Below are 115,343 nucleotides of genomic sequence, written 5' to 3'. Positions count from 1 at the left end.
GCGTGCTTCGGCTTCTCAACGTCGTCGCGGATGGCCCCGAACACCTCGGTCGGCGTGTCGTACGGCGGTACGTCGGGGCGTGGCTCGGCACCCTTCGGCGCGTCACCCGACCTACTGTTGCCCTCGCTCACATTCGACCCTTCCAGGACCGTCGATTCATATTCCGGCCTGCTGCGCGGCGTACCCCGCGGACGAGCTTACGCAAACCGCACAGCACCGCTCGTTCTGAGACCCTCGCACGCGCCGCACGGAAAAGGCCCCGCACTGCTGCCGGGTCGGGGGTCAGGCAGCAGTACGGAGCCACACGGAATATATGCAGACTTCAACCACTCGTTACAGCGAGTTCGGAATTGCCATCGTCATTTCATTCGATTGAATGAACCGTGGGTCGTCGAACCGTCGTCCTGCTCCACGGCCCGCGCCCAATGTCCCGTCCTGACCAGCGCAAGAGTGAGCAGAAGCCGGTCGCGTGCATCGGTCAAGTCACGCCCGGTCAACTCCTCGATTCGACGCACCCTGTAGATGACGGTGTTGCGATGGCAGTAGAGCGCCTTCGCAGCGTTGGTGGGCGAACCGTCCGAAGCGAGCATGTGCGCCAACGTGTCGAGCAACGTTTCTCGGTGCGGTTCCGGATGCGTGAACAGCGCGCCGAGCGCATGGCGAACCAACAGTTCCGACGACTGATCGTCGGCGGCCATGATCACCCTCGGCAGTCGGTCCGTCGCCAACGCGACGCCACTCTCTTCGGTGATGGTCTCGGCCGTCAGTGCCGCCAGGCGATACGCCGCCGCGAACGACGCCACGCCCTCGGGCGAATGCGCGACACCGACCGGGCCGACCGCCCGCGCGGAAAGGGCGTCGATGACCGATCTCCACGATCCGGTCCCGAGTGCCACGAGCGCGAATTGGTGCCCGTCCCGAGTGTTCCAGTGGGACACTGCGCCGATCTGGTCCATCGCGTCCTCGGGCGCGGGGAGCGGAGGCGACCCCTGATCGTCGAGCGGGCCGACCACGCAAGCGATCTGCTGTGAGGCCGAAAGGCCGAGGGTCGCGCGGGCCTCGATCACGAAAGCAGGATCACCGCCTCGGCCCGACCGGAGACCGTCCAAGATCACCAGCACATTGGCGAGATCACGCTGCTGCATACGCGCGCTCTCCTGGCGGTACGCCTCGACGAGAGTTTCGTACTGACTGTCCAGCGCTCTCCACAACTGCTGGCCGGCGACGAGCAGTAGATGCTCGTCGATCACGGATCTGCATTGTTCACGCTCGAGCATCAGCTCTTCCCACAGCGTCCGACTCCCGAGCGTGTACGCCTTCAGCACCAACTCCATCGGAATGCCCTGGCGCGCACGCTCTCTCCCGGTGCGACGCCATACCTCTCGGGCGTTGTCGCCCGCGGCCGCAAGACCGGACAGTGTGCGTAGGCCCTGGCTGATATGCGCGCGAGTACTGCGACGAATTTCGCCGGCGATGTCAGGAGTGGTGCTTGCCAGGTACGCGGGTTCCTGCTCTATCAGCGCCAGCGTGATCGAGTCGGCAATCGCATCCGCCCGCGGCAACAGCGCGGCCCACGCATCGCGAATCTTCTCCTGGTCGGAGGGCTTCACTGCGCCCCGCGCAGCGGATCGCGACGTCGCGCGTCGCACCCCGGGAGAAGCCATCCGCCCATTTTTGCGCACAGAGCCCACATCACAGGGTGAATTGACCGTTACTGGTGCCCAGACACCCAAACATTCTGTGCGGAGCGCCCATACCGCGCGTTGTGCTGGACGCCCCATAGTGGACCCAACAGATTGTGAGGTGCATCACTTGAACTCTCTCGACACGATGGATCCGGTCCTCACCATGACGGACGTCGACGTGTCCTTCGGCGGCATCGTCGCGCTCTCCGGAGTGACCATCGAGGTACGACCCGGCGAAGTCCTCGGCGTCATCGGACCCAACGGGGCAGGCAAAACCACACTCTTCAACGTCGCGTGCGGTCTCGTTCGACCCCAATCGGGAACCCTCGGCCGACACGGCGAAACCTTGAGCCGCCTGCGCCCACACGACCTGCCCCGGCTCGGCATGAGCCGAACGCTGCAGGGACTGGGACTGTTCGATCGAATGACCGTGCTGGACAACGTCATGGTCGGGGCCGACCGAACGGCACGCACCGGAATCCTCAGCGGCCTCCTGGGCCTTCCCTCGAGCGCGGCCGACGACGCGGCGGTCCGCTCGACCGCGATGAACACCCTGGAACGACTGCGCATCGACGGCTACGCGCACCGGCTGCCACCGAGCCTGCCCTACGCGGTGCGCAAGCGCGTGGCCCTCGCGCGCGCGCTGGTGAGCGAACCGTCGTTGATCCTGCTCGACGAACCCGCCTCGGGCCTGTCCAACGACGAAATGAGCGAACTCGGTGACGAAATCCGCTCTCTCACATCAGCAAACAAGGATTCCCAGCCGGACCGACCGGCAACATCGGTCATGCTCGTCGAACACCACATGGACCTCGTCATGACCGTGTGCGACCGGATCTACGTCCTCGACTTCGGCAAGGTCATCGCCCAAGGCACACCGGATCAGATTCGGGAGGATCCGGCCGTACTGGCCGCATATCTCGGAAACGAGGTGGCACATGACAACTGACGCGACACACCTGAAAATCACCGACCTCACCGTGCACTACGGGCCGGTCACCGCCCTCGATTCGGTGTCGATGACCGTCACCGCGGGCACGATCACCGCCGTACTCGGAGCGAACGGTGCCGGAAAGACCACGCTGCTGCGCACTGTCTCCGGCCTCCTGAAACCGACGTCGGGACGTATCGAGCTCGCCGGCGTCGACATCGTCGGCATACCTCCGGATCGCATGTCCCGTAAAGGGCTTGCACACGTGCCCGAAGGCCGGGGCGTGATCGCCGAATTGACCGTCGACGAGAATCTTCGCCTCGGCGCGTTGGGACGCAACAGAAGTCACGACGCCGTGACCCTCGATCGAATCTACGACATGTTCCCGCCGCTGACCGGACGCCGAACCTCGTCGGCGCACACGCTGTCGGGCGGAGAACGGCAGATGCTGGTGATCGGTCGAGCACTGATGGCAACACCGTCGGTTCTCCTCCTCGACGAACCGTCGCTCGGGTTGGCACCGAAAGTCGCCGCACAGATCTTCGAAACGCTGCGCGCACTCGTCGATTCCGAATCGATGACGGTCGTGCTCGTCGAACAGAACGCACGAAGTGCACTGTCCATCGCCGAACATGCCGTCGTCCTCGATCTGGGCAAGGTCGCGGTGGAAGGCCCGGCCGACACCTTGGCCGGGGACGACGCCCTCCGACACGCCTATCTCGGGTTCTAGAGCAAGCCGAAAGGACGCCAGCCACAGTGCAACAACTGCTCACCATCCTCATCAACGGCGTGACGACAGGCATGGTCTATGCCGCGTTCGCCCTCGCTCTCGTCCTCATCTGGCGATCGACCCGCATCGTCAATTTCGCCCAGGCACCGATGGCCATGATCACCACGTACGTCGCACTGGTCGTCATCGACGCCGGTTACTCGTACTGGTTGGGCTTCGGAGTCGCGCTGCTCAGCGGACTGTTGTTGGGAGCGTTGATCGAACGACTCGTCATTCGGTTCGTCGACAGCTCCTCGCACATCAACCCGGTGATTCTGACGCTCGGGTTGTTCATCATCATCCACGCGGTTGCGGCCATCATCTTCGGGAACCAATTTCGTTCGTTCCCAGCACCGTTCGGTCTCACCGGCCAGAAGGTCGGGGAGATCAACGTGGCCCTGACCGGATACGACGTGTTCAAGATCGTCGCCGTTCTCGTGGTCCTGGGCTTGCTGATTCTGCTGTTCCGGTTCACCGATCTGGGACTGAAGATGCGCGCCAGCGCATTCGAGCAGGAGGTGGCCAAGCTGCTCGGAGTCCGGGTGAGTCGAATGCTCACGCTCGGTTGGGCTTTGGCCGCAGTCGTCGGATCGCTGGCCGGGCTGCTCATTGCGGGTGGCTCGCTGGTGCACCCCGGGTACATGGACTCGATCGTCGTCTTCGGTTTCGTCGCAGCCGTTCTCGGCGGTCTCGACAGCCCGGCAGGCGCAGTGGTCGGAGGCCTGCTGATGGGCGTCGGGCTCAGTTTCGTCAGCGGCTACCTCGGCCAGGACCTCGTGTCGAGCGCGGCGTTGATCATTCTGATCGTCGTTCTCCTCGTCCGCCCGAGCGGGTTGTTCGCCAGCGCAGCAGCCAGGAGGGTATGACGTGAACGCAACTCTCACTCGTCTCACGGCCACCCCGGTACGACGCCACTTCCTCTGCGCTGTCATCGGACTCGTCGTCATCGTGCTGGCGCTCGAATCACTGAGCACCTTCCGTCAGAGTCAGCTGACGTCGGTCGCGTACCTGGCGATCGCAGCCGGCGGATTGACCGTGCTGACCGGTCTGAGCGGGCAGCTCTCACTCGGGCACGGTGCGTTCATGGCCGTCGGTGCGTACACCGCGGCATTGATGCTGCGGGCCAACGATTCCGGATGGTCGGTGCCCCTCGTACTGCTGGCCGCCACCGTGATCTCTGCCCTGGTGGGCGTGGTCGTGGGAGTGGCCGCCGCCCGACTGCACGGCCCGTACCTGGCCGGTGCGACGCTGGCGCTCGCCGTCGCCGTACCGGGACTGGCTCTGTACTTCTCGGACTACCTCGGCGGTGAACAGGGTCTCGTCGTCCCGGCTCCGAAAGTGCCGGACCTGATCGACGACATGATGTTCTTCGTCACCGGAAACGAGCTCAGCGGAACCAAATTCGTCGCCTACGTCAGCTGGGTGCTGCTCGTCGTCGTGTTCTTCCTGTTGGCGAACGTCTCGTCGAGCCGGATCGGCCGTCGCTGGCGGGCCGTTCGGGACGACGAAGTAGCCGCCGAGCTGTCCGGGATCGATCTCGGGCGGGCACGCATCCTGGCGTTCGTCGTCAGCGCCGCATGCGCGGGTGCCGGAGGTGCCGTCCTCGCGATGTCGGCGCGGATCGCGGCCCCGAGCGGGTTCACTCTGACGCTCTCCCTGACATTGCTCTCCGCCGTCGTCATCGGCGGGCTCGGCACTCTGTCCGGGGCATTGATCGGGGCGCTGCTGCTCACCTACATCCCACCGGTGGTCACCAACCTCGGACTCGATCTGGGGCTGAGCAGTCTGCAATCCGCCGAACTCGCACCACTGGTGACCGGCATCTTCACCGTCCTGGTCATCCTGTTCGCCCCACTGGGTCTGGTGGGCACGTTTCGAAGGTTGCGTTCAACCAGAAAAGAGATGAAATGAAGAAGTTCGGATCGGTGGCGGTCAGAACGACCGCACTCGTCGCCGTCGTCTCGTTGGCCGCAGCGTGCGGTGCAGGAGGTAGAGACGAGGCAACAGAATCCTCGGAAGGCTCGACGATCGGCATCACCGACACCTCGGTGAAGATCGGAGCCCACTTCCCCCTGACCGGGGTCGCAGCACCCGGATACAGCGAAATACCCACGGGTGCAAAGGCTTACTTCGACTACGTCAATGCCGCGGGCGGCGTCAACGGCAGGCAGATCGAGTACGTCGTTCGTGACGACTCCTATGACCCGACGACCACCACCCAGGTCGTCAACGAACTCGTCCTCCAGGACGAAGTGTTCGCCGTCGTCGGTGGACTCGGCACAGCGACGCACAGCGCAGTCATCGACTTCCTGAACGAGGAGGGTGTGCCGGATCTCTTCGTCTCCTCCGGCGCCATCATGTGGGGCAACGACCCCGAGAAGTACCCGAATACCTTCGGCTGGCAGCCCGATTACCAGGTCGAGGGCAAGATCATCGGCGACTGGGTGACGAAGAACCGGCCCGACGCCAAAGTCGGGCTGTTCCTTCAGGACGACGATCTCGGCAGGGACAGCGAAGCCGCGGTACGCCAATATCTCGACGACCAGATCGTCGAGGTCGTGCGCTACACCTCCGGCAACACCGATGTCGCACCACAGATCGCCGCTCTGCAGGGTGCCGGAGCCGACCTCGTGCTCGGCTTCAACGTCCCGTCGTACACCGCACTGAGCCAACTGACCGCGATGCGGCTCAACTACGATCCCGAGTGGTTCTACAGTTCGATCGGCTCCGACGTCGACCTGGTCGGTTCTCTGCTCGGACGCTTCTCCCAGGGCGCAGTTACCAACGGTGCGCAATCCCTCGAAGGCATGATTTCGCTCGAATACATCCCCGGCGTCGACTCCCCCGAGAATCCGTGGACGCAACTGTGGCAGAAGGTCTGGGCTCAGAACGGAACAGGTGACCCACTGACCAACTACCGCATCTACGGACTCAGCCAGGCGTACGCGTTCGTGCAGGCTCTTCAGGCGGCAGGCGAGAATCCCACTCGTGAGGGCATCGTCTCCGCGATCCAGGACGGCGGAATGGACTTCGAGGGCCCGCAGCTGGCCCCGTTCCGATACTCCGACGAAAGTCACCTCGGAATCTCCGGAGCCAGTGTCTTCCAGATCCGCGGAGGTGTACCCGAGTACCTGACTCCGGTGCTGCAGACCGACATCGGAGACTCGGCAGTGGAGGAATACACCGGGGACGAATCGACTCCGCCGGAAAGCGGTATACCTGGCTGATCGGATACGAAAAGGCACGCAGAGCGAGCTCTGCGTGCCTTTTCGACGTTGTGATCAGCAGATCCGAAAACCCCTCGTTTGCCGGATCCGCCGACCCTGTGACCCCCAGATCGTGTCCCCGTAGCGGGGAGCAGCCGAAGCTGCGGTGATCAGCGCTCGATGATGGCGGTGACGCCCTGGCCACCGGCCGCGCAGATCGAGATCAGGCCGCGGCCCGAACCCTTTTCGGCCAGCATCTTCGCCAGCGACGCGACGATGCGTCCACCGGTTGCGGCGAACGGGTGGCCCGCGGCGAGCGAGGATCCGTTGACGTTGAGCTTGCTGCGGTCGATGGAACCGAGCGCACCGTCGAGTCCCAGACGCTCCTTGCAGTACGCGTCGCTCTCGAACGCCTGCAGCGTCGCGAGCACCACCGAGGCGAATGCTTCGTGGATCTCGTAGTAGTCGAAGTCCTGCAGCGTCAAGCCATTACGAGCGAGCAGACGCGGAATCGCGTACGTCGGGGCCATCAGCAGGCCGTCCTTGAACGATCCGTTGCCGTGGATGTAATCGACGGCGGCGGTCTCGGAATCGACGAGGTGCGCCAGCACCGGCAGGTTGCGCTCGGCAGCCCATTCGTCGCTCGACAGCAGCGCAGCCGACGCGCCGTCGGTCAGCGGAGTCGAGTTGCCGGCCGTCATGGTGGCGTCGCCCAGCTTGGTTCCGAAGACCGGCTTGAGAGTAGCCAGCTTCTCGACGGTCGATCCCGGACGCAGGTTGTCGTCGCGGGTCAGGCCGAGGAACGGCGTCACCAGGTCGTCGAAGAATCCGCGGTCGTATGCGGCCGCCATGTTGTGGTGGCTCGCTGCGGCCAGTTCGTCCTGGTCCTCGCGGCGGATACCGAATTCCTTCGCGGTGATGGCGGCGTGATCACCCATCGACAGGCCGGTACGCGGCTCACCGTTGCGGGGGATCTCGATGCCGAGCATGCCGGGACGGACGTTGCCGAGAAGCTTGAGGCGAGCGGTGGTGCTCTTCGCCCGGTTGAGCGAGAGCAGGAACTCGCGCAGTTCGTCGTTGACGCCGATCGGAGCGTCGGACGTCGTGTCCACGCCGCCGCCGATACCGGCGTCGATCCGGCCCGAGGCGATGGCGTCGCCGACGGCGATGATCGACTGCAGTCCGGTTCCGCAGGCCTGCTGGATGTCGAAGGCCGGGGTGTACGGGCTCAGCGCGCTGCCGAGCACGACCTCACGGGTGAGGTTGAAGTCCCGGGAGTGCTTGAGCACGGCACCGGCGGCGACGAGGCCGAGACGCTCGCCCTGCAGACCGAAACGGGCGACGAGACCGTCGATGGTGGCGGTGAGCATGTCCTGGTTGGACGCCAGCGCGTACTTCTTGTCCGAACGCGCGAACGGAATGCGGTTGCCACCGACGATTGCGACCGGTCGTAGCTGCTTGCTTGTCACTGACGTCTCCAAACATCGTCCCCAGCATGTGGGGAATGGCCCTGGTGGAGTTTCATCTTACTGGCGAGTAAGTTGGTTGTCGACACCCGGTCGTGCGCCTCGCCCTCAGAGCGAGCAGCGCTGAATGAAAGGTACGACAGTGGCAGCCTCCAAGGGAGCCCCAGATCTCTACTCAACGTTCCTCGCGTCCGCGCCGGGAGCCTTCATCGCCAAGCAGGCCGGCCTGCCGCAGCCCGAGAAGCTGCGCCGCTACAAGGCAGGCGAGCCGCCACTGGCCGGACCGGTCCTGATCGGCGGCAGCGGCCGCCTCGTCGAGCCGCTGCGTGAGCTGCTCTCGGACTACCCGCAGTCGCAGCCGCACGACGACAAGCACGGCGGGTTGGTGTTCGACGCCACCGGCATCGGTAACGTCGCCGAGCTCGAGCAGCTGTTCAAGTTCTTCCAGCCGGTCATCCGCAACCTGGCACCGTCCGCTCGCGTCGTCGTCATCGGCACCACCCCCGAAGAAACGTCGAGCGTCGACGAGCACATCGCGCAGCGCGCCCTCGAAGGCTTCACCCGCAGCGTGGGCAAAGAGGTCAAGCGCGGCGCGACGGCTCAGCTCGTCTACATCTCCCCCAACGCGTCGACCGGGCTCTCCGGCCTCGAATCCACCCTGCGCTTCCTGCTGTCGGCCAAGTCCGCCTTCGTCGACGGCCAGGTCATCGTCGTCGGCGACGCCGACTCGCAGGCACCGGCCTCGTGGGACAAGCCGCTCGCCGGCAAGGTAGCCGTCGTCACCGGCGCTGCCCGCGGCATCGGTGCCACCATCGCCGAGGTTCTCGCCCGTGACGGAGCCACCGTCATCGCCGCGGACATTCCCGCAGCGGGAGAAGCACTCTCGCAGACGGCCAACAAGGTCGGCGGTACCTCGCTGGCCCTCGACGTCACCTCGCCCGACGCCGGCCAGGTCCTCTCGAAGCACCTGCTCGAGCGCCACGGCGGTGCCGACATCATCGTGCACAACGCCGGCATCACCCGCGACAAGACCCTCGCGAACATGGACGACGCCCGCTGGAACTCCGTCATCGGCGTCAATCTTGCTGCGCCGCAACGCATCACCGACGAATTGGTGGCCTCGGGCGCCCTCAAGGAAGGCGGACGCGTCGTCGACGTCTCGTCCATCGCCGGTATCGCTGGCAACCGCGGCCAGACCAACTACGGCACCTCCAAGGCCGGCGTCATCGGCCTGGTGCACGCATCCGCACCGGTGCTCGCGAAGAAGAACATCACCATCAACGCCGTAGCCCCCGGCTTCATCGAAACCGCGATGACGGCGGCCATCCCGTTCGCCACCCGCGAGGCCGGACGGCGCATGAGCTCGCTGCTGCAGGGCGGCGAGACCGTCGACGTCGCGGAGTTGGTCTCCTACTTCGCTTCTCCCGCATCCAACGCCGTCACCGGGCAGGTCGTGCGCGTGTGCGGCCAGAGCCTCCTCGGCGCATGAGCACCGTCACGCTCACCGAGCAGCCGAAGACGTCCCAGATCTACACCTCGGCTGCACTGGGTGCCTTGCCCTTCCTCGGGTCCAAGTCGAAGACGGTGCCCAGCACCGTGTTCGAGCTCAAGGGCCTGCGAGTGGACCAGGACAACCTGGCCGGCTACTGCCGCGCGACGGGGCTGCGATTCGGCGATCAACTCCCGATCACCTACCCGTTCACGCTCGTGTTCCCGACAGTGATGAAACTGATGGTGTCCAAGGGCTTTCCGTTCGCCGCCATCGGTTCGGTACACGCCGAGAACGTCATCGAGCAGTTCCGCGGCATCTCGGCATCGGAGCCGCTGGATATTCGAGTGCACGCGGAGAATCTGCGCGAGCACCGCAAGGGCTTGCTGGTCGACCTGATCAGCGAGGTCAAGGTGGGACGCGAACTGGTCTGGAAACAGACCTCGAGCTTCCTGAGCCTGCAGAAGACCTCGCTCTCGGGTGGACCCCGTGAAACACCGCCTGCAGACGAGGTACCGCCGCCCCCGACCCGCACCCTGCGCGTCGATCAGCGGATCATCAGCCGGTACGCGGCCATCTCGGGAGACCGCAACCCGATCCACGTATCCTCGCTCGGTGCAAAGGCTTTCGGCTTCCCGAAGACCATCGCACACGGAATGTGGAGTGCTGCAGCGGTACTGCAGACGGTCGAAGGTCGTATCCCGGAGGCCGTGAAGTACAGCATCCGATTCGGCAAGCCGATCATCCTGCCCGCGACGATCAATGCCTACGCCGATGCCGTCGGTACCGGCTGGGACCTGTCACTGAAGAACCCGAAGAAGGGTTACCCGCATCTGACGGGCACCCTGCGCTGAGTTAGCTCGAACTCGAAGTTATGGACGGACTTCCCCGGCTTTCCGTCCATAACTTCGAGTTCGGCTGTGTAGGTGGCGGCCAGCTAGGTAGTGGCAGTTTTCTTGCCGGCGAGGCCGCGCCACGCCAGGTTTTCCAGGAGGTCCGCTGCGGCGTCGACCTCGATTTCGCCGCCTGCCACTCGGTCGGCCACGGCCTCACCGGCCCCGACCAACGCGACGGCCATCAGCCCGAAGTTCTGTGACTGTTCCGGGTCTCTGGTGCTCATCGCCAGCAGACCTGCGGTCAGCTCGATCAACCGGTCTCGGCTGCTCTGCACCTGCGAGGCAAAAGCCTGCTGACCGATCGCCTGGCGGTAGAGCACCATCCACGACTTCCGGTTCTCGCCGACGAAGCCGAGGAAGCCGACCAGCGCGCGGCGCAGTTGTTCGCGCGGCGTCAGGGTCGGGTCTGCCGCGGGCGTCAGGGCCTCGACGAACTTGAGGCCCTCACGATGGATGCACGCAGCGAACAGCTCGTCCTTCGAGCCGTAGTACAGATAGAGCATCGGCTTGGAGATGGCCGCCTTCTTGGCGATCGAATCCATCGAAGTCTCGTGAAACCCGTTGTCGGAGAACACATCCACTGCCGCGTCGAGCATCTGCTGCTCACGGACGGCGCGGGGCAGTCTCTTGGTGCCGCCAGCCATGGATCCTCCAATACGTACGAAGCACTAGACGTTACTCCACAGTAAGGTCGAGCGACGACCGATCAGGCTCCGCACGCCCCTTTGAACCGAGCAACCGTCGCCGCCGCCTCGTCCACCTGGGCTGCGGGAAGGCGTCCCGTCGCCACTGCGTCCTCCAGATTGTCCAACACCGCCGGCACCTGATCGGTGGTCAGCCACAACGCCACGTCGGCTCCGGCAACCAACGCCGACTCGACCGCGTCGACGATCCCGAGCCGGGCCGTGATCGCTGCCATGCCGCTGAGGTCGTCGGTGAAGATCGGGCCGTCGAAGGGCTTCGCTCCGTATCCGACGCCGTCACGCAGCAACGCCATGGCCGCAGGGCTGATGCTGGCGGGAATACCGGGGTCGGTCAGTCCTGGCACGTCGAGGTGGCCGACCATGACGCCGACTCCGGTGGTGTCGAGCGCGGCGAACGGCAGCAGATCCTTGGCTTTGAGCTCGTCGAGCGGCGGCGTGGTGACGGCCCCGGTGTGCGAGTCACCCGAACCCGAGCCGTGCCCGGGAAAGTGCTTGATGACCGGCTCGACACCCGCATCCTTCAACCCCTTCGCGTACGCACCCGCGTACTCGATGACGACCTGCGGATCGTCGGAGAACGAGCGATCACCGATGACCGAATCATCGGGCTGAGCACTGACGTCGACGACCGGCGCGAAGTCGACGGTGACGCCGAGATCCTTCAGCCCCCGGCCTCGCGTCAAGGCCTCCTGATACGCCTCGTCCACCGACATCGTCTGCGCCAGTTCCCGCGCCGACGGTGCCGCACCCAACAAATCGGCAACCCGCGACACGCGTCCGCCTTCTTCGTCGATCGTCACCATCGGTGCCACCGCGGACGCGTCGAGCACCTGCGGCACCTCACGGTTGCCGAGCATCGACTCGTCGGTCCAGCTGCCGACGAAGATCCCACCCACCTGCTCGGTGGACATGATCCGAATCGCGTCCTGCGTTCCGGTGACGCCGACGGTGAGCAACTGAGCGAGACGTTGCCTCTCGGTCAGGCCGTCGACGAAGGTGACACACGCGTCGGCCGGCGGCGGCGTCGACTGCGGGACCGTCGTCTGCGGAGCGGTCGTCGTCGAGGACGGAGCCGACTGCGTCGAGGCCACCTGCGACGATTCACTGGAACATGAGACGAGCAACCCCACCCCGACCGTCACTGCTGCAGCGGACCGAACCGAAAACCGAAGTCGCATGGAATACGACGGTAGCCGAGAAGTTGCGTGTTGCTGACCGCCCTCCGGTTGGGATCAATGCGACTTTGTTGCACTCCGAGCGACCGAAACCCACATCGATCCGGGGTGGGGGCGGGGTAATCTGGACGAAAGCGACATGAGGAGAATCACCACCATGACTGCTGACCTCATACTCATTGCCTACGACGGTTCCGACAACGCCAAACGAGCCATCGACTATGCGGGACGGTTTCTCACCACCTCTCGCGCGATCGTCGTCACGGCCTGGGAACCGATGGTGCGTCAAGCAGCGCGGATGTCGGGTCTGTCGGGTGTCATGCAGCCCGAGTGGGTGCCGGACGACGAGGCCGAGGACGTCGCTCTCACCGATGCGAAGGTGACCAACAGCGAGGGCGTCGCCCTGGCCGAGGCCGCAGGCCTGAAGGTGGAAGGCCAGTGCACCGAATGCACCACCGCCATCTGGAGCGCGATCGTGGAGAAGGCCGACGAGATGAACGTCGACATCATCGTCACCGGCACCAGAGGCACCACGGGGCTGCGGGCCCTACTGCAGAGCTCGGTGGCCGAGCACGTGCTGCGGCACAGCCATCGACCCGTGCTGATCGTTCCTCCCGGAAAGTAACGCGTCCACCGGCCGGTTCACAGGGTGCAGGTGATACCGTGATGCCCGCGTGGGGGACAACCTCGCCCACTGCTTCACTGAGCCGACTGACTGGAGAACCGAGATGAAGTTCGCTGTCCCGGGTGTCATTGCCGCCGTCGTCGGAGCCGTACTGGGTGCCGGCGTCGTATTCGGAGTCACCGCCGGTGCAGCAGACAACTCTCGGCCGGACATCGATCGCACCGGAAACGCCGACTCGTCCTTGCTGAACCAGGTTGAGTACGGCAGCCGCTGACGCTGGTCGCTCACGTGGATCGTTGATCTCGGCCGAGCCGCTCGGTCGGATTTGGCTCTTCGGAGTCTCCGCTCTCGCATTCCTGCTCACGTTTCTGCAGGTCCCGGGCTTCACCGTCGCCGATACCAAGTACGACCTGGCGCAGAACCCTCTCGGATTTCTCGAACGCGCCTCGCATCAGTGGAACAGCGCCGCACCGCTGGGCCAGGTGCAGAATCAGGCCTACGGCTACTTCTTCCCGCACGGAGCGTTCTTCGCCGGCGGTGATCTGCTGTCGATCCCACCGTGGATCACGCAGCGCATCTGGTGGGCACTGCTGCTCGTCGCCGGCTTCTGGGGAATCGTCCGGCTCGCCGAGGCACTCGGTGTCGGCAGTCGCACTTCCCGTCTGATCGCAGCGACAGCATTCGTGCTGTCCCCCAGGGTGATCACCACTCTGGCGTCGATCTCCTCGGAGACGATGCCGATGATGCTCGCGCCGTGGGTGCTCGTTCCCATCGTTCGTTGCCTGAACAGTCGGTCCGCAACAAATACGGTTCGGCGTGCGGCGGCACAATCGGCGCTGGCCGTGGCGTTGATGGGCGCGGTCAATGCCGTCGCGACGGCCGCCGCCGTTCTGGTGGCCGTCATCTGGCTGCTGTGTCACCGGCCGAACCGCCGCTGGCTGGTGTTCGCGGCCTGGTGGACCGGCTTTCTGGTGCTGGCGACACTGTGGTGGATCGTCCCACTGCTGTTGCTGGGCAAGGTCTCTCCGCCGTTTCTCGACTACATCGAATCGTCCGGCACGACGACCCAGTGGACGTCGCTGACCGAGGTGCTGCGCGGTACCGGCAGCTGGACCCCGTTCGTCTCTCCCGAGCGGGTGGCGGGCGCCGTGCTGGTGACTCAGCCTGCTGCCGTGATCGCGACCGGCTTGATCGCGGCCGCAGGCATTGCGGGTCTGGCGATGCGCTCGATGCCGGACCGCGGCCGGTTGACGATCATGTTGTTCGTCGGTCTCGTCGGCCTGGGCGCGGGGTTCGTCGGCGATCTCGACGGTCCGTTCGCGGCAACCGTGCGAGTGTTCCTCGATTCCGCGGGCGCGCCTCTGCGCAACATTCACAAACTAGAGCCGGTCATCCGAATCCCGTTGGTACTCGGCCTCGCTCATCTGCTGGCCCGGGTTCCACTGCCGGGTTCGGTTCCACGGCCGACGTGGCGAGCGGCCGTCGCGCATCCCGAGAAGCACCCGATGATGGCGGTGACCGCGCTGATCCTGGTGGCGCTGACGCTCTCGACAGCGCTGGCATGGACGGGCAAGCTGGCGCCGCGCGGTGCGTACGAGGCCGTGCCGCAGTACTGGCACGACGCCGCGGACTGGCTCACCGACCATGCCTCCGGCTCGAGTCCCGACGGTTCCGACGCGCAGCGCGCCTTGATCGTGCCCGGCGCACCGTTCGCTCTGCAGACCTGGGGCCTGACGCGCGACGAGCCGTTGCAGGCTCTCGCGACCACGCCCTGGGCCGTCCGAGATGCGGTGCCGCTCACGCCGCCCGGTGCCATTCGCGCCCTCGACTCGGTGCAACGACTCTTCGCCGACGGCAGGCCGTCGACCGGCTTGGCCGATACCCTTGTGGGACAGGGCATCAGCTACGTCGTCGTGCGCAACGACCTGGATCCGGAGGATTCGCGGTCCACCCGACCGGCGTCCGTCCACCGCGTGCTCGACGGTTCGCCGGGGCTCGAGAAGGTGGCAGAGTTCGGCGAGGACGTGGCCCCCGGTCAGGTGGACGGGGTGGTTCTGGACGGCGATCTACGGCCTCCGTATCCGGCCGTAGAGATCTACGCGGTCGATGCCGCAGCGGACGTACCTGCCTCCGGTCCGTACACGGTCGATGTGGATCGAGTGCCGGTGGTGCAGGGCGGCCCCGAGTCGATTCTGCGATCGAACGAGTTGCGCAACAACGGTGTTCGCCTGCCCGTTCCGGCCGGACCGACGCTGTTGGCGTCGGATGCAGCTGCTGCCGGCCTGCCCATCGATTCGGTGACGGTGACCGACACACCGATGAATCGCGAGACCGACTTCGGTCAGGTGGACAATCACAACTCCGCGTTGCGGGCCGCCGACGAGCCCCGTCGTTCGCTCAACGAGGTGCCCGATTATCCGGTGTACGGGGCGCAGACCGTGGACGCCGAGTGGGAAGGCGCGACGTTGACCGCGTCGAGTTCGGCGTCGGACGCGACTCAGATCGGGGGCAGTGTGCCCGGCAGCGGGGTAGCGGCCGCAGTGGACGGCGACCTGGCCACCGGTTGGATCAGCAACGGCATCGAACGCGCTGTGGGGCAATGGCTTCAACTCGATTTCGATACTCCGGTGCGCGGCGGGCTGCTGCACATGCGGACCAGCCCGGGAACGATCGGAGACCCGGTCAAGTGGGTCGAGGTCACCACTCCGAACGGCTCGACGGCGGCCCGGGTGGACAAGCCGGGAGACCCGATGACGGTGTCGCTGCCCGGTGGGGAAACTCCGTGGCTGCGCATCACCGCGAAGTCGACGGTGGACGGCACCCGGGGCAGTCAGTTCGGCATCAGCGAGGTGTCGGTGGACGACTACTCCGATCGAGACAACCCCACGCCGGTCTCCATCGTGCATCGCGCGGTACTGCCACCCACTCCTGCGGGCGCGAGCGTCGACGCGTGGGAGCTGGGCCAAGAATTTCCGGGCCGCTCCGGTTGCCTGGACACCGACGATCGAATCCGCTGCAGCAGTGGACTGTCCAAGTCGCCGGAGGAACTGGGCCGCTTCTCGCGCACGATCGGCGTCCCGATGGGCACCGCGGTGATCCCCGAGCTGACGGTACGCACGCGGCAGTCCCCCGAGCTCGAGGCCCTGCTGGCCCAGCCCGGCCGGCCGTTGGCGAGTGGGGCGTCCGACGTCGCGGACCTCGACGGTTCGGCCTTCGCCGCCACCGACGGCGACCCGCGTACGTCGTGGACGGCACCGGAGAAGTCGATCACCGATCGAGCCGGCACCGACCCCACTCTCACCATCCAATTGCCCGCTCCGACACTGGTGGACGGGCTCGAGCTGAGCCCCAGCCTCGGCGCGCTGCCTGCCCACCCGACGCGGGTAGCAGTGAATCTGGGCAACGGTCCGATGGTGCGCGATGTGGATACCGACGGTTCGACGACACTCGCGTTGGCACCGTACGTGACCGACAGGATCGTGCTGTCCATCGTGGACTGGGACGGCGTACTCGACCGAAACTCGTTGGGCTTCATCCAATCTCAACCGCCCGGATTTGCCGAGGTCACACCGTTGTCCGCCGGTGAGCCGATCGGGCCGCCGTACGACGGTGACCGGCAGATCACGGTCGACTGCTTCGACGGGCCCCTGGTGTCCATCGCGGGGCAGACGGTGCGCACCTCGGTGACGGCCACCGCAGACCAATTCCGTTCCGGCGCAGCTCTACCCGCATCGGTCTGCGACGCGGACATCCCGGTGAACGAAAACTTCGTCAATCCCGTGTCGCTCCCCGAGGGACGCCAGGACATCGTCGTCGAACCCGGAGCGTCGTTCTTCGTCGACGGGCTTCGACTGCGCACCATGCCCATTCCGGCGTTGTGGCCGGACACGTCTGCACCGCAGGCGGCGCGCACCACAGCATGGAGCCCCGATCACCGCGAAGTGACCCTCACCTCGAGCACCTCGGATCGCCTGCTCGTCATCCCCGAAAGCAACAACAGCGGCTGGCGGGCAATGACACCCGGAGGGACCGAACTGACCCCGGTGGTCGTCGACGGCTGGCAGCAGGCCTGGATCGTCCCGGCCGGGGCGTCGGGCACGGTGTCGTTGGATTTCACCACCGACCGCTGGTACCGACTCGGGATCTTCGGCGGACTACTGCTGTTGATTCCGCTGCTGATCTTCGCGCTGCGGCGGCCTCGCGGCGTCGTCGATCCAGGCCCCGCGCCCAGACCCTGGCGTAGCACCCCGGTGGCGTTCGCGGCGCTGCTCGGCGCGGCGATCGTGCTGGCAGGCGTCGTCGGAGCGATCTCGGTGCTGGTTCTCGGTGCCGGCTCGGCGCTGCTGAACCGCCGTTACGGGTCGGAGCTCACGTCTCGCGTATCGGTGTGCGCAGCAGGAGGATTCGCCCTGCTGGGAGCAGCGCTGCTCTCACTCGGGCCGTGGCGGTCGGCCGACGGATATGTGGGCGGGTCCTACGCGGTGCAGCTGGCCTCGTTGATCGGCATCGTCGCGTTGGCCGTCAGCGCGATGCGGAAGCCGTGACCGCCTTCTTCGGCGCGAACCTGCGCCGGGCCGGCTCTTCCACCAGCGCATAGCTCGCGGCAGCGACCGGAATCGAGAGCGCCAGGGTCACCGTCAGCACGAACCACATGCCGCCGGAGAAGGGGACGATGCCGAACACCGGGAACACGACGGCGAGCACGGCCAGGTGCCAGATGAAGATACCGTACGACCAGCGGCCGAGGGTCAGCATCACCGGATGCTCGAACACCCGATGCCTGCGGCCGGAATCGGCCAGCACCAACGGCGAGAGCATCGCGAACGCCAGCACGGCACCGAAGACGATCTTGAGCTCGAACTGCCACGGCTCGGGCCGCACCAATCCTTGTGGGCCCGCCAGCGGCGTCGCCGACAGAACGAATGCCGTCACCGCGATCGCGGGCATCACCCATGTGCGACGCGCCCAACGATGCACCCACATCTGCGGACCGACCGATACTTCGGCAAGCACCATGCCGGCGGCGAACCACGGGAAGTAGCCGGGCAACCAGTTGTCGTGATGGATGGCTTCCGGTGTCGCGATCGGAATGAACGCCCAGGAGAGCGTCACCGCGGACGCAGCGAGCAGAACCCACACTCGGTACCTCGCCGACGATCCTCGAAGCCGAATCATCAGCCAGGCGAACAGCGGCAGCAACAGATAGAACGCCACTTCGACCGACAACGACCACATCTGCGTCATGCCCTCGGTCAGTGTCAACGGTACGAACACCTGGGTCAGCGACAGGTTGGCCAGCCACACCCGATAGTCCCCGCCTGCGTGCGGAAGAAACAGCAGGACGAGCACCGTGACCACCCAGTAGGCGGGCAGGATGCGCACTGCGCGTGACCAGAAGTAGCGGCGAGTGGGCTGCGCCTGCGTGAGTCCGCGGGCCTGCGCGGCATGCGGGCGCCACAGCAGAAATCCCGACAGCGCGAAGAAGATCGCCACCGTGAGATCGAACCGGCCCCAGACTCGGCCCATCAGCGGGGAATTGGCGGCCCCGGTCTGGAATGCGACGTGGGTGACGACGATGCCGAGCGCTGCAACTGCCCGCATCCCCTCCAGAGCGGGCACGAAGGCACGCAACGGTACGACGGACGCCGAGTGGACTCGAGTGCTCATGGTGGCTCAAGTGTGCCGTGTCGAACCGGCATGGACGAGACCGGTGCCACTGTCGACTGTTACTGTCACCTGCGACGTGTCGTAAGAAATCGGGCAGCGCATCGGGGAATTCGTACGATCCCGCCTGCGGTGTCTTCCAGTGAAGCGGTCGACTAAGGAGATTCAGCATGGCGGAGCGCTCAGGGCCGAGCCGGATATTGGCCCTTTTCCTCATCGGCTTGGGCGCATTTCTGGTGGTTGCCGCCATCCTCATCCCCACCTACACCGTCTCGGCGCTCGAGAAGACTCCACTCGACCTCGAGGTCACCACAGTCTCCACCGGCACCGGAAGCGTCCTCGACGCGCGGTCGCTGGCAGCCGGTCGCGCCGTGGTCGATCAGAACGTTCCGCTGACCTCACAGCGATTCGTCACCGTCGAGGATCCCTCCGACGCCGACATCATGACTCTTCAGGCCGGACAGACGTTGCGCCGCACCGACAAGCAGGCCGACACCGGACTGCTGACCGCAACGGTCGACCGCGTGAGCATCGACCGCAAGACCTCGATGCCCGTCGAGAGCCCGATCGGCACCATTCAGGTGGCAGGCGACAAGCCGGCCGAGGAAGTGGCCCACACCGGTCTGCAGTACAAGTTCCCGTTCAACGCCGAGCAGAAGAGCTACCCGTACTTCGACGTCAACGCGCGCGCCTCGAAGGACATCGACTTCGTCGAGGAAACCGAGATCAACGGCACGCCGGTGTACCAGTACCAGCAGACCGTCGGACCGGTCGACCTGTCGACCGTGGTGAACCTGCCGACCAACAAGGTCACGCTGCCCGCCGACACCTGGGGCGTCGAAGGTGGAACCGCACCGGTGACGATGACCCGCTGGTACGAGAACACCCGCACCCTGTGGGTCGAGCCCGAGACCGGCGTCGTCGTCAAGGGCGAAGAGCAGATCCACCAGTACTACGGCCGTGAGGCAGGCCGTCCCGAGGTCGACGTGCTGAAGGCCCCGATCACGTTCGACGAGAACACCGTCGAGTACCAGATCCAGCAGGCGAAGGACGGCCAGGACAAGCTGTCGCTCTTCGGCCGCACCGTTCCGATCGTCGCCGGCATCCTCGGTGTCATCTCGCTGATCGCCGGAGTCGTTCTGCTGCTGCGCGGCGGCGGCAACGGTGGACACCGTCAGCCGGCCCGCACCGACACCGGTCCCCGCCCGACCCCCAGTGGCGGCACCGCACCGAACCGCGACTGGACGACCGATCGCACGGAAGAGATTCCGAGGACGAACCTCTCCAAGGAGTAAGTGCCTATGCAGGAGTAGAGCCTGCGGAACGACCAGATAGCCAGTGGCGTGGTTGTGTGCCCCAGCGGGGACATGACCACGCCACTGGCGTTTTCGGCCACTCAGGCCGTCGAAAGTATTCCGTACTGGTGTGGTTGGCGCATCAGCACGAGGTCTTTGCGGCGCACGACGTTGGTGGGGTACGCCCCACCCAGGCTCGTGGTGTCCACGACGCAGGTCGCGTGGCCCGGTGCGTCACTGTCGACGAGGGCTTCGGTTCGGGGGAAGGCGAAGGTGTCGGGCCCGAATACTCCGCTGTGTCCGGCAATTCCGCGGTCGGTGTCGATCGTGTTGGCGAAGGCGAAGTACACGTTGTTCTCGCCTGCCCGGACGCGCATGTGATGCCAGTGCATGGGATCGGCTCCGGTGGGAATCTCTGCTGCATGAGGGATGTCGGTTCCCGGGTGGGAGCCGACGAAGGTGCCTGCGAGTGCGGCCGGGCAAACGATCAGATCACAGCCACGTAGCGCCAGAATTCGGCCGGCCTCCGGCAACAGTGCATCGTGACCGACGAGCATTCCCACTCTCCCGACTGGAAGGTCGACGACGGTCCAGCGGTCGCCCGCATCGAACAGCGAGGTGTGTTCGACGGACAGATGGATCTGGCGGTACGCCGTGCAGGTTCCGTCCGCCTGAACCAGCACTGCGGAGTTGTACACCCGATCGGATCCGATGTCGCGCTCGGCCACACCGACGACCATCGAAACACCATGTCGAGCAGCGATATCGACGACGCGTGAGAGCGACGTCCCGTCGATCGACTCCCCGACCTCGCGCGGCGGCCGATCCGCGGAGACCGGCCCGGTGACGGACAGTTCGGGAAACACGATGAGATCGCTCGCGCCCGCGAGGCCGGCGGCCCACTGCTCGATGTCGTCGAGATTGCCGTCGATCGACGTCCCCGGAGTGCATTGCACGACGCTCACCGACGAAGTCCGCCCGGCCGGTAAGGGCGAGTGGCCGTAGAGGGTGAAGAAATCGAGCGGGTTCCACGCGTACGTGTTGGTCTGCAGTTCACGGTACAGATTCGGCCTGCGCACGGGCCCGGCCTCACGTGTGCGACGAATGTCGATGTCGCCGAGAACAATACCGTCACCGACGTCGAGGCGACCGGCCACGTTTCCGTCGGGTTCGATGATGCAGGTGCCGCCGCTGAACTGAACGGTTCGTTCGAGACCCCAGCGGTTGCTCTCGATGACGTAGCAGTTGTTCTCGAAGGCCCGACTGATCCAGTAGGGGGCTGGAGTGCGTTCGGCGAGCCAGTTGCTGATGTGGCAGATCACGTCGGCACCCTGAAGCGCAACCACTCGCGCCGTCTCCAGGAAGTGCAGATCCATGCAGATGAGCAGTGCGATGCGACCGAGCGGGGTCTCGAACACCTGGTGCCCGAGATCGCCCGGGGCCGCCCATTTGGGCTCGGCGATGTACGGATGCGTCTTGCGGTGTGTGCCGACGATTCCCTCGGGACCGATGAGAACTGCACTGTTGTAGAACAATCCGCTCGTCGCATCGACTTCGGGCATGCCCACGACGATGTAGCAGTTACGACGGGAGGCGATCTCGGCGAACGTCTCGGTGGTGGGGCCGGGGATCTGTTCGACGACGGTTGCCGCTTCCTCGGTGTCGTGGAAGCAGTAGCCGGTGGTTGCCATTTCGGGTGTCGTGATCAGGCGCGCCCCGTCCGACGCCGCCTTCTCCACGAGATCGCTCAGAGCGGCGACGTTCGATTCCTTCGCGAACAGCGTGGGCTCGAATTGGACGGCTGCTGCAGTGAATGTCATGACGCCACAATCCTTTCGGCGATGAGGGGATCGCTCGATTTCGGTGGTTCGTAGAACTGTCCGCGGGTTGCCATCGTGAGCGGAACGTAGAGAAGAGGACCGAGAAGCATGGCGATGAACGACGCGTAATACGACGGGTAGAGTCCGAACACGCCGAGCCCGCCCACCGCGACGCCCGCTGCCATGGCGACGATGCCGCAGGGGTTCCAATTGCGCACTCGCCCTTCGCGGAACTCGATGTTGTCGCGGGGTGCCAGGCCGAGCAGTCTTCTGCATACGAAGTAGTCCGCGAGCAGAATGAAGATCCAGGTGTTGGTCATGATGCCGGTGACGGCCAGGAACTTGTCGGTGTACTGCAGAATGTTGACGGGGTAGCACAGCACGCCCACCACCAGTAGAGTCACCATCCACCATTGACGCCCGACCTTTCTGGGCGAGAGCACATCCCACGCGTTGGACAGGGCCAGGGATCCGGAGTACAGGTTCATGACGTTGATGCGGACCTGGGTGACCACCGCGAAGATCACGCCGAGCAGACCCATGACGATGGCGAAGTACAGTCCCGGGTCGGTGGCCGAGAGTTCCGGTGTTGCAGTGGTTCCGGTGAAATGACGCAGCATCGTGAAACCGAGGAACACACCGAGAATCATCACGACGACGATCATCAGCAGTTCTGCCAGCATCAGTCCGGCCGTTCCCACATAGCTGACGCTCTTCTTGACGAACCGTCCGTAGTCGGTGGCGATGAGTGCTTGGAACACGACCTGCCCGTTCGCGAGGCTGAAGGCCTGCCACATTGCGGTGGCGGTGAATCCACCGGTCGCTTCCCATTCGCCGGGCCCGACGAGTACGTAACCGCTGGCGAGCATGTACATACCGACGGCGAACAGGATCAGGAAGATCGGCATCCCGAAGCGCTGCAGAATGTTCATCGAGTGCATACCGCGCCAGGAGAAGAACAGCGCCACGAGTGCGACCAGCGCGAATACCACTGTGGCCCACGCAGAGTCGATCTCGATCCCCGCGAGCTCACTGAGCCCGTGCGAGACGATGCTGCCCTCGAAGATGAAGTAGAACACGTAGTTGACCGCATAGACGAGCGAGGCGACGGCAGACCCCTTGGTTCCGAACCCGAGCCCGCGGGTGAGCAATGGCAGCGACAGACCCTCTCGGCTGGCGATACGCATGATGAGGCTGCCGACGAGCGTCGCACCGATCACCATGTAGGCCACGGGGATCAGGAACATCGGCCATCCCACCAGAAACCCGATCTGACCGCCGAGGGCGAACCAGAACATCGCGGTCACGTTGCCGGTGAGGACCAGCAGGATCGCCGGCCGCCGCCAGCGTTGGTCGTCGGGCACTCGGGAGGTTGCGTAGCTTTCGATCTGATCGTCGAGGCTGGTCGCAGGCCCCTCGAAGTATTTCTTCATGTTCATGAACGGGTGTCCACTTCGGTTCGCGGCGAGAGCGCTGGCTGCGCTGCATCGGAACAATACTTTCCGTGGACACTATTGCAATGTGAAACATGTTAAAAAGAGATCACGAAAGCGGCCGACCTGGCAGGTTACGGCGGAGACCGCGTCCGAGACCGGACGCCGAGAAAGGTCAGTGGGTGATCGAGGCCGTCTTCGCGTTGGTCTCGAGGGCCCGGAGCAGAGACTGCAACAGCTCACGATCCGACTCCGACGGGAAGACCATCGCCGCGGCGTCGTTCATCATCGGGGCGGCCGCGTCGTGCTTCGCTTTCCCACGGGCAGTCAAGCGAATCAGCACCTGCCGACGATCGACGGTGCCGGTACGGCGGTGCACCAGATTGTTGGACACCAGCCGGTTGACCGCCTTGGTCAACGTCGGCGGCGAGAGCAATGCGAACTCCGCCGTCTCGGCCATCGTGTGTCCCTCACCGTCGGACAACAGCGACAGCACTCGCCATTCTTCGAGGTCCAATTCCCACGGCACGAGGGTGGCGCGCAATCGATCCGACACGGCCCGCTCGACCACGGTGAGCAAACGCGCTGCCGACGCAGCATCCTGGTGATCCACGTGATCGTCCCCCTGCTCGGTTCCTGCGTCGGCGCTACAGTCTCTCTCAGCGATTCTATGGTGAAGCGAACCGCGAAGAGACACCGAGCGGACGGACGGCACGATGAACAGCGATCGGTTCGACACGTTTCGCGTCGGCCTGATCTTTCCGATGTCCGGACCGTTCGGCATCATCGGACCGTCGAGCGAGCTGTCGGCCCAGCTGGCCAGGGACGAACTCAACGCCTCGGCCGGTGTGTTGGGCCGCCGCGTCGAGTTGATGTCCATCGACGGCGGCCGCGATCCGGTGACGGTGGCCCACGAGGTCGCGACGCTGCTCGATGCCGGTGCCCTCGATGCGGTGGCGGGGATGCACACCTCGGCGGTACGGCGAGCCGTCATTCCGGTGACGCTCGGACGGATTCCGTACGTGTACACCTCCATGTACGAGGGCGGCGACCGCTACCCGGGACTGTTCATCACCGGTGAGACCCCTGCCAACCAACTGGTCCCGGCGCTGGAGTTCCTCGTTCGCGAATTCGGACGACGCCGCTGGGCGATCGTCGGAAACGACTACGTCTGGCCCCGAAAGAGCGCTTCCATCACGGCAACTCGGCTCCGTGGGCTGGGCGCATCGGTGGTGCACGCGGAGTTCGCACCGGTCGGTACGAGCGACTTCGCAAGGACCGTCACCGCGATCGAGCGGTCGGGTGCCGACGCGACCGTGGTCCTCCTCATCGGCGACGACGCAGTCCATTTTCATCAGCAATTCGCCGGGGCCGGGCTGGACGGGCACTGCATCCGTCTCAGTCCACTGATGGACGAGAACATGTTGCTGGCGGCCGGCGGCGAGAACACCCACGGGCTGTACGTCGCGTCCGGCTATTTCGAAACCCTCGCCACCGAAGCAAGTTTGGGATTCTCGGCTCGTTTCGCTCGTTCATTCGGGGTCGATGCGCCGATCGTCGGCGCACTTGGACAGTCGTGCTACGAGGGCATCAAACTGCTGGGCGCGCTGGTGAACAGGGCAGGCACAGCAGATGTTCGCATCATCGAATCCGTATCCGATTCGGTGTCGTTCACCGGTGCCCGTGGGCACCTGTTTCTGTCCGACGGCCACGTCTCGCAACCGATCTATCTGGCGTTGGCCGGTGCTGTCGACTTCGAGATCATCGGCGAGATCCGGCCCGCGCGCGACTGATTCTGTCGCCGAACAGGACAACGCCGCACACGACGGCCATCGTGACTGCGGCGGTAACGGCTGCGACGGTGACGAACTGGGCCAGCGTGGAGGCCACGAACAGCAACAGCAGCACCTCGGCCGCGAGGGCGAACCAGGCGACGAGGGCCAGGCGGGTACGCTCACCCGCTATCGCCCACAGCAGCGCGCTCTGCAGTACCGCCAGGCACGCCCCCTGCAGCACGAACAGCCACACGTATTGCTGCACACCGGAATACGTGTCACCGACAACCACAGGAAGTAACGGCGACGCCAGCGCGCCCCCCAGTACCAGTACCGTGCCGAGTCCGGCGACGACGGTCAGCGCCGAGCGCACTGCGGCAGCCGAGTGCAGCGGGTTCGCCATGCGCGGATACAACACCACTCCGACCGCCTGCGGCAGCCAGAACGCTGCTTTGGACGCGACGGCACCGACCGCGTACAACCCGGCCTCGGTACTGCTGAGCAACGAACGAGCCAGCACCAGATCCAATGCGGACATCGCGATCAGCACCAACTGCACCTGCGAGGCCTGCAACACCGTCAGAACGGTCACCCTGGTTTCCGACACCGCGTTCACCGGCACTCCAGCGGCCGACCGCGCGCCGACGGCCACCACGCCGATACCGGCCGCCGTGGCCAGCAGCACCGAACCCGGGCCGCCGCCGAGCAGCAACACGACCACCGCCGGCGCCACCTTGCCGAAACCGGCCGCCGCCAACACCACGCTCAGTGCGCCGAACCGGCCGCGTCCTTGCAGCAGCCCCTGCTCCGCGGCCAACAACACCAGCACCGGCGCAGCGATCACGGCCGACACCGTCGCCGCTGCGGAGACGTCCATGGCCGCCGACAACGCCGGGGACACAGCGAGAGCCAGCACACCCACGACCGCCGCACAGCGGTAACCGACACCACGCAGCTCGCGCGAACTGCGGCCGCGCACCACCTCGCGCGCGACGACGGACTGCAACGCCAACGCCGGGACCGCCAGAACCAATTGCACCGCAAGAAGACTCGCAAACTCGCCGTAACCCTCGACACCGAGCATGCGACTCGCGAGCACCTGCAGCAGATACGCCACGACATTGGCGAACATCGAGCCGGCCGTCACCATCCCCATCCCGGCGACGGACGCACCCGCCGGGTGGTCTGCCTCGGACGAGGCGCGAAACGACATGCGTCCACGGTATAGGGTGCCGATCATGGCGTGGTCGAGGTCGAGGTGGACGCCGCCGCTCTACAGCCTGCTGCTCTCGCTCGTCGTTCTCGGGCCACTGCTCGGACCTGGATATCTCCTGCTTCGCGACGCCGTCAGCACCCCCCGTTCCTACTTCACCGACTCCGCCTGGGGAATCGCCGACGCGGCCGCGCGGGCCGTGCCGCAGGATGCCGCGATCGCGGCCCTGACCACGGTGTTCGACGGTGGCCTTGTGGTCAAGGCCGTTCTGCTGCTGGCGTTGTGGATGGCCGGCTGGGGCGCGGCGGTGATGGCGCAGAAGATGCTGCCCACCCCGCCACTGCCTGCCCTGCTCGTCGCGTCGACGGTGGCCGTGTGGAACCCCTACGTCGCCGAACGCCTGCTGCAGGGACATTGGAGTCTGCTCGTCGGCTACGCCGCCCTCCCGTGGACGGTGGTCGCCGCACTCGCGGTCAGGTCCGGTCGCTCCTGGTGGGCCCTCGCCGTCTGCCTGGCCGCGGCCGGGCTCACCCCCACCGGCGCGCTGCTGGCGGCAACCGTCGCGCTACTCGTCGTCGCCCTCCCCGGGGGTGCCCGACGCGGCCTGCGCGTGGTCGCCACCCTCGCGATCGCAGCCGTCGCGTCGGCGCCGTGGCTGGCGGCGACGATGGTGTCGGGCGGTGGCGTCGAACCGGCGGATCCGGCGGGTTGGGCCGCATTCGCAGCACGCGCCGAACCAGGTCTGGGCACGGTGGGTAGCCTGGCCGGCCTCGGCGGCATCTGGAACTCCGACGCCGTACCCGGTTCTCGGACAGGACTTTTCGCTGTCGTGGGAACGGTCCTGTTTCTGACCGTCGTCGCTCTCGGGATACGGCCGCTATATCTGCGTCGACACAATCCGGTGATCGTGGGCCTGAGTGTCGTTGCGCTCGCTGCCATCGTGCTTCCTGCGCTGGCAGCAACCGGACCGGGGTTGGCGGCCGCTCGTGTACTGGGCGACACCGTCCCCGGGGCCGGTCTGCTCCGCGATTCGCAGAAGTGGGTCGCGCTGGCCATGCCGATGTACGCTCTCGCCGCTGCAGCCGGTGTCAGCTGGTTGGCGTCCCGGCGCACCCGATTCGGCAATGCATGGCTGCCGGGGGGCGTGGCCGTGCTGGCGTTGCTCGTTGCGCTCCCCGACCTCGGCTGGGGCGTCGGCAACGCATTGAAGCCGGTGACGTACCCACAGTCGTGGCGGGCCGTCTCGGCGGAACTCGCCGACCAGGACGGAGACGTGGCCGTCCTTCCCGCCGGCATGTTTCGCCGCTTTTCCTACAGCGGTTCAGCGCCCGTTCTCGATCCTGCACCCCGCATGCTGCCGCTCGACGTACTGCAGACCGGTGAACTCCTCGTCGCAGGCGGCACGGTCCGCGGGGAAGGGAAACGGGCGACGGACGTGCAGAACGCTCTGCTCGCAGGCGACTCCGCGGACACTCTCGCGGCCCTGGGTGTCGGCTGGGTACTGGTGGAGAACACGACTCCCGGCGAGCTCGGCAATGCACAGCAGACGTTGGACCGACTCGACGCCGTGTACTCCGACGAGGAACTGACCCTCTATCGGGTGCCGGATCCGGCGATGCTCGAAAGTCGTTCGGCAACAGCCGTTGTGCTCGCACATCTGACGTGGGCACTGCTGTTGCTCGGCGGACTAGCGGTAGGACTTCTGAGCCGATTCGGCAGGCGTGTGCGCGTCGGCCGCCCCCACCAGGCCTGACGACCAGGTGCCGCGCGTCGTCCCGTCGAGCACCGAGAACACGCCGTCGGCGCACTGGCCCCAGGAGAACTCACCCGCGCGGACTCGTGCCTTCTCACCGAGGCGAGTGCGGGCCTCGGCATCCTGCAGCAGTTCGGCGACGGCACCGGTCAGCGCGGACACATCGCGGTCCTCGGCTCCGGACGTCGAACCACCCACGAGAACACCGGTGACGCCGTCGATGATCGAATCGGTGAGTCCCTTGGAGCTGCGATAGCCCACCGTGGGAACACCGTGCTGGGCAGCTTCGACGACGGCGAGGCCCCAGCCCTCCTTTCGGGAGGGCATCACATGCACCCACGACCGACCGAGCAGTGCATGCTTGCGCTCCTCGTCGACGTGACCGTGGAAGGTGACGTATCGATCGACGCCCAGGCTCGTGACGTACTCGCGAAGATTCCGTTCCCACCACCCGCCGCCGATGACGTCGAGATGGATGTCGGGAATGCTGCCGCGCAGTGCAGCCACGACGTCGATCGCGTCCTCGATCTGCTTGTGTGGAACCAGCCTCGACAGCACGGACAAGGACGGGTGCGGCGTCCGGGTGTCCTCGCCGCCTTCCGGTACAGACAGTGGGATGTCGTCGGCACCGTTGCGGACCACGGCGATGCGCTCCCGGTCGACACCGAGAGCGATCAGCTCGTCTGCAGAAGGCAACGACACCGTCAGGTACTGATTGCGGCGGTGTACCCTCGGCGAGATCGTCGACTCGAGCCACCAGCCCAGCTTGGCCATCATCGGGCCCGCCACCGGCCACTGCTCGCGGTGACAGTGATGCACCAGCAGCGTGACCGGCACACCGAGTACTGCGCGGGAGAAGAACGGAATGCCGTTCTGGGTGTCGATCACGGCATCCGGGGAGATCCCCTTGAGCGGCCCGAAACCGAGCCGACCGGCGGCGATGGCGGCCAGAGCGCGGGGATACACCGACAGGCGACCACCACCGCGACTGATCCGGATGCCGTCGACGATCTCCTCGGCCGGAGCACCGGGATAGGACGCCGTCCGCAGCGTGACGCGGACACCGCGTCGAGCCAGGCCGGCACCTACTTGCTCGAGGTACCGCTCGCTGCCGCCGCCCTGCGGATGCCCGGTATCGCGCCAGCACAGCAACAGAACCTCGCGCACCGCTCGCTTCACCCCATCCACCGTGCTCGCTTCTCGACCGTCGTCGAATACCGCTGCCACACTAACCGCTAGGGTTCGTTTTCGTGACTTCCGCCGTGACACGACTGTTCGCCTCTCGCGCGACACTGCGTCGCTCGGTGAAACTCCTGAAGGACTTCGGGCACGAGCAGAGTTCTCCGGACATCTTCTACGGCGCCCTGGCCCGTGATTCCGTCGAACTGATCGGAGACCTCTACCGCGGCCTGACCGGCACCGACATGTCCGCGGCGACGGTGCTCGACGTCGGCGGCGGACCCGGATACTTCGCCGACGTCTTCGGCGCGAGTTGCGCGCGCTATCTGCCCGTCGAACCCGACGCCTCGGAAATGCACGCCGCCGGACTGCAGATCCCCGGTTCGGTGCGCGGCTCCGGCATGGCGTTGCCCTTCCGCGACGACAGCGTCGACATCTGCTTCTCGTCGAACGTCGCCGAGCACGTCCGCGAGCCGTGGACGATGGCCGAGGAAATGTTGCGCGTCACCAAACCCGGCGGCCTCACGGTGCTCTCGTACACCATCTGGTTCGGCCCGTTCGGCGGCCACGAGACCCGGCCGTGGCACTATCTCGGCGGCGAATACGCGGCCCGACGCTACGCCCGCACCACCGGACACGAACCCAAGAACCGATTCGGCGAATCCCTGTTCGATATCAGCGCGGCAGACGGATTGCGTTGGGCGCGAAGCACTCCCAACGCAAGGCTACTGGCCGCGTTTCCGCGCTATCACCCGCGCTGGGCATGGTGGATGATGCGCGTACCGATACTCCGCGAGTTCCTCGGCAGCAACCTCGTCCTGGTCCTGAAACCGAACGCATACCCAATGGGTCATTCCGCAGGCTCCACTCCCGCATAACCTGGATCGATGACGGCACTCGCGCTCGACATCGGCGGCACCAAGATGACAGCGGCACTCGTCGGCGACGACGGACGTCCGCAGCACCCGGAGACAGTTCCGACACCGGCCACCGGCGTGTGGGAGGCCTGTGCCGAACTGCTGCACCGGGTCGTCGGAAGCGTCGACGTGACGCGGGTCGGGGTCGCGTGCTCCGGTCCGGTCGACCTCGTCACCGGATCGGTCGCGCCGATCAACGTCGACGAGTGGAAGAACGGATTCGGCCTGCGCGAGCACATCTCCGCCGCACTGCCCGACGCCGAGGTACTTCTGGCCATGGACGGCAGCGCAGCGGCGTTGGGTGAGCATCGATTCGGTGCCGCTGCCGGGATACCGGACGTGCTGAGCCTCGTGGTGTCCACCGGGATCGGCGGAGGTCTGGTGCTGGGCGGGAAAATCGTCGCCGGGGCCAGTGGCAATGCCGGGCACATCGGCCACATCGTCGTCCCCGGTTCGGCGACGCCCTGCGCGTGCGGCGGAATCGGGTGCGTCGAGACCGTCTCCAGCGGCCCCTCGGCGGTGCGGTGGGCTCGGGAGCAGGGCTGGCCGGGGAACACCGGTGTCGAACTGGCTACGGATGCCGCCGCGGGCGAACCGCTCGCCGTCACCGCATTGCAACGCGCCGGAGTAGCTCTCGGTCAGGCCATCGCATCGGCGGTCGCACTGGTGGACGTCCGGATGGTGGTGATCGGCGGCGGCTTCGCTCAGGCCGGCCCGCCGCTGTGGGATCCGATCCGGGAGTCGATCGCCTTGCACGCGCGCCTGAAGTTCCTCGACGGCCTGCAGGTGGTGCCGGCTGCGTTGAGCGGACTCGGCACCCTGCACGGCGCGGCCGCTCTCACTGCCTGATCTCGCATACTTCGAAAGCCAGAACGGGGCCCACCCCTCGGTGAGCCCCGTTCTGTCTCGTGAATACTACGCGCCCAGACGCTGCTTGAGGGCGTCGAATTCGTCCTGAATTCCGGTGGGCAGTTTCTCGCCGACGAAGTCGAACCACTCCTGGATCAGCGGGATCTCGGCCTTCCACTCGTCGGTGTTCACCGCGAGTGCCTCGGCGACGTCGTCGACGGTGGTGTCGAGGCCGTCGATGTCGAGTGCCTCGGCCGTGGGGACGACACCGATCGGGGTCTCGACGCCCGCGGCCTTGTGCTCGATGCGCTCGACGATCCACTTGAGCACGCGCGAGTTCTCACCGAATCCGGGCCACAGGAAGCGCTTGTCGTCGCCGCGACGGAACCAGTTGACGTAGAACACCTTCGGCAGCTTGGACTCGTCGGCGTTCTTGCCGAGGTCGATCCAGTGCTGGAAGTAATCGCCCACGTTGTAGCCGAGGAACGGCAGCATGGCCATCGGGTCGCGTCGGACGGTACCGACGGTGCCCTCGGCGGCAGCGGTCTGCTCGGAGCCGACGGTGGCTCCCATGAACACTCCGTGCTGCCAGTCGCGGGCCTCGGTCACCAACGGAACGGTGGTCTTGCGTCGTCCGCCGAACAGGATTGCGGAGATCGGCACACCCTGCGGGTCGTCCCACTCGGGAGCCATCGACGGGCACTGAGCCATCGGCACGCAGTACCGCGAGTTCGGATGTGCGGCATCGGTTCCGGACTCGGGCGTCCAGTCGTTGCCCTTCCAGTCGATCAGGTGATCGGGCTTGCCTTCGAGGCCTTCCCACCACACGTCGCCGTCGTCGGTCAGGCCGACGTTGGTGAACACCGAGTTGCCCTGATCGATGGTCTTCATCGCGTTCGGGTTGGAATCCCAGTTGGTGCCCGGAGCGACACCGAAGAAACCGAACTCCGGGTTGACGGCGTAGAGACGACCGTCCTCACCGAAGCGCATCCACGCGATGTCGTCACCGATGGTCTCGGCACGCCAGCCCGGAATGGTCGGCTGAATCATCGCGAGGTTGGTCTTACCGCACGCGGACGGGAATGCCGCCGCGATGTAGTACGCCTTGTCCTCGGGGGAGATCAGCTTGAGGATCAGCATGTGCTCGGCGAGCCAGCCCTCGTCGTGGGCCATGGCCGACGCGATACGCAGCGAGTAGCACTTCTTGCCCAGCAGCGCGTTGCCGCCGTAACCGGATCCGTAGCTCCAGATCTCGCGGTCCTCGGGGAAGTGGGTGATGTATTTGGTGTCGTTGCACGGCCACGGCACGTCGGCCTGACCCTCGGCCAGCGGAGCACCGAGCGAGTGCAGCGCCTTCACGTAGAACCCGTCGTCGCCGATCTTGTCCAGAGCGGCCTGACCCATGCGGGTCATCACACGCATGGAGATGACGACGTACTCCGAATCGGTGAGCTCGACGCCCAACTTGGGATCGGCAGCGTCCAACGGTCCCATGCAGAACGGAACGACGTACATGGTCCGTCCGCGCATGCAACCGCGGTACAGCTCGGTCATCAACGACCGCATCTCCGACGGGTCCATCCAGTTGTTGGTGGGACCGGCGTCGATCTCTTCCTTGGAACAGATGTACGTGCGCGACTCGACGCGGGCCACGTCCGACGGATCGGAGTTGCCGAGGAACGAGTTGGGCTTCTTCTCGTCGTTGAGACGGGTGAAGGTTCCTGCCTCGACCAGCTTGTCGGTCAGGCGCTCCCATTCGGCGTCGGATCCGTCAGCGAACACCACGGAGTCCGGTTCGGTCAGTTCGGCTACCTGAGCAACCCAGGCAAGCAGTTCTTTGTGTCGAGTCGGCACGCTGTCGGTGCCGCTCAAACCGGGAATGGTCGCTGAGGTCATCTAACTCTCCTGGGGTTAGCCGGAACCGGGAAGAATTCGCACGATCGCTGTGGGCAAGCACGCACGAGTAGATCTCGGTTTTCCCCTCTCGGCGGGGCGCTGCTCGGCCGTTCGAGCTGCAGTACACCATGTTACTGGATACAGCAAGCTGAGGACCGAGCGCCGGATGTCCTGTTCATCAGGTTAACGCCGAGCGACGTGATTCCAGAAACAGGGTGTTGTCCGATTGGTCACAAGACCGATTCAGATAGGGAAAGACCGACGCAAGAAGCCATCCACCAGCGCCGATGTAAATCAGACCGAATGGCCTACAGTCGGCCGGATTCGGACGATCTGCCCTGCCCGAAACCGTTCGCTTCCCGAAAAATCTCCCAGGATTCGTAGTGCCCGTCACGGTCGAAGGCGGTGAACTTGTCTGTCACACCATCTCCATCGACATCCGTTCCCACCGTCGTTCCGGCCTCCGTCGTCCGAACGGAAGTCTCGTGACGACCGTCGCCGTCGAGATCGAACCAGTCCGTCGAGACGTACCCGCCACCGTCGTCCGACGCGTCCTCGGCCGGCTCGTTCGTCTCGAAACCGCCCACTGCGAAGCCATCCACCGCGATCATCGACGCTCCTCACTGTCGGGTCCCTGTTCGCCGCCTGCGAACCTGTTCGGACGTGCACCTACCCGCTTCGACGCATCGGTGCGCCGATCGGTTCCGGATCGCCGGGAGAGAATTCGACGGGCTTCGACGGCACGACCGAGTCGCGCCCGGACCCGCGAAATCGCTCCAGCCCGCGCTCGAGTGCAGCCAGATCCCGATCGCAGGCCGAGAGCAGCGCCGATCTGTGATCGGCGAGCGTGCGAAGTTCGGCGTCGATCTCGGCCAGCGACAGATCGATACGTGCCGCCGCCTCCCGGTCCGCCGAGGTCAACGCCGACGCGAGTGCGGACTCGGCGTCGAGAATGCGAGAGAGCAGCCGCTGTTCCACGTCCGATTTCACGCGAGCCAGACTTTCCTGGGTCCAGCCGCGAAGGTGCGCACGGTCGGCGACGAGTGCGCGTGAGCGGGTCAACCACCACGCGATCGCGGCACCGATGGCCAGTGAGACGATCGTGTTGGCGACGGCCAAGGTAGGAATCAGAGCCAGGGGCGAGACGACGAGCCGACCCAGTCCCACCCCTGCCGAGGCCCCCAGTGCGACCATCAGGACGTCTTCGATCCCGCGTCGCCTGGTCGGTTCGCCGATGTCGATCTCACCGCCCGCGGTACCGGATTCGGGCACCGTGTCGACGAGCCCGAGTTCGACTTCCACGGCGCGGAGACCGGTGGACAATGCAGCGTCGGCGCGTGCTCGAACTGCCTGTACGGATTCGGCGAGGTGCCCGGGCAGATGGCCGAGTTCGGCCCGCCGCGATCCCTCTATCGTCTGCCGTACCCGCGCGCCGAGCAGCCGAACGTCCTCGGCCGCAGCGTGAACACAGTCGACCCGAACCCGTTGAATACGGTTGTGCAGCAATGCTCGTCGGTCACCACCGAGATGTTCGCGTGCACCGAGCAGCCGCGCCCGCCGGGCACGCAGAGGGGCGGTGTCACCACCTCCGGTCACTGCGCGAGCTTCGGCCACGATGGCGGCCTTCGCCTCTGCGGCAGATCCCTGCACTACAGCAACGTATTTGCGCTGGGCCCCGACTGCCGCGGCCTGCATCAGCAACGCGTCGATTCTGTCGGCGATCGCCCCGAAACCCGACTCCGCGAACACGGCAGCATCGCCGCTCTCCCTACCGGCTCGTGCCAACCGTGCCGAGACCGGATGGACGGAGTGTTCCACCGCACGCGGAACACGCTCGGCGACGATCTCGATATCGGCGTCGACCACTTCGCGCCACCGGCGATGCACATCGATCTTGTTGACCACCAACACAACCGGTGTCGACTCGAAGGCAGGACGCCAGCGCTCGACGTCGGCACGGCCGACCGGAGCCGACGCGTCGACGACGATCACGACCACCGCGGCCTCCTCGACCGAGTCGGCGAACCCGATCTCCGCGCCGTCGCGCCGGGTGAGCAGATGACATATCTCGGTCTTGCCGGATGCTGCGGTGCCGGTGACGTGAATGCCTGCAGGTCGGCTGCTGCGTGCACGGTCGATGCGTACGAGGGATTCCGAGTTCCGTCGACGCAGAACACCTTTCAGATCGTCCGGCAGCAGGAACCGGTTCGGATCGGTCACGGTCGGAGCATCCGCACATAGCCGCGGCACAGGGCCAGGGCGGAGCGCCGGACGGCGTCGTCCTCCGAGGTGGCGGCACACCGCTTCCACACAAATGCCTGCTCCAGCAGGGCCCGCTCCGAGTCCGTCTCGATCGGTACCCCCAATCGCGCTGCAGCACAGCGCATATCGGCAGCCACCGCCTCGTCCGAAGCTAGATACGATTCGACGGCACCTCGAACGTCTCGGTGACGGGCGGATATCTGCAGCAGTTGTTCGTGCAGGTCGTCGTCGCGGGCCGTCGCAGCAGCCGAGACAGCATCGGACACCACCGTCGTCACGGCGTCGACGCCGGTGGCCTCCCACAGCTCACGCAGTACATCTGCGTCGGACACCCCGCTGCGCCGCCGGAGCGCCTCGACCAGCAGGGCGAGACCGCGTAATTCCACACGGTCCAGCAGTGCCTCTCGTTGGAGAGTCGAGAGCGGAATATCAGCACTCCGGAACCGATCGACCGTCATCAGATCCCCAGTACGCAGCGCACCGGCCGCGACGGCCCGCACATCGGCCATGTCCACAGCGGAGCCTCGGGCCGCGCCGCCCAGGCCCGCTGCAACAGATCCCATCACCGGCAGCACTCGTCGCCCCAGTTGCTCGGATGCCGCTGCGGCTGTCGCCGCGGGTTCGTCGAGAGTGTCGGCCTTGTTCAGCAGGATCACGGTGTGTGCCGGCGGTCCGCCGGGTCGAGCGGACAGGAAGGTGATGTCGTCCGGGGACACGGCACCGGCCAGCACGTGGACGAGAACGTCGATATCGGATGCGGTGCGGCTCTGCTGCACCTCCGCTGCACGCGGGATATCGGCCCATCCGCTCTCGTGCAACCGGACCTCGAACCCGTCGGTATGCAGTCGCGCGGCATCGAGCACCGAGACAATCACCGACTTCCCGACTCCGACGCGGCCGGAAACGTGCACCTCCAGCGGCCGCAGACGCCGCTCGACAGCATTCTCGACAGCCTTCCGGCCTGCGCCGGCCCCGGCCGCGTCCACCTCTTCCGAGCGCACACGCAATCGACCCAGACCTGCCTCGGCACCGTCCATCATCGATCCCCCCGGAAACGACCCACCGAACGGCCACATCGAGATGTGCGATCGGCTCGTCGAGCACGATCGGCCACGTGGCCCGCAGCCCCCTGCTGCGGCACCGATTCTGGCACACGACGGCCGTTCCGGACAGGCCGTCGAGAATTACACCGTTGTATTTATAGGACGCGGCCCTAGCGCTGATCAGCGATGGAACAGCAAGTCTCAACTTCAACTCGAGACCCACCTGTCACACACTCCGCCGATGCGCGACAATGGACCGGTGAACGAGCCACAGGACACCTCTGCCGACACCGGAGACAACTCGGTGCAGACCCAGGAACGGGGCTCGCGGCTGTACCCCAGAGTGACCAGTTTCCGCTCCCGCCGCGGAGCGCTGACCGACGCTCAGCAGAGCACCTGGGACAACCTGTGGCCACGCATCGGCCGCGATGTCGCCGACGAGCAGATCGACATCGACGCCTGGTTCGGGCGCAGCGGTCCGGCGATTCTCGAGATCGGGTCGGGCACGGGCACGGCCACCACGGCAATGGCGATGGCCGAGCCGCACGTCAACCTCATGGCCGTCGAGGTCTACCGACCCGGGCTCGCGCAGACTCTGCAGCAGATCGAGCGCGAGAACATCGAGAACGTCAGGTTGTTCCGCGGCGACGCGATGGACGTCCTCGAGAACATGCTGACCTCGGAGTCCTTGACCGGCGTTCGCGTCTTCTTCCCCGACCCGTGGCCCAAGGTGCGCCACCACAAGCGTCGTCTCCTGCAGGGCCCCACGTTCGCGATGATCGCGGATCGCCTGAAGCCGGGCGGCGTTCTGCACGTGGCCACCGATCACGCCGAATACGCTGAGTGGATTGCCGAGGCCGGGAACGCCGAGCCCGGCCTGACCGTTCTCGATTGGGAGTCGCCCATGACGCACGAGCGGCCGGTGACCAAGTTCGAGGGCAAGGCCCAGCAGGTGGGCAGCTCGGTGACGGAATTGATCTGGGGAAAGAAGACAGCATGAGCGTCAGTACGGACATGCCCGACACCGTGATCGATCCCGCCGAGCTCGGGGCGATCGGTGAGTCCCGCCACAGCAAGCGAGTCCTGCTCGTGTGGGATGCACCCAACCTGGACATGGGTCTCGGCGCGATCCTGGGTGGCCGGCCCACCGCTGCCTACCGCCCACGATTCGATGCGCTGGGCCGATGGCTGCTCAGCCGCACCGCCGAACTGTCCACCTCGGGCACCGCGACGCTCGAGCCCGAGGCAACGGTGTTCACCAACATTGCACCCGGCAGCGCCGACGTCGTCCGCCCCTGGGTCGAAGCATTGCGTAACGTGGGCTTCGCGGTGTTCGCCAAGCCCAAGGTCGACGAAGACAGTGACGTCGACGCCGACATGCTCGACCACATCGACTTCCGCAACCGTGACGGCGGCCTCGCCGGTGTCATGGTCGCGTCCGCCGACGGTCAGGCGTTCAAGGGGCCGTTGGAGGCCATCGCAGCAACCGGAGTACCCGTTCAGGTACTGGGATTCCGGGAGCACGCAAGCTGGGCTGTCACGTCGGACATCCTGGAATTCCTCGACCTCGAGGACATTCCCGGCGTCTTCCGTGAGCCACTGCCTCGGGTGAGTCTCGATTCGCTCCCCGACGAGGGCGCGTGGCTGCAGCCCTTCCGACCGCTGTCCGCCCTGCTCGTCGGGCGCCAAGGAGTTTCTTAAGTGTTCGCCAGATGGGGAGACATCGTCTACCGCCTGCGGTACACCGTTATCGGTGTCATGGTGGCCGGGCTGTTGGGCTTCGCTGCCTACGGTCTCGATCTCAACAGCCATCTCAGTCAGAGCGGTTGGGACGATCCGACCTCGGAATCGGCCCAGGCTGCCCGTCTGGCGGACACGACGTTCGGACGCGACAAACAGGGTGACGTCATCGTCCTCTACACCGCGCCCGAAGGGTCGTCGATCGACGATCCGGAATTCCAGTCGAAGGTCGTCTCGAGCCTCGAATCGCTCCCCGTCGACCATCCCGACCAGATCGAGAAGGTCAACGGCACCTACTTCAAGGTGCCCGGCGCACCCAACCTCGCGGCTCTCGGTACCAGCGACAAGCAACATGCCATCGCCAGCATCGCGATGAAGGGTGCCGACGACACCGAACTGACCAACAACTTCCAGGCCGTCAAGGACGCCTTCTACATCGACGGCGTCGACGTGCAGGTGACCGGGCTACAGGCCGTGGCCGGCGCACTGCAGTCGACGATGGCCGGCGACATCCACCGCATGGAACTGTTGGCGATTCCCGCCGTCGCAGTCCTGCTGTTCTTCATCTTCGGCGGCGTCGTCGCCGCGGCGCTCCCGCTGATCATCGGCGGTCTGACGGTCGTCGGAGCCAACGGCATCGTCAAGGTTTTCACCAACTTCACCGAGGTCAACTCGTTCGTTGCGCCCGTGGTCTCGCTCGTCGGACTCGGGTTGGCCATCGACTACGGACTCTTCATCGTCTCGCGATTCCGCGAGGAACTCGGTGACGGACATACGACGCCACAGGCCGTGCGCCGCACCGTCATGACGGCGGGTCGCACCGTCGTGTTCTCCGCGACGATGATCGTCGCCTCCCTCGGTGGCCTGCTGCTGTTTCCGCAGGGCTTCCTGAAATCCGTCGCATACGGATCCATCGCCACCGTCGCGCTCGCAGCGCTGACGGCCATTACGATCCTGCCCGCGATGCTGGCCATCCTCGGCCCACGCGTCGACGCCCTCGGTCTGAAGTTCATGCGCAAGACCAAGTCGAGCGAAGAGATCGAGAACGGCATGTGGGGCAAGCTCACCCGCTGGGTGATGCGCAACCCCGTCAAGGTCACCGTGCCCATCGTGCTCGGACTGGTCCTTCTGACGCTGCCCGTCGGCAACATCAAATTCGGTGGCATCAACGAGACGTACCTACCGCCGGACAACGTCACCCGCGTCGCGCAGGGAGAGTTCGACAGCCTGTTCCCCGGCCAGCGCACCGAACCCATCAAGATCGTCATCGAGGGCGCGCAGGGCCCGACGCTCGGCGCGATCACCACACAGGCGAACAACGCTCCCGGATTGATCGAGAAGTTCACCCCCGTCGGCGCCAGCAAGGACGGCGTCATCGTCTTCAAGGCCGGGTTGACCGATCGCAACGACTCGAAACCGGCCATCGACTTCCTCCGCAGCATCGACGTGCCCGACGGCGCGACGGTCATGATCGGAGGTACCCCGGCAATCGAGCAGGACTCGATCAGCGCACTCATCGACAAGCTGCCACTGATGGCCGTGCTGGTGGTGTTCATCGTGACGATGCTGATGTTCCTGACGTTCGGATCGCTGGTGCTGCCGATCAAGGCGGTGCTGATGACCGTCCTCGGCCTCGGTGCCACCATGGGCATCCTGACGTGGATCTTCATCGAGGGTCACGGGGCGGGGCTGATGAACTTCACCCCGGGGCCGATCATGGCTCCGGTGCTGGTGCTGATCATCTCGATTGTGTTCGGCCTGTCCACGGACTACGAGGTGTTCCTACTCTCCAGAATGGTCGAGGCACGCGAAAAGGGTGCCAGCACAAGCGAAGCCATCCGCATCGGAACCTCGCATACCGGACGCATCATCACCGCGGCGGCGCTGATCCTCATCGTCGTCACCGGCGCGTTCGCGTTCTCCGATCTGGTGATGATGAAGTACATCGCCTACGGCATGATCGCCGCTCTCATCATCGACGCGACGCTGATTCGCATGTTCCTCGTGCCCGCCACGATGAAGCTGCTCGGCGACGACTGCTGGTGGGCTCCGCAGTGGATGAAGCGCATTCAGCGCAAGCTCGGCCTCGGCGAGACCATCCTCGAAGACGAGCTGCTGCCCACCGGAGACGTGCCCGAACTCGCCCTCGCGGGCGGCGCGCCCTCCTCGACCGTGGCACCCCCGATGCGTCCGACACCGCGCCGCGGTGAGCCCCTCACCGAACCCATCCCGGTGGTGGCACCGCACGGAGGCGGACCGATCCGTGCCACGCACGCCGCGAAGGAGGAGTCGCGTCGAAGCGTGACCGGCCGGCCGGCGACGCCACCCGAGCCGACCCGCGCGGCACCGACCACTCCCCCGAAGCAGGCCGAGCCCCAGCCCGATTCGGAGCAGCCGTACTCGTCGCAGGCCTACTCGCCCCAGGCTCGCTCGTCGCAGGCTTACTCGCCGCAGGCACCCGCGGCGCGTCCCACTCCGCCGCGTCCTGCCGAACCGCGCCCACCCGTATCCGGGCCGACTCGGGCTCAGCAGGTTCCGCCGCGTCCGCACGTCGAACCCGAACCGACTCAGGCAGCGGACGTCGTTCGACCCGCTCCCCCGAGTGCCGCACCCGTACCCGAACAGTCGCCTCAACCGCCGAGTGCACCCCCGAGCCGTACCCGCAGCACGCGAGCGGGACGGGCCGAGGAACCGGATTCGCGATCCATCGAAAGTTGGCTGGCCGATCTGCGAGCCCCGAGCGCATCGCAGGCACCACGGCCGAGCACTCCGCGAAGCGAGTCGCTCACCAACGGCTCCCGCGGTTCTGACAGCCACACCTCGAATGGTCTCAGCTCGAACGGTCACAGCACCGGTGCCAACGGGTCGTCGTCCAACGGCTCGACCACCAACGGGGCTACTACCAACGGAGCCGCTACCAACGGCGCTGCTACGAACGGGGTCGACAAGCACGGCACCAACGGCTCGGGCACCGGCACCCACGGCGGCACTGCTGCCGGACGCAACGGTTTCGGGCGAAACGGCAACGCCGACAACGGGTCCGAACGCCGTGGCTCGAACGGAAACGGCATCGACCGCAACGGTTCGGACAGCAGTGGTTCCAACAGCAGTGGCTCCAACAGCAGTGGTTCCGACCACCGCACCTCGGAACGACATGACACCGAAAGCAACGGCAACGGTGTCGGGGCCAGTTCGGAATCGGATCGCGAGGAGAAGCCGTCCGGTCGTCGTGCCGCTCCGTCCACCGAAGGCGGGGACAGTGGCCGCCATCGCGGCGGCGACAACGGCCAGGTGCTCAGTGTCAGCGAACTGTTGGCTCGGGAGCGCAACCGCTCCCGCTGACGCGAGTCGTCACAGCCGGGAGGCACCCCTCCCCCGCAACGCGTGAACGGACCACTGCACCGTCGAGACGTGTGCAGTGGTCCATTCACGCAGCGGGGGTCAGGAGGCAGCGGTGGTCAGGAGGTGACCGCTCCCTCTCGGTCCGCGAATACCTTGGCGTATCGGGTCCCCGCGATCAGCAGCAACAAGCCGACTGCGATGAAGGCGATGACGCGGAAGAGGCCGTCCAGGGCGACGAGGTCGAACAGGAACAGTTTGGCGATGGAGGCGGCGGTCAGCGAAAGTCCGGCCAGCAGTGCCAGGTGAGCGTGGGCAATACTCCGTAAGCCAAAGGCCAGCAGGGCGAATGCTGCGATCATCCACTCGATCGTGGCGGCGGTGTGCCCGGCGGTGAATCCGGTGGTGTTGCCGCCGATCGAGGTTCCCAGGCTCACGGTGGCCGAGGTGAGGCCGTACAGGGCGAGCACTCCGGAGACGATGGCGAGGGTCTGCATTCCGTCGTCGAGGAGTTTCAGTTCGGTCAGGACATAGGCGAACGCGAATGCTGTTGCAGCGAGCAGTATTCCGCCGATGATGCTGCCCGCGTTCCCGGCAGCGTGATCGGAGTCCAGGAGAGCCTCCGGCGGGGAGATCGAGACGAAGGTCAACGCACCGATCACACCGAACGCGCTTCCGATCAGGTAGGCCAACGACGAGCGGGTGCGGTGGGCCGCGGCGAACAGCGCCAGGGCAACCGCGAACAGCACGACCGGACGCACGTCGACCGTCGTCGATCCGACTGCGGCCTGCAGCATTGCCACGGCACCGATGATCGAGACGGCGATGCGGGCATGCGCCGGCAGCCAGTGCACCAGCAGCACGATCGCCAGTGCCGCGGCCACCAGAACCAGTTGCACGGTCACGGTGGTCCACCGATCGAACACGCTCGCCGAGATCAGCAGCGGCAGCGCAGCCAGAGCGGTCATGACGGTGGCCACCACGTCGGAGACGTTGCGGCGCAGCAGTTCCAGAGACATACCCATTCCGGACGCGGCCACCAGTACGACGACGAGAAGCAGTCGGTAGTCGGTCGGTTCGGACAGGTCGGTGCCGACCAGCGCTATCAGGACCGTGCCGACGAGGGGAAGGGTTCGGACGATCTGCAGCAGCGGCCAATCACGGCCGATCTGAGCCGGGAAGCTCGCAATGTAGGTGGCGACGAAGAACGCGATCAGGGCCAGGGTCGGACCGTCGGTCAGGATGGGGCCGCACGCCGCGACTCCGGCGAGAATCAATACCGCCATCGGCTGCGACTTCCACTGCACTGCGAGAGCTGTTCCCGCAGCGGCAATTCCGAATGCAGCAATCAACCCGATAACCGGATCGAGCCAGCCGTACAGGACGGACGTCGCCAGAACGTCGAGGTACAGACCCGCAATACCCGTAGCGGCCAGTGCAATTCCGCCGACGCGTCCTCCGGAGCGACCGAACACTCGTACACCGGCACCGATCAGTGCGAGGGAGAACACCCCGCCTGCGGCGACGCGCAGAGGCGGCCCGAACCACCCGGCCTGTGCGGCCAGAACCAGCAGCATCACGACGCCGACGAGCGTGACACCTGCGCCCGCGACGGCGAGCAGGCGACTGATGACGCCGTCTCGTTGCCACCACGGCTCACGGGGCGGAGCGGGTGGCCGCGGCGCGACCACCGGCCCTCGCAACGGCGGGGCTGCCATGGACTGGCCGACCGCAGGAGGCGGCGTGACCGGAGGTGCCGACACCGGGCCGCGCGCGGCATAGGGCTGCTGCGGTGCAGGCATCCGGGGCGGCGAGAACGTCTGCGGAGGGACGGTCGGCGCATACGACCGCGGCACCGGCTGTGGCCTGGCGGGAGCCGAAACGGGCACGGAAGTGGGTGCGGTACCGAGCTGCGACTGCAATGTATGCAGGTCGACGGCCACCTGACGCATGTGGTCGCCCAGGGAATCGAAGCGGCTGGACAGGCGCGCGACGAGTTGCGGGTCCAGCCCGGAGTTCTGGGAAGAAGTCATGGGATAGATCCTGCGGGCCGCGCGGCTCGATAGCCTGAGTAGTGCTACTCGGATCCCTCGAGTAGTCCAGCCCGACTATCCGAAAATTTTACGGAACGAGCTGCCGAAGGGGTGCTTGACGGTGAGGGAACCGAAGCGGACTTTCCCGGTGAGCACCACGTGCAGCGGTCCGTACGGCGGGCCGGTGCGCACCTTGTTGGTGACGGTACCTGCGACGGCCTCGGCACCGTTGACGTCGGCGGTGGCCTCCGTCGGGAGGATCACGGTGACCGAGCTGCAGTAGTCGTCGACGTGGATGTCGACGACCTGGCTGACCATGACGGCCTGCGTGAAGTCGAGTGTCACCGACGACAGCCGCGTCACCACGTTCAACCGGCGCGGTACGTTCCACGGGCCTTTGCGGGTGATGGTGGACATGCTGCCGCGCACCGTGTCCGGGGTACCGCCGCCGTGTCCCCAGTGCTCCTGCACGACGCGTCGCGGCGTCGGTTGTGGGGTGGGATCGGCGAAGGGTTTCGGCGACGGGAGGTGCTCGCCGGCGATCTGCATGCCCGGTAGATCGGCGAGTACCGAGTTCAGCTCGCCCCGGGTCTTCGACGCCAGAGCGGTGTCCATTCTTTCGGTGAACTCACCGAGCGACAACATGCCTTGGCCGACTGCCCGTTGCAGCAGCTGCCCGACGTGCTCGCGTTCGGCATCGGACACTCGCAGATCCCTTGCCTCCATGGGCCCAGGGTAGCGAAGTTCTCAGGCGGCGTGCCCGCGGAGAACCGACAACATTCCGTGTACCGATGCGGGCCAGCCGAACTCTTCGGCGCGAACCCTCGCCGCGATCCGGCGTCCGTCGGCCGGAAGTCGAAGCAGCCGTTGAATTTCCGCTGCGAAGCCGTCGGCGGTGTTGATCGAGGATCCACCGCATTGCGGGGTGACGATCTGGGCCAGTGCCGAGGTTTCGGAGACGACGACGGGCGTGCCCGCGGCGAGCGATTCCAATGCCGCGAGGCCGAATGTCTCGTGCGGTCCCGGCGCGAGGGCGATGTCTGCCGAGGCGAGCAGCTCGGCGACGGCCGACCTGCCGTCGACGAAGCCGAGGAAGTCGACGGGCAGCCCGCGGGCGCGTCGTTCGAGGCCCGCTCGTCGGGGGCCGTCGCCGGCGATGACCAACCGAGCCCGCACACCCGAATCGCAGAGCGCGGCAAGCGAATCGATGCTGGTCTCGACATGCTTTTCCACCGACAGTCGGCCGCAGTGGACCAGCAGCCGGTCGGCGCTACCCAGCCATGCCGAGCGCGCGCCGGCTCGGCGTCGTCGGGGATGGAACAGCTCGAGATCGACGCCGAGCGGGACTCGATGGACGTTGGGTGTTCCGATTCGATCGAATTCCTGCTGTGCGAACTCGGTGGTGCAGACGACGGCGTCGTACGACTCGGCAGTGCGTCGGTTGGCCGCGTCGGCGAGGGGCCGGGCGTATCGCATCGGCATCGTCTGAGCCAGCAGCCGGTCGAGGCGCTCGTGGGAGATCATCACGCTGCGGATGTCGCGACGCGACGCCCACCTGCCCATTCCGCGCAGGGTCAGCCGGTCCGACACTTCGATCACGTCCGGACGTAGACCCGACGCGATCGAGGCCACTCGCCGCGGGTCGGCCACACGGTAGCCGCCGGTGAACGGAACTTTCGGCGCCGGCACCTCGACACGCGTCACTCCCGACTGCAGCGTCGTCTCACTCCACCGGGCACCCGGCACGATCAGCGTGACGTCGTGACCAGCGGCCACGTAGCCCGATCCCAGCTGATCGACGGCCGTCCGCAAACCGCCGGACCGCGGCCCGTAGAAGTTCGCCAGTTGAACGATGCGCACCTGCTCAGTCTCTCCAGCCGGACGTCCACCCGATGCCACGGCGGTGGATGGTGACCGAACGTTCGGCGAATATCCGTGTGGAGACCGCTACCAGCGGGTAGGTGAGAGCTATGCGAGTGACACTGCAATCCACCGGCGACGCCCCGGCACCCGAGGTCTGGAAGCGATACATGGACCCGACGATCTGGAAGACCTGGGCTCCGCAGATCATGGGCGTCGAATACCGGGGCGAACGCCTCGACTCCGACACCACCGGCCGAGTGCTGGGACCGTTGGGGGTGCCGATCGATTTCGAGGTGCACTCGGTGGATGAGCAGTCGTGGACGTGGGCGTGGTCGGCGTGGTTCCAGAACAGGGCCATCGGCGTGGATCTGGCTCACGGTGTCGTCTCCCGACCCAGTGGAACCCGGGCGTGGATCACCATCGATGGCCCGCTGCCGCTGGTCCTGCCCTACCTGCCGATCGCCAAATTCGCGCTCGGCAGGCTGTGTGCCCAGTAGGGGCTACTCGGACCGGGTGACGGTCTTCTCGTCGCTCTTGTCGGCCACTTCGGTCGGCTCGGGCGTCGGAAGCTCGGACTCCTCGCCCGATCCGTCCAGATGGCCGTCGAATTCGTCGATGGCCTCGGCGCGCTCGGCACCGGTCTGATCCTGGTCGGCGTCGACGCCCTTCGTGTGCTCGGCCGGATCGACTGTCGTGTCCACTGCTTCGTTGTCGGTCATGGGGTCAAGAGTGCCCGTCGGGCCGGGTCGCAAACCCCTACAGACCCTTTTCGATGGCGTACCGGGTCAATTCGACGCGGTTGGCCAGCTGCAGTTTTCGCAGTGTCGCCTGCACGTGGTTCTCGACCGTCCGGTGGCTGAGCGTCAAACGGGTCGCAATCTGCTTGGCGCTGAGCCCTTTTGCGACCAGTCTGAGCACCTCGGTCTCGCGCTCGGTCAACGTGGGGCGGGTATCGGACTCCGGCTCCGGTGACGACGACATCCGCCGGAATTCGCCGAGAACCAAACCGGCCAGACCCGGGGTGAACACCGCTTGTCCGGCTGCGGTAGCGCGGACGGCGTCGAACAGCTCCTTTGCCGATGCGCTCTTGACCAGGTAACCCGTCGCACCAGCTTTGATCGCGTCGAGCACGTCGCTGCGTTCCGCCGATGCCGAGAGCACCAGAATCGTGGATTTCGGGGACGCGTCCAGCACTGCGACGGTGGCATCGGCACCGTTCCCGTCGGGCAGATGCATGTCCATGAGGACGACGTCGGGAGTGGTCGCTCGGGCGCGGCGTCCGGCCGCGGCTACTCCGTCCGCGGTGGCGACCACCCGAAATCCGGCGGCCTCGAGATCCCGGGCGACGCCGTCACGCCACATGGGGTGATCGTCGACGACCATCACCGCGATCTCGGCGTTCGGATTCTCGTCGCCGGTCATCTCGCTCCTCTCGTTCGCGGAACCCGAATTTCCCATTCGGTGCCCTCGCCCTCTCCGGTGTCGAGTATCGCAGTACCGCCGAGAGATTCGACCCGGCCGAGGATGGACTTCGAGACGCCCATCCGGCCCTCGGCCTCGGCGGCGGCGAGCCGTCCGGCGGGTATTCCGCGGCCATCGTCACGAATGCTCAAGATCAGCTCTCCGTCGACGTCTTCGAGCAGTACGTAGGCCTTCGCATCGGCACCTGCGTGAAGCTCGACGTTGGACAGGGCAGTGGTCACGACGGCAGCGAGTTCCTCGGCGACGTCGGATTCGACGAGCACCGGGTCGGCGGGAGTCGACACCGAAATCGACGTGCCGGCCTGAGTACGCAGCAGCGCGCGCACGTCGACGATCGATCCGGTGTGATCGTCGCGCGGAGCCGACTGTTCGGAGATCAGCACGCGCAAAGCGACTTCCTGCTCACCGGCGAGCTCCGCGAGTTCGGCTGCCGGCCCGCCTATTTCGAGACCTCGACGGCGGACGAGGGCCAGCACCTGCAGAACCCCGTCGTGCACCTGTCGGGCCAGCCGCTCACGCTCCTCGGTGATCGCGGCCAACCGTGCCGCACTGCGCAATTCCTCGTGGGCGCGCCGGGCGGTGTTCGACGCCAATCCCAACGCGAGCCCGGCCGACAGCAGCACCGGGGCGGTGGCGTCCGACCACAGGTCGGTGTCGAACCGGTCTCGTACCAGGGCACTGACCAACGACATCACCACACCCGAGGCGATACCACCCTTGAGCCCCAACAGAATTGCGGCGGAGATGACGGCGTTGGTGGCCCACAGGGTGGTGGGCAGGGTCTGGCGGGTGCTGTACCAGTCGTAGTCGGCCACCAACCGCGTCGACGCCATCAGAGCGATCACGATGATCTGATCTGCGAGGACCACCTGCCAGCGCGGCAGGGTCGCTCGCGAGAGCAGGAGTGCCGAAGCTCCGGACCATACGGCCATGAGGGCGACCAATGCCCAACTCAGCCGCGGGTTGGTGTAGTTGTCGACGGTCGCGGCCTGATAGCTGACGGCGTACACGAGAGTGACCAGACGGAAGGCCTGCGAGGCCCGCCACAGCGGGCTGTCGGGATCGGCCGAGTTCAGCGTCGGCCGCACTCGGTCAGTCGTCCGCATCGGTCTTCGGGTCTGCAGTGTTCAGCTCCCCCTTGGCAAGTCGATCGGGCTCGGACGAACCGGGAGGAGTGTCCGGGTCGCTGGGTTCGGCCGAGTACAGCGTGTCGCTGACATCGAGTTCCTCGTACACCTCGTCGGGGTCGTCGGCGAGCAGCGACCGGACGGCGGTGTTGAGCACCGCGACGATCGGGACCGCCAGCAAGCCGCCCACGATGCCCGCGAGCAGAATGCCGACGGTGATGGACAGGACGACGGCCAGTGGGTGCAGCCGAACGGCGCGGCCGAGCAGAAGTGGCTGCAGCACATGGCCTTCGAGCTGCATGACCGCGATCACGATGCCCAGGGTGATGACGGCGGTGATGAGCCCCTTCGTCACCAGGGCGATGAACACTGCGACGAATCCGGTCAGCACGGCACCGATGATCGGGATGAATGCGCCGATGAACACCAGCGAGGCCAACGGAAGTGCCAGCGGTACACCGAGAATGGCGAGCCCGGCTCCGATGCCCACCGCGTCGGCTGCGGCGACGGCCACCGTCGCGCGGACGTATCCCACGAGCGACCCGAAACCTTGGATGCCGGCTGTGCGAATCTTCTTGCGCGCCTTCGTCGGTGCCAGCCGGGTAACGAACTGCCAGATCTGATCACCGCCGTACAGGAAGAAGATCAGCGTGAACAGCGTCAGCAACGCCCCGGTCAGAATTTCGCCGATCACCGTCGCCGTGGTCAACGCCCCACTGGTGACGGCCTCCTGGTTGTCCTGGATGACCTTGACCAGATTGTCGGTCGCTTGCCGAATCTGGTCTTCGCTGATGTGCAGCGGCCCGTTGCTGAGCCACTCCTCGACGCTGTTGATCGATTGGGTGAACTGATCGCCCACCTGTGGAAGCCCCTCGATGAACTGCTCGACGATGAACGTCATGATTCCGGCGACGACGCCGATGCTGGCGATGATCACGATGATCACCGCAGCGACACGCGGCACTCCCCGACGCTGCATCCAATCGACGATCGGCACCAGCAGCGCGGCCGCAAGCAGCGCCAGACCCAGCGGGATGACCACCGTGCTCAATTTGGCGATCACATACGCAAAAGTGATGAATCCGGCAAACAGGACCAGCAGTCGCCACGTCCATTCCGCCCCAACCCGTACCAGCGGATGCACCGAATCTGCGGCCGAAGTGAGGCGCGGGGACGCCCCCGTACCTTGCGCCCGCAACTCGTCGGTGCTCACCCGCTAAATTTAACCTGTGCTGGCATCTTTCCGAGCGGTCTCGCTCACCCTGAAGAGTCGCTGGCCGCTCTATATGCTCTCGATGCTCATCGCCAACGTCTTCGGCGCAGTTCTGGTCTTCGCCTTCGTTCGCTACGGTCTGCCCATTCCGGAGTCGCAATCGATCGTCGCCGACCGCGTCCGCAACGTGTACATCTTCGGTGCGTATCTGGGTGTTGCCCTGGTGGTCAGCCTGATCTACGCGTACACACTGCTGCGCTCGGTCATCAGGTGGCAGCTCCGCGGCGGCCCGCCCACCCGCAAGGAACAGATGACGACGCTGCACGCGCCGCTGCGTCAGGCCATCGTGCACCTGATTCTGTGGATCATCGGCGGCATCATCTTCGTGCTGCTGACCATCGCGGAGATGCCGTCGCTGTCCATCGCCGTCATCGTCACCGTCGGCATGGCCGCCACCGTCACCTTCGGTTTCACCTACATGCTCGGCGAACGCATCCTGCGCCCGGTCGCAGCACTGGCACTGAGCGAAGGCCGCTTCGACCGCACGATGACGCCCGGCGTCGGTACCCGCATGGCCATGACGTGGGGACTGGGCACGTTGATGCCCGTCATCGGCATCATCTTGCTGTGTGCCACCCAGCTGACGACCGACCTGGTGTTCTCGCCGAACGCACTGGCCGTGGCCATCATCCTGCTCAGCGTGCTGGCCATCGTGCAGGCCTTCGTCCTGTCGATGCTCACGGCGAGCCAGATCTCCGACCCGATCAGCCAACTGCACAACGCCATCGAACGCGTGCAGCGCGGCGAGACCGACGTCGAGGTCGACGTGTTCGACGGCAGCGAGATCGGTCGCCTCCAGGTCGGCTTCAACCGCATGATGGAGGAATCCGCCGAGCGACGCGTCCTGCGTCAGCTGTTCGGCCAGCACGTCGGCGAGGACGTGGCGCGTCGAGCACTGCAGTTCGGTACCGAGCTGGGCGGCGAGACACGATTCGTCGCCGTGCTGTTCGTCGACATGGTCGGATCCACCGCCACCGCGTCGGAACGCCCGCCGAGTGAGGTCGTGGTGTTGCTCAACGAGTTCTTCCGGGTGGTCGTCGACGTCGTCGGACGCCACCACGGCTTCGTCAACAAATTCATGGGCGACGCGGCGCTGGCGATCTTCGGGGCACCACTCGACCGTCCCGACGCTCCCACCGCGGCCTTGGCCGCGGCGCGTGAACTGCGTTTCGCTCTGGACGAGATCACCGGACTCGACATCGGTATCGGGGTGTCGGCGGGACTGGCCGTCGCCGGCAACATCGGCGCGTCCGAGCGCTTCGAGTACACGGTCATCGGAGACCCGGTCAACGAGGCGTCGCGCCTCACCGAACTGGCGAAACTGCGGCCCGGACGTGTTCTGGCATCCACCTCGGCCCTGTACTTCGCCGACGACGAGGAGCAGGAACAGTGGGAGTTGGGCGACCAGGTGCAACTGCGTGGCCGACGACGGGCAACCCACTTGGCCTGGCCGGTGGAGTATCCCGACTCCTCCTCGAGTGACGGTTAGTCTGACAGGATGCCCGACCCCAGCTCGACCAGCGGACCCGCAGCGCGGCGCCCGCGAAACCGGCTGAGATGGGTCAAGTGGATCGCCGCAATTGCCCTGGTCGCTCTGCTGGTGGGCGAGGCGATCTACCTGTGGCCACGGCTGCACGAATCCTGGACAGCAGTACGAGAAATCCATTGGGGCTGGCTGGCTGCGTGCGTATTTGCCCAAGCCGTGTCGCTCAGCGCGTTCGGCCGAGTCCAGAAGCAGCTGCTCGACGCGGGCGGCGTACAGGTGCGTCAACGCAAGTCCGTGGCCGTCATCTACGGCAGCACCGCAATGTCGCTCACTCTGCCCGCCGGCCAGGTGTTCTCGACGGCCTTCACCTACCGCGAGACCCGACGCTGGGGTGCGAGTCCGGTTGTCGCCTCCTGGCAGCTCGCCATCTCCGGCGTCATCGCCGCGGCCGGGTTGGCGGTGCTCGGCGTTGCCGGCGGACTGGTTGTCGGTAGTTCGTTCAATACCTTCACCGTGGTGCTCCCGATCATCGGCGTCATCGCGATCGTGGCCGCTGTCCGATACATCTCGAACCACCCGGAGTCCATCAAACAGTTCGCCCGCTGGGGTCTGCGCAAGTACAACGCGTTCCGCAACCACGATCTCGACGCCGGAGCCGAGGCCATCGACAAGGTGATCGGCCAGATCCAATCCGTACAGCTCGGCAAGCGGGACGGCGCGCTCACACTGTCCTGGTCGGCCGTGCACCGGCTCGCGGACGTCGCGTGCCTGGCGTTCGCGTGCTTCGCCGTCGGCGCAGATCCACGACTGTCCGGGCTGTTCATCGCATTCGCGGCGGGTAAGGCCGTCGGATCCGTTCCGCTCGCACCCGGTGGCCTGGTGGTCGTCGACGCCACCCTCATCGCGTTCCTGACCAGCGCCGCGTCCATCACCGCATCTCAGGCAGTGGCGTCGGCCTTGGTCTATCGCGGGGTCAGCTTCATCTTGGTCGCCATCGTCGGGTGGATCGTGTTCCTCGTCCTGTTCCGTAAACACCAGCACGCCGATCTCGAATTCGACATCGCCCTCGAGCGGCAGGAGACCTCCGATCTCGGCCGAGCCGCCGAGCACGATCGCGACTCCAAAGGCGATCCGGAGACCGCCTAGCCACGTGCTGTTCGGTATGGCATCCGTCACTGTCCGTTCACCCGGAATATATACGGACCCCGGTCCGCTTGTGTACTATGAGTTTGAAACTTCAACCCAACAAGGAGTCCTCATGACCACCGCCATCGCGCTTCCCGAGCTCACCGCAGGCACCTGGGCCATCGATCCCACCCACTCCACCGTCGGATTCACCGTCCGCCACCTGGTGGTCAGCAAGGTCCGCGGCCGTTTCCAGAACTTCAGCGGCACCGTCACCGTCGCCGCCGACGGCACCCCGTCCGTCGACGCCGAGATCGACGTCACCTCGATCACCACCGACAACGAGCAGCGCGACGGCCACCTCAAGACCGCCGACTTCTTCGAGGTCGAGAAGTTCCCGACCGCGACGTTCAAGTCCACCTCGGTCAAGGCCGACGGCGGAGACTTCGTCGTCACCGGAGACTTCACCCTCCACGGCGTCACCAAGTCCATCGACCTCAAGCTCGAGTTCAACGGCGTCAACGCCGGCATGGGCAACGGACCGGTCGCAGGCTTCGAAGCCAGCACCACCATCAACCGCAAGGACTTCGGCATCAGCATCGACATGCCCCTCGAAGGCGGCGGCGCAGTCGTCGGCGACAAGATCGCACTGAACCTCGACATCGAGGCCGGCCTCCAGGCGTAAGTTTCACCCCCTCTACTCCTTCCGGATTGACCCCTCGCCTTCCGGATTGACCCCTCGCCTTCCGGATTCACCCCCCCGCCTTCCGGATTCACCCCCCCGCCTTCCGGATCAATGCGCCTTTGTTGCAGTCCAACCGACTGAAACCCACATTGATCCGGACCTGGGGGGCGGGATCCAGTGGCATCGAACGGCCCGCACCTGCACTCGTAGGCGCGGGCCGTTCGCGTCGGTGTCCTACAGTTGTCCCGTGAAGTTTCGTTCCCCGGCCGTCGCTGCCGTCCTCGATCTCGTCATGATCGTGCTGTTCGCCGCGATCGGCCGTCGCAGTCACGACGAAGCCACCGCGCTGTCCGGCCTCTTCCACACCGCGTGGCCGTTCGTCGTCGGTGCCGCTGTCGGCTGGATCGCTACGTTCGCTCTGTACCGCAACAAGTTCGACGCGTTCCTCGTTGTTCCGACGGGCATTCTGGTGTGGGTCACCACGGTCGTCGGAGGCATGATCCTGCGCACGGCGACAGGTCAGGGAACCGCTACCGCGTTCATCATCGTTGCGACGATTTCCACCGCGGTTCTGCTGCTCGGCTGGCGCGCGATCGCCAGATTCATTCCCTCGGTTCGGTGACAGGGACCTTTTCGCGATAGGATCATTCACGGTGCGCCGGGAAGTCTGGTCGGCAATAGTTCTGTGCTGCGCACATGTCCGTCGACTCGGCGGACGCGCTCAGCACGACGTTGCTACCGAAAGGCGTTGTTCCCGTGTCTGATTCACCGATTCCCAAAGAGAGATTGCCGCTGTTCTCTCGCGGTTCCTGGTCCGAGGCCGACCGCATCGCACAGGTCTTGCGCAAAGAGACCGTCGGCGGCGCATTGCTTCTCGTTGCCACCGTGGTCGCGCTCGTGTGGGCCAACTCACCGTGGTCCGCCGCCTACGACACATTGATGAGCACTCGCGTCGGGCCGTCGGCCCTGCATCTCGATCTGACTCTGTCGACGTGGGCCGCCGACGGGCTGTTGGCCATCTTCTTCTTCGTCGTCGGACTCGAACTCAAACGCGAGTTCGTTGCCGGCGATCTGCGCGATCCGGCACGCGCCGCATTGCCGGTGGCCGCTGCCGTCGGCGGAATGGTCGTTCCCGCAGTCATTTTCGTGCTGTTCAACCTCGGCACCGGGGATGGCGCTCTGCTCGGCTGGGCCATTCCCACCGCGACCGATATCGCGTTCGCCGTGGCCGTTCTCGCTGTGATCAGCACGCATCTGCCGACAGCGCTGCGAACCTTCCTGCTGACTCTGGCCGTGGTCGACGACCTTTTGGCCGTCAGCGTCATCGCGATCTTCTACACCGACGACATCAACTTCATCGCGCTCGGCCTGACGCTGATCCCGCTCGCGCTGTTCGCCGTCGCCGTGCAGATGCGCGTCCGCTCGTGGTGGGTGCTCATCCCGCTGGCCGTAGTGACGTGGGTGCTCATGCACGAGTCGGGTGTCCACGCCACCGTCGCAGGCGTTCTGCTCGGCTTCGCCGTCCCGGTGATCCGGAGCAAGGCGAACGGCGGCCCCGATGCGGGCCCCGGTCTCGCCGAGCATTTCGAGCACAAGATCCGACCCATCTCCGCGGGTATCGCTGTGCCGCTGTTCGCCTTCTGCGCAGCCGGTGTGACTGTCGGCGGCTTCTCCGGCCTGGCCAGCGCCCTGACCGACCCGATTGCCATCGGCATCATCGCCGGCCTCGTCATCGGCAAGGCCATCGGCATCTTCGGCACCACCTACCTGGTCTCGCGCTTCACCCGGGCCACCCTCGATGCCGGCTTGAAATGGCTCGACGTCTTCGGCGTCGCGATGCTCGCCGGTATCGGTTTCACGGTGTCGCTGCTGATCGGCGATCTGGCATTCGGTGAAGGAACAGAGCGCGACGATCACGTGAAGGTCGGTGTGCTGACCGGTTCGATCATCGCCGCAACCATCGCGTCGATCATTCTGCGAACCCGCAACAAGGCGTACCGCGACTTCTACATCGAAGAGACGCGCGACGACGACCACGACGGAATTCCGGACGTGTATCAGCAGAAGAAGTAGACCGCGGCCGAAATCTGGTCCGTTGCCACTGTTGAGGGGCCTCTACAGTTGTCGCCGTGATCGACATCCGGGTCCAGGCATGACCGACCCACAGCCGCTGGCCCGTCGACTGGGCCTTGTCGATGCAATCGTCATCGGTGTCGGCTCGATGGTCGGGGCGGGAGTGTTCGCGTCGTTCGCTCCCGCGTCGGCCGCAGCGGGTGCCGGCTTGCTGATCGGCCTCGCCATCGCGGCAGTCGTCGCGTTCTGCAACGCGACGTCGTCCGCGCAACTCGCCGCCCAGTATCCGACGTCGGGCGGGACGTACATCTACGGTCGCGAACAACTCGGTGAGTGGCCCGGCTTCCTCGCCGGCTGGACCTTCGTCATCGGCAAGACCGCAAGCTCGGCGGCCATGGCGATGGTGTTCGCGGCCTACGTCGCCCCTTCCGGCTATACGAAAGTCGTTGCGATTCTTGCCATTGTCGCGTTGACGGTGGTGAACTACTTCGGTATCACTCGCACGGCGCTGCTGACGAAGATCCTCGTCACCGCGGTGCTCGCCATCCTCGTCATCGGGGTGGTTCTGGGCTTCGCCGGCTCGCCGGGCAACGGCATCGGCGCTTCGGGATCCCTCACCGGGGACGGCTGGTACGGAATTCTGCAGTCCGCGGGATTGCTGTTCTTCGCCTTCGCCGGCTACGCGCGCATCGCCACCCTCGGCGAGGAAGTGGTGCGGCCCGAGCGCACCATTCCACGGGCCATCGTCTCTGCACTCGGCATCGCGTTGCTGATCTATGCAGCGGTTGCCGTGACATTGTTGACGGTATTGGGCCCGGACCTACTGGCCTCGTCGTCGGCTCCGCTGGTCGATCTCGTTGTGACGTCCGGGTATTCGTGGGCATCACCTGTCATGCGCATCGGTGCCGGACTGGCCGCGCTCGGAGCGTTGCTGGCCTTGATCGCCGGTATCGGACGCACGTCGTTGGCGATGGCCCGCCACCATGATCTGCCGTCGTATCTGACTGCGGTCCACCCTCGTTACTCGGTGCCGCACCGGGCCGAGATCACTCTGGCGGCGATCGTCAGTGCCGCAATCCTGCTAGTGGATCTTCGTGACGCCATCGGCTTCTCGTCCTTCGGAGTGCTGCTGTACTACCTCGTCGCCAACGTCAGCGCGTACACCCAGGGCACCGAACACCGACGCTATCCGCGCCCCCTGCAGGCGCTCGGAGCGCTCGGATGCCTGGTTCTCATTGCCACGCTGCCCTTGTCGTCGATCGCGATCGGCACCGTTGTGACACTGCTCGGCGTCCTCTACCGTCTGGTCCGGGTTCAGCGACTGTTCACTTGACGGCTGATTCGACAAGGGTCAATATAGACCAATGTCGAATCAAGACCTGACCTCCTCGGCCGGCGCATGCTGTTCGCCGCTCGTCCACGAACCGCTGACCGTGGACTGGGCCGGGGATCTGGCCCGCATGTTCAAGGCGTTGGGCGATCCTGTGCGCCTGCGGTTGCTCAGCCTCGTCGCCAGCCATGCCGGCGGCGAAGCGTGCGTGTGTGACATCTCCCCCGCTTTCGACCTGTCGCAACCGACGATCTCCCACCACCTCAAGGTGCTCCGCGAAGCCGGGCTGCTCGACTGTGAGCGACGCGGAACCTGGGTCTACTACTGGGTCGTTCCAGCTGCTTTGCAACAACTGTCGTCGGTACTCACCGCCGCGGACCCCACGGTGGTCGCGGTATGAGCACCACCACGGACACCGCCGTCGTCGGCAAACTCTCCACGCTCGATCGGTTCCTCCCGGTGTGGATCGGTGTCGCCATGGTCGTCGGCCTGATCCTGGGGCGCATGGTCCCCGGGCTGAACGACGCGTTGTCGTCCATCTCCGTCGACGGGGTGTCGCTGCCGATCGCCGTCGGCCTGCTCATCATGATGTATCCGGTACTGGCCAAGGTCCGCTACGACCGCCTCGACACCGTCACCGGCGACAGGCGACTGCTGATCGGATCGCTCGTTCTCAACTGGGTCCTCGGACCGGCGCTGATGTTCGCTCTCGCATGGCTTTTCCTGCCCGACCTGCCCGAGTACCGGACCGGCCTGATCATCGTCGGCCTCGCTCGATGCATCGCGATGGTCATCATCTGGAACGACCTCGCCTGCGGAGACCGTGAGGCCGCGGCCGTGCTGGTGGCGATCAACTCGGTGTTCCAGGTCTTCATGTTCGCCGTCCTCGGATGGTTCTACCTCTCGGTACTGCCCGGCTGGCTCGGCCTGGAGCAGACCACGATCGAAGCGTCGCCGTGGCAGATCGCGAAGTCGGTGCTGATCTTCCTCGGAATCCCGCTGATAGCCGGATTTGCATCGCGCTTCTTCGGTGAACGCGCCAAGGGTCGTGCGTGGTACGAGGAGAAGTTCATCCCCAGGATCGCCCCGTGGGCTCTCTACGGGCTGTTGTTCACCATCGTCGTTCTCTTTGCGCTGCAGGGTGATCGGATCACCTCACAGCCCTGGGACGTGGTGCGCATCGCGCTGCCTCTGCTGGTCTACTTCGCGGTGATGTGGGGCGGCGGTTACGCACTCGGTGCCGCCATGGGCCTGGGCTACGAACGCACTACCACCCTCGCATTCACCGCTGCGGGCAACAACTTCGAGCTCGCCATCGCCGTCGCCATCGCCACCTACGGCGCAACGTCCGGGCAGGCACTCGCCGGGGTCGTCGGCCCGCTCATCGAGGTGCCGGTCCTGGTCGGCCTCGTCTATGTCTCCCTCGCCCTACGGAAGCGGTTCTCCCCCAGCCTTTCCACGACCACGTCATCGAAGGATTCCTGATGTCCGACACACCCAGCGTCCTGTTCGTCTGCGTCCACAACGCCGGCCGCTCTCAGATGGCCGCCGGATTTCTGACCCATCTCGCCGGTGATACCGTCGAGGTACGTTCTGCCGGTAGCGCTCCCGCGGACACCATCAACTCGGCAGCGGTCGAGGCCATGGCCGAGGTCGGTATCGACATCTCGTCGCAGTCGCCGAAGATCCTGACCACCGAGGCCGTCGAGACGTCCGACGTCGTCATCACCATGGGCTGTGGCGACGCGTGCCCGGTGTTCCCTGGCGTGAGCTACCGCGACTGGGCACTGGCCGATCCGGCAGGAAAAGGCGTCGAGGCAGTCCGCCCGATTCGCGATGAGATCAAGCGTCGAATCGAAGAATTGATCGCCGAACTGGTTCCAGCGAAGCAGAGTTCGGCATCATGACGACACCCAGCGTGCTGTTCGTCTGCGTCAAGAACGGCGGCAAATCACAGATGGCGGCCGGCCTGATGCGCAAGGCCGTCGGCGATTCGGTCGAAGTGCACTCTGCCGGAACGAAGCCGGGCGGAAAGGTCAATGCACTCTCGGCCGAGGCGCTCCTCGAAGTCGGCGTCGATCTGTCGGGTGAAGTACCGAAACCGATCGACCCCGCTCTGCTCGCCCGGATGGACTACGTCGTCACCCTCGGCGGTGAGGCGAAGGTAGACGTGGTCGACGGCCCCAGATTCGAGAACTGGGACACCGACGAACCGTCCGAACGCGGTATCGACGGCATCGAGCGGATGCGTCTGGTGCGTGACGACATCGCGGGCCGCGTCGGAGAACTGGCATCCCGATTGCGCAGCGCGGAAACCTGATTCGAATGAACACCGAGGTGGTGGTGATCGGCGGTGGTCAGGCAGGACTGGCCGCCGGCTACTACCTGCGACGAGCCGGGCTGGACTTCGTCATCCTCGACAATCAGACGCACGCCGGCGGGTCCTGGCAGGACTACTGGCCGTCGCTACATCTGTTCTCGCCGGCCGAGTACTCGCGACTACCCGGTTGGCCGATGCCGCCGTGGCACAGCGGCTTTCCTCCGGCATCGCACGTCGTGGACTACCTGCGGGCATACGAGAAGAAGTACGACTTGCCGGTGCACAGGCCCGTCGACGTGAAGTCCGTGCATCGTACGACCGAGGGCTATCGAGTCGACACCGACGGCGAGTCGTACGGTGCCGCAGCAATCGTCAATGCGACGGGAACGTGGTCTCGGCCGTTCTGGCCGAGCTACCCGGGTATGCGTGAGTTCGGTGGAACCCAGCTGCATGCCGCTGACTACCGAACGCCGGGTCAGCTCGTGGGCAAGCGAGTGGGAATCGTCGGCGGCGGAAACTCGGCTGCTCAGATACTTGCCGAGATATCCACGGTCGCGCAGACCCTGTGGTTCACCAACCGCGAGCCCAAGTTTCTCCCCGACGACGTCGATGGTCGGGTGCTGTTCGATGTCGCCAGCGATCGGTCCCGCACTCTGGCGGCAGGCGGTCCCGATACCGGCGGGGTCGCCGGTCTGGGCGACATCGTCATGGTCCCGTCGGTGCGGGAGGCCAGGAATCGCGGAGTGCTGCACGCCCGGCCGATGTTCACCGCGATCACCACCGACGGTGTCACCGACGGACAAACGACGGAGAAACTGGATGTAATCCTCTGGTGCACAGGATTCCGACCCGCACTGCGGCATCTGCAGCCGCTCCATTTGCACACCGAAGGATCACGAATCGTGCTGGACGGCAATCACGTCCGCGGCGAACCGACGCTGGTGTTCCTGGGCTACGGCGACTGGACCGGCCCGGCCTCGGCGACGCTCATCGGCGTCGGCCGGACGGCACGCGCAGCAGTGGACACTCTCGTTCGACGAGGAAAGGTAGATCAGACATGAACGAATACCCCGTAGTGGTGGTCGGCGCAGGCCCCATCGGTCTCGCTGCCGCGGCGCACCTGACCGAAACCGGTTCTGCCGTCATCGTTCTCGAACGTGGACCGTCGGCCGGATCGGCGGTGTCCGAATGGAATCACGTGCGGCTGTTCTCTCCGTGGTCCGAGGTCGTCGACCCGGCTGCCGCCCGACTGCTCGAACCCACCGGTTGGACTCCAACGGGCGGCGACACCTACGCCACCGGACGCGAATGGGTGGAGCACTATCTCGCGCCCCTCGCTGCTGTGCTCGGCGATACCGTCCGAGTCGACTGCGAAGTGGTCGGGGTCGCCCGCCGTGGACGCGACCGCGTCGTCGACGCCGGACGCGACACCGAACCACTGTCGGTGCATGTTCGCCACTCCGACGGCAGCGAGGAACGCATCCTCGCTCGCGCCGTGGTCGACGCGTCGGGCACCTGGAGATCGCCGAATCCACTGGGGAGCGAGGGGCTTCCGGCCATCGGCGAGAAGGCCGCCGCCGACCGCATCGACTACCGAGTCCCCGATCTGGCCGATCCGGCGATTCGCTCCCAGTTCGCGGGCAAGCACACCGTCATCGCCGGTAGCGGCCACTCCGCGCTGACCGCCATCATCACCTTCGCAGAGCTCGCCGCCGACGAGCCCGGCACAACGCTCACCTGGGCCGTGCGCCGAGGCGTCACCGCGGAGGTCTTCGGCGGCGGCGCGGCCGACGAACTCGCGGCGCGCGGCGCACTCGGCCAACGCGCGAAGAAGGCCGTCGACGACGGTTACCTCACCGTGGTCTCCGGATTTCGCACCGAAGCCGTTGTTGTGCAGGGTGATCGGCTCACCCTCGTGGGCGACGGCGGCACCCGTATCGAGAACGTCGACCGCGTCGTCGCACTGACCGGGTTCCGTCCGGATCTTTCGTGGTTGTCCGAAGTGCGCCTCGATCTCGATCCCACTCTGCAGGCACCGAAGTTCGTCGCCGAACTGGTGGATCCGAACATCCACTCCTGCGGCTCGGTGTCACCACACGGAGTCGAGGAGCTCACTCAGCCCGAGCCCGGCCTGTACCTGGTCGGCATGAAGAGCTACGGACGTGCGCCGACGTTTCTGTCGATGACCGGATACGAGCAGGTGCGCAGCATCGCCGCCGAACTGGCAGGCGATCACGAGGGCGCGCGAAAGGTGGAGCTGACGTTGCCCGACACGGGCGTCTGCGGTGGGGCCGGCCTGTTCGACGAGCCCGACGCCCCCACGACCGGTGGATGCTGCGGTGTCTCCCCAGAAGCTGAGGCACAACTGATCTGAGTGTCCACTATTTCGTTCCAGAAGCGGGATCGCGCCTCCCGGCTGAAATGGTGGACAGTCAGATCACCGACGACGTCAGCCGAATGCCTGGTACCCCAACCAGCCGGCGAGGCCGAGTCCCAGAATGCCGACGCCGACGCGGAGCACGATCGGTGAGATCACCTTGACGGTCGGTGGCCCGCAGGCACCGCCGACGAAGCAGCCGATTGCGAGAGCCAGAGCGGCCCACCAGTTCACGTGGCCGGAGAACGAGAAGATGATCGCCGCAATGAGATTGGCGATGCCGAGGAAGAAGCTCTTCAAAATGCTTGCGCGCCAGAACGTATCGGACGTACAGATCAGCGCCAGAGCCAGGAAGATGACCCCGGCTCCGGCTCCGAAGTAGCCTCCGTAGATGGCGACGGCGAACAGCGCCAGCGGGTACAGCGTCGGAAATTGCCTGCCGCCGGACAGCGTTCGGATTTTGGGCTGCAGCAGCAGTGCAATCGCAGCCATCGCGACCAGGAACGGCACGATGACCTCGAACGATCCCTCCGGAGTGACGAGCAACAGGATGGCTCCGGTGGTCCCGCCGAGCGCCGAGTAGACGGCGTAGCGAATCAGCTGTTTGCCGTCCTTGGCGAGTTCGGCCGACGAGCTCGTAGTGGCACCCACTCCGGCAGCAACCAGCGCGACGGTGTTGGTGACGTTCGCCGAGACCGCGGGAAGCCCTACCGCCAACAGCGCCGGATAGGACACGAGGGATGCGAGCCCGGTGACGAACCCGATGAGGCCGGCGAAGAACCCGGCCACCACCAGTAGTCCGAAATCGAGCACAGTCACCGAACAAAACTACCGTGCCTAACGATCGAGCCCCTATTCGACGGGGTTCGCCATCTCCTGCAGCAAGCGGCTCGTCATCCGCACTGCTTGATCCCCTCCGTCGGCGTCCTCGATGTAGACGGCGAAGGCAACATCGCCGCTGGTCGCGAGCACGAAGCGGTCATCGCCGCTCTCCCCGGCAAATCCCTGCACGCCGTCGAACGTATCGAGACCACTGCTGTTCGACGATGCGGCCACGATCTCACGCAAGCGGGCTGCAGCGTCAGGGCCCATGGGCTCGGCTGCGCGGTCTGCCACTGCAGTCTGCCCGGCAACGATGGCCGGCGTGGGCGCGCTGCCGCGGGAGATCGCTGCTGCCATCTGGGCCAGTCCGAACGGTGTCACCGTCGCCTCGGCTCCGGATGCGGTGGAGACGTTCCGAATACCGTCGATCGCGCTCCGGCTGTCGGCGGGGGTGCCGGTGTAGGCGTCGAGACCGGGCATTGCATAGTGAATTCCCAGACCCAATCGTGCTGCCGCGTCTTCGGCACTGTCGTCGCCGCGATCGGCCTGTACGGCTTTGATCAACTCCGACGCGGTGCCGGCCGGATAGGAGCCGGCGAACACCACGTCGCCCTGCTCGTTGGCGTAACTGTTCTGTGCCGCACCGAGAATCGCACCGGTCGACGTGGACACCGCCACGATCGACGCGGATGTACCCGCCATCACCACAGCGTTCTCGGCCGCGAGTTGGACGCGCGGATCGAGTGTTGCGTGCAAGTCCGGTCCGCCCGGTCCCTGGAATCCCACGCGTCGTTCACCGGTTCCGTCGACGGTGTAGGTGTCGACGGCCCAGCCTGCGGTGGCGTCGCGGCCGGATTGCCACGCGGCGCGCAGGGAGTCGAGCACCGGGGAGGTGATTCGACGGTCGTCGACGATGAGCTTCGGCTGCGGGGCGACCACCACTCCCGGCACCGCTCGCAGATCGTCTTCGAGAACGGCGAAGTCGTCGTCGCGCAGTGTCACTGCGGTGATCGGAGCTCCGTGGGCCGAATCGAGTTCCTTCAGTAGCGATTCGGAGGTGATCAGCGGCGCGACGACGTCGATGACATCGGCGAGTTGCTGAGTCGACGCCGCCGGATCACTCATCTGGGCGGGGTCGAGAGAAATGGCGTTGATGGTCCGCTCACTCATCAGCACGTTGTTCGCGGAATCGAAGATCAACGGCGGAGCGGCGTCGGTGCGGGTGTAGCGAACCGACCCGCCCGAGGTCAGATCCGGAACGAGCGTGGCCGGATCCCACGCGATACGCCAGCCGACACTGAGCTTCTTGGTTGCGCCTTGGGCGCTGTACTTCCAGTCCTTGCCTTCGCCGAAGTTCCAGGCGGACGCGAGCGTGAAGAATCCGCTCTCGTCGGAGAGATCCATGTACTGCGTCAGGTCGAAGTCACCCGTCGATCTGCCGTCGGCCGACAAACCGTCGAACATCTGATTCAGAGCTGCCGTCGCGGCGTTCGGGTACGTCGTCAGTGCGGCCGCCGCCGCGACATCGCGGTTGTCCAGCGCGTCGACGAATTTGGAGACCAGTACCTCGGCCTCGCTCGGTGGGCGGTCGACCATCCAGAACACGGCCGAGACCGACAGCGTCGCCGATGCTGCAACTGCGACGAGGTAGCGACCGCGGACCTTGCGCGGGCCACGACGGACACGACTCATAGAACTCATGAGTCACAATATTCACTGTAGTCACACGAGTAACAAGCACGGGATTCATACGAGCCGGTCACGATTGAGATACGGAGTGGTCCGTTTACCTCGGGCTGTTACCTCAGAAAGCGTCCTGCAGCCTCGATGGCGGGTGCCGAACTTCCCGCGTTGTTCACGAAGACCGCGAACGCGAGCTCACCGGAGATCCCGACGAACCAGCCGTGCGCTCCTTCGTTGTTCGGCCCGAATTCGGCGGTTCCGGTCTTGCCGAGCAGCCCCGGAATGTCGTTCAGTGCCGTGGCCGTACCACCGGTGATGGTCTCGCGCATCATGGCCTTGATCTGCTCGGTGACCTGTGGGTTCACCGCTGCCGGCTGCATGTTTCCCACGCCGGGCTTACCCGAGACGACCGTCGGCGGGAGCAATCCGTTGTTCGCGATCGACGACGCGACCAGCGCCATGCCGAACGGTGACGCAGTCACCTGCCCTTGGCCGATGGCGGATTCGACGCGCCGCGCCGGGGTGTCGGCCGACGGCACCGAACCGGTGACGGTCGTCAGGCCCGGGGTCACGTAGTCGACGCCGAGGCCGTACTGCGCGGCCGCGTCGGTCAGACCGTTCGGCGGCAGGGCGACGCCGAGTCGGCCCATCGTCGTGTTGCACGATTTCGCGAAGGCAGTGTGCAGTGGAACGTCGCCGAGCGCGAAGTTGTCGTCGTTGGGAATCTGACGTCCCTCGATGTTTTCCGTCGCCGGGCACGGCACCACGGTGTCGGGGGTGACGGCACCGGATTGCAGAGCAGCCGAGGTGGTCACCGTCTTGAAGGTCGACCCGGGCGGGTAGAGACCGGTCAGAGCAATCGGGCCCTCCGCATCCGCTGCGGCGTTCTGCGCGACGGCGAGAACCTCTCCGGTAGACGGCCGAAGCGCGACGATCGCAGCCTGCTGCGGCACCGACGCCAGGGCGTTCTCGGCCTTGATCTGCAACGCCGAGTCGACGGTGGTCGCGATGTCGTCACCGGTGGAGGCATCGCGACCGGCAAGCTGGGTGACGGTGTTGTCGGCAGCGACCGATTGGATCGCCCAGCCCCGATTGGCCGCCTGCTCCTGTTCCCACAGCGTCGTCAGGTCGCTGAGAACCGGCGAGACAAGATTGCGATCGGTGGCCAGCAGCCGAGTCTGTGGTGCCAGGGTGACTCCCGGAACGGCCGCGAGCTGCGCTCCGATGGGATCGATATCCGCCTGACGGAGCGAGACTATGGTTGCTGAATTGCCTTGTGCAGCAGCAACGGACGACGCAACAGACTGGGCCGTGATCCCGGGAACGACGGATCCGACGAGAGCTGCGACGGCCACCGGATCGGCCGTCGCATCGACGTTGACGAGGGTGACGACCTGCTGCGACATGAGCTCGCCGCCGTTGGCATCGAAAACCCTGGGCGCGACGAGCGCGTCGGTCGGGGTGAATCGGACCGAGGAATCGGCCGTGAGTCCGGGGACCAAGATGGCCGGGTCCCAGGTGATCTTCCACCCTTGCGGAGTCTCTGCCGCGGTCGCAGACGTCGTGTAGTTCCACTCTTTCGGCTGGCCGTCCGGTTCCGCCGTGCCGTCGGTGGTGGTCGAGAAGCGCCAATCGGCGTTCAGCGTGAACGTGCCCGCATCCTCGTTCGCGTCGACAGCCTCGAAATCGGGAGTGGCGGTCACCGTTCCGCCGCCGGACAGCCCGTCGTACAGCTGGGTGAGAGCGGCGCTCGCGCCCGCGGGATCGGTCGTCAGCGCGGCTGCCTGATCGATGTTCGAGCTGCTGACGGCGGCCGCGAACTGCTCGGCGACCGTCTGCGGCTGATCGGGCCCACTGTTTCCGCAGGCAGCGACCACCAGCGCCAGTACGGACACGATTGCGGCCAGAGTCGTCGGTCTTCTCGTTGTGCGCACGGAGTCGATCATGCCCCAGGCCTCCGACGAATCGGCGGTGGCGCGAACCGAGGATGAGGTGTAATCATGTAATCAGTATTACGAAACCTACAGAGGAGTCATCATGAAACCCAATGGACGCTCGTTCGGTCGCCCCGGCGGCTGGCAGCACGCAGATGTTCCCGACGCCACCGATGCCGGCGACTGGTTCGGCGGCAGATTGCCCGACAGCTGGTTCGAGGGCACCGCGTCGGTCGAGGTGGATCGCGAAGAGATCGTTGTGGTCGGGACGTTGGCCACCGAGGAGGGCAGTTCACCTGCCGCCACCGAAGGCCGCATCGCCCGATTCCGAGAAGGCACCCGGGCCGAGCGCATGCAGATTGCCGACGAGGCCGAGAAGCGCTACGGACGCAAGGTCGCCTGGGGCGTTCGGACCGATTCCGAGGTAGTCCTATTCACCCATCTGGCCGTCCCGGTCATGACCCGCCTGCGTCAGCCCGAACGACGCGTCCTCGACACCCTCGTCGATGCCGGAGTCGCGCGGTCTCGTGCAGACGCTCTGTCGTGGGCCGTGAAGTTGGTCGGCGAGCACACGCAGGACTGGTTGGACGAACTGCGCGGAGCCATGTCGACAGTGGACGAACTACGCAAGAAGGGACCCTCGGTCTAAATCGCTTGCGAATTGCCCACGTTCGGCATTAGCGTGGAGATCGCCTTGTTGCCCACAGATTCGGAGAGGCCATTGCTCTTCCAAAGGTTCTAGACGCCTGCAGTTCGACCGCACGCACACCTTTGGAGCATCCATGCCTCGTTCATCTTCCCTCTCTGTCTCCGATCTGACGTTCTCCTGGCCCGACGGCGACCCCGTGTTCGACGCGTTGTCGGCCATCTTCCCCAGCGGCACAACAGGTCTCGTCGGATCGAACGGTGCCGGAAAGTCGACCCTTCTGAGATTGCTCGCCGCAGAACTGACGCCGCAGCGCGGTTCGATCTCGATGCCCGGCGTCCTGGGTTATCTCCGTCAGGACATCGCACTCGACCCCGAGCTCCCGGTGGATCGCGCGCTGGCCATCGATTCGGTCCGAAAGGCATTGCATCGCATCGAATCCGGTACATCTTCCGATGACGATTTCGCCATCGTCGGATCCTCCTGGGACGTCGAGGAGCGCGCGCTGGCGTTGCTGAACAAGCTCGGTCTGGGCGGCATCGTCGGCACCCTCGACGACCTGGATCGACCGGTCGGCACGCTGTCCGGTGGCGAAGCGATGCTGCTGGCTCTCACCGCGCAGTTGCTCGCCGAACCAGACGTACTGCTGTTGGACGAGCCGACGAACAACTTGGATCGCGTTGCACGAGAACGACTGTATGCGGCCGTGGACGGATACTCGGGGGTGCTCGTCGTCTGCAGCCACGACCTCGAACTGCTCGATCGTGTCGATACCATCGCCGAGGTCCGCGCCGAACGTAGCGGCACCTCCCGAGTACGCCTGTTCGGTGGAAACTACACGCACTACCGATCCGTGATCGACTCCGAACAGAAAGCCGCTCGGGCGAGCGTCCGAGACGCCAAGAACGACGTGCGCAAGCAGGAACGCGAATTGGTCGATACACAAATCAAACTGGATCGCAGGTTGCGCTACGGCAAGAAGATGGCGGAGCAGAAGCGCGTACCACCGGTCCTTGCGGGCCGACGCAAGCGGGCCGCACAGGAATCGGCCGGCAAACTACGCGGTACCCACGGCGACCGCGTCGACGATGCCCGAACGTCACTGTCTGCCGCCGAGGATCTCCTGCGCGACGACCGCGAGATACGCGTCGACCTGCCCGCAACGAAAGTTCATCCGGGACAGGTAGTTCTGACTCATGACGACGTTCACATCGTCGGTCCCGAACGCATCGCACTCGTCGGGCCGAACGGAAGTGGCAAGACCACCCTGCTGCGCAGTCTCGACACCGCCGAGGCCGAAGTGCCATGGAAATACCTTCCGCAACGCCTCGACATCTTCGACGAATCACGCACCGTTGCCGAGAACATCGCCGACGTGGCACCGCACGCCACCGCCGAACAGATCCGTGGACAACTGGCACGATTCCTCTTCCGCGGATCCGACGCCGACGCCGTCGTCTCCACCCTCTCCGGAGGCGAACGACTGCGAGCCGCACTGGCACGAATCCTGCTGGCCGAGCCTGCACCGAAACTACTGATGCTCGACGAGCCCACCAACAACCTCGACATCACCAGCCGCCAACACCTCATCGACGCACTGAACACATTCGAGGGTGCACTGATCATCGCCAGCCACGATCGCCCGTTCCTCGACGCGATCGCCCCTACCCGCACCATCGACCTGACGCCGATCGCCCAGCCCACCGACTCGGCCGACTCGGCCGAGGAAACACCCACCCGGGAGGAGTCAATGTGACGTTCGGTGGCCTTTTCGGGGGTCAATGTCACGTTGAGTGGACTTCCAGGGTCAGAATCGGAAGGTGGAATACGCCTCGAATGCAGATGATGGGACGCAGATCGCGTACACGGTGGTGGGGTCCGGGCCGCCGTTGTTGATGGTGCACGGCAGTTTCCTGACGCACACGATTTGGCGGACGTTCGGATATGTGAAGGCGTTGCGCGGGACTCGGCAGCTCATACTGGTCGACAGTCGCGGTCATGGCCGCAGCGAGAAGCCCCATACTCCCGACGCCTATGCCATGGCCAATATCGTCGGAGATCTGACGTCGGTTCTCGACGCGGTCGGCGCTCCGACCGTCGACTATCTCGGCTATTCGTTCGGTGCGCGGGCCGGTCTCGCGTTGACGGCGGCGAGGCCCGAACGCGTGCGTTCACTCGCGGTGGGCGGCGGTAGTCACGGCGCTCAGGCGGGAGCGTTCGACAGGCTGTTCTTCCCGGGCTGCGCGGACGTGTTGGAGCGCAGCGGCATGAACGGGTTCCTCGAGGCATGGAACGAGCACCGCATGTTCCCCATCGACCCAGGAACACGAGCGGTATTCTCCGCCAACGATGCTCAGGCCATGGCCGCGTACATCCGAGCATGCGACGCCGATCCCGGTCTACCCGACGACGTCCTGCAGCACTTCACCCCACCGTCGCTGTTTTACGTCGGCAGCGAGGATCGAACCCGGCTCGACGACAGCCGTGCCGCTGCCGCCCTGGTGCCCGACTCCGAACTGCACATCGTTCGCGGATTCGACCATGCGACGACGATGGCCGCATCGGACGAGGTGCTCGAATTCCTCGAGCGGTTCTGGAGCAACTGATCTGAACGCCCACAATTCGCGTCGAGAATCGGGATCCCGTCGCGAGCAGCCAATAGTGGGCGCTCACGTCACCTACGACTACCGACCCTGCCAGCCCCACCCACAACTGATCTGAGCGCCCACAATTCGCCTCCAGAATCGGGATCCCGCCGCGAACAACCAATAATGGGCGCTCACATCACCTACGACAACCGCCCCTGCCAGCCCCACCCACAACTGAGCTCAGCGTCCACAATTCCCGTCCAGAATCGGGATCCCGCCTCCAGCAGCCAATAATGGGCGCTCACCTCACCTCTTCAGCGCGGGGAACTGGTCGTCACGCCACTCGCTGTCCAGTGGTCCGACGGCTGCGTCCTCACGGGCGCGCAATTCCACGCGGCGGATCTTGCCCGAAATAGTTTTGGGTAGCTCGAGAAACTCGATACGCCGAACTCGCAGGAACGGGGCCAGGTGCTCGCGGGCGTACTTCAGGATCTCGAATGCCGTGTCTTCGTTGGGTTCCCAGCCAGCTGCGAGTGCAACGTACGCCTTGGGGACGGCCAACCGCGTCTCGTCGGGAGCCGGAACGACGGCCGCCTCGGCCACCGCGGGGTGTTCGATCAGCACGCTTTCGAGCTCAAACGGGGAGATCTTGTAATCCGAGGCCTTGAAGACGTCGTCGGTGCGGCCGACGTAGGTGATGTAGCCCTCGGAGTCCCGCGATGCGACGTCACCGGTGTGGTAGTAACCGTCGGCCATGACGGCAGCGTTGCGTTCGGGGTCCCCGAGATAGCCGGTCATCAGGTTGAACGGATTCTGGGCCAGGTCGAGACAGATTTCGCCCTCGTCGGCCAGTTCGCCGGTGGTGGGGTCGACGATCACCACGGGGACACCGGGCAGTGGCCGGCCCATCGATCCGGACTTCAGCACCGCACCCGGCGTATTGGCAACCAGCGCAGTGGTTTCGGTCTGGCCGAAGCCGTCCCTGATGTTCAGGCCCCAGTCCTGCTGCACCCGCGAGATCACCTCTGGGTTGAGCGGCTCACCGGCACCGATTGCCTCACGCAGTGAACCACCTCCGCCGGCAAGGTCTGCCTGAATCAGCATGCGCCACACGGTCGGTGGCGCGCAGAACGTCGTCACCTCGGCCCGGCGGATCTGCTCGAGCAATGCCTTCGCGTCGAACTTGCCGTAGTTGTAGATGAAGATGGTCGCCTCGGCGATCCACGGTGCGAAGAAGCAGCTCCACGCATGCTTGGCCCAGCCCGGCGAGCTGATGTTCAGGTGCACGTCGCCCGGGCGTAGTCCGAGGAAGTACATCGTGCTCAAATGCCCTGCTGGATAGGAGATCTGAGTGTGTTCGACGAGTTTCGGCTTGCTGGTGGTACCGGAGGTGAAGTACATCAGCAGGCGGTCGGTGGGTGCGGTGACGGACTCGAACGGCCTGGCCTCGACGGAGCGGGCATCCGAATAGTCGATCCAACCATCGTGGGCGGTAGTGGCGATTCGCAGATAGTCTCCGGGCACGTCGTCGAATTTGCCGGTGTCCGAGGGGTTCACGATCACGGCGCGCGCATTGCCGCGCACTACTCGGTCGGTCAGGTCGGCGGGCCCGATCGCCGTGGTCGTCGGCATCAGCACCGCTCCGAGCTTCATCACCGCGAGCATCGACTCCCAGAGTTCCACCTGGTTGCCCAGCATCAGGATCACCGAGTCGCCGCGGCCGATTCCCTGCAGTTCGAGCCAACGAGCCACCTGATCGGAGCGACGCGCCATGTCGTCGAAACTGTATTTGGCCTCGCTGCCGTCCTCTTCGACGATCCACAGCGCGGTGCCGTCGTTGCCACGGGCAATCGCGTCGAACCAGTCGATGGCCCAGTTGAACGTCTCGCCGAACGACGGCCATTCGAAAGTCGCTACCGCACGGTCGTAGTCGCCGTAGGTATCGAGCAAGAGATCGCGTGCGTTTCTGAATGCCGTATATGCCGAGTCGACCATGTTTCCTCCTGCGCCTGTGATGCCCATCACCGCCACGGTAGGGGAGATGAACAATTCCTCGCTACCCCTGAACGGGGGTGGCAACTCGGCTAGCCTCGATCACCGTGGCCATCCGATTCTTTGCGATCGCGTGCGTACTGGGGATCATTCACGCCGCGTTCTCCGCCTATTGGGCTGCAGGTGGTCGATGGATGCTCGACACCGTCGGTGCCTTCGCCACGGAGTGGGCCGACTCCGAACCGGCAACGGCACGAACGGCACTGCTGGTGCTTGCCCTCGTCAAACTCGCCGCAGCAATTCTTCCGGCCCTCGCCTATCTGAACCGGCCGCGCCTGGCAGCACAGAACCGGACGAGGGTGCCGTCGTTGATCTTCGGCATATCCTGGCCCGGCTCGGTACTGCTGATTCTCTGGGGCGGTGCGTCGTTCATCGGAGCGGTGATCGGATTGGTCGTCTCGGACGAGAACCGATCAGTCAAGTATGGTCACCTGTTCTTCGACGGCATCTTCCTGCTCTGGGGCGCAGCGCTTCTGACGGCACTGATCCTGTCGAGAAAAGCCCCGTACCAACCGCGTTAGATGCGCTCCCCCGTCTCAGGGTGGAAGAGGTGGATCGCACCGTCGAGTCGCGTCAGCCCGATGCTCTCGCCGATCTTGGCCGGAGCTCGGACGGCCGAGCGCGCGACGAGTGAGACCGGCCCGCCGTCGAGCCCCTTGACCTTCGGGTCGTCGAGATGTGCGTAGAGGTACGACTCGCTGCCGAGTTCCTCGATCAGATCCACCTTGCCCTCGAAGCCTTCGCCGCCGCCGTGCACGATGCCGAGCTGCTCCGGGCGTAGCCCGACGGTGACGTTGTCGAGACCCAGGCTCGCGAGCTTGGTCAGCTCGTCGCGTTCGAGCGGAAGCAGGAACGAGCCGATCTGAACGCCACCCGAGCCGATGGGAACCGTCATCAGGTTCATTGCAGGCGAACCGATGAAGCCGGCGACGAATGCGTTGACGGGGTTGTCGTACAGATCTGTGGGAGAGGCGAACTGCTGCAGTTTGCCACCGCGCAACACGGCAACGCGATCACCCATCGTCATGGCCTCGACCTGGTCGTGCGTGACGTAGACCGTCGTGGTGCCGAGTCGACGCTGCAACGCCGCGATCTGAGTTCGCGTCTGGACTCGCAGTTTCGCGTCGAGGTTGGACAGGGGCTCGTCCATACAGAACACCTGCGGCTCACGAACGATGGCACGCCCCATGGCAACTCGCTGACGCTGACCACCCGAGAGCTTGCCGGGCTTGCGATCCAGGTACTCGGTGAGGTCGAGGATCTTCGCGGCCTCGGCCACCTTCTTCGTGCGCTCCTCGAGGGACACACCACGCATCTTCAGGGCGAAACCCATGTTCTCCCCGACGGTCTTGTTGGGGTACAGGGCGTAATTCTGGAACACCATCGCGATGTCCCGATCCTTCGACGGCACACCCACCATGTTCTTGCCACCGATCTCGATGGCACCACCGTCGATCTCCTCGAGACCGGCGAGCATCCGCAGAGCAGTGGACTTGCCGGAGCCGGAAGGCCCGACCAGCACGACGAATTCGCCGTCCTGGATGTCGAGGTCGAGTGAATCGACGGCGAGCTTGTCGGCACCTTCGTAGACGCAGGATGCCTTCTTGTACGTGATTGCAGCCATGAGACTTTCTCCTACTTGATTGCGCCGAAGGACAGGCCGCGCACGAGCTTGTTCTGCGCGAACCATCCGGCAAGGACGACGGGAAGTGCTGCGAACGTCGCAGCAGCGGAAAGCTGGGCCCAGTACAGGCCCTGGCCGGTGATGAATCCGACGAGGTAGACCGGAATCGTCTGAGCCTGAACGGCAGTGAGGTTGACGGCGAAGAAGAACTCGTTCCACGAGAAAATGACGCAGATGAGCGACGTCGCAGCGATACCGGGAGAGACCAGCGGCAGGATCACCTCACGCACCGAGGTCCACAGGGACGCGCCGTCCATGCTGGCGGCTTCGAGCAGTTCGCTCGGTACCTCGAGGAAGAACGATCGCATCATCCACACGGCGATCGGAAGATTCATCGCGGTGTACAGCACGACCAAAGTCCAGATGTTGTCGAGCATTCCGATGTCACCGACGATGACGTACAACGGGACGATCGCGGCGACGACGGGCAGCATCTTGGTGGAGATGAAGAAGAACAGCACGTCCTTCGTCTTCTTGACCGGTCGCAGTGACAGAGCAAAGGCGGCCGGAACACCCAGCAGCAGAACGAAGATCGTCGAGACGACGGTCGCGAACGCCGAGTTCAGCAACGTCGTGCCGATGCCGCTCTCCAGGACGCCTCGATACTGATCGAGGGTCGGTGTGAAGAACAGCTTGGGCGGGTCGGAGTAGGCGTCGGCCTCCTGCTTGAAACCGGTGAGGACCATCCACAGCACCGGGAAGAAGAACGCGATGCCTGCGACCCAGGCGACGAAGGACCAGATGGAACCCGGGCCCCACTTGGTCTTGCGCTTGATCGGCGCGGGAGTAGTTGTCTTGTCTACAGTTGCGGTACTCATCACGCAGCCTCCTCGGTTCCGCTGAAGCTCTTGAAGATCAGTCTCAGCGCCAGGGTGCTGACGATGATGGTGGCCACGACGGTGACGACGCCCATGGCCGCGGCCTGACCGATGTCGAAGCCGAGGAACGCTCGCTGGTAGATGTAGAACGGCAGGTTCGCGCTCGCCACACCCGGTCCGCCGGAGGTCATCATGTAGACCGCGTCGAAGGTGTTGACCAGATAGATGGCCCCGAGCACCGCACCGAGCTCGATGAATCGGCGCAGATGCGGGAGGGTCAGCTCACGGAAGAGCTTGATCGGCCCTGCCCCGTCGACCCGTGCCGCCTCGGCGATGTCCTTCGGCATCGACTGCAGGCCGGCAAGGATCAGCAGCATCATGAACGGGGTCCACTGCCAGATCAGGTTCGCCATGACGGCGGGCAATGGGTAGCGCGAGACCCAGTCGATCTGATCGACACCGAACGGGCTCAGCGCGAAGTTGATCAGGCCGAAGACGGGATCGAACATCGTGGTCTTCCAGATCAACGCGCCGGCGACCGGGGTGATGAGGAACGGGGTGATCAGTAGGGTGCGAATCAGGCTGCGGCCGATGAACTTCCGGTCCAACAGCAGAGCCAGGAACAACCCGAGAACCACCGAGATGATGACGGTTCCGACGATCATGATCACCGTGTTGAGGGCGACCTCACGGAACTGACTGTCCTGGAAGACTGCCACATAGTTGTTGAGCCAGTTGAACTTCTGCGAACCCGGTCGCACGAGGTTCCACGACTGCGTCGAGTAGTACAACGTGAACAGGAACGGAACCTGGGTGACGAGAATGGCGAACACCATGGCCGGCAGCAGCGGGCCGCGGCGACGCCACCCTTCGGCCTTGGAGATCGTCCTCGGTCTCGGTACGAACTCCTCGGAATCGGCCTGCGCCGATCGTGTTGCGGTGGTGGTCATCCCTGGTCCTCCTGGTACGTCTTACCGACCACTTCGGCGTATTGCTGCGCTTGTTCGAGCGCGTCGTGGACGCTGATTCGTCCTGCTACTGCGGCGCTGATCTGTTGACTGACACGGGTTCCGAGGTCCTGGAACTCGGGGATGGTCAGGAACTGCACTCCGGTGTACGGAACCGGATCCACAGTGGGATTGTTCGGATCCGCGCCGTTGATCGAATCGAGGGTGACCTGACCGTACGCAGCGGACGCCTCCTCGTATTCGGGAATCTGGTAGGTCGACAGACGGCTGCCGGGAGGCACTCGCTCCCAACCCAATTCGTTGCCGACCTTGTTCAGGTATTCCTTGCTGGTCATCCACGAGACGAACTTCCAGGCGTCGTCGGGATTCTCGGACGTCTTCGGGATTCCGAGGGCCCAGGAGTACAGCCACCCGTTGTCGCCCTTGGCGGCCGACGGTGCCTTGGCGTATCCGATCTTGCCGACGACGTTCGAAGACGTCGGGTCTTCGAGGACCGACACTGCAGATGTGGCGTCGTACCACATTGCCGTATTTCCCTGCGACAGTTGCGTTCCGCATTCGCTGAAACCGCTCGTCGCTGCGCCTGCCTGACCGTGCTCACGTACCAGGTCGACGTAGAACTGAACGGCCTGTTCCACCTCTGGGCTGTTGAGCTGTGCGTTCCAGTTCTCGTCGAACCACCGGCCACCGAATGCGTTGATGACGGTATCCAACGGGGCGAGTACTTCACCCCAACCGGGCTTGCCGCGCAAGCAGATTCCCGAGACATCAGGACTGTCGAGCTTCGCGGCGGCGTCGGCGACTTCCTGCCAGGTGGGCTCCTCCGGCATGGTGATGCCGGCAGCCTCCATCAGGTCCTTCCGGTACATCAGGAAGGAGGATTCGCCGTAGAACGGCACCGAGTACATGCTCCCCTCGTACGACAGCGACTCCTTCAGGGTGGGAATGAAGTCGTCCTCGTCGTAGCCCGGTGTTGCGTCGGCGTACTCGGACAGGTTGGTCAGCCAGCCGTTCTCGGCCCACTGCGGGGTCTCGAAGTTGCTGATCATCACCACGTCGAACTCGCCGCCGCCGGTGGCGACCGAGGCGGTGATCTTGGCCCGCGCCTCGTTCTCCGACAGCGACACGAACTTCAGATTGATGCCGGGATTCTCCGCCTCGAACTCCGGAGCGAGCGAAATGGCGTCGGACATCTGTGAATTGGAGACGATCGCGACGGTGATCGTCTTGCCGTCACCGTCACCACCGAACGAGCCGGCTCCGGCGCAGCCGGACAGCGCCAAGGTTGTCGCCAGCGATGCCGCGACAGCCACTTTCGGTAAAACCCTCACTGAAATACCTTTCCATTGGAGGTCGCCGTTGCAGGAGCTTGCGCAACGAGCCAGCGTGCACTTTCGATGTCGGTCACCAGGATCGAGGCCAGTCCGCCGCGCAGAGCACCGAGGAGCGCCTCGTGTTTACGTTGCCCACCGGTGACAAGCACAGCCCGATCACACGCCCTGATGGCGTCGAGCCCCACCGACACGGTTCGGCCGGGGAGTGATCCTCCGGTATCGATGCCGTCGGCGTCGTAGAACCGTCCGCCGATCTCGCCGACTGCACCGAGGCGGCGCAATTCTTCGAGCACGTCGAGGTCGATGAAGCTGCCCTCGAACAAGGTGGTGGACGTGGAAACGGGACCGATGCCGTACATCATCACATCGGCATCGGTCCCGGCTTTGAGGGCGCGAGAGATCACGGAATCCTGCTCCAACGCAACGACTGTCGCCTGATCGGCGTACAGCGGCGCGTTGAGCCTGATGGGTGTCGCCTGCAGGTACGCAGCGCACCGTCCGAGTGTGTACTCGACACCGGTCTGATAGTCGGCCGAGGTGATGGAGCCGTCGAGTTGTACCACCGCAGCACATTTGGTGGATCGGGTCTTCAGCGAGCTCGCCACCGCCACCGTTTCGGGGCCCCAGGTGAACCCCAGGACGTCGCGATCCTTGAGTCGACGCGAGAGCAACGTCGCTGCCGCTCGGCCGAGGGATCCGTAGCCGGTGTCCGTGCCGTCGATGACGTCCGAGACGACCAACACCTCGGTGAGTCCGAACTTCGCTTCGAGCTCACGCTCGACATCCGCATGCACGGTGCCCTGCAGATCGTCGGGGACGTTGAGCTCGATCGTCACGAGCCCCTGGGAACGAGCCCGCGCGACCAACCGTCCTGCAGTCGGGCGCGAGACGCCCAGCTTCACGGCGATCTCGGCCTGCGTCGCACCTTCGAGGTGGTACATGGTGGCGGCGCGCAGAGCCAGCCGGAGATCTTCTCCCGACCGCGCGGACTTCGCCCCGCCGGGCTCCGATCCGTCCATGACGCCTCCCTGACCAGTGAGCAAATGCTCAGCTCGTGTTCATCTGCTCACTAAGCTAACATTAAGGTGTGATCTACACAACACCCCCTCGCATCCAGCGGCCCGTGCCACAGTCCATGCAGGCCAGCGTGCTCACCGGCGTGCAAGAGATACGAATGGAAGATCGGCCGGTGCCGACCCCCGCCCACGACGAGGTGCTGGTCCAGGTCACCGCCGTCGGCGTGTGCGGGTCCGATGCGCATTACTACCGGGAGGGACGCATCGGCGAGTACGTGGTCGACGGCCCGCTGGTCCTCGGTCACGAGGCGGCCGGTGTGATCGTCGCGGTCGGCTCCGATGTGTCCGACGCCCGCGTCGGGCAGCGGGTGTCCATCGAACCGCAGCGTCCCGATCCCACCAGCGCCCAGTCGCGCGCCGGCCGTTACAACCTGTGCCCGGCCATGGAATTCTTCGCCACGCCGCCGATCGATGGCGCGCTGGCAGAGTACGTGCTGATCCAGTCGGTGTTCGCCCACGACGTCCCCGACTCGATCTCCGACGAGGCCGCAGCACTGTTCGAGCCGCTGTCGGTCGGTATCGCGTCGGCGCAGAAGGCCGGGATCACCGCCGGATCCAGCGTGCTCATCGCCGGCGCAGGTCCGGTCGGCATCGTCACCGCCCAGGTGGCCCGTGCTTTCGGTGCCACCGAGGTGATCGTCAGTGACATCGACGCACCGCGACGTGACAATGCCGCGAAACTCGGTGCGACGCGGGTGCTCGATCCAGCAGTGGAGGACGTGCGTGCGCTGGAAGTGGACGCGTTCATCGACGCATCGGGTGCAGCTCGAGCCGTCGTCGACGGTATTCATGCTGTGCGGCCGGCGGGTACCGTCGTACTGGTGGGCATGGGCGGTTCGGATTACCCGCTCCCCATCTCACTGATTCAGAACCGAGAACTGGTTCTCACCGGCGTCTTTCGGTACGCCAACACGTGGCCGATCGCGCGCGAGCTCGTCCTGGCCGGTCGCGTCGACCTCGATGCTATGGTCACCGCGCGTTTCGGCCTCGATCGCGTCGAGGATGCCTTGAATGCAGACAAGCAACCCGGCAGCATCAAAGCCGTTGTGATTCCCGGTCTTTCCCAGAGCCCATCGAAGGAGACGAACGCATGAAGTTGAACTCGCGCAATCTCGACGACTTCATCGAGGACGTGGCCGTTCCCACCTACGACCGTTCCGACGTCACCGTGGGCATCGTGCATTTCGGTGTCGGCGGCTTCCATCGAGCACATCAGGCGATGTACATCGACCGGTTGTTGCAACAGGGGCAAGGGTCCGAGTGGGGCATCTGTGGAGTGGGCGTACTTCCCGGAGACCGCCGGATGAAGGACGTGATGGAGGCGCAGAACTGCCTGTACACGTTGGCGCTCAAGCATTCCGACGGCACCTGGGACACCCGCGTCATCGGATCCATCGTCGAATATCTCTTCGCGCCCGACGACGCAGAGGCCGTCGTCGAGAAGATGGCCGCGGAGACCACGAGGATCGTCTCCCTCACGATCACCGAGGGGGGCTACAACTTCTCCGCGACGACGGGTGAGTTCGACGTCGAGAACCCCGCCATCGTCGCCGATCTCGAGGACGGGGCCGTTCCGGCAACCACATTCGGGCTCGTCGTTGAGGCATTGTCACGGCGCAAGGAACGCGGACTGAAGCCGTTCACGATCATGTCGTGCGACAACATCGAAGGCAACGGCCACATCGCACAATCGACGTTCACCACCTTCGCCCGACTGAAGGATCCTGCTCTCGCAGAGTGGATCGCCGCAGAAGGGGCGTTCCCCAACTCCATGGTCGACCGCATCACTCCGGTCACGACACCGGAAGTGATCGAGGAACTCTCGGCCCGCTACGCCATCGACGATCAGTGGCCCGTAGCCGGTGAGCCGTTCACACAGTGGGTGCTCGAGGACAACTTCACGCTGGGTCGCCCGCCTCTCGAGGACGTCGGAGTTCAGGTCGTCGACGACGTCACGCCGTACGAGCTGATGAAGCTACGGCTGCTCAACGCCAGCCATCAGGCGCTCGCATACTTCGGCTACCTCAGCGGTTTTCGACTGGTGCACGAAGTCTGTCAGGACCCGCAGTTCGCCGCGTTCCTGCTCGCGTACATGGACGAGGAAGCAACGCCCACGTTGCAACCCGTTCCCGGCATCGACCTCGCCGAATACAAGCACACGCTCATCGAACGGTTCTCCAACCCGGAAATCCGCGACACCGTCGCACGCCTGTGCGCCGAGTCCTCGGATCGAATTCCCAAGTGGCTCTTGCCCGTCATCCGCAAGAATCTCGAGAGCGGCGGTGAGATCACTCGCTCCACCGCGGTCGTTGCCAGTTGGGCACGCTACGCCGAGGCAGTCGACGAGGCCGGTGAGCCCATCGACATCGTCGATCAACTGAAGGATTCACTCGTTCCGATCGCGCGGAGTCAGCACGAGAATCCGACGGCCTTCATCGCCAATCGCGCAGTGTTCGGCGATCTGATCGACAACGACCGTTTCGTCGCCGAGTACACGAAACAGTTGGCGTCACTTCAGGAGAAGGGTGCTCGCGCGACCTTGGAGGCGCTCATGTCGACTCGCTGAATTTTTCGGTGTCTCGAACCTGGCCGGAGACGATGACGGTATCGCCTGCGCCGATCACCGTGTCTGCCGTGGCGTAGGTGAACCCTTCACCCGGACGCTTGACTGCAACGACGGTTACTCCGTGCTTGGTGCGAATTCCACTCTCGCCCAGAGTTTTTCCTAGCAGCGAGGCCGGGGGCGACGTCTTCGCCATGGCAAAGCCGTCGTCGAACTCGATGTAGTCCATCATCCGACCACGTACCAGGTGAGCTACTCGCTTACCCATGTCGTGCTCGGGCCTGACAACGTGGTGGACGCCGATCTGGCTGAGAATCTTGGCGTGCGCGTTGCTCAGAGCCTTGGCCCAGATGGTCGACATCGACAGATTCACCAGAGCCGATGCGGTGAGCAGGCTCGCTTCGAGATTGGAACCGATGCCCACGACGGCGCGGTCGTACTCGTGTACCGAAAGTTGTCGCAACGACTCCTCGTCGGTGGTATCGGCCACCACAGCATGCGTCAAACGGTCTGCCACGCGTTGCACTACGGCCTCGTCGCTGTCGACGCCGAGCACCTCGACTCCCTGGCTCATCAGTTCCAGCGCCAGCGACTTACCGAAGCGGCCGAGACCGAGAACGACGACGACGTCGGAGGACGGTTTCCTAGCCAATGAACGGCCTTTCCGTGGGAAGCATGTAGCGCCGACCGCGGTCGCGGGCGGCGAGAGCACTGACCAGAGTGATGGAACCGATGCGGCCCAGATACATCAGGACGATCAGAATCATCTGGCCCCAGCCGGGCAACTGTGCGGTGATTCCGGTGGACAGGCCCACCGTCGCGAATGCCGAGACGACCTCGAAGAGAAGCACGTCGAGGTCGAAGTTCGTACCGGCCAACAGCGCCACCACCGGCAGCATGATGAGGGCCACCCCGATCAACGCGACGGTCAATGCCTGACGTTGCACCCGAGGATCTATTCGACGGTCGAACACCGTCACCTCGCGGTCACCGCGGATTTCGGCCACGATGACGAACAGCAGCAAGGCAAATGTGGTGACCTTGATGCCGCCTGCCGTACCGCCGCTGCCACCACCGATGAACATCAGGACATCGGTGATCAAGAGGGTCGCGTTGTCCACATCCGCGTAATCGACGCTGTTGAATCCTGCGGTTCGGGGCATGACGCCCTGGAACGTCGCAACGAGCATCTTGTCCCAGAAGCCGAATCCGCCCAGGGTTCTCGACCACTCGAAAAGCAACACCACCGTCGGACCGAGAACCAACAGAACGGCGGTGACGGACAACGTCATCCGGGTGTGCAAGGTCCAGCGCTTGCGAGAACGAACGCCGCGGGCACGCGATCGGATACGACGGGCGATCTCGAACAGAACCGGAAACCCGATGCCGCCCAGCACGACCGCGATCAACAACGGCACACAGATCCACGGGTCGGTGGCGAACCCGATCATGTTGTCGCTGAAGAGCGCGAATCCTGCGTTGTTGAACGCCGACACGGAATGGAAGATCCCCAGCCAGATCGCGCGGCCGAGGGGCTCGTCGTATCCGAAGAAGAAGCGCGCCGCCAGACAGAGCGCGACGACGCCCTCGATGATCAGACTGGTACGAAACACACCCACGACGACGCTTCGAACGTCGCCCAGCCCGGATGTGCGTACCTCGGCTGCCGCATTCAACCTGCCCGAAGACCGATCCGATCCGCCAGGAGCAACCCGACCAAGGACGCGATCGTCATGATCCCGAACCCGCCGATCTGAATCAGGCCGAGAATGACGCCCTGGCCGAGACCCGACCAGTACACCGGGGTGTCCACCACGATCAGACCCGTCAGGCTCACCGCCGAGGTGGACGTGAACAGCGCCTGCAGAATCCCGGTGTCGTTTCCAGGCACGGTGGCCGCCGGAACCATCAGGATGCCCGCACCGAGGAGTATGGCCACCGCGAAACCCGTTGCCATCACTCTGACCGGCGTCGGCCTGAAGAGCGCGAACCGTCGTGATGCCTGGTGAGCGTCTGTCACCCGGCAGACAGTACCGGTGGGACGAGCCGCTTCGCGGCACGTGCGCGGAACTTCGTAGCAGGGGTCGAGTTTCCGCGCACGTCAGCGCTCCACGTCAGGGCTCCACGTCAGCGCACCACTGCCTTCGCCACCGTCCAGGCCCGGCCCTGCTCGCTCAATGTGAATCCCAGCCCCGGGCGAGCGGACAGGTGCATCCGGCCATCCCGCGTCTCGAGGTGCTCGTCGAACAATGGGTCCAACCAGTCGAAGTGCTCCACCCATGTCTGCAGTGGGTACACCGCTGCGAGGTGCAGATGAATCTCCATCGCAAAGTGCGGGGCGAGCTGCACGTTGTGATGTTCGGCCAGCCCGGCCAATTTCAGGAACTGGGTGATGCCGCCGATGCGGGGTGCGTCGGGCTGCAGGATGTCGACCGCGCCGGCCTCGAGGAGACGGACATGCTCGCCGACGCTGGCCAGCATCTCCCCCGTCGCGATGGAGGTGTCGAAATTTCTCGCCAGCATCGCATGACCCTCGGCGTCGTAGGCATCGAGCGGTTCTTCGATCCAGACGAGGTCGAACTGCTCGAGGATGCGGCACATGCGGTTCGCCGTCGGACGATCCCACTGTTGATTCGCGTCGACCATCAGCGGGACGTCGTCACCGAGGAACTCGCGTACCGCGGTGACGCGGGCGATGTCGGTGCGCCAATCAGGTTGGCCCACCTTCAGTTTGATACCGCCGATTCCGTTCGCGAGCGACCCGGCCGCGTTGTCCATGACCTCCTCGATCGGAGTGTGCAGAAATCCACCGGAGGTGTTGTACGTCTGCACCGAATCGCGGGACGCGCCGATCAGCTTCGCCAGCGGTAACCCGGCGCGCTTGGCTTTGAGATCCCACAGGGCAATATCGATCGCAGCGATGGCCTGTGTCGCAACGCCACTGCGGCCGACCGAAGCTCCGGCCCACACCAACGTGGTCCAGACCTTGCCGATATCGTTCGGGTCCTCACCGATGAGCACCGGCGCGATCTCCTGGGCGTGCGCGAACTGGGCAGGCCCACCCGCCCGCTTCGAGTAGCTGAAACCGATCCCCTCATGGCCCTGTTCGGTACGGATCTCGACGAACAGAAACACCACCTCGGTCATCGCCTTCTGTCGACCGGTGAGAACCTTGGCGTCGCTGATCGGATTGCGCAGCGGCAGCACGATCGAGGACAGCGTCACCTCGGAGATGCTGTCGACGGACGCGTCACCGGATGCGAGGGCCCGAATCGCCGCATCGGGCGCGGTGAGACCGCTCGAGGGCTTGTCGATGTACGTTGTCATCTCACATCTCCTGTGATTGCGAAGGGTGTTGCCTCACAGCCTAATTCGGGTTTCTATACGCGTCCAACACAATTCAGCGGGCCATCGATACGGCAAGTGCATTGATGTTCGACGCGATGTCGGCGACCCGGCCGACGAACGTGTGATGCGTGACGCCCGACGAGTGCGGCGTCATCAGCACGTTCTCCAGCTCGCGGAACGGCAGGGAACTGGGCTCACCACGCCCGTCCGGCCCCGGGTAGCTGTACCAGACATCGATGGCAGCCGCGGCAATCTCGTTGCGAGACAGGGCGTCGAACAATGGTTTTTCCTGAATCAGCGGGCCTCGACCGACGTTGACGACCATCCCTCCGCTTCCCAGCCTGCGCAGTTCCTCGGCACCGATCATGCCGCGGGTGTGCTCGTTCAGTGGTGCGGAAACCACGAGTACATCGGCGAAGTCTGCAAGCTTTCCCAAATCCTTGGTATCCGAGACCCATTCGAGGCCATCGCCCAGGTCCTGTCCGCCTCCGGTGACGGCAGCACCGGTTGCCCCGTATGCCCGAAACAGCTGCCAGGTCTGCCGGCCGATGTGTCCGAACCCGACGAACCCGATCCGCGCACCGCTCAGCGACAACGGCTGTGGGATGGTCGGGTCGTACACGGATGTGGCAAACAATCCCGAGCGGAGGGCGCGGTCTTGCTCCAGGAACTTTCGTCGCAACATCACCGTTGCCGCGACGACGTATTCGGCAATCGACTGCTCGTGGTGAAAGGTGTTGCACACCTGCACATCGGGCCGCATTCCGGATCGATCCACGTTGTCGGTACCGGCACCGGCAACGTGAACCATCCGCAGCCTCGGGGCAGCCGCGCCCATGGCCGCACTGAACTTGCCGCCGACATAGACGTCGGCGTCGTGCAGATGCGCGATCACGTCCTGCTCGTCGAAGGGAACGCTCCACACCACCTCGGCGTTCGCCGGCAAACCCGCCTCGAACTGCTCGCGATGCGGCACGACGTTGCGGTCACCGACGACGATCTTCATCGACCCAACAGAACTCGACGCACCAGAACTCATCGAACGAGGGCCGGGCGCTTGCTGTCGAATGTCCAGCCCTCGATCAGGTACTGCATGCCGATGGCGTCGTCTCGGGCCCCCAGTCCTTCCTTCTGGTACAGCTCGTGCGCCGCATCGATCTGCTCGAAGTCGAGTTCGACACCCAGACCCGGCTTGTCGGGCACCGTGAGGTAGCCATCCTCGATCGTGAACGGCTCCTTGGTCACTCGCTGCCCGTCCTGCCAGATCCAGTGGGTGTCGATGGCGGTGATGTTCCCGGGAGCTGCAGCAGCGACATGCGTGAACATCGCCAGGGAGACGTCGAAGTGGTTGTTGGAGTGCGATCCCCACGTCAGGCCCCACGCGTCGCAGAGCTGCGCGACACGCACCGACCCGGCCATCGTCCAGAAGTGCGGATCGGCCAGCGGGATGTCCACGGCACCGGACCGGACGGTGTGGCCCATCTCGCGCCAGTCCGTCGCGATCATGTTGGTCGCGGTCTGTAACCCGGTGGCCCGCTTGAACTCCGTCATCACCTCGCGGCCCGAGAAACCACCCTCGGGGCCGACGGGATCCTCGGCATACGCCAGCACGTCACGCAGCCCTCGGCAGGTCTCGATCGCATCCTTCAGCAGCCAGCCGCCGTTGGGATCCAACGTGATTCGAGCCTCGGGAAAGCGCTCGGCCAGAGCACGAACAGCGGCGGCCTCCTCGGCTGCCGGCAGTGCACCACCCTTGAGCTTGAAATCCTGGAACCCGTAGCGTGCCTGCGCAGCCTCGGCGAGGCGCACGATCGACTCCGGATCCATCGCCTCCTCGTGCCTGATCCGCAGCCAGTCGTCGGCTCCGGCCGCCTCGTCGGCGCTGCTCCGATACGCGAGATCCGTCTTGTTGCGATCGGCGACGAAGAACAGGTAGCCCAGCGCCTGCACCTTCTCGCGCTGCTGCCCCTCGCCCAACAACGCCGCGACGCTGACGCCGAGATGCTGACCGAGCAGATCCAACAATGCCGATTCCACCGCGGTCACCGCATGAATGGCGATCCGCAGATCGAACGTCTGCGCGCCGCGGCCACCGGCATCACGATCTGCGAACGCGCGACGCATGGCGGCCAGCACCGCGTTGTACCGGCCGATGTTCTGCCCCTCGACCAGCACCCGCGCGTCTTCGAGCGTCTGCCGAATCGGCTCCCCGCCCGGCACTTCGCCGACGCCGGTGCGCCCGTCCGAGTCGGTGAGCACCACCAGATTGCGGGTGAAATACGGCGCGTGCGCGCCGCTGAGGTTCAGCAACATGTCGTCGTGACCGGCAATGGGAATGACACGCATTTCGGTGACGACGGGGGTGCTGGTGTGGACGACCATGCCCGACCTTTCTCGCATACCTCTGGTGACTCGGCTCACAGACGACAGTAGGGCCAGCTATCGATTCCCGTCCAACACCATCTGCGCATCGACTGATGCAGTCGAGGTATCGAGGATCGGCATCCACGCTCGAGTAGACGGTCAGCCAGGCGATACCGAGACTGCATCAAACACAACATTTTTAGACTTGGACATGTATCGATCCGGCTCCTACGGTGGTGAGTTATGAGCCAGGTCACGGCCTCGGCGTCACTGCACGTACCGCACCACTGCCTTAGGAGTCACCCCATGACAGCGTCGACGACACAGTCCACCGACCTCACCGGTCGGATGATCATCGCCGGCGTTCCGGTTTTCGGTGCCGGGACGCAGATTCACGGAATCGATCCCGGTACCGGAGAGAATCTCGAACCCGCCTACGGCCACGGCGACGACTCGGATGTCGAGCGCGCCTGTGCCGCAGCGGCCGACGCCTTCGCCGACTACCGCGCTACCTCGTCGGACACTCGCGCACGGTTTCTCGAGACCATCGCCGACAACATCGCGGCCCTGGGCGACACGCTCATCGAGCGGACGGTCGCCGAGTCCGGTCTGCCGCTGGCACGCATCACCGGCGAGGTCGGCCGCACCACCGGTCAACTCCGTCTGTTCGCTTCGGTTCTGCGCGAGGGCAGTTGGAACGGAGCCCGCATAGACCCCGCCCAGCCCGAGCGCAGCCCGCTGCCGCGTGCAGACATCCGTCAGCGTCAGATCCCCCTCGGGCCGGTTGCTGTGTTCGGTGCCAGCAACTTCCCCCTCGCCTTCTCCGTCGCCGGTGGCGACACCGCCTCTGCCCTCGCGGCCGGATGCCCCGTAGTGGTCAAAGCACACGACGCCCATCCAGGAACGTCCGAGCTGGTCGCCCGCGCCATCACCGACGCGGTTATCTCCACCGGAATGCCCTCCGGCACATTCTCGTTGCTCTTCGGCTCCGGCCGCGGACTCGGCACCGCTCTGGTGACCGACCCTCGCATCAAGGCCGTCGGATTCACCGGATCGCGTTCGGGTGGAACAGCTCTCGTTGCTGCTGCGGCGGGTCGTCGTGAGCCCATCCCGGTGTACGCCGAGATGAGTTCCATCAATCCGGTGTTCGTCATGGACGGTGCACTCGCCACCCGTGGAGCCGAATTGGGCCGCGCGTTCGTCGCATCGCTGACGATGGGCTCGGGCCAGTTCTGCACCAATCCCGGTCTGGTCATCGCCGTCGACGGCCCGGGCTTGCAGTCGTTCATCGACGCCGCTGCCGCCGCAGTGCAAGAATCCGCTCCCTCGACGATGCTGACGCCGAACATCGCCTCGAGCTACGCCGAGGGTGTGCGAACACTGTCCGACGCGGTGACGGTGGTAGCGCGGGGATCCGACACCGACGCCCCGAATGCCTGCCGCGCAGCGCTGTTCGACACCGATGCGGCCACGTTCCTCACCTCGGAGGCAGCGCAGGCCGAGGTGTTCGGCGCGTCGAGCCTCGTCGTGCGCTGTGCAGATGCCCAGCAGGTTCGGCGGGTGGCGTCACAGCTCGAAGGTCAGCTCACCGCCACCATTCATGCCGACGAATCCGATCATTCCGAGGCCGGAAAGCTGCTCTCGGTGCTCGAACTCAAGGCCGGCCGGATCCTGTTCGACGGATGGCCCACCGGAGTCGAGGTCGGCCATGCCATGGTGCACGGCGGGCCGTTCCCCGCGACCTCGGACTCCCGCACCACGTCGGTCGGATCGCTCGCGATCGAACGCTTCCTGCGCCCGGTCGCGTACCAGGACGTACCGAAATCGTTGTTACCCAACGCCATCGCAGACGGAAATCCGGACGGCATCTTCCGCCGCATCGACGGCCAGCTCACCCAAGACTGACACACCCAACCTAGTTCTCGAGGAGACCCCCATGCTCGACGGAGTTCTGTTCTTCCCCGTCACCCCGTTCACCGCATCCGGTGAGGTCGATTACGACCTCCTGGCCGCTCACATCACGAAGGGTGTCGACGCGGGACCCGGTGGAGTGTTCATTGCCTGCGGCACCGGCGAATTCCACGCCCTCGAACTCGAGGAGTTCGGCAAGATCGTCCGTACCGCAGTCGACAGCGTCGCAGGCCGCGTTCCTGTCTACGCCGGTGCAGGCGGATCCGTCGCGCAGGCAAAGGCATTCGCACACGCGGCGAAGACCAACGGAGCCGACGGCATTCTGTTGCTGCCGCCGTACCTGGTGACGATGCCGCAAGCCGGTCTCGTCAATTACACCAAGGCCGTTGCCGCCGCATCGGACCTGCCGCTGATCGTCTACAACCGCGGCAACGCTCGCTTCACCGAGGAGTCCGCCGTCGAGGTTGCACAGCTTCCCACCGTCGTCGGATTCAAGGATGGCACCGGCGATCTCGATCAGGTCGGCCGCATCGTCCGCGCGGTACTGGACGCACTGGAGCCGTCGGGCAAGCCCTTCCAGTTCTTCAACGGACTACCCACCGCCGAGGTCTCCCAGCAGGCGTACCGAGCGATCGGTGTCACGCTGTACTCCTCCGCGACATTCGCGTTCGCCCCCGAACTGGCACTGGCGTTCTACCGCTCTCTCGACAGCGGAAACGAAAAGCTCACTGCCGCACTGCTCCGCGAGTTCTTCCACCCGCTCGTGCGCTTGCGCGACAAGGTTCCCGGCTACGCCGTCTCTCTCATCAAGGCCGGCGTGACGATGGAGGGTATCGAAGCAGGGCCGGTTCGCCCACCCCTGGTGGACATCAGCGCACTGCACCTCGAGGAACTCACCGCAATCGTTGCCGCCGGCCGGGCCGTGTTGGCAGACGAGCTCGCGGTGCACTGATGCAAGAACCGGTACTGATCACCGGCGCTCGAATCACACCGATCGCCTTCGTCGATCCTCCGTTGCTCAACACCGTCGGCGTGCATCAGCCGTATGCGCTCCGCGCGATCATTCAGCTGGACACCGACGCCGGTGTCGTCGGACTCGGTGAAACGTACGCCGACACTGCTCATCTGGCTCGACTGGAAGCGGCCTCCACCGCCATCTCCGGTCTGGACGTGTTCGCGCTCAACGAGATCCGAGATGCCATCGATGCCGTCCTGGGAACCCTGTCGATCACCGGCGGCGACGGCGTCGCAGGCATGATCACCACAGCCAGCACCACCGATCGGGTGTTCTCCCCCTTCGAGATCGCGTGCCTGGACGTGCAGGGCAAGATCCTGGGTCGACCGGTGTCCGACCTGCTCGGCGGCAAGGTTCGGGACTCCGTTCCGTTCAGTGCGTATCTGTTCTACAAGTGGGCAGCTCATCCCGGCCAGGAGCCCGACGAATGGGGCGAGGCGATCGATCCGGACGGATTGGTTCGTCAGGCCCGAAAGATGATCGACGAGTACGGCTTCGGGGCAATCAAGGTCAAGGGCGGCGTCTTTACGCCCGACGAGGAGATCGCCGGAATCAAGGCGCTCCGGCAGGCGTTCCCGGAGCTACCGTTGCGGTTGGATCCCAACGCCGCCTGGACTGTCGACACATCCATCCGGGTAGCCGCCGAACTCGACGGCATCGTCGAATATCTCGAAGATCCCACACCCGGGCTCGACGGGATGGCCGAGGTCGCGCGCGAAGCCAAGATGCCGCTGGCGACGAACATGTGTGTCGTTGCCTTCGATCACCTGAAGCCTGCCGTGGTGAAGGATTCGGTGCAGGTGGTGTTGTCCGACCACCATTACTGGGGCGGACTCCAACGATCGAGGTTGCTCGCCGGAATCTGCGATACGTTCGAGATGGGGCTGTCGATGCACTCGAACAGCCACCTCGGAATCAGTCTGGCCGCCATGGTTCATCTCGCAGCGGCGACACCGAACTTGACCTATGCCTGCGACACGCATTGGCCCTGGAAGAACGAGGATGTCGTCGTGCCGGGGGTGTTGAACTTCGTCGACGGCGCAGTGGCCGTTCCCACCGGACCCGGTCTGGGCATCGAGATCGACGAGGACGCGCTCGCGGCGCTGCATCAGCAGTACCTCGACTGCGGAATTCGTGACCGCGACGACACCGGATACATGCAGAGCATCGATCCGCGCTTCGAGAACACCTGCCCGCGTTGGTGATCGGACTCTACGTCTGCAGCGGCGCGACGATATTGGCGAGCATGGTCGCGATCGTGGCGACGACGATGCGTCGTTCTGCGGCGTAGCCGCTCTGGTACCAGGTCATGGCGGTGTGGCTGATTGCGCCGATGGCAGCGGTGGCGAGCAGGTCCACGTCGAGCTCCGGGCCCGACGGCACCTCGCCGGCGAACGTGCGGAGGTAGCCGAGCAGCAGGGTGCCGAATTGCTGCATCACCGTCAGATACGTCTGCTCCACGCGAGGGCTGACGCCGAGCACCTCCATCCACACCACGCGGGCCAGGTGCGGGTCCTCGACGACCCGGAAGAACGGGTCGAGCAACTGCTCGGTGACAGCCCTCAGATCACCGTCCCGATTCACCTGCACAATTGCGTCGGACACCGAATCGGTCAGGCGTGCAATGCATTCGGCATAGACGGCGAGCAGAAGATCCTCGGTCTTGTCGAAATACTGATAGAAGTGGCGATCGGCGATCTTGGCCTCACGGCACAGTCCACGGACGGTCGCGGCGCGGTACCCGACGCTGCCGAACACCCGCAGTCCCGCATCCAGCAGCTGCCGCCGCCTGCGGTCGTCGCGGTCGGCCGCGCTCTCACCGCCGTAGGCGCGGCCGGCCGCTTCGGACACGGTGCTCATGACCGCCGGGCATCCAGTTCGGCAGTCAGACGGATCAATTCGGCATCCCGCTCCATCGCGGCGTCCATGATCGGGTTGACGATGCCGCGCAATATCGAGATCGGGATCCAGCGACCGGGAACGGCGATGCGCGCGGCTCGGCGTCCGATGCCTCGTACGGCCACGCGGGCAAGCTTGTCCGGTGTGATCGGGCGGAGCAGTGGCGAGGGAAAGGCGCGGGCAGTCATCGCCGTAGCGACGGTGTCGCCGCCGAACGCAACGTCGGCGATCGGCGTCGCCACCCACCCCGGATACAGCACTCCCGCTGTCGCTTTCGTGCCCGCGAGTTCCGCACGCAGAGCACGACCGAGTTGTTCCACCGCCGCCTTCGAGGCCGCGTACGGTGCGTTCGCCAGACCGTTGAGGTAGGCGTACGTCGAGGAGGTGAGCAGCACGTAGCCCCCGGACTCGACGATGTGCGGCAGCGCCGCTCGCACCGTGTTCCACACACCGACGAGATTGACCCCGATGACTGTCTCGAACACACCGTCGTCGACGGAACGGATCGTCGATGCCTGTGCACCGCTGGAGATTCCCGCATTCGCCATCACGATGTCGAGCGTGCCGAACGTCTGGATCGCGGTGGCGACCGCCGCGTCGAGTTGCTCTCGCACGGTGACGTCGGCATGGGCGATCGCTACGCGCTGGTTGCCCAGCTTTGCAGCAACCGATTCGAGATCGGTCGACTCCATGTCGACCAGAACGATCGAGGCACCGCGCCGATGCAGTGCTGCCGCCACAGCAGAGCCGATACCGCCTGCCGCCCCGGTGATCAGCGCTACCTGGCCCGAATGATTCTTCATGCCGATACCTCGTCCTTCGTCGTCACGTCGGTGGACGACCGATGGATGTGATGGGCTTCCGGCCGAAAACGCTTGGCCCACCGTCGGGACGTGAAGCTGAAGCCGGGGAACATGGCGACGACATGCCCGGATTTCGACTGGTACCAGCTGTGGCAGCCGCCGTCCTTCCAGACGGTGCCGTCCATCTCGCGGTGAATCGTGTCGGTGTACTCCTGCTCGGCGGCGGCAGTGACCTCGATGGCGGTTGCACCCGCGTGCTGAACTGCGTCGACGGCTCGCACAATGTACTCCATCTGCGCCTCGATGAGGAAGATGGCGGAGGTGTGCCCGATTCCGGTGTTCGGTCCGGTGACCACGAACAGGTTGGGGAAACCGGGAATCGTGGTGCCGAGGTAAGCGCGGGGGTAGGGATCCCAGACCTCGGACAGCGCCCGGCCGTCCCGCCCGATCACCGGATACGAGATGACCCCGTCGGTGGCGTCGTATCCGGTCGACCACACCAGCAGGTCGACGTCGACGTGTTCCCCCGAGGTGGTCACGATCCCGGTTTGGGTGATCTCGGCGATGCCGTCGTTCTTGTCGTGCAGGGTCACGTTCGCTTCTCCCAGTGCGGGATACAGCGTGTTGGACAGCAGCACGCGCTTGCACCCGATGGTGTAGTCGGGGGTGACTTTCGCCCGAAGCTGGGAGTCCGGAACCTGAGACTCGATGTGCTTCAGGGCAGTCCGCTGGGCCACGGCTTTCAGCATCCGCCGCGAGTACTTGAACCCGATGATGCGGGTCTCGAGACTCCAGTAGATGCCGGCTCGCACCAGCCGTCGAATGGGCTCGAATCGCAGCAACTTTCGTTGCAGCGGCGTGAATTCGCGATCGTGACGCGGCATCACCCAGTGTGGTGTGCGCTGGAAGACGTGCAACGCCTCGACGTCGGGCTGGATCGCGGGGATCACCTGTGCGGCGCTGGCACCGCTACCGACGATGGCTACCCGTTTTCCGGCGTGATCGTAGGAAGTGTCCCAGTCGTTGGTGTGGAACTGCTTGCCGCGGAACTTCTCTCGGCCTGAGAACGGGGGGATCACCGGGGTGCTGAGCGGCCCGGATGCATTGACGACGAACTTCGCTGCGTAATCACCGTGCGACGTGGTGATCAGCCAGTGATCGCCGACCCATTGGATCTTCTGAACGTCGGTGTCGGCATGTGTGCGTTGCGGCAGCCCGTTGGACTCGAGCACGTGCTGGGTGTAGCGCTCGAGTTCCTCCCGCTCGGCGAACATGCGCGACCACTCGAACGGCTCGGAGGCAATGGAGTACAGGGGACTCTGCACGTCGACTGCCGCGCCCGGGTAGCGATTCTGCTTCCAGGTTCCACCGAGAAAGGGCCTTCGCTCGAGAATGACGAGGTCGTCGATACCGCGGTCGAGCAGGGCTTTGGCGGCGCATTGACCTCCGAAGCCGCTACCGATGATCACCACGGTGTGAATACGCATATCGACGAACCCTCCAGCACAAGACGCAATCCGATGTTGCGTGTCATCACATTAAAGTGATGACGTGTGATTCCGCAATGGCGGTTCCCTTGTTGTTCACCGTCGTCGGGCACTATCGGCGTCGAACCGTCGAACGAAAGGTGCGTGAGATGTCTCCTGAGGTGTCCTTACCGGCAAACGCATTGCGGCTGCGTCGCATCGCCAGAATTGCCGTAATCTCAGCGGTCGTACCGCTGGTCCTGTTACCGACGGCGGCGACGAGCGCGGCCGAGACGCCTGCCGAGAATCTGCAATCTCTGACCGACGTTCTTGCAGACCGTCTGGCCACCGCAGACAGCGTGGCCGCGGTGAAGTGGAAGACAGGCGGCCCCGTCAGCGATCCCGAGCGCGAGGCCCAGGTGATCGATGCGGCGCAGAACGCTGCCATCGGGCTCGGACTTGCACCAGAACGCGCAGGGACTGTGGTTCGCGACCAGATCGAGGTGGGCAAGGCGATCCAATCGCTCCGCCTGGCCCAGTGGCACGCCGATCCGGCCGGCGCTCCCGATGCGCCCGCGGACCTCGCGCCGATCCGGGAACGCATCACCGCACTCACTTCTGCGGTGGTCACCCAGCTTGCCTCGAACGCGCAAGCCCTTCGATCACCGACGTGCTACACGGACCTCGTCCAAGCGGTCGTTGCCACGAACACCGCCCACGACAGCGACATCGTGCACGCTGCAGCCTTGGTTGCTGCATCGCGTTCACTCTGCACCCCCTGACGACACGAGCGCCGGCCGCGAGATCGACGTGGACGACGAGCTGTCCCATGGCTCGAGGACGGCCATGACACGGTCGGCATTCCACCCTCGACGGCGAGCAATGCGTGGATCTTCGGACCGGGGTCGAAGCCAGGTCGGCAGTCCCCCGTAGCGTTGAGGTCATGTCTAGATCACCACGCCAACGCAGATCCCCCGCCGCACCTCGAAAGCGATCCTCCTCAGCGCTGTCGGCAGGGCACCTTCGCGTGATCGCGACGGGCGGTCTCGGCGAGATCGGCCGGAACATGACCGTCTTCGAATTCGACGGAAAGCTGCTCATCGTCGACTGCGGCGTGCTGTTTCCCGAGGAGCATCAGCCCGGCGTCGACGTCATCCTCCCCGACTGGAGTTGCATCCGGGATCGCCTCGACGACGTCGTCGCCATCGTTCTGACGCACGGACACGAGGACCACATCGGCGGCGTCCCGTATCTGCTGCGCGAGCGTGGCGACATTCCCGTCATCTCGTCGCGGCTGACGCTGCATTTCCTGGCTGCCAAGTTCGAGGAGTTCAAGGTCTCGACGACGCTGATCGAGGTCGAGGCGGGGCAAACCCGGCAGGAAGGCCCGTTCGAGCTCGAGTTCATCGCCGTCAACCACTCGATTCCCGACGGTCTGGCCATCGCCATTCGTACCGACGCCGGGCTGGTGCTGCACACCGGTGACTTCAAGATGGACCAGTTCCCGCTGGACGGTCGGATCACCGACCTCCGGAGCTTCGCACGCCTCGGCGAGGAGGGGCTCGATCTACTCCTCGTCGACTCCACCAACGCCGAAGTGCCCGGGTTCATGGTCTCCGAACGCGACCTGGTCCCGGCCATCGAGAAGGTGTTCCGCGAAACGACGGGACGCGTGATCGTCTCGAGCTTCGCCAGTCACGTGCACCGCATTCAACAGGTACTCGACGCCGCACACGCGCAGGGCCGCAAGGTTGCGTTCGTCGGCCGATCGATGGTGCGCAACATGAAGATCGCGACCGACCTGAGCTACCTCGACGTTCCCGACGGCCTCGTCGTGGACCTCCCGAAGCTCAATCGGCTTCCGGCCAACAAGATCACGCTGATCTGCACCGGCTCCCAGGGCGAGCCCCTCGCGGCGCTGTCGCGGATGGCGTCGGGCGAGCATCAGATCAAGGTCGGCGACGGCGACACCGTGCTGATGGCGAGCAGCCTGATCCCCGGCAACGAGAACGCGATCTACCGCGTCATCAACGGCCTCGTCGACAAGGGTGCACGCGTGGTGCACAAGGGCAATGCGAAGGTGCACGTCTCCGGTCACGCCAGCGCCGGCGAGCTCGTCTACTGCTACAACATCCTCGAACCCGCCAATGTGCTTCCCGTACACGGTGAATCGCGGCACCTGCGTGCCAATGCCGATCTCGCCATCAGGACCGGTGTTCCTCGCGATCGCGTGATCATCGCCGAGAACGGAAGCGTCATCGACCTGTACGACGGCGTCGCGCAGATCACCGGCTCCGTCCCCATCGAACTGATCTACGTCGACGGCAGTGCCGTTGGTGGCGTGACGGAGGATTCACTGGCCGAGCGTCGCCTCCTCGCGAACGAGGGCGTGCTGACCGTCATCGCCATCGTCGATCCCGACACCGGGCTGCTGGTCGACGACGTCGACTTCATCGGACGCGGATTCGCCCATGAGGCAAACGCTTTCGACTCGTTGGCCAAGGCGATCGGCAAGACCCTCACACGCGAGAGCGACGTCAAGGTTGCCTCCCGCGAGAACATCGAGAAGCGCATCGTGCAGGAATCGGCCCGCTGGGCCAAGCAGACTCTGGGCCGCCAGCCCCTCATCGTCCCGGTGGTCGTGGACGGCTAAAGCTGGTCCGGTCAGATTTGGGCCGCTGCGCCGCGAGTCGACAGCACCTCGGTCAGCTCCTCGGCGTAGGCGAGCTGCCGCCGCAACGTGCGGCAGCTTTCCTCGGCCTTGGTGTGGCACTCACGAACGAAGGCCGCGGCCGACGACCTCGCGTCGTCGGTCGCGTTCTCGTCGCCGAGAACGTCGAGGGATTCCAGTAGCTGTTTCATTTCGGCCAACGTGAAGTCGAGTGGCTTCATCCGGCGAATCACGAGCAGTCGTTCGACGTCGGACTCGGTGTAGAGCCGGAAGCCGCCGACGGTCCGAGCAGAGGGCGTGACCAGACCGACATCGTCGTAGTGACGAACTGTGCGAATCGACAGCTCGGTTCGCTGAGCTACCTGCCCGATCTGCATGTGTACGCCGTCGTCTGTCATGTGCCGCCTCTCTTCGCCCGACCAACCACCCTAGTCAGTGCTCGGCACCCAGGTTTCCACTGAGACGATCGTGCCGCTCGGTCGACGGCGCGTTCAGGCCGACGATCTCCACCGTCTTGCCCTTGGCGGCGTACTTGGTGGTGATGGCGTCCAGGGTCGCAACGGTCGACGCGTCCCAGATGTGCGACTCGGACATGTCGATGACGACGTTCTTCGGATCTCCGACGTAGTCGAACTGGTAGATCAGATCGTTGCTCGACGCGAAGAACAACTCGCCCTTGACGGCGTAGACGCGGGTGTCGTCGTCGGGATGCGCGACGTCGACAACCTCGGTCAGGTGTGCAACCCGCCTGGCGAACAAGACCATCGCGGTGATCACTCCGACGACGACGCCGTACGCGAGGTTGTGGGTGACCACAGTGACAGCGACGGTGGCCACCATGACGAGAGTTTCGCTCTTGGGCATGCGCCGCAACGTCTTCGGGTGAATGCTGTGCCAGTCGAAGGTGCCGACCGACACCATGATCATCACGGCGACCAATGCGGCCATCGGAATGAGCGCGACGATGTCGCCGAGACCGACCACCAGGATCAGCAGGAAGGTGCCGGCGAGGAACGTCGAGATACGGGTGCGGGCACCGGAGACCTTCACGTTGATCATGGTCTGGCCGATCATCGCGCAGCCGCCCATACCGCCGGTGAATCCGGTGACCAGGTTCGCCACGCCCTGACCCCAGCCCTCACGAGTCTTGTTGGAGTGCGAGTCGGTGATGTCGTCGACGAGCTTGGCCGTCATCAGTGATTCGAGCAGACCGACCAGGGCAATGGCCAGAGCAAACGGCGCGATGATCGACAGGGTGTCGAACGTGAACGGCACGTCCGGGATCAGGAACGACGGCAGCGAGGACGGCAGTTCACCCTCGTCGCCCACGTCCGGGACGGCCAGCGCGAAGACGAGCGTGACGGCGGTGAGAATCACGATGGCGATCAGAGGTGCCGGCACGACAGTGGTGAGCTTCGGCAGGAAGAACATGATGAGCAGTCCGACGGCGACCATCGGGTAGACCAACCACGGCACCCCGATCAGGTACGGCACCTGTGAGGTGAAGATCAGGATCGCCAACGCATTGACGAATCCGACCATGACACTGCGCGGGATGAATCGCATCAACTTGGCGACACCGAGGACGCTCAACACGATCTGCAGCACTCCGCCGAGGATGACCGCGGCAATGAGGTAGTCGAGGCCGTACTCGCGAGCCAAGGGGGCGACCACCAGGGCGATCGCTCCGGTGGCCGCGGAGATCATCGCCGGTCGACCCCCGACGATGGAGATGGTGACGGCCATCGTGAACGACGCGAACAGGCCGACGCGCGGATCGACACCGGCGATGATCGAGAACGAAATGGCTTCCGGGATCAACGCCAGCGCCACCACCAGCCCGGCAAGAACCTCGGTCTTCAGTCGCCTCGGTGAGCGCAACGCACCCAGCACCGAGACGTCTTCGACGGCGGTGCCGGGCACCTGGGCAGCTCGAGACACGACGACTCCGTTCGATGGTTACGAGGGACGACAACCGGGATGGGCGTCCACTCCGCGAGCAACTCTACTCTTACCGGAGGGAAGGTTACTAATCATCGAGGCGTGCACCACGTGCGCTAGATTTATACGAAGAAGCACGCCGGAACTCCCAGCGCGATGCAAGGAATGAATCGATGTTCTCGCTCAACAGGCTGTCCTGCTTCATCGCCGTCGCCGAGGAATTGCACTTCGGCCGCGCCGCCGAACGTCTGCACATGACGCAGCCGCCGCTCAGCAGGCAGATCCAACAACTCGAGAGCGAAGTCGGCGTGCAGCTGATCGACCGCACGAGCCGGTCGGTGACCCTGACGGCCGCGGGATTGGCCTTCCTACCCGAGGCCCGACGCATCCTCGACCTCGCCGAGGGCGCTCTGCTGACGGTGCGACGCGTTCCCACCGGAGACCTGGGGACTGTGATCGTGGGATTCACCGGGGCATCGGCGCATGCGGTGCTCCCGCAGCTGCTCGACGCCGCGCGCGAGAAGCTACCGGACGTGAAAATCGTTCTACGCGAGATGGTCTCGGCGGTACAGATGGAGTCTCTGGCCATCGGCGATCTGGATCTCGGGTTGGCCAGGCCACCACTCAAGCGACCGGGCATCGCGTCCCGGCCGGTGCTGCACGAATCGTTGATCGCGGCGATGCCCGAAGAACACCCACTGGCCGCGAAGGACGAGCTGTCGGTAGAGGACTTCGACGAGCAGCCGATCATCATGTACTCGCCCGTCGACGCGCGGTACTTCCACGAACTGCTGATCAGCACCTTCACCATCGTCGGGGTCTCACCGCGCTACGTGCAGTACGTGACCCAGGTACACACGATGCTGGTGCTCGTTCGCTCGGGAATCGGACTGGCGCTGGTACCCGAGTCGGCGTCGACCATGCGGCCGGAAGGCGTTGTGTTCCGGCCGGTTCGGACGGTGAAGGAACGCCCCGTCGAACTCGACGCCGCCTGGCGCGTCGACAACGACAACCCGGCACTGCACCGCTTCATGACCGACGTGCTGCCGACGCGTGAGTGGTCGTGATTTTTTCCTGCTGATCGAGCCGTGGTTCGACAGTGCCCGAAGCCGGTCTCGGTCGAGTGCTCGTGTGAATACGGCGCGCCTCGAAAGCCAACGAAGGCCCGCACCTGGTTGGGAGCGGGCCTTGTCGGGTTCGTGGGTGCTCAGTCTTTGGGCGGATTGGCGTCTTTGCCAGCGGCGACGTCGCGGAGCCATTGCGGGACCGGCTTGTTGTCGTACTCGCGGAGTTTGATGGACGCTCCTGCGGCTGCTGCGCGTACCTTCCGGCGCTGCTCGGGGGTCCAGGCCCGGCGCGGTTCGGTGGTGGTCATGGGCGCTCCTCGCGGTGTGTTGTAGCCCCATTGTCGCTGTTGCCGTCGGTTTCCGCTAGGTCGTTGCTGTCGAGGTCGATGTCGGCGATCGCTTGCAGTGTGTCGCGGTCGGTCTTAGCGATGAAGGGGGTCGCAGCGACGGTGCCGAATACTGTCCAGCCAGCAACCGAACTATCGCGGCGTCCCAACCGGCGGCTTGACGGCCGTCACCGGGCAATGCGCTTCGAGCAGTACGCGCTGAGAGATGCTGCCCATGAACAACTTTCCGACGGGCGATCGACGTCGGATGCCGATGACGACCAACTGAGCCTGCTCGTCGAACGACAGGTCGATCAGGTTGTCGGCGTGCGAGCGGCCGGCCTCGTTGTCGTGAATATTCGTCGTGACACCGACCGCCGACGCCTCCTCGCGAGCCGATTCGACGGTGGCAGCGAAGTCGGCGTCTGCCGCGCTGTTGTCCTCGGCGACGATGAGCAGATTCGTTCCGCGCATCTGGGCCTCGCGAAATGCGAAGGGCAGCGCGCCTTTTCCTTCGGTGGTCGGCGAGTAGCCGACGACGACGGTCACTTTGTCACCGGCGTGACGAGGGAGCCGTCGGCCAGGAATCGATCGAGGTTCTCCAGTGTCAGTGCTTCCATGGCGGCGCGAGTCTCCACCGTTGCGCTGCCCACGTGCGGCAGCAGCACCACGTTGTCCATCGCCAGCAGGGCGTCGGGCACGTTCGGTTCGTGGGCGAACACGTCCAGGCCCGCACCGGCGAGCTGCCCGGAGGCGAGCAGTTCGATCAGCGCCTCCTCGTCGACGACGCTTCCGCGGGCCACGTTGATCAGATAGCCCTGCGGCCCCAGCGCGTCGAGCACCGCGCGATCGACCAGATGGGCCGTTCCCGAGCCACCCGACGCGGCGACGATCAGTACGTCGACGCCCTCGGCGAGCGCTACAGGACTGGCCGCGTACGCATACGGTGAACCGTCGATCTCGTTGCGGTTGTGGTACGAGATGGGGCAGCGGAATGCGGTGAGCCGGTCCGCAATTGCAGATCCGATCCGGCCGAGCCCGATGATCCCGACTCGTTTGCCGGTGACCTGACGGGTCAGCGGAGTGTTGCCCTCGGCCGGCCAGCGGCCGGCCCGTACGAATCGCTCCGCGGACGAGAGCCCACGCACGGTGTCGATCACCAGGCCGACAGCAAGATCCGCGACGCAGTCGGTGAGCACGTCCGGGGTGTTGCTGACCCCGATGCCACGCTCGGTGGCCGCGTCGACGTCGGTGGTGTCGTATCCGACTCCGAAGTTCACGACGGCTCCGAGCTGCGGCAACCGCTCCATCAGCGCTGCGTCGACGCCGGTTCGGCCGGAGGTGACGACGGCGGTGATCGACGGGCCGTGCTCGGCCAGGAACTGCTCACGCTCGTCCCCCTCGGGCAAGGTCAGCGCGTCGTAGTCGGCAACCAGAGTGTCCATCAGGGACGGCTTCAGCGGCCCGACTCGGAGCACGCGGCCCCCTTGGCGTGAATCCTGTTGCAACACAGACTTTTCCTGTTGACCGGTGGTCACCGTTGTCCTCCTCGCGATGTGGTGGAGCGTGCGCGTTTCCTGTACGGTATGCCGCTTCTCGGATACCTGTCCAACACGCAAATAACATGGACCGATACCCAAACGGCATGAACATGACCCCCAGCATGCAGGTATGCCTAACCCGCTTGGACGTTCGACCTGCTCAGAGGCGCTGAACTGCGAGCAGCCGCACTGATCCAGCACGATTGTGACGTGGATAACGGGCCGAAACGTCGCTTTCGTCCGGTTGACGGTGGAGATCACCCACTCCTACCGTGTGTCTACCGTCACAGATCCGAATGCGGCTCGATGACGCGTATCCCTTTTCCCACTGGAGGCCACCATGAGCCCTGCACTCTCCGTGCAGCAGGGACGGACCCATCGCGTCGCCGCTATTGCTGTTGGCGCACTGACACTTTCATTGATCGCAAGCGGCTGCACCGTCGCGAACTCGAGCAACGGAGCCGCAGCCCGCGCAGACACCCTGCGCATCGTTCTGCCTCAGGAACCGCCCACCCTCGAAGCCTGCGACGTATCGCTGACGTCGGTCGGAGTGGTCACTCGCTCGAACATCACCGAGCCGCTGATGGAGCGCAATCCGAGTACCGGTGATCTCGAACCGAAGTTGGCGGACTCGTGGGAGCAGACCTCGGACACCGAGTGGACGTTCGCCATTCACCCCGGCGTGACGTTCAGCGACGGCAGCCCCTTCGAAGCCGAGGATGCAGCGTTCTCCATCGACCGCACCGTCAACTCCGAACTGGGATGCAACGTCGAGGGATACGTCTTCGGCGACGCCGATCTGGTGGTGAAAGCCGTCGACCCGTTGACGCTGACAGTGCAGTCACCCGAGCCCGATCCCATTCTGCCGCTGCGGCTCTCGTTCGTGGAGATGGTTCCGCGCACTGCGAGCTACACCGAGCGGGTACGCGAACCGATCGGCACCGGCCCGTTCGCGATCGAGCGGTGGGACTACGGCCAGAAGCTCTCCCTGGTACGCAACGAGACCTACTGGGGCCCGAAGCCCGAATACGCCAGGGCCGAATACCAATGGCGCAGTGAGGGCAGTGTCCGCGCGTCGATGGTGACCAACGGCGAGGCCGAGATCGCCACGTCGGTCGGACCGGAGGACGGTGCAGGCGACCTCGGCGTGGCCTATCCCAACAACGAGACCACGGCACTGCGCATGCAGGCCGCGCAACCGCCACTGGACGACATGCGGGTTCGGCAGGCGATCAACTACGCCATCAACCGCGACGGCATCGTCAAGGCGCTCTTCCGTGGACTCGGTTCCCCTGCAGCACAGCTCATCTCCGAGGGTGTCGTCGGCTACAACGAGGACCTGACGCCGTGGCCCTACGACATGGACCAGGCACGCACGCTGATCGACGAGGCGCGGGCAGACGGGGTACCGGTGGACACAGAGATCCGCCTGATCGGACGCACCGGACAGTTCCCCAAGATCAACGAGACAGTGGAGGTAATCCAGAACTCGCTGTCCAAGATCGGCATGAACGTCAAGATCGAAATGATGGACGCCGCAGGTACGGCCGAATACCAGGAACGTCCGTTCCCGAACGTCGGGCCGTATCTACTGGTGATTCAGCACGGCAACCAGGCCGGCGACTCCGCCTTCACCGTCGATCAGTACTTCACCAGTGACGGGTTCCAGAGCGCTTACGGCACAGCGGACTTCGACAAGGAGATCGCCGCCGCCGGTGCACTCACCGGAGAAGACAGGCAGGCCGCGTACGCCCAGGTGTTCGCCGACGAACCGAAAGACATCATGCAGATGGCCTACATCGCACACATGAACGGGGTGCTCGCCAAGGCCGCCTCGGTCGACTACACCCCGGACTCGGCCACGGTCGACGAAATGCATCTGGCCGCGATGACCCGCGCCGAGACCGAGAGGCCCTGACATGTTCAGATTTCTGCGCCGACGGATCTACACCAGCCTGATCCCGCTGTTCGTCGTTCTACTGGGCGTCTTCTTCCTCGCCCGGCTCACCGGCGGCGACCCCACCAGCCTGTACCTCCCCGAGTCGGCCACCCAGGCGCAGCGCGAAGCATTCCGCGCCACCAACGGCTTCGATCAACCGGTGCTGACTCAGTTGCTTGACTACTTCAAAGGTGTCGTACAACTCGACTTCGGGCAGTCGCTCCGCACCGGTGAGGACGCGTCGGCGATGGCCCTGCGCGCCTTCCCCGCAACGCTGCAGCTGGCGTTCGCAACGATGTTCCTCGCCATCCTCGGTGCGGTGATCATCGGCTGCTGGGCCGCATACCGGCCGAATTCGCTGGCCGATCGCATCTCGAGCCTGCTGTCGATGACGGCCGCATCCATTCCCGACTTCTGGTTCGCCATCATGGGCGTCTACGTCTTCGCCATCCTGTTCGGGTGGCTGCCCACCTCCGGGGTGGACAGCGGAATGCTCTCCTGGGTGTTGCCGATCGCCACGCTGCTCATTCGACCGCTCGGCGTCCTGACACAGGTCGTCCGTGGCGCGATGGTCTCGGCGCTGTCGGCACCCTACGTGCGGCTGGCGAGAAGCAAAGGGGCGAGCGACCTTCGGGTCGTCACCCACCACGCCCTGCGCAACGCCGCGGCACCGGCGTTGACCGTGGCCGGCGACCTGATGGTCGGGCTCGTCAACGGCGCAGTGGTCGTCGAAGCCATCTTCGGCTGGCCCGGTATCGGAAAACTGATGATCGACGCCATCCTCCAACGCGACTTCGCCGTTCTGCAGGCAGCCGTGTTGCTGACGGCAGTGTCCATCTTCGTCCTCAACATCGTCATCGATGCCTGCTATGCACTGCTCGACGCCCGGGTTCGCGACAAGGTGAAGGTCTAGGTAAGAACATGTCACTCGACTTCGAAGCACCGAAAACATCCGAGCCCGAGGATGTTCCACCGACGGCTCCGGTGGAAGCCCGCAAGGCGTCGGCCCCGCTGTGGAAGCTACTCCTGCGGGACCGAGTCGCCACCGTCGCTGCCGCAATCCTGGTGCTGGTCTTCCTCACCGCAGTCTTCGGCCCGATGTTGGTCGGGGACGCCGCCACCGACCAAGATCTCGATCGCTCGAACCTGCCACCGTTCACCCTCGACACCGGTTGGATGAACATCCTCGGCACCGATCCATTGGGACGCAGCATGCTGGCCCGATTGATCGTGGCGAGCAGAACCACACTGTCGGTAGCCATTCCGGCCGTGATCCTCTCGGCGATCATCGGCTCGTTCATCGGAATGTGGGCCGGCTTCCATCGCGGTTGGCGCGAGACCGCGGCGATGCGCGTCGCCGACGTCATCCTCAGCTTTCCGTCCCTGCTGATGGCCGTCGTCGTGCTCTACGTCTTCTCGCCCAGTGCCGCGAACATCGTTCTGGTCCTGACGGTCACGCGTATCCCGATCTACCTGCGTACCGCCCGCGCCGAGTCCGCAGAACTGCAGAGTCGGTTGTTCGTGGACGCTGCCCGTACGTTCGGCGCGAAGAGCGGATCGGTGATCCGGCGTCACGTGGCACCGATTCTGCTGCCGACTCTGCTGACCGTCGCAACCCTGGACTTCTGCTTCGTCATCCTGGCCGAGTCGTCACTGAGCTTCCTGGGCATCGGCATTCAGCCGCCCGACGTCTCCTGGGGCCTGATGGTCTCGCAGGGCCGCACCTACCTGCAGACCGCCTGGTGGCTCTCCTTCTTCCCCGGCCTCGCGATCGTGTTGACGACCGTCTCGGCCACCGTTCTCGCCGCCTGGGCCCGCATCGCCACCGATCCGGCGCAGCGGTGGCGACTCAACGTCCCCCGCTCCAAGCGGTCTCGCCTGATCCCCGCACGAAAGGTCGTCTCATGAGCGCACCGGCAACCGCACCTCGACGCTCCGATACCGGCAGCATCGCTCTGGACGTCCGCGGACTGACGGTCGATCTGCGGACGCCGTCAGGCGTCATTCGCGCCGTCGACAACGTCACCTTCTCCGCACGCCGCGGCGAAACCCTCGCTTTGTTGGGTGAATCCGGCTGTGGCAAGTCGATGACCGCCCAGGCCATCGTCGGGTTGCTCGAACCGATCGCCGACATCACCGGCGGCTCGGTGGAGATGGGCGACGTCGATTTGGTCACCGCCAAGACCAAGGTGCGACGCACGATCGCGGCCACCGAACTGGCCATCGTCTTCCAGGATGCACTGACCGCACTCAATCCCGTCTATACCGTGGGAACTCAACTGGCCGAGCCGTTTCGGATCCACCGGGGTATGTCGGCCAAGCAGGCGCGAGTCGAGGCCATCGCCCTGATGGCCCGCGTGGGTATCCCCGAGCCCGAATCACGCGCCGACTCCTACCCGCACCAGTTCTCCGGCGGCATGCGGCAGCGCCTGCTGATCGCGATGGCCGTGGCCCTGAGTCCGTCGGTACTGCTGGCCGACGAACCGACCACCGCCCTCGACGTGACCGTGCAGGCGCAGATCATGGCACTGCTCAAGGAATTGCGCACCGAGCACGACATGGCCGTCGTACTCATCACCCACGACCTCGCTCTGGTGGCCGAAGAAGCCGATCGAGTGGCAATCATGTACGCGGGCAACGTCGTCGAAACCGGGTTGGTTTCGGAGGTGTTCGGATCGCCGCGCCACCCCTACACCAAGGGTCTGCTCGACTCGGTCCCCGTGCACGCCGTCCGCGGCGAGGATCTCAAATCCATCGGCGGCACCCCGCCGGATCTGCACTCGATCCCCGACGGATGCGTCTACCAGGCACGTTGCCCCATCGCCCGTGAGATCTGTAGCAGTAGCCGCCCGCCGCTCGAATCCGTCGGCAACGGCCGCCTGTCGGCCTGCCACTTCCCGAACGAGGTATCGCGCAATGTCTGAGCAACTGTTGACCGTTCGTGGCCTGAACAAGACCTTCGACGTCGGCCGCGGGAAGCTACGCGCTCTGGACTCCATCGACCTCGACCTGCGGCGGGGCGAGACCCTCGGCCTCGTGGGCGAATCCGGCTGCGGCAAGTCCACTCTCGCACGCACCCTGATGATGCTCGAACGCCCGGACTCGGGCACCGTCGCCTTCGACGGCACGGATCCGTTCGCGCTCCGCGGCAAGGAGCTCCTCGCCTGGCGCCGCCGCGTGCAGATGGTGTTCCAGGATCCGTACGGTTCACTGAACTCACGCATGACGGCCGGGGACATCATCGGTGAACCATGGCGAACCCACAAGAGCCTCTACAAGACTCGACGTGACCGCTCCGCGCGGGTGCGCGAGCTGCTGCATCTGGTGGGCTTGCGACCCAGCGACGAGAACCGGTTCCCGCAGGAGTTCTCCGGCGGTCAGCGCCAGCGCCTCGGCATCGCGCGAGCTCTGGCACTGAACCCCGACGTCATCATCTGCGACGAGCCGGTGTCGGCTCTCGATCTCTCGGTCCAGGCCCAGGTGCTCAACCTGCTCAACGATCTGCAGAAGCAACTCGGCATCTCCTATGTCTTCATCTCGCACGATCTCTCGGTGGTCCGGCACGTCGCCGACCGAGTCGCGGTGATGTACCTGGGCCGCATCGTCGAATCCGGAGCCACCGAGGCAGTATTCGATCGGCCCGCCCACCCCTACACCGCAGCGTTGATGTCGGCCGCACCCACACTCGACGCGTCGAGCCGCGGGGACAAGATTCTGCTGAAAGGCGAGGTGCCGTCGCCACTGAATCCGCCGTCGGGATGCCGTTTCCGTACTCGCTGCTGGAAGGCGACCGACCTGTGCGCGAGCGACGCACCACCCGTCGCACACGACGCCGACGAGGCCGATCATGTTGCCGAATGCCATTATCCGCTCGTGGCAGGAAATCTCGGCCTCGTCGCCGCCGGAACATGACACTCACGCACCTGAGTGTCACCGGCTTCGTCGTCGTCGCGCTCGCGATCTTCTTCGCATCCGCGATGCAGGCGTCGATCGGCTTCGGCATGGGCATGCTGGCCGCCCCCATCGTGGCCATCGTCGACCCCGGCCTCATCCCGGCGACGCTGATCATGCTCGCCGTCGTGGTCAGTGTCCTTGTGCTGGTTCGCGATCGCACGGCCCTCGACCTGTCCGGCGCAGGGTGGGCGCTCGCCGGTCGCCTGCCCGGTTCGGCGTTGGGCGCAGTTCTGCTCGTTCTGTTGCCCGAACGCGGGCTGGCGATACTGTTGGCACTCGTGGTCCTGGGCGGCGTCGCGCTGACGTCGTTCGGCTGGGTTCCGTTGCCGCACAGACGTAATCTCGTCGTCGCCGGGGCCGCGTCGGGAGTTCTGGGAACCGCCACCTCCATCGGTGGGCCACCGATGGCTCTGGTGTGGCAAGGCAACTCCGGAGCCGAACTCCGCAGCACGATGAGTTGCTTCTTCCTCGTCGGCTCGATCATCTCCATCGCGGTGTTGACGGTGGCCGGAGCGGTGAACAGCCACACCGCCACGCTGTTCGCCTTCCTGGCCCCAGCGACAGTTCTGGGGTTCCTGCTCTCTCGGGTGATCAACCGAGTTCTCGATCGGCGACGCCTACGTATCACGGCAATCGCCGTCTCGGCCGTGGGCGCGATCGTGCTCGTCGTCCAGCAAGTACTGGCCCTGACGTGAGTGAAGCGTCACGTGTTGCATCGGCTCCAGTGGGTAACCGGACCCGATGACTACGAACACCACGCGCGCGTTGATCGTCGGTGCCACCGGCATTTCCGGGCAGGCGCTGTGCCGCGCAGCACTCGATGCAGGCTGGACCACCTACGGACTGAGTCGGAGCGGCAGTACCCCCGTCGACGGCGTCGTGCCGGTCGCGGCGGATCTGCTCGACCCGAAGTCCCTCGAAGACGCGCTGAAGGACGTCCGCCCCGAGGTCGTGTTCTTCACCGCGTGGGTGAAGAAGGACTCCGAGCAGGAGAACATCGAGGTCAACTCGGCGACCCTACGCAATGTGCTCGATGTTCTCGGCCCCCTCGATTCGGTGAAGCACGTCGCGCTGATGACCGGACTCAAGCACTACCTCGGCCCGTTCGATGCATACGGTGAGGCCGTGATGGCCGAGACGCCGTTCCACGAAACCGAGGACCGCCTCGACACCCCGAACTTCTACTACGCGCAGGAAGACGAACTGTTCGCCGGCGCAGACAAATACGGGTTCGGATGGAGTGTGCACCGCGCTCACACCGTCTCCGGTTTTGCCGTGGGCAACGCGATGAACATGATGCTGACGCTGTCCGTCTACGCGTCGATCTGTAAGGAACTGGGCGAGAAGTTCGTCTTCCCCGGCTCCGAAACCCAGTGGAACGGCTTGACCGACCTCACCGACGCCGACCTGCTTGCCGAGCAGATGATCTGGGCGGCAACCGACGACAACGCGCGCAACGAGGCGTTCAACATCGCCAACGGTGACGTCTTTCGCTGGCGCTGGCTGTGGCCGCAGTTCGCCGAGCACTTCGGTGTCGAACCCGAAGGCTTCGACACCGAACCGCGCCCCCTCGAACCCCGTATGTCCGACGCGGCCGCCGCGTGGAAGCGCGTCGCCGAGAAACACGATCTGGTCGAGAGCGATGTCTCCCGCCTGGCGTCGTGGTGGCACACCGACGGTGACCTCGGCCGCGACATGGAATGCCTGACAGACATGAACAAGTCCAAGAAGGCCGGCTTCCTGGGCTTCCGCTCCACGCCCGATGCCATCGCCTCGGTGATCCAGCGTTACCGAGATGCGCGCCTGATTCCCTGAGCGGCTGCGCCGCATGTGCGTGGAAACTCGACCCCTGCTACGTGTGCTGTCTTGATACATGCGGGACACGGGTGTCTCGATACATGTGAGACACGATTCTAGGCTGCGGGGCGGTGGAGTTGTCCTTGGTAGCGCTTGTCGATGTTCAAGTGCAAATGGCCGAGGACTTCTCCGCTGGCCGTGTAGGTGGTGATGTGGTTGCCGTCGCGCAGGACGGTCACGCGACTGTGAGCGTGGGACCGTCCGACCGAGATCGTGTGGTCGCCGACGGAGATCACGCCGGAGCCGGAGACGGAGTGGGTACCGACTGTGGCGTCGACCTGGGCGGGTAGGTGCTGCGGACCGCCCAAGGTTGCAGCGCCGTTCCATGCCTGCTGCGGGGGCATGTTCACGGCACTGTGGCGGCGGTCGTTGTTGTAGAACGTCTGGTACCGATTGCACGATGTCTGCAACTCGGCGGTCGTGGCGGGCCGGGTGGGTTGGTCGGTGAGCCACTGTTTGAAGGTGCGGTGGTGGCGTTCGACTTTGCCGTTGGTCTGCGGGTGGTACGGGCTCGAGTGAATGAGCCTGGCACCGGACCCGGTGACGAACGCGCCGAACTTCGAGCGGCCCTTCGACGCGGTCGCGCAGAATGCCATTCCGTTGTCGGACAACACGATTGCCGGTACTCCGTAGTCGGTGAACGCTCTGCCGATGGCGGTGATGGCTCCGGCGGTGGTCTCGGCGTGGCAGACGTACGTCGCGACGAGGGTGCGGGTGCAGTCGTCGAGAACCTCGAAGACGGTGGCTTTCCCGCCGCCGGCGAGTACGACTTCGGTGGCGTCGATCTGATAGCAGTCACGGGGTCGGGCGTATTGGAATCGGCGGTAGGACGATTTGGGTCGCTTCTTGGGTTCCGGGGTCACCAGGCCGTGGCGGGTGAGGATGTTGTTGATGGTCGATCGGGCCGGGACCTTCCAGCCTTTGCCGGCCCAATCATGTTCGGCGGCAATCTTGGTCAGCTCGTAGCGGATGTTGTCGGCACCGTTGTCGCGGCCCAATTCGCCGCGGAGCGCGATGATGCGGGCTTCGACAGCGTCGGGGGTGCGTGCCGGGCTCGAGCGGGGCCGGCGGGAGTCGAGTTCCCACCGGCCCCGTTCTCGGATCCGGGCGGCGTGACGGTTGGCGGTACTGCGGGAGAGCCCGTGATCGGCGCAGAAGCCTGACAGGCCTCGTTCGTCGAAGACGTCGGCTCCCTCGATGATCCATGCGGTCAAGGTGGCGTCGAGCAGGTTCATCCGGGCATCCGATCTGGCCATGGATTACTCCATAGCCGGTCACAGTGCCCCGCAGCATCATCACAGCCCGTGTGTCACATGTCCGTGGACATCTCGTGTCTCATATGTCCCCGGACTGAACACGACCCCTGCTACGAGTTTCCACTCACATGCGCGTAGCGCTCTCGCACCGCCGGCGTGGGGTCTGCCTCGTATGTCTTCGAGGTGGCCTGCGCCCAGGTCGGCGGCTCACTGGTCCCGGCCAAAGTCCATGCTGCCTGGCGCGCTGCCCCGTCGGCGACGTATTCACCGGGCTCGGGTACGGCCACCGGCACCCCGAGAATTGCCGGGGCCAAGGCTCGGAGCGCCGCGGACTTGGCACCGCCGCCGATGAGCAGTACTCGCTGCACGTCCACTCCCTGTGCACGCAGGTAGTCGATACCGTCGGCCAGTCCGCACAGCAGTCCTTCGACGGCAGCACGAGCCAGGTGGCCAGGAGTCGAATTGTTCAGTCGCAGTCCATGAATCGCTCCGGACGCATCGGGGAGATTGGGCGTCCGCTCGCCCTCGAAGTACGGCACCATCACCACACCGTCGCTCGTCGTCGACAGAGCCAACCGCGACAACTCGTCGTGATCGACGCCCAGCATTCGCGCCGTCGCATCGAGGACGCGAGCCGCGTTGAGCGTGCACACCAACGGCAGCTGACGCCCGGTGGCGTCGGCGAATCCGGCGACCAGGCCCGAACCGTCGGCCGCGGCGGCGGTGGTCACCGCCGAGACGACGCCGGACGTGCCGATCGAGACCACCACATCACCGGGCTGCGCATCGAGGGCAAGCGCCGCCGCGGCATTGTCTCCGGTACCCGGGCCGATCAGCGCACCGGCGGCAGTGTGGCCTATCGCCTCGTTCGGCGCTGCCACGCGGGGCAGCAATGGGTTGCGGCCACGAAAACCCAGCTGCAACAGATCCGTTCGATACTCGTTCGTGGCCGCCGAGAAGTATCCGGTGCCGCTCGCATCGCCGCGGTCGGTGGCCAAGGCGTCGAGCCCCGACGCGCCACCGAGCTGCCAGCCGATCCAATCGTGCGGAAGGCACACCGCCGCAGTGCGATCGGCGTTGTCGGGCTCGTTGTCGGCGAGCCACCGCAGCTTGGCGACGGTGATCGAGGCCAACGGAACCACGCCGACGGCGTCGGCCCAGGCCTGACCGCCGTCGCCACCGGTCTTCTCGCCGAGTTCCGCGATCAGATCCTCTGCCGCCTGGGCCGACCGAGTGTCGTTCCACAGCAATGCTTTACGAATCACGGATCCGTTGTCGTCGAGGCAGACCATGCCGTGTTGTTGCGCGCCGACCGACACCGCAGCGACATCGTCCAGCCCGCCGGCGGCGTCGACGGCCTCGTCGAGTGCTTCTTTCCACCGCTGCGGGTCGATCTCGGTGCCGTCGGGATGACCGGCGCGGCCGTGACGCACCAACTCCCCGGTGTCGGCATCGCGAACGAAAACCTTGCACGATTGGGTGGAAGAGTCGATTCCGGCAACGAGAGCCACGATGAGCTGGTCCTTTCGTACGCAAGTGTGACCTACGACCCTACCCGCGGGGAGTGGTCGCCTCGGTCACCAGCGTGCGTGCACAGGCGATGGCCTGCGGGGTGGTGTCGAAGACGTGTCGAGCGTCGTCGTCCTTGGTGGTGAACACCCCCAGGGCTGCGAGGGGACGCAGGTGCTCGGGCTTGGCACCGGAGATCAGGACGGTGATGTGTCGGTGTTCGAGTTCGGTGATGGTGTCCTTGAGAACCATGGCGCCGGTGGCGTCGATCGTGGTGACTCGGGACATGCGCAGGATCACCACCTTCACGTCCGAGACGTCGGCGAGTTCGAGCAGGAAGCTGTGCGCGGCACCGAAAAACAGCGCACCGTCGATGCGGTACGCGACGATGTGTTCCCGCAGCAGGTCTCCTTCTTCCTTCGAGACCGCATCAAGTGTGTTCAGGGGGACCTGCTCGACCGTGGCCGATCGCGCAACGGCCCGGAGAGCCAGGACGGCAGCGAACCCGACGCCGACCGCCACCGCCGTCACGAGATCGAAGACCACCGTGACGAGGAAGGTCGCCGCCATCACCACGGTGTCCCCGCGGCCGGCGCGGGTGATCGCCCGGATGGACGCGGTCTCGACCATCCGCACGGTGGTTGCGAGCAGCACTCCGGCCAGGGCTGCAAGCGGGATATCGGCGACCAACCCGGCCGCGGAGTACATGATGACGGCGAGGATCACCGCGTGGGTGAGGGCCGCAAGCCTGGTGCGGGCACCGGATCGAACGTTGACTGCTGTCCGGGCGATCGCACCTGTGGCGGGAATGCCCCCGAACAGGGGTGCGGCGATGTTCGCAAGGCCCTGTCCGAACAACTCCCGGTCGGGGTTGTGGCGAGCGCCGACGCCCATCGAGTCCGCGGCGGTGGCGGACAGCAACGATTCCAGGGCAGCCAGAGCTGCGACGGCACACGCCGGGGCCAGCAACGCCGTCACGTCACCCAGGTGGAAAAAGCCCAGGCTCGGGGCGGACAACGACGACGGAATGGTGCCGATGCGGGCGATGTCCAGATCGAACAGCTGGGTGGCCACGGTAGCGGCAGCAACCGCGACCAACGAGAACGGGATCTTCGGTGCCAGGCGGCCGCCGACGAGCATGACGATCGCGACGGCGATCGCCACAGCGGGGGTGAGGATGCTCGCATGCGCGACAAACGAACGGGCGGCATCGAACGCGGACTGCCAGACCTTGTCACCTTCGGCGTCCGTGATACCCAGCGCCGACGGAACCTGTTGCAGTGCAATGACAACGGCGATGCCCGCGGTGAATCCTTCGATGACGGGCGCGGGCATGTACCGCACAGCTCGGCCGATTCCTGCTACCGCGAGCACCAACAGAATTATCCCGGCCAGCAGCCCGACCGCGAGCACTCCCGTCGGCCCGAATTCGGCGACGATCGGGACCAGCACCACCGTCATCGCACCGGTCGGACCCGATACCTGAAACCGTGAGCCACCGAATACCGCTGCCACGACTCCCGCGATGATGGCGGTGGTCAGTCCCGCCGCTGCACCCAGCCCGGTGCTGACTCCGAATCCGAGCGCGAGGGGCAGCGCCACCAGCGCCACGATGAGGCCGGCGAGAAGATCCGAACCGGGTGCGCGCAGCGCGGGCTTCCACTCGCTCCATCTGGGTAGAAGGGCGGAAACCGCCCTCAGGGCGTCGTTCGTGCGGGTGCGTTTCGTCGGTTCGGACATGCGACGCTTCCTGAAAGCTCATCGTTCTTGATCCAGTTGATTGCTAAGTTTAGCAAGTAATGAATCAGATGCGGAGAGATGATGCACACCTCCCTCGACGGTCAGCTCAGGTGCGCGATCCGGACTCGCCGTCCAGCAGTTCTACCTGGTTGGCCACCACGCCGGTCAATATCTCCCGGGCCACCACGAGGAGGTCCGCCACTTTCGGCGACGTCAGCGTGTACGACACCGACAACCCCTCCCGAGTGCCCTCGATGAGACCCGCGCGACGCAGAATCGACAGCTGCTGTGACAGATTCGCCGGCTCGATGCCCACCTCGGGCAGCATCTCGGACACTGCGTGTTCGCGTTCGCTCAACAGTTCCAGCACTCGAATACGCGCGGGATGAGCCAACGTCTTGAAGAAGTCGGCCTTCATTCTGTACAGCGGTCGACTCGAATCCGTGGCCATGACGTCCTTCCGCTTCGCCGAGCACTGCGAAGCAGGCTACTTGCGAACACTAGCAATCAGCCACCGAGAAGGACGACCTCAGTGCCCCTGCCGAAACTCCGCTACCTTCACTGGCATGCGCGGAGAACCCGAGGAATCCACCGACTTCAGGCTGACCGTGGCCACCGCGGCCCTGGATCTGTTCTCGGTCAAGGGCTACGACTCGACGACGGTGGACGACATCGCGGTGGCGGCCGGAATCTCGCGTCGAACGTTCTTCCGGCAGTTCCGCGCCAAGGAAGACGTCGTCTTCGCCGATCACGAGATTCTGCTCGAACAGGTCGGCGCTTTGCTCGCGTCCAACACCGGCGACCCATGGCAGGCCGTCTGCGATGCCGCCCAGTTGGTGTACGAGCGATTCTCGGACTGGAAAGAGATGTCGCGGCTGCGATATCAGGTGGTGCATCGAATTCCCGCCCTGCGCGATCGCGAGATCGTCACCGTGTTCCGCTACGACCGTCTCTTCGTCGAATACCTGCAGCGGGCGCTTCCCGACCACCCTCATCTGGAGATCCTGCAGTTCTCCGCCTCGGTGACCGCGACCCACAACTACTTTCTACGACGGATGATTCGCGACGGCCTGCCGACGTCCGTCACCGACTTGCGCGCAGCGTTGGCGCAGGTCCGCGCCCAGTCCTCGGGAGACGTCGTGGTCGCGACATTCCCGCGGGGCACGTCCGTGAACACCGTCGCCGACGCGTTGGCCCGCCACCTCCCCGAGTGACACCCACCCGAGATGGCACTCAGTGCCGTCTCGGCGAGCCCCACCCTTGAATCGAGGCCGGTCCGGTCGTACACTGGGATGAAGCTTGGCACTGAGTGCCCTTTCTGGGCAGTGCTGTACCCCCGACATCGCGAGGAGCGTGGCCGACATGGCCGGAAATCCCGACTTCGATCTCTACCAGTCACCCGAGGAGCACGAGGAGCTGCGCGCAGCGATCCGGGCCCTGTCGGAGAAGGAGATCGCCCCGTACGCCAAGGAGGTCGACGAGGACTCGCGCTTCCCGCAGGAGGCGCTCGATGCCCTCAACGCCTCCGGCTTCAACGCCGTGCACGTTCCCGAGGAGTACGACGGTCAGGGTGCCGACTCGGTTGCCGCCTGCATCGTCATCGAAGAGGTCGCCCGCGTCTGCGGCTCGTCCTCACTGATTCCCGCCGTCAACAAGCTCGGCACGATGGGCCTCATCCTCAAGGGCTCCGAGGAGCTCAAGAAGCAGGTCCTGCCCTCGCTCGCAGGCGGCGCGATGGCGTCGTACGCGCTGTCCGAGCGTGAGGCCGGCTCCGACGCCGCCAGCATGCGCACCCGCGCGAAGGCCGACGGAGACGACTGGATCCTCAACGGCTCCAAGTGCTGGATCACCAACGGCGGCAAGTCCGACTGGTACACCGTCATGGCCGTCACCGATCCCGACAAGGGCGCCAACGGCATCAGCTCGTTCATCGTGCACAAGGACGACGAAGGATTCGTCGTCGGCCCCAAGGAGAAGAAGCTCGGCATCAAGGGTTCGCCCACCGCCGAGCTGTACTTCGAGAACTGCAAGATCCCCGGAGACCGCATCATCGGTGAGCCCGGCACCGGATTCAAGACCGCACTCGAAACCCTCGACCACACCCGGCCCACCATCGGCGCACAGGCCGTCGGCCTCGCTCAGGGCGCTCTCGACGCAGCCATCGCATACACCAAGGACCGCAAGCAGTTCGGCACGTCGATCTCGAGCTTCCAGGCCGTGCAGTTCATGCTCGCCGACATGGCAATGAAGGTCGAAGCTGCCCGCCTGATGGTCTACAGCTCCGCGGCACGCGCCGAGCGCGGCGAGAAGAACCTCGGATTCATCTCTGCCGCAGCGAAGTGCTTCGCCTCCGATGTCGCGATGGAGGTCACCACCGACGCCGTCCAGCTCTTCGGCGGTGCCGGCTACACCACCGACTTCCCCGTCGAGCGCATGATGCGCGACGCCAAGATCACGCAGATCTACGAGGGCACCAACCAGATTCAGCGTGTCGTCATGTCGCGGGCGCTGCTCAAATGAGCACCATCGAACTCGTAGGCGTCATCGGCGGCGGCACCATGGGTGCCGGTATCGCCGAAATGTGCGCCCGCTCCGGTAGCTCGGTGCTGATCCTGGAAACCAGCCAGGGCACCGCCGACGCCGCCGAAGCACGCCTGGACAAGTCGTTCGCACGGGCCGTCAAGTCCGGCCGCATCGACGCCGACGCGGCCGAGAAAGCCCGCGCCGCAATCTCGTTGACGCTCGACATCAACGATTTCGCCGATCGCGATCTCGTGATCGAGGCGGCACCGGAGATCGAATCACTGAAGCTGGATCTGTTCGGCAAGCTCGATTCCATCGTCAAACCCGAAGGAATCCTGGCGACGAACACCTCGTCGATCCCCGTCATCAAGATGGCCAACGCGACGAAGCGACCCGACCAGGTCGTCGGAGTGCACTTCTTCAACCCCGTACCGGTACTGCCGTTGGTCGAAATCGTCGTCAGCCTCCTCACCAGCGAAGAGACCGTCGACGCAGTCACCGATTACGCGGCGAACACCCTGGGCAAGAAGACGATTCGTGCGGGTGACCGTGCGGGATTCATCGTCAACGCATTGCTCATCCCCTACATGGTCTCGGCCATCCGGATGCTCGAATCCGGCTTCGCCAGCGCCGAGGACATCGACGACGGCATGGTCAACGGTTGCGCCCACCCCATGGGACCGTTGCGTCTGACCGACACCGTCGGCCTCGACGTCACCCTCGCGGTCGCAGAATCGCTGTACGCCGAATTCCGCGAGCCGCATTACGCTCCGCCCCCGCTGCTACAGCGCATGGTGGACGCGGGAATGCTGGGTCGCAAGAGCGGCAAGGGTTTCTACACGTACTCCTAGCCCACAGCCTTGCTTTCCGGCACGCCCCCCCCTTCCGGATCAATGCGGCATTCAGCTGCACTGGACCCCGTGGGTTGGACCGGTTAATGGAAATCCTAGGCTGCGAGGGCCTGGGCTCGGTATTGCACCGGGCTCAGGCCGTCGAGTCGTAGCGAGATGCGGTCGTTGTTGAACCAGTCGATGTAGTCCTCGATCGCGGTGTGCAAGGCGTCGAGGTTCAGGTATCGGACGTGATGAAACATCTCCTCTTTGAGGTGACCGAAGAAGTTCTCGATGATCGCATTGTCGTAACAGTTCGCTTTGCGGGACATCGATTGGATGGCTCCCGCATCGGCCAGCAACCGCCGCCACGACGAGTGCTGATAGTGAAAACCCTGATCCGAGTGCACAATTGGATAATCCTGTTCGCCGAGGGTGCCCAACGCGGCCCGCAAAGAACGGTTGGTGAACTCCGTCGTCGGGGACCGACCGATCGAATACGAGATGATCTGGCGGTCGAACAGATCCATCACCGGCGACAGATACAACTTCGCCTCCCCGACCCGGAACTCGGTGACATCGGTGACCCACTTCTGATTCGGGGCCGCCGCCGTGAACTGACGGTCGAGGATGTTCGCCGCGACCGCCCCGACCTGACCCTGATACGAGACATACCGTCGACGGCGCCGCACACGGCACGCCAACCCGAGCTCACGCATCACCGCGAGCACGGTCTTCTTCGCCACCCGCCACCCCGCGTCGACGAGGACTCGGTGCACGCGTCGATGCCCGTAGCGTCGGTGGTTTTTCTCGAACGCCCTGGTCACCGCCGCTTTCAACGCAGCCTTCGGATCGGGCCTGCGTAACTGCGCTTGACGGTAGAAGAACGTCGACCGAGCCAACCCGGCGACGTCGAG

The 115,343-nt window shown here is 65.1% G+C and carries 101 protein-coding genes and 1 pseudogene (1 of these 102 running past the window's edge); 53 read left to right on the top strand and 49 right to left on the bottom strand.

Translation table 11 applies throughout. The features are described from left to right. Together VF34_RS05805 and VF34_RS05800 are read right to left on the bottom strand one after the other, a co-directional pair. Positions 1–131 carry the start of a VanW family protein gene (locus tag VF34_RS05805; RefSeq protein ID WP_045841047.1) on the bottom strand. Its footprint begins 2,098 nt before the window's first position, so 131 of the gene's 2,229 nt are visible here — the first part of the coding sequence; the start codon lies at positions 129–131; the stop codon falls past the left edge of the window. 228 nt (positions 132–359) lie between these two features. Further along, entirely contained in the window at positions 360–1,664 is a 1,305-nt protein-coding gene (locus VF34_RS05800; protein ID WP_045841046.1) for a PucR family transcriptional regulator, read from the bottom strand. Between the two features lie 184 nt (positions 1,665–1,848). Here VF34_RS05800 and VF34_RS05795 point away from each other — a divergent pair, with 184 nt between their 5' ends. Genes VF34_RS05795 through VF34_RS05775 form a run of 5 tightly spaced genes read left to right on the top strand, consistent with a single transcriptional unit; the run spans position 1,849 to position 6,612 of the window. Beyond that, positions 1,849–2,634, top strand: coding sequence for an ABC transporter ATP-binding protein (locus VF34_RS05795; RefSeq protein ID WP_052054970.1), 786 nt, complete (start codon positions 1,849–1,851; stop codon positions 2,632–2,634). After that, entirely contained in the window at positions 2,624–3,346 is a 723-nt protein-coding gene (locus tag VF34_RS05790; RefSeq protein ID WP_027495389.1) for an ABC transporter ATP-binding protein, read from the top strand. Before VF34_RS05795 ends, VF34_RS05790 begins: the two co-directional genes overlap by 11 nt. Before the next feature lie 26 nt (positions 3,347–3,372). After that, complete coding sequence (locus tag VF34_RS05785) at positions 3,373–4,251, top strand: branched-chain amino acid ABC transporter permease (protein ID WP_032374817.1); 879 nt, start codon at positions 3,373–3,375, stop codon at positions 4,249–4,251. A 1-nt stretch (position 4,252) separates the two neighbouring features. After that, complete coding sequence (locus VF34_RS05780) at positions 4,253–5,296, top strand: branched-chain amino acid ABC transporter permease (RefSeq protein WP_045841045.1); 1,044 nt, start codon at positions 4,253–4,255, stop codon at positions 5,294–5,296. Beyond that, positions 5,293–6,612 (top strand): ABC transporter substrate-binding protein, encoded by a 1,320-nt coding sequence (locus tag VF34_RS05775; RefSeq protein ID WP_045841044.1) that lies wholly within the window; start codon positions 5,293–5,295, stop codon positions 6,610–6,612. The genes VF34_RS05780 and VF34_RS05775 overlap by 4 nt, the downstream gene beginning before the upstream one ends. Before the next feature lie 149 nt (positions 6,613–6,761). Here the strand turns inward: VF34_RS05775 and VF34_RS05770 are convergent, their stop codons facing one another. Then, positions 6,762–8,060 carry an acetyl-CoA C-acetyltransferase gene (locus VF34_RS05770; RefSeq protein WP_032374814.1) on the bottom strand — a complete coding sequence of 433 codons (1,299 nt, stop codon included), beginning with the start codon at positions 8,058–8,060 and terminating at the stop codon, positions 6,762–6,764. A gap of 139 nt (positions 8,061–8,199) precedes the next feature. Between VF34_RS05770 and VF34_RS05765 the strand changes: the two genes are divergently transcribed. Together VF34_RS05765 and VF34_RS05760 are read left to right on the top strand one after the other, a co-directional pair. Then, on the top strand, positions 8,200–9,546 hold the full coding sequence (locus VF34_RS05765; RefSeq protein ID WP_032383209.1) for a 3-oxoacyl-ACP reductase: 1,347 nt from the start codon (positions 8,200–8,202) through the stop codon (positions 9,544–9,546). Continuing rightward, complete coding sequence (locus tag VF34_RS05760; RefSeq protein WP_032369490.1) at positions 9,543–10,400, top strand: MaoC/PaaZ C-terminal domain-containing protein; 858 nt, start codon at positions 9,543–9,545, stop codon at positions 10,398–10,400. Before VF34_RS05765 ends, VF34_RS05760 begins: the two co-directional genes overlap by 4 nt. 83 nt (positions 10,401–10,483) lie before the next feature. On the opposite strand, the gene VF34_RS05755 is transcribed toward VF34_RS05760, so the two are convergent. Beyond that, positions 10,484–11,086 carry a TetR/AcrR family transcriptional regulator gene (locus VF34_RS05755; protein WP_027495382.1) on the bottom strand — a complete coding sequence of 201 codons (603 nt, stop codon included), beginning with the start codon at positions 11,084–11,086 and terminating at the stop codon, positions 10,484–10,486. A gap of 62 nt (positions 11,087–11,148) precedes the next feature. Next, positions 11,149–12,324 carry a glycoside hydrolase family 3 N-terminal domain-containing protein gene (locus tag VF34_RS05750; RefSeq protein WP_045841043.1) on the bottom strand — a complete coding sequence of 392 codons (1,176 nt, stop codon included), beginning with the start codon at positions 12,322–12,324 and terminating at the stop codon, positions 11,149–11,151. Positions 12,325–12,478: 154 nt separating this feature from the next. Here VF34_RS05750 and VF34_RS05745 point away from each other — a divergent pair, with 154 nt between their 5' ends. From VF34_RS05745 to VF34_RS05740, 3 genes are all read left to right on the top strand, one after another. Continuing rightward, positions 12,479–12,946, top strand: coding sequence for a universal stress protein (locus tag VF34_RS05745; RefSeq protein ID WP_027495380.1), 468 nt, complete (start codon positions 12,479–12,481; stop codon positions 12,944–12,946). A 103-nt stretch (positions 12,947–13,049) separates the two neighbouring features. Beyond that, positions 13,050–13,220 (top strand): DUF2613 domain-containing protein, encoded by a 171-nt coding sequence (locus tag VF34_RS24575; protein ID WP_072692026.1) that lies wholly within the window; start codon positions 13,050–13,052, stop codon positions 13,218–13,220. Positions 13,221–13,242: 22 nt separating this feature from the next. Further along, entirely contained in the window at positions 13,243–17,490 is a 4,248-nt protein-coding gene (locus tag VF34_RS05740) for an alpha-(1->3)-arabinofuranosyltransferase (protein WP_156158497.1), read from the top strand. Here the strand turns inward: VF34_RS05740 and VF34_RS24570 are convergent. Beyond that, entirely contained in the window at positions 17,468–18,613 is a 1,146-nt protein-coding gene (locus VF34_RS24570) for an acyltransferase family protein (RefSeq protein ID WP_080966193.1), read from the bottom strand. The two genes, VF34_RS05740 and VF34_RS24570, sit on opposite strands and share 23 nt — an antisense overlap. A 167-nt stretch (positions 18,614–18,780) precedes the next feature. Here VF34_RS24570 and VF34_RS05735 point away from each other — a divergent pair, with 167 nt between their 5' ends. Further along, on the top strand, positions 18,781–19,905 hold the full coding sequence (locus tag VF34_RS05735) for a cell envelope lipid trafficking protein PgfA (RefSeq protein WP_027495378.1): 1,125 nt from the start codon (positions 18,781–18,783) through the stop codon (positions 19,903–19,905). A gap of 101 nt (positions 19,906–20,006) precedes the next feature. On the opposite strand, the gene VF34_RS05730 is transcribed toward VF34_RS05735, so the two are convergent. From VF34_RS05730 to VF34_RS05720, 3 genes are all read right to left on the bottom strand, one after another. Beyond that, on the bottom strand, positions 20,007–21,725 hold the full coding sequence (locus VF34_RS05730) for a nitrilase-related carbon-nitrogen hydrolase (protein ID WP_045841042.1): 1,719 nt from the start codon (positions 21,723–21,725) through the stop codon (positions 20,007–20,009). Beyond that, a complete protein-coding gene (locus VF34_RS05725) occupies positions 21,722–23,164 on the bottom strand; it encodes a purine-cytosine permease family protein (protein WP_045841041.1) in 1,443 nt (480 codons plus the stop codon). Before VF34_RS05725 ends, VF34_RS05730 begins: the two co-directional genes overlap by 4 nt. Before the next feature lie 169 nt (positions 23,165–23,333). Next, complete coding sequence (locus tag VF34_RS05720) at positions 23,334–23,771, bottom strand: MarR family winged helix-turn-helix transcriptional regulator (RefSeq protein WP_032367431.1); 438 nt, start codon at positions 23,769–23,771, stop codon at positions 23,334–23,336. Positions 23,772–23,874: 103 nt separating this feature from the next. Between VF34_RS05720 and VF34_RS05715 the strand changes: the two genes are divergently transcribed. Further along, the gene (locus VF34_RS05715) at positions 23,875–24,951 is read left to right on the top strand and encodes a substrate-binding domain-containing protein (RefSeq protein ID WP_032406056.1); all 1,077 of its coding nucleotides are present in this window, start codon (positions 23,875–23,877) and stop codon (positions 24,949–24,951) included. Here the strand turns inward: VF34_RS05715 and VF34_RS05710 are convergent. Then, complete coding sequence (locus VF34_RS05710) at positions 24,920–26,146, bottom strand: MATE family efflux transporter (RefSeq protein ID WP_197077434.1); 1,227 nt, start codon at positions 26,144–26,146, stop codon at positions 24,920–24,922. The genes VF34_RS05715 and VF34_RS05710 overlap by 32 nt on opposite strands. Positions 26,147–26,171: 25 nt before the next feature. Between VF34_RS05710 and VF34_RS05705 the strand changes: the two genes are divergently transcribed. After that, positions 26,172–27,899, top strand: coding sequence for an MmpA family trehalose lipid delivery protein (locus VF34_RS05705; protein ID WP_156158496.1), 1,728 nt, complete (start codon positions 26,172–26,174; stop codon positions 27,897–27,899). On the opposite strand, the gene VF34_RS05700 is transcribed toward VF34_RS05705, so the two are convergent. Further along, positions 27,834–29,066, bottom strand: coding sequence for a glycosyltransferase family 4 protein (locus VF34_RS05700; protein WP_045841191.1), 1,233 nt, complete (start codon positions 29,064–29,066; stop codon positions 27,834–27,836). The two genes, VF34_RS05705 and VF34_RS05700, sit on opposite strands and share 66 nt — an antisense overlap. A 95-nt stretch (positions 29,067–29,161) precedes the next feature. Between VF34_RS05700 and VF34_RS05695 the strand changes: the two genes are divergently transcribed. Both VF34_RS05695 and VF34_RS05690 read left to right on the top strand, forming a co-directional pair. Next, complete coding sequence (locus tag VF34_RS05695) at positions 29,162–29,956, top strand: class I SAM-dependent methyltransferase (RefSeq protein ID WP_045841039.1); 795 nt, start codon at positions 29,162–29,164, stop codon at positions 29,954–29,956. A gap of 9 nt (positions 29,957–29,965) precedes the next feature. Beyond that, positions 29,966–30,844, top strand: a complete 879-nt coding sequence (locus VF34_RS05690) for an ROK family protein (protein ID WP_045841038.1) — start codon at positions 29,966–29,968, stop codon at positions 30,842–30,844. 66 nt (positions 30,845–30,910) lie between these two features. Here the strand turns inward: VF34_RS05690 and VF34_RS05685 are convergent, their stop codons facing one another. From VF34_RS05685 to VF34_RS05670, 4 genes are all read right to left on the bottom strand, one after another. Next, entirely contained in the window at positions 30,911–32,740 is a 1,830-nt protein-coding gene (locus VF34_RS05685) for a phosphoenolpyruvate carboxykinase (GTP) (protein WP_032392102.1), read from the bottom strand. Between the two features lie 308 nt (positions 32,741–33,048). After that, complete coding sequence (locus tag VF34_RS05680; protein WP_032369497.1) at positions 33,049–33,351, bottom strand: DUF6802 family protein; 303 nt, start codon at positions 33,349–33,351, stop codon at positions 33,049–33,051. 58 nt (positions 33,352–33,409) lie between these two features. Further along, complete coding sequence (locus VF34_RS05675; protein WP_045841037.1) at positions 33,410–34,960, bottom strand: P-loop NTPase family protein; 1,551 nt, start codon at positions 34,958–34,960, stop codon at positions 33,410–33,412. Then, entirely contained in the window at positions 34,957–36,039 is a 1,083-nt protein-coding gene (locus VF34_RS05670) for a hypothetical protein (RefSeq protein ID WP_156158495.1), read from the bottom strand. The genes VF34_RS05675 and VF34_RS05670 overlap by 4 nt, the downstream gene beginning before the upstream one ends. Positions 36,040–36,268: 229 nt before the next feature. On the opposite strand from VF34_RS05670, the gene trmB reads away from it, so the two are divergent. The 3 genes from trmB to VF34_RS05655 are packed head-to-tail and all read left to right on the top strand — an operon-like array spanning position 36,269 to position 41,127. Further along, positions 36,269–37,045, top strand: a complete 777-nt coding sequence (trmB, locus tag VF34_RS05665) for a tRNA (guanosine(46)-N7)-methyltransferase TrmB (RefSeq protein WP_370878763.1) — start codon at positions 36,269–36,271, stop codon at positions 37,043–37,045. A 14-nt stretch (positions 37,046–37,059) separates the two neighbouring features. Beyond that, the gene (locus VF34_RS05660; RefSeq protein ID WP_228139387.1) at positions 37,060–37,746 is read left to right on the top strand and encodes an NYN domain-containing protein; all 687 of its coding nucleotides are present in this window, start codon (positions 37,060–37,062) and stop codon (positions 37,744–37,746) included. Beyond that, a complete protein-coding gene (locus tag VF34_RS05655; protein ID WP_045841035.1) occupies positions 37,747–41,127 on the top strand; it encodes an MMPL family transporter in 3,381 nt (1,126 codons plus the stop codon). Positions 41,128–41,243: 116 nt separating this feature from the next. Here VF34_RS05655 and VF34_RS05650 read toward each other — a convergent pair whose 3' ends face one another. From VF34_RS05650 to VF34_RS05640, 3 genes are all read right to left on the bottom strand, one after another. After that, entirely contained in the window at positions 41,244–43,157 is a 1,914-nt protein-coding gene (locus tag VF34_RS05650) for a DUF2339 domain-containing protein (RefSeq protein ID WP_082079152.1), read from the bottom strand. A gap of 75 nt (positions 43,158–43,232) precedes the next feature. After that, complete coding sequence (locus VF34_RS05645) at positions 43,233–43,883, bottom strand: DUF1707 SHOCT-like domain-containing protein (RefSeq protein ID WP_032367103.1); 651 nt, start codon at positions 43,881–43,883, stop codon at positions 43,233–43,235. 21 nt (positions 43,884–43,904) lie between these two features. Then, positions 43,905–45,017: a glycosyltransferase gene (locus tag VF34_RS05640; RefSeq protein ID WP_045841188.1), complete on the bottom strand. Its 1,113-nt coding sequence runs from the start codon at positions 45,015–45,017 to the stop codon at positions 43,905–43,907. A gap of 110 nt (positions 45,018–45,127) precedes the next feature. Here VF34_RS05640 and VF34_RS05635 point away from each other — a divergent pair, with 110 nt between their 5' ends. After that, a complete protein-coding gene (locus VF34_RS05635) occupies positions 45,128–45,517 on the top strand; it encodes a hypothetical protein (RefSeq protein ID WP_045841034.1) in 390 nt (129 codons plus the stop codon). 3 nt (positions 45,518–45,520) lie between these two features. Here the strand turns inward: VF34_RS05635 and VF34_RS05630 are convergent, their stop codons facing one another. From VF34_RS05630 to VF34_RS05615, 4 genes are read right to left on the bottom strand one after another with little or no spacing between them, the layout of a single operon-like run. Further along, positions 45,521–45,739, bottom strand: coding sequence for a hypothetical protein (locus tag VF34_RS05630; RefSeq protein WP_045841033.1), 219 nt, complete (start codon positions 45,737–45,739; stop codon positions 45,521–45,523). Between the two features lie 37 nt (positions 45,740–45,776). Continuing rightward, positions 45,777–46,403, bottom strand: coding sequence for a response regulator (locus VF34_RS05625; protein WP_045841187.1), 627 nt, complete (start codon positions 46,401–46,403; stop codon positions 45,777–45,779). A gap of 35 nt (positions 46,404–46,438) precedes the next feature. Beyond that, the gene (macS, locus tag VF34_RS05620) at positions 46,439–47,608 is read right to left on the bottom strand and encodes a MacS family sensor histidine kinase (RefSeq protein ID WP_045841032.1); all 1,170 of its coding nucleotides are present in this window, start codon (positions 47,606–47,608) and stop codon (positions 46,439–46,441) included. After that, positions 47,595–48,842: an AI-2E family transporter gene (locus tag VF34_RS05615; RefSeq protein WP_371128955.1), complete on the bottom strand. Its 1,248-nt coding sequence runs from the start codon at positions 48,840–48,842 to the stop codon at positions 47,595–47,597. Before VF34_RS05615 ends, macS begins: the two co-directional genes overlap by 14 nt. Positions 48,843–48,915: 73 nt before the next feature. Here VF34_RS05615 and VF34_RS05610 point away from each other — a divergent pair, with 73 nt between their 5' ends. The 12 genes from VF34_RS05610 (at position 48,916) to VF34_RS05555 (ending at position 60,295) form a co-directional block, all read left to right on the top strand. Then, complete coding sequence (locus VF34_RS05610) at positions 48,916–50,391, top strand: adenylate/guanylate cyclase domain-containing protein (RefSeq protein WP_032367437.1); 1,476 nt, start codon at positions 48,916–48,918, stop codon at positions 50,389–50,391. Between the two features lie 9 nt (positions 50,392–50,400). Further along, the gene (locus VF34_RS05605; RefSeq protein WP_032367107.1) at positions 50,401–51,534 is read left to right on the top strand and encodes a lysylphosphatidylglycerol synthase transmembrane domain-containing protein; all 1,134 of its coding nucleotides are present in this window, start codon (positions 50,401–50,403) and stop codon (positions 51,532–51,534) included. A gap of 112 nt (positions 51,535–51,646) precedes the next feature. Further along, positions 51,647–52,198 (top strand): YceI family protein, encoded by a 552-nt coding sequence (locus VF34_RS05600; RefSeq protein WP_027495356.1) that lies wholly within the window; start codon positions 51,647–51,649, stop codon positions 52,196–52,198. Positions 52,199–52,445: 247 nt separating this feature from the next. Then, a complete protein-coding gene (locus VF34_RS05595) occupies positions 52,446–52,820 on the top strand; it encodes a DUF3054 domain-containing protein (RefSeq protein ID WP_032367109.1) in 375 nt (124 codons plus the stop codon). Between the two features lie 134 nt (positions 52,821–52,954). Next, positions 52,955–54,271, top strand: a complete 1,317-nt coding sequence (gene nhaA, locus VF34_RS05590; RefSeq protein ID WP_032387731.1) for a Na+/H+ antiporter NhaA — start codon at positions 52,955–52,957, stop codon at positions 54,269–54,271. Between the two features lie 79 nt (positions 54,272–54,350). Continuing rightward, complete coding sequence (locus VF34_RS05585; protein ID WP_045841030.1) at positions 54,351–55,604, top strand: APC family permease; 1,254 nt, start codon at positions 54,351–54,353, stop codon at positions 55,602–55,604. Positions 55,605–55,635: 31 nt separating this feature from the next. Continuing rightward, complete coding sequence (locus VF34_RS05580; RefSeq protein ID WP_032406048.1) at positions 55,636–56,001, top strand: ArsR/SmtB family transcription factor; 366 nt, start codon at positions 55,636–55,638, stop codon at positions 55,999–56,001. Beyond that, positions 55,998–57,086 carry an ACR3 family arsenite efflux transporter gene (arsB, locus tag VF34_RS05575; protein WP_032406047.1) on the top strand — a complete coding sequence of 363 codons (1,089 nt, stop codon included), beginning with the start codon at positions 55,998–56,000 and terminating at the stop codon, positions 57,084–57,086. Before VF34_RS05580 ends, arsB begins: the two co-directional genes overlap by 4 nt. Further along, a complete protein-coding gene (locus VF34_RS05570) occupies positions 57,086–57,508 on the top strand; it encodes an arsenate reductase ArsC (protein ID WP_032406046.1) in 423 nt (140 codons plus the stop codon). Before arsB ends, VF34_RS05570 begins: the two co-directional genes overlap by 1 nt. Further along, a complete protein-coding gene (locus tag VF34_RS05565; protein ID WP_032406045.1) occupies positions 57,505–57,921 on the top strand; it encodes an arsenate-mycothiol transferase ArsC in 417 nt (138 codons plus the stop codon). Before VF34_RS05570 ends, VF34_RS05565 begins: the two co-directional genes overlap by 4 nt. A 5-nt stretch (positions 57,922–57,926) precedes the next feature. Further along, positions 57,927–58,982: an ArsO family NAD(P)H-dependent flavin-containing monooxygenase gene (locus VF34_RS05560; RefSeq protein ID WP_045841029.1), complete on the top strand. Its 1,056-nt coding sequence runs from the start codon at positions 57,927–57,929 to the stop codon at positions 58,980–58,982. Then, on the top strand, positions 58,979–60,295 hold the full coding sequence (locus VF34_RS05555) for an FAD-dependent oxidoreductase (RefSeq protein WP_045841028.1): 1,317 nt from the start codon (positions 58,979–58,981) through the stop codon (positions 60,293–60,295). Before VF34_RS05560 ends, VF34_RS05555 begins: the two co-directional genes overlap by 4 nt. A 75-nt stretch (positions 60,296–60,370) precedes the next feature. On the opposite strand, the gene VF34_RS05550 is transcribed toward VF34_RS05555, so the two are convergent. The 3 genes from VF34_RS05550 to VF34_RS05540 all read right to left on the bottom strand — a co-directional run bounded on the left by VF34_RS05550 (position 60,371) and on the right by VF34_RS05540 (position 64,749). Then, positions 60,371–61,117 (bottom strand): sulfite exporter TauE/SafE family protein, encoded by a 747-nt coding sequence (locus VF34_RS05550; RefSeq protein ID WP_027495346.1) that lies wholly within the window; start codon positions 61,115–61,117, stop codon positions 60,371–60,373. Between the two features lie 33 nt (positions 61,118–61,150). Beyond that, entirely contained in the window at positions 61,151–62,812 is a 1,662-nt protein-coding gene (locus VF34_RS05545) for an NTF2-like N-terminal transpeptidase domain-containing protein (RefSeq protein WP_027495345.1), read from the bottom strand. Between the two features lie 107 nt (positions 62,813–62,919). Beyond that, complete coding sequence (locus VF34_RS05540) at positions 62,920–64,749, bottom strand: penicillin-binding transpeptidase domain-containing protein (RefSeq protein ID WP_045841027.1); 1,830 nt, start codon at positions 64,747–64,749, stop codon at positions 62,920–62,922. Between the two features lie 91 nt (positions 64,750–64,840). Between VF34_RS05540 and VF34_RS05535 the strand changes: the two genes are divergently transcribed. From VF34_RS05535 to VF34_RS05525, 3 genes are all read left to right on the top strand, one after another. Beyond that, on the top strand, positions 64,841–65,386 hold the full coding sequence (locus VF34_RS05535) for a hypothetical protein (protein WP_032374791.1): 546 nt from the start codon (positions 64,841–64,843) through the stop codon (positions 65,384–65,386). Positions 65,387–65,519: 133 nt separating this feature from the next. Continuing rightward, positions 65,520–67,139 carry an ABC-F family ATP-binding cassette domain-containing protein gene (locus VF34_RS05530; protein ID WP_032374790.1) on the top strand — a complete coding sequence of 540 codons (1,620 nt, stop codon included), beginning with the start codon at positions 65,520–65,522 and terminating at the stop codon, positions 67,137–67,139. A 64-nt stretch (positions 67,140–67,203) separates the two neighbouring features. After that, positions 67,204–67,989: an alpha/beta fold hydrolase gene (locus VF34_RS05525; protein WP_032375057.1), complete on the top strand. Its 786-nt coding sequence runs from the start codon at positions 67,204–67,206 to the stop codon at positions 67,987–67,989. Between the two features lie 288 nt (positions 67,990–68,277). Here the strand turns inward: VF34_RS05525 and VF34_RS05520 are convergent, their stop codons facing one another. Continuing rightward, positions 68,278–69,993, bottom strand: a complete 1,716-nt coding sequence (locus VF34_RS05520) for an AMP-binding protein (RefSeq protein ID WP_442970611.1) — start codon at positions 69,991–69,993, stop codon at positions 68,278–68,280. A 77-nt stretch (positions 69,994–70,070) separates the two neighbouring features. Here VF34_RS05520 and VF34_RS05515 point away from each other — a divergent pair, with 77 nt between their 5' ends. Continuing rightward, a complete protein-coding gene (locus VF34_RS05515; protein ID WP_052718596.1) occupies positions 70,071–70,544 on the top strand; it encodes a DUF3995 domain-containing protein in 474 nt (157 codons plus the stop codon). Here VF34_RS05515 and VF34_RS05510 read toward each other — a convergent pair. From VF34_RS05510 to VF34_RS05490, 5 genes are read right to left on the bottom strand one after another with little or no spacing between them, the layout of a single operon-like run. Beyond that, positions 70,541–71,647 (bottom strand): ABC transporter ATP-binding protein, encoded by a 1,107-nt coding sequence (locus VF34_RS05510; RefSeq protein ID WP_032374789.1) that lies wholly within the window; start codon positions 71,645–71,647, stop codon positions 70,541–70,543. The two genes, VF34_RS05515 and VF34_RS05510, sit on opposite strands and share 4 nt — an antisense overlap. A gap of 11 nt (positions 71,648–71,658) precedes the next feature. Then, a complete protein-coding gene (locus VF34_RS05505) occupies positions 71,659–72,525 on the bottom strand; it encodes a carbohydrate ABC transporter permease (protein ID WP_032367120.1) in 867 nt (288 codons plus the stop codon). Further along, positions 72,525–73,475 carry a carbohydrate ABC transporter permease gene (locus tag VF34_RS05500; RefSeq protein WP_027495336.1) on the bottom strand — a complete coding sequence of 317 codons (951 nt, stop codon included), beginning with the start codon at positions 73,473–73,475 and terminating at the stop codon, positions 72,525–72,527. Before VF34_RS05500 ends, VF34_RS05505 begins: the two co-directional genes overlap by 1 nt. Next, positions 73,472–74,824, bottom strand: coding sequence for an ABC transporter substrate-binding protein (locus tag VF34_RS05495; RefSeq protein WP_442970610.1), 1,353 nt, complete (start codon positions 74,822–74,824; stop codon positions 73,472–73,474). Before VF34_RS05495 ends, VF34_RS05500 begins: the two co-directional genes overlap by 4 nt. Beyond that, positions 74,821–75,846 (bottom strand): sugar-binding transcriptional regulator, encoded by a 1,026-nt coding sequence (locus tag VF34_RS05490; RefSeq protein WP_045841024.1) that lies wholly within the window; start codon positions 75,844–75,846, stop codon positions 74,821–74,823. The genes VF34_RS05495 and VF34_RS05490 overlap by 4 nt, the downstream gene beginning before the upstream one ends. A 116-nt stretch (positions 75,847–75,962) precedes the next feature. Between VF34_RS05490 and VF34_RS05485 the strand changes: the two genes are divergently transcribed. Then, entirely contained in the window at positions 75,963–76,997 is a 1,035-nt protein-coding gene (locus VF34_RS05485) for an NAD(P)-dependent alcohol dehydrogenase (RefSeq protein ID WP_045841023.1), read from the top strand. After that, on the top strand, positions 76,994–78,469 hold the full coding sequence (locus tag VF34_RS05480; RefSeq protein ID WP_045841022.1) for a mannitol dehydrogenase family protein: 1,476 nt from the start codon (positions 76,994–76,996) through the stop codon (positions 78,467–78,469). Before VF34_RS05485 ends, VF34_RS05480 begins: the two co-directional genes overlap by 4 nt. Here the strand turns inward: VF34_RS05480 and VF34_RS05475 are convergent. From VF34_RS05475 to VF34_RS05455, 5 genes and pseudogenes are all read right to left on the bottom strand, one after another. After that, positions 78,453–79,118, bottom strand: a complete 666-nt coding sequence (locus tag VF34_RS05475; protein ID WP_027495332.1) for a potassium channel family protein — start codon at positions 79,116–79,118, stop codon at positions 78,453–78,455. The two genes, VF34_RS05480 and VF34_RS05475, sit on opposite strands and share 17 nt — an antisense overlap. Next, positions 79,111–80,423: pseudogene (locus VF34_RS05470) on the bottom strand (TrkH family potassium uptake protein). Before VF34_RS05470 ends, VF34_RS05475 begins: the two are co-directional and overlap by 8 nt. A gap of 170 nt (positions 80,424–80,593) precedes the next feature. Continuing rightward, positions 80,594–81,793 carry an L-talarate/galactarate dehydratase gene (locus VF34_RS05465; protein ID WP_045841021.1) on the bottom strand — a complete coding sequence of 400 codons (1,200 nt, stop codon included), beginning with the start codon at positions 81,791–81,793 and terminating at the stop codon, positions 80,594–80,596. Between the two features lie 73 nt (positions 81,794–81,866). After that, entirely contained in the window at positions 81,867–82,820 is a 954-nt protein-coding gene (locus VF34_RS05460) for a 2-hydroxyacid dehydrogenase (protein WP_045841020.1), read from the bottom strand. Between the two features lie 29 nt (positions 82,821–82,849). Continuing rightward, the gene (locus VF34_RS05455; RefSeq protein ID WP_032383321.1) at positions 82,850–84,196 is read right to left on the bottom strand and encodes an enolase C-terminal domain-like protein; all 1,347 of its coding nucleotides are present in this window, start codon (positions 84,194–84,196) and stop codon (positions 82,850–82,852) included. A gap of 288 nt (positions 84,197–84,484) precedes the next feature. Here VF34_RS05455 and VF34_RS05450 point away from each other — a divergent pair, with 288 nt between their 5' ends. From VF34_RS05450 to VF34_RS05440, 3 genes are read left to right on the top strand one after another with little or no spacing between them, the layout of a single operon-like run. Beyond that, positions 84,485–86,083 carry an aldehyde dehydrogenase (NADP(+)) gene (locus VF34_RS05450; RefSeq protein ID WP_032374780.1) on the top strand — a complete coding sequence of 533 codons (1,599 nt, stop codon included), beginning with the start codon at positions 84,485–84,487 and terminating at the stop codon, positions 86,081–86,083. Between the two features lie 31 nt (positions 86,084–86,114). Further along, positions 86,115–87,041: a 5-dehydro-4-deoxyglucarate dehydratase gene (locus VF34_RS05445; protein WP_045841019.1), complete on the top strand. Its 927-nt coding sequence runs from the start codon at positions 86,115–86,117 to the stop codon at positions 87,039–87,041. Beyond that, positions 87,041–88,309, top strand: coding sequence for a glucarate dehydratase family protein (locus VF34_RS05440; RefSeq protein ID WP_045841018.1), 1,269 nt, complete (start codon positions 87,041–87,043; stop codon positions 88,307–88,309). Before VF34_RS05445 ends, VF34_RS05440 begins: the two co-directional genes overlap by 1 nt. A gap of 7 nt (positions 88,310–88,316) precedes the next feature. Here the strand turns inward: VF34_RS05440 and VF34_RS05435 are convergent, their stop codons facing one another. From VF34_RS05435 to VF34_RS05425, 3 genes are read right to left on the bottom strand one after another with little or no spacing between them, the layout of a single operon-like run. Next, positions 88,317–88,964: a TetR/AcrR family transcriptional regulator gene (locus VF34_RS05435; RefSeq protein ID WP_032374777.1), complete on the bottom strand. Its 648-nt coding sequence runs from the start codon at positions 88,962–88,964 to the stop codon at positions 88,317–88,319. Next, complete coding sequence (locus VF34_RS05430; protein WP_032374776.1) at positions 88,961–89,806, bottom strand: SDR family NAD(P)-dependent oxidoreductase; 846 nt, start codon at positions 89,804–89,806, stop codon at positions 88,961–88,963. The genes VF34_RS05435 and VF34_RS05430 overlap by 4 nt, the downstream gene beginning before the upstream one ends. Continuing rightward, the gene (locus tag VF34_RS05425) at positions 89,803–91,293 is read right to left on the bottom strand and encodes a flavin-containing monooxygenase (protein WP_045841017.1); all 1,491 of its coding nucleotides are present in this window, start codon (positions 91,291–91,293) and stop codon (positions 89,803–89,805) included. Before VF34_RS05425 ends, VF34_RS05430 begins: the two co-directional genes overlap by 4 nt. A gap of 59 nt (positions 91,294–91,352) precedes the next feature. Between VF34_RS05425 and aroQ the strand changes: the two genes are divergently transcribed. Continuing rightward, positions 91,353–92,054 carry a gamma subclass chorismate mutase AroQ gene (gene aroQ, locus VF34_RS05420; protein ID WP_051364978.1) on the top strand — a complete coding sequence of 234 codons (702 nt, stop codon included), beginning with the start codon at positions 91,353–91,355 and terminating at the stop codon, positions 92,052–92,054. A 161-nt stretch (positions 92,055–92,215) separates the two neighbouring features. Further along, positions 92,216–93,925 carry a ribonuclease J gene (locus VF34_RS05415; protein WP_045841016.1) on the top strand — a complete coding sequence of 570 codons (1,710 nt, stop codon included), beginning with the start codon at positions 92,216–92,218 and terminating at the stop codon, positions 93,923–93,925. Positions 93,926–93,936: 11 nt separating this feature from the next. On the opposite strand, the gene VF34_RS05410 is transcribed toward VF34_RS05415, so the two are convergent. Beyond that, positions 93,937–94,341 carry a MerR family transcriptional regulator gene (locus tag VF34_RS05410; protein ID WP_045841015.1) on the bottom strand — a complete coding sequence of 135 codons (405 nt, stop codon included), beginning with the start codon at positions 94,339–94,341 and terminating at the stop codon, positions 93,937–93,939. 34 nt (positions 94,342–94,375) lie between these two features. Next, positions 94,376–95,884, bottom strand: a complete 1,509-nt coding sequence (locus VF34_RS05405; RefSeq protein WP_027495310.1) for a SulP family inorganic anion transporter — start codon at positions 95,882–95,884, stop codon at positions 94,376–94,378. Positions 95,885–96,057: 173 nt separating this feature from the next. On the opposite strand from VF34_RS05405, the gene VF34_RS05400 reads away from it, so the two are divergent. Beyond that, positions 96,058–96,951, top strand: a complete 894-nt coding sequence (locus VF34_RS05400; protein WP_032374774.1) for a LysR family transcriptional regulator — start codon at positions 96,058–96,060, stop codon at positions 96,949–96,951. 140 nt (positions 96,952–97,091) lie between these two features. On the opposite strand, the gene VF34_RS24905 is transcribed toward VF34_RS05400, so the two are convergent. From VF34_RS24905 to VF34_RS05385, 3 genes are all read right to left on the bottom strand, one after another. Then, complete coding sequence (locus tag VF34_RS24905) at positions 97,092–97,259, bottom strand: hypothetical protein (RefSeq protein ID WP_156158493.1); 168 nt, start codon at positions 97,257–97,259, stop codon at positions 97,092–97,094. A 171-nt stretch (positions 97,260–97,430) separates the two neighbouring features. After that, positions 97,431–97,826 (bottom strand): universal stress protein, encoded by a 396-nt coding sequence (locus VF34_RS05390; RefSeq protein ID WP_045841013.1) that lies wholly within the window; start codon positions 97,824–97,826, stop codon positions 97,431–97,433. Then, the gene (locus VF34_RS05385; RefSeq protein WP_196249596.1) at positions 97,823–98,722 is read right to left on the bottom strand and encodes a 2-hydroxyacid dehydrogenase; all 900 of its coding nucleotides are present in this window, start codon (positions 98,720–98,722) and stop codon (positions 97,823–97,825) included. The genes VF34_RS05390 and VF34_RS05385 overlap by 4 nt, the downstream gene beginning before the upstream one ends. Before the next feature lie 436 nt (positions 98,723–99,158). Between VF34_RS05385 and VF34_RS05380 the strand changes: the two genes are divergently transcribed. Genes VF34_RS05380 through VF34_RS05350 form a run of 7 tightly spaced genes read left to right on the top strand, consistent with a single transcriptional unit; the run spans position 99,159 to position 106,526 of the window. Beyond that, on the top strand, positions 99,159–100,736 hold the full coding sequence (locus VF34_RS05380) for an ABC transporter substrate-binding protein (RefSeq protein WP_032374770.1): 1,578 nt from the start codon (positions 99,159–99,161) through the stop codon (positions 100,734–100,736). A gap of 1 nt (position 100,737) precedes the next feature. Continuing rightward, a complete protein-coding gene (locus VF34_RS05375) occupies positions 100,738–101,670 on the top strand; it encodes an ABC transporter permease (RefSeq protein WP_045841012.1) in 933 nt (310 codons plus the stop codon). A gap of 8 nt (positions 101,671–101,678) precedes the next feature. Beyond that, positions 101,679–102,665: an ABC transporter permease gene (locus tag VF34_RS05370; protein WP_045841011.1), complete on the top strand. Its 987-nt coding sequence runs from the start codon at positions 101,679–101,681 to the stop codon at positions 102,663–102,665. After that, entirely contained in the window at positions 102,662–103,681 is a 1,020-nt protein-coding gene (locus VF34_RS05365) for an ABC transporter ATP-binding protein (RefSeq protein ID WP_045841010.1), read from the top strand. The genes VF34_RS05370 and VF34_RS05365 overlap by 4 nt, the downstream gene beginning before the upstream one ends. Next, positions 103,674–104,669 carry an ABC transporter ATP-binding protein gene (locus VF34_RS05360; protein WP_027495302.1) on the top strand — a complete coding sequence of 332 codons (996 nt, stop codon included), beginning with the start codon at positions 103,674–103,676 and terminating at the stop codon, positions 104,667–104,669. The genes VF34_RS05365 and VF34_RS05360 overlap by 8 nt, the downstream gene beginning before the upstream one ends. Then, a complete protein-coding gene (locus tag VF34_RS05355) occupies positions 104,666–105,406 on the top strand; it encodes a sulfite exporter TauE/SafE family protein (protein WP_082079151.1) in 741 nt (246 codons plus the stop codon). Before VF34_RS05360 ends, VF34_RS05355 begins: the two co-directional genes overlap by 4 nt. Before the next feature lie 46 nt (positions 105,407–105,452). Next, the gene (locus tag VF34_RS05350; RefSeq protein ID WP_045841009.1) at positions 105,453–106,526 is read left to right on the top strand and encodes an SDR family oxidoreductase; all 1,074 of its coding nucleotides are present in this window, start codon (positions 105,453–105,455) and stop codon (positions 106,524–106,526) included. Between the two features lie 98 nt (positions 106,527–106,624). Here the strand turns inward: VF34_RS05350 and VF34_RS05345 are convergent, their stop codons facing one another. The 4 genes from VF34_RS05345 to VF34_RS05330 form a co-directional block, all read right to left on the bottom strand. Further along, on the bottom strand, positions 106,625–107,824 hold the full coding sequence (locus VF34_RS05345; protein ID WP_231578190.1) for a DDE-type integrase/transposase/recombinase: 1,200 nt from the start codon (positions 107,822–107,824) through the stop codon (positions 106,625–106,627). A 110-nt stretch (positions 107,825–107,934) separates the two neighbouring features. Further along, a complete protein-coding gene (locus tag VF34_RS05340; protein WP_045841007.1) occupies positions 107,935–109,335 on the bottom strand; it encodes a xylulokinase in 1,401 nt (466 codons plus the stop codon). A gap of 40 nt (positions 109,336–109,375) precedes the next feature. Continuing rightward, positions 109,376–111,073: a SulP family inorganic anion transporter gene (locus tag VF34_RS05335; protein WP_032406023.1), complete on the bottom strand. Its 1,698-nt coding sequence runs from the start codon at positions 111,071–111,073 to the stop codon at positions 109,376–109,378. Between the two features lie 106 nt (positions 111,074–111,179). Next, entirely contained in the window at positions 111,180–111,524 is a 345-nt protein-coding gene (locus VF34_RS05330; protein WP_027495297.1) for an ArsR/SmtB family transcription factor, read from the bottom strand. A gap of 115 nt (positions 111,525–111,639) precedes the next feature. Between VF34_RS05330 and VF34_RS05325 the strand changes: the two genes are divergently transcribed. The 3 genes from VF34_RS05325 (at position 111,640) to VF34_RS05315 (ending at position 114,447) form a co-directional block, all read left to right on the top strand. Further along, complete coding sequence (locus tag VF34_RS05325) at positions 111,640–112,287, top strand: TetR family transcriptional regulator (RefSeq protein ID WP_027495296.1); 648 nt, start codon at positions 111,640–111,642, stop codon at positions 112,285–112,287. A 148-nt stretch (positions 112,288–112,435) separates the two neighbouring features. Further along, a complete protein-coding gene (locus tag VF34_RS05320; protein ID WP_027495295.1) occupies positions 112,436–113,593 on the top strand; it encodes an acyl-CoA dehydrogenase in 1,158 nt (385 codons plus the stop codon). A gap of 5 nt (positions 113,594–113,598) precedes the next feature. Continuing rightward, on the top strand, positions 113,599–114,447 hold the full coding sequence (locus tag VF34_RS05315) for a 3-hydroxybutyryl-CoA dehydrogenase (RefSeq protein WP_027495294.1): 849 nt from the start codon (positions 113,599–113,601) through the stop codon (positions 114,445–114,447). Between the two features lie 95 nt (positions 114,448–114,542). Here VF34_RS05315 and VF34_RS05310 read toward each other — a convergent pair. Further along, positions 114,543–115,343 (bottom strand): IS3 family transposase (locus VF34_RS05310; protein WP_082079150.1); only part of this gene is annotated, 801 nt, incomplete at its 5' end.

This window comes from Rhodococcus sp. PML026, assembly GCF_000963615.1.
Lineage (GTDB): Bacteria > Actinomycetota > Actinomycetes > Mycobacteriales > Mycobacteriaceae > Rhodococcoides > Rhodococcoides fascians.
The sequence above is the reverse complement of the archived record's forward strand: the minus strand, read 5'-3'. Positions and strand labels throughout refer to the sequence as shown.

Bases quoted from the DNA above. Each gene is read 5' to 3' on its own strand.
- VF34_RS05435 (WP_032374777.1), bottom strand. From the start codon at position 88,964: ATGAGCACCGTGTCCGAAGCGGCCGGCCGCGCCTACGGCGGTGAGAGC.
- aroQ (WP_051364978.1), top strand. From the start codon at position 91,353: ATGACGTGTGATTCCGCAATGGCGGTTCCCTTGTTGTTCACCGTCGTC.
- VF34_RS05480 (WP_045841022.1), top strand. From the start codon at position 76,994: ATGAAGTTGAACTCGCGCAATCTCGACGACTTCATCGAGGACGTGGCC.
- VF34_RS05750 (WP_045841043.1), bottom strand. From the start codon at position 12,324: ATGCGACTTCGGTTTTCGGTTCGGTCCGCTGCAGCAGTGACGGTCGGG.
- VF34_RS05635 (WP_045841034.1), top strand. From the start codon at position 45,128: ATGCGAGTGACACTGCAATCCACCGGCGACGCCCCGGCACCCGAGGTC.
- VF34_RS05585 (WP_045841030.1), top strand. From the start codon at position 54,351: ATGACCGACCCACAGCCGCTGGCCCGTCGACTGGGCCTTGTCGATGCA.
- VF34_RS05745 (WP_027495380.1), top strand. From the start codon at position 12,479: ATGACTGCTGACCTCATACTCATTGCCTACGACGGTTCCGACAACGCC.
- VF34_RS05345 (WP_231578190.1), bottom strand. From the start codon at position 107,824: ATGGCCAGATCGGATGCCCGGATGAACCTGCTCGACGCCACCTTGACC.
- VF34_RS05440 (WP_045841018.1), top strand. From the start codon at position 87,041: ATGCAAGAACCGGTACTGATCACCGGCGCTCGAATCACACCGATCGCC.
- VF34_RS05445 (WP_045841019.1), top strand. From the start codon at position 86,115: ATGCTCGACGGAGTTCTGTTCTTCCCCGTCACCCCGTTCACCGCATCC.
- VF34_RS05760 (WP_032369490.1), top strand. From the start codon at position 9,543: ATGAGCACCGTCACGCTCACCGAGCAGCCGAAGACGTCCCAGATCTAC.
- arsB (WP_032406047.1), top strand. From the start codon at position 55,998: ATGAGCACCACCACGGACACCGCCGTCGTCGGCAAACTCTCCACGCTC.
- VF34_RS05660 (WP_228139387.1), top strand. From the start codon at position 37,060: ATGCCCGACACCGTGATCGATCCCGCCGAGCTCGGGGCGATCGGTGAG.
- VF34_RS05400 (WP_032374774.1), top strand. From the start codon at position 96,058: ATGTTCTCGCTCAACAGGCTGTCCTGCTTCATCGCCGTCGCCGAGGAA.
- VF34_RS05500 (WP_027495336.1), bottom strand. From the start codon at position 73,475: ATGACCACCACCGCAACACGATCGGCGCAGGCCGATTCCGAGGAGTTC.
- VF34_RS05735 (WP_027495378.1), top strand. From the start codon at position 18,781: ATGGCGGAGCGCTCAGGGCCGAGCCGGATATTGGCCCTTTTCCTCATC.
- VF34_RS24570 (WP_080966193.1), bottom strand. From the start codon at position 18,613: ATGAGCACTCGAGTCCACTCGGCGTCCGTCGTACCGTTGCGTGCCTTC.
- VF34_RS05520 (WP_442970611.1), bottom strand. From the start codon at position 69,993: ATGGGCATCACAGGCGCAGGAGGAAACATGGTCGACTCGGCATATACG.
- VF34_RS05800 (WP_045841046.1), bottom strand. From the start codon at position 1,664: ATGGCTTCTCCCGGGGTGCGACGCGCGACGTCGCGATCCGCTGCGCGG.
- VF34_RS05755 (WP_027495382.1), bottom strand. From the start codon at position 11,086: ATGGCTGGCGGCACCAAGAGACTGCCCCGCGCCGTCCGTGAGCAGCAG.
- VF34_RS05370 (WP_045841011.1), top strand. From the start codon at position 101,679: ATGTCACTCGACTTCGAAGCACCGAAAACATCCGAGCCCGAGGATGTT.
- VF34_RS05430 (WP_032374776.1), bottom strand. From the start codon at position 89,806: ATGAAGAATCATTCGGGCCAGGTAGCGCTGATCACCGGGGCGGCAGGC.
- VF34_RS05605 (WP_032367107.1), top strand. From the start codon at position 50,401: ATGCCCGACCCCAGCTCGACCAGCGGACCCGCAGCGCGGCGCCCGCGA.
- VF34_RS24905 (WP_156158493.1), bottom strand. From the start codon at position 97,259: ATGACCACCACCGAACCGCGCCGGGCCTGGACCCCCGAGCAGCGCCGG.
- VF34_RS05690 (WP_045841038.1), top strand. From the start codon at position 29,966: ATGACGGCACTCGCGCTCGACATCGGCGGCACCAAGATGACAGCGGCA.
- VF34_RS05705 (WP_156158496.1), top strand. From the start codon at position 26,172: ATGGCGTGGTCGAGGTCGAGGTGGACGCCGCCGCTCTACAGCCTGCTG.
- VF34_RS05505 (WP_032367120.1), bottom strand. From the start codon at position 72,525: ATGAGTACCGCAACTGTAGACAAGACAACTACTCCCGCGCCGATCAAG.
- VF34_RS05385 (WP_196249596.1), bottom strand. From the start codon at position 98,722: ATGGACACTCTGGTTGCCGACTACGACGCGCTGACCTTGCCCGAGGGG.
- VF34_RS05360 (WP_027495302.1), top strand. From the start codon at position 103,674: ATGTCTGAGCAACTGTTGACCGTTCGTGGCCTGAACAAGACCTTCGAC.
- VF34_RS05775 (WP_045841044.1), top strand. From the start codon at position 5,293: ATGAAGAAGTTCGGATCGGTGGCGGTCAGAACGACCGCACTCGTCGCC.
- VF34_RS05565 (WP_032406045.1), top strand. From the start codon at position 57,505: ATGACGACACCCAGCGTGCTGTTCGTCTGCGTCAAGAACGGCGGCAAA.
- VF34_RS05530 (WP_032374790.1), top strand. From the start codon at position 65,520: ATGCCTCGTTCATCTTCCCTCTCTGTCTCCGATCTGACGTTCTCCTGG.
- VF34_RS05685 (WP_032392102.1), bottom strand. From the start codon at position 32,740: ATGACCTCAGCGACCATTCCCGGTTTGAGCGGCACCGACAGCGTGCCG.
- VF34_RS05455 (WP_032383321.1), bottom strand. From the start codon at position 84,196: ATGGTCGTCCACACCAGCACCCCCGTCGTCACCGAAATGCGTGTCATT.
- VF34_RS05320 (WP_027495295.1), top strand. From the start codon at position 112,436: ATGGCCGGAAATCCCGACTTCGATCTCTACCAGTCACCCGAGGAGCAC.
- VF34_RS05725 (WP_045841041.1), bottom strand. From the start codon at position 23,164: ATGAACATGAAGAAATACTTCGAGGGGCCTGCGACCAGCCTCGACGAT.
- VF34_RS05580 (WP_032406048.1), top strand. From the start codon at position 55,636: ATGTCGAATCAAGACCTGACCTCCTCGGCCGGCGCATGCTGTTCGCCG.
- VF34_RS24575 (WP_072692026.1), top strand. From the start codon at position 13,050: ATGAAGTTCGCTGTCCCGGGTGTCATTGCCGCCGTCGTCGGAGCCGTA.
- VF34_RS05645 (WP_032367103.1), bottom strand. From the start codon at position 43,883: ATGGAGGCAAGGGATCTGCGAGTGTCCGATGCCGAACGCGAGCACGTC.
- VF34_RS05490 (WP_045841024.1), bottom strand. From the start codon at position 75,846: ATGGACGGATCGGAGCCCGGCGGGGCGAAGTCCGCGCGGTCGGGAGAA.
- VF34_RS05710 (WP_197077434.1), bottom strand. From the start codon at position 26,146: ATGTCGTTTCGCGCCTCGTCCGAGGCAGACCACCCGGCGGGTGCGTCC.
- VF34_RS05330 (WP_027495297.1), bottom strand. From the start codon at position 111,524: ATGGCCACGGATTCGAGTCGACCGCTGTACAGAATGAAGGCCGACTTC.
- VF34_RS05415 (WP_045841016.1), top strand. From the start codon at position 92,216: ATGTCTAGATCACCACGCCAACGCAGATCCCCCGCCGCACCTCGAAAG.
- VF34_RS05510 (WP_032374789.1), bottom strand. From the start codon at position 71,647: ATGGCTGCAATCACGTACAAGAAGGCATCCTGCGTCTACGAAGGTGCC.
- VF34_RS05485 (WP_045841023.1), top strand. From the start codon at position 75,963: ATGCAGGCCAGCGTGCTCACCGGCGTGCAAGAGATACGAATGGAAGAT.
- VF34_RS05625 (WP_045841187.1), bottom strand. From the start codon at position 46,403: ATGGTCGTCGACGATCACCCCATGTGGCGTGACGGCGTCGCCCGGGAT.
- VF34_RS05410 (WP_045841015.1), bottom strand. From the start codon at position 94,341: ATGACAGACGACGGCGTACACATGCAGATCGGGCAGGTAGCTCAGCGA.
- VF34_RS05375 (WP_045841012.1), top strand. From the start codon at position 100,738: ATGTTCAGATTTCTGCGCCGACGGATCTACACCAGCCTGATCCCGCTG.
- VF34_RS05795 (WP_052054970.1), top strand. From the start codon at position 1,849: ATGACGGACGTCGACGTGTCCTTCGGCGGCATCGTCGCGCTCTCCGGA.
- VF34_RS05325 (WP_027495296.1), top strand. From the start codon at position 111,640: ATGCGCGGAGAACCCGAGGAATCCACCGACTTCAGGCTGACCGTGGCC.
- VF34_RS05570 (WP_032406046.1), top strand. From the start codon at position 57,086: ATGTCCGACACACCCAGCGTCCTGTTCGTCTGCGTCCACAACGCCGGC.
- VF34_RS05365 (WP_045841010.1), top strand. From the start codon at position 102,662: ATGAGCGCACCGGCAACCGCACCTCGACGCTCCGATACCGGCAGCATC.
- VF34_RS05535 (WP_032374791.1), top strand. From the start codon at position 64,841: ATGAAACCCAATGGACGCTCGTTCGGTCGCCCCGGCGGCTGGCAGCAC.
- VF34_RS05350 (WP_045841009.1), top strand. From the start codon at position 105,453: ATGACTACGAACACCACGCGCGCGTTGATCGTCGGTGCCACCGGCATT.
- VF34_RS05335 (WP_032406023.1), bottom strand. From the start codon at position 111,073: ATGTCCGAACCGACGAAACGCACCCGCACGAACGACGCCCTGAGGGCG.
- VF34_RS05545 (WP_027495345.1), bottom strand. From the start codon at position 62,812: ATGAGTCGTGTCCGTCGTGGCCCGCGCAAGGTCCGCGGTCGCTACCTC.
- VF34_RS05355 (WP_082079151.1), top strand. From the start codon at position 104,666: ATGACACTCACGCACCTGAGTGTCACCGGCTTCGTCGTCGTCGCGCTC.
- VF34_RS05560 (WP_045841029.1), top strand. From the start codon at position 57,927: ATGAACACCGAGGTGGTGGTGATCGGCGGTGGTCAGGCAGGACTGGCC.
- VF34_RS05540 (WP_045841027.1), bottom strand. From the start codon at position 64,749: ATGATCGACTCCGTGCGCACAACGAGAAGACCGACGACTCTGGCCGCA.
- VF34_RS05380 (WP_032374770.1), top strand. From the start codon at position 99,159: ATGAGCCCTGCACTCTCCGTGCAGCAGGGACGGACCCATCGCGTCGCC.
- VF34_RS05460 (WP_045841020.1), bottom strand. From the start codon at position 82,820: ATGAAGATCGTCGTCGGTGACCGCAACGTCGTGCCGCATCGCGAGCAG.
- VF34_RS05790 (WP_027495389.1), top strand. From the start codon at position 2,624: ATGACAACTGACGCGACACACCTGAAAATCACCGACCTCACCGTGCAC.
- VF34_RS05715 (WP_032406056.1), top strand. From the start codon at position 23,875: ATGAACAGCGATCGGTTCGACACGTTTCGCGTCGGCCTGATCTTTCCG.
- VF34_RS05610 (WP_032367437.1), top strand. From the start codon at position 48,916: ATGCTCTCGATGCTCATCGCCAACGTCTTCGGCGCAGTTCTGGTCTTC.
- VF34_RS05555 (WP_045841028.1), top strand. From the start codon at position 58,979: ATGAACGAATACCCCGTAGTGGTGGTCGGCGCAGGCCCCATCGGTCTC.
- VF34_RS05630 (WP_045841033.1), bottom strand. From the start codon at position 45,739: ATGACCGACAACGAAGCAGTGGACACGACAGTCGATCCGGCCGAGCAC.
- VF34_RS05730 (WP_045841042.1), bottom strand. From the start codon at position 21,725: ATGACATTCACTGCAGCAGCCGTCCAATTCGAGCCCACGCTGTTCGCG.
- VF34_RS05450 (WP_032374780.1), top strand. From the start codon at position 84,485: ATGACAGCGTCGACGACACAGTCCACCGACCTCACCGGTCGGATGATC.
- VF34_RS05650 (WP_082079152.1), bottom strand. From the start codon at position 43,157: ATGACTTCTTCCCAGAACTCCGGGCTGGACCCGCAACTCGTCGCGCGC.
- macS (WP_045841032.1), bottom strand. From the start codon at position 47,608: ATGCGGACGACTGACCGAGTGCGGCCGACGCTGAACTCGGCCGATCCC.
- VF34_RS05680 (WP_032369497.1), bottom strand. From the start codon at position 33,351: ATGATCGCGGTGGATGGCTTCGCAGTGGGCGGTTTCGAGACGAACGAG.
- VF34_RS05425 (WP_045841017.1), bottom strand. From the start codon at position 91,293: ATGCGTATTCACACCGTGGTGATCATCGGTAGCGGCTTCGGAGGTCAA.
- VF34_RS05465 (WP_045841021.1), bottom strand. From the start codon at position 81,793: ATGACAACGTACATCGACAAGCCCTCGAGCGGTCTCACCGCGCCCGAT.
- VF34_RS05670 (WP_156158495.1), bottom strand. From the start codon at position 36,039: ATGGACGGTGCCGAGGCAGGTCTGGGTCGATTGCGTGTGCGCTCGGAA.
- VF34_RS05600 (WP_027495356.1), top strand. From the start codon at position 51,647: ATGACCACCGCCATCGCGCTTCCCGAGCTCACCGCAGGCACCTGGGCC.